Source organism: Tsukamurella ocularis (assembly GCF_965138335.1).
GTDB classification, from domain to species: Bacteria; Actinomycetota; Actinomycetes; order Mycobacteriales; family Mycobacteriaceae; genus Tsukamurella; species Tsukamurella ocularis_A.
The window spans coordinates 112,930-220,795 of the sequence record NZ_CBCSDV010000003.1 but is presented as its reverse complement, the minus strand read 5'-3'; the positions used below and the strand labels follow the sequence as shown (position 1 = coordinate 220,795).

The 107,866-nt window shown below is 71.1% G+C and carries 106 protein-coding genes, 2 tRNA genes and 5 pseudogenes (1 of these 113 cut by a window edge); 58 read left to right on the top strand and 55 right to left on the bottom strand.

The window, feature by feature from the left end:
• Nucleotides 1–105 precede the first annotated feature (105 nt).
• Nucleotides 106–681 (bottom strand): HhH-GPD-type base excision DNA repair protein, encoded by a 576-nt coding sequence (locus ACNAYW_RS05415; protein WP_415848725.1) that lies wholly within the window; start codon nt 679–681, stop codon nt 106–108.
• Between the two features lie 100 nt (nt 682–781).
• On the opposite strand from ACNAYW_RS05415, the gene ACNAYW_RS05410 reads away from it, so the two are divergent.
• Nucleotides 782–1,573 (top strand): crotonase/enoyl-CoA hydratase family protein, encoded by a 792-nt coding sequence (locus ACNAYW_RS05410; protein WP_415848724.1) that lies wholly within the window; start codon nt 782–784, stop codon nt 1,571–1,573.
• A gap of 101 nt (nt 1,574–1,674) precedes the next feature.
• On the opposite strand, the gene ACNAYW_RS05405 is transcribed toward ACNAYW_RS05410, so the two are convergent.
• Both ACNAYW_RS05405 and ACNAYW_RS05400 read right to left on the bottom strand, forming a co-directional pair.
• A complete protein-coding gene (locus tag ACNAYW_RS05405; RefSeq protein WP_415848723.1) occupies nt 1,675–2,343 on the bottom strand; it encodes a response regulator transcription factor in 669 nt (222 codons plus the stop codon).
• Nucleotides 2,340–3,533 (bottom strand): sensor histidine kinase, encoded by a 1,194-nt coding sequence (locus ACNAYW_RS05400; protein ID WP_415848722.1) that lies wholly within the window; start codon nt 3,531–3,533, stop codon nt 2,340–2,342. The genes ACNAYW_RS05405 and ACNAYW_RS05400 overlap by 4 nt, the downstream gene beginning before the upstream one ends.
• Before the next feature lie 174 nt (nt 3,534–3,707).
• Between ACNAYW_RS05400 and ACNAYW_RS05395 the strand changes: the two genes are divergently transcribed.
• Both ACNAYW_RS05395 and ACNAYW_RS05390 read left to right on the top strand, forming a co-directional pair.
• Nucleotides 3,708–3,860 carry a hypothetical protein gene (locus tag ACNAYW_RS05395; protein ID WP_415848721.1) on the top strand — a complete coding sequence of 51 codons (153 nt, stop codon included), beginning with the start codon at nt 3,708–3,710 and terminating at the stop codon, nt 3,858–3,860.
• A gap of 61 nt (nt 3,861–3,921) precedes the next feature.
• A complete protein-coding gene (locus ACNAYW_RS05390) occupies nt 3,922–5,418 on the top strand; it encodes a cytochrome P450 (RefSeq protein WP_415848720.1) in 1,497 nt (498 codons plus the stop codon).
• On the opposite strand, the gene ACNAYW_RS05385 is transcribed toward ACNAYW_RS05390, so the two are convergent.
• Genes ACNAYW_RS05385 through speB form a run of 4 tightly spaced genes read right to left on the bottom strand, consistent with a single transcriptional unit; the run spans nt 5,415 to nt 10,343 of the window.
• Nucleotides 5,415–7,115: a flavin monoamine oxidase family protein gene (locus tag ACNAYW_RS05385; RefSeq protein WP_415848719.1), complete on the bottom strand. Its 1,701-nt coding sequence runs from the start codon at nt 7,113–7,115 to the stop codon at nt 5,415–5,417. The genes ACNAYW_RS05390 and ACNAYW_RS05385 overlap by 4 nt on opposite strands.
• Before the next feature lie 23 nt (nt 7,116–7,138).
• Nucleotides 7,139–7,930 (bottom strand): carbon-nitrogen hydrolase family protein, encoded by a 792-nt coding sequence (locus tag ACNAYW_RS05380; RefSeq protein WP_415848718.1) that lies wholly within the window; start codon nt 7,928–7,930, stop codon nt 7,139–7,141.
• Complete coding sequence (locus ACNAYW_RS05375; protein ID WP_415848717.1) at nt 7,927–9,366, bottom strand: amino acid permease; 1,440 nt, start codon at nt 9,364–9,366, stop codon at nt 7,927–7,929. The genes ACNAYW_RS05380 and ACNAYW_RS05375 overlap by 4 nt, the downstream gene beginning before the upstream one ends.
• Nucleotides 9,363–10,343: an agmatinase gene (gene speB / locus ACNAYW_RS05370; RefSeq protein ID WP_415848716.1), complete on the bottom strand. Its 981-nt coding sequence runs from the start codon at nt 10,341–10,343 to the stop codon at nt 9,363–9,365. The genes ACNAYW_RS05375 and speB overlap by 4 nt, the downstream gene beginning before the upstream one ends.
• Nucleotides 10,344–10,481: 138 nt before the next feature.
• Here speB and ACNAYW_RS05365 point away from each other — a divergent pair, with 138 nt between their 5' ends.
• Nucleotides 10,482–11,042 carry a helix-turn-helix domain-containing protein gene (locus ACNAYW_RS05365; protein ID WP_415848715.1) on the top strand — a complete coding sequence of 187 codons (561 nt, stop codon included), beginning with the start codon at nt 10,482–10,484 and terminating at the stop codon, nt 11,040–11,042.
• Here ACNAYW_RS05365 and ACNAYW_RS05360 read toward each other — a convergent pair.
• Genes ACNAYW_RS05360 through ACNAYW_RS05350 form a run of 3 tightly spaced genes read right to left on the bottom strand, consistent with a single transcriptional unit; the run spans nt 11,039 to nt 14,283 of the window.
• A complete protein-coding gene (locus ACNAYW_RS05360; protein ID WP_415848714.1) occupies nt 11,039–12,658 on the bottom strand; it encodes an FAD-binding protein in 1,620 nt (539 codons plus the stop codon). The two genes, ACNAYW_RS05365 and ACNAYW_RS05360, sit on opposite strands and share 4 nt — an antisense overlap.
• 53 nt (nt 12,659–12,711) lie before the next feature.
• Entirely contained in the window at nt 12,712–13,512 is an 801-nt protein-coding gene (locus ACNAYW_RS05355; RefSeq protein ID WP_415848713.1) for a crotonase/enoyl-CoA hydratase family protein, read from the bottom strand.
• Between the two features lie 9 nt (nt 13,513–13,521).
• Nucleotides 13,522–14,283 (bottom strand): helix-turn-helix domain-containing protein, encoded by a 762-nt coding sequence (locus ACNAYW_RS05350; protein ID WP_415848712.1) that lies wholly within the window; start codon nt 14,281–14,283, stop codon nt 13,522–13,524.
• A gap of 80 nt (nt 14,284–14,363) precedes the next feature.
• Here ACNAYW_RS05350 and ACNAYW_RS05345 point away from each other — a divergent pair, with 80 nt between their 5' ends.
• Complete coding sequence (locus tag ACNAYW_RS05345) at nt 14,364–15,152, top strand: sulfite exporter TauE/SafE family protein (RefSeq protein ID WP_415848711.1); 789 nt, start codon at nt 14,364–14,366, stop codon at nt 15,150–15,152.
• 3 nt (nt 15,153–15,155) lie between these two features.
• On the opposite strand, the gene ACNAYW_RS05340 is transcribed toward ACNAYW_RS05345, so the two are convergent.
• The 4 genes from ACNAYW_RS05340 to ACNAYW_RS05325 all read right to left on the bottom strand — a co-directional run bounded on the left by ACNAYW_RS05340 (nt 15,156) and on the right by ACNAYW_RS05325 (nt 18,322).
• Nucleotides 15,156–15,893, bottom strand: coding sequence for an ArsR/SmtB family transcription factor (locus ACNAYW_RS05340; RefSeq protein ID WP_415848710.1), 738 nt, complete (start codon nt 15,891–15,893; stop codon nt 15,156–15,158).
• The gene (locus ACNAYW_RS05335) at nt 15,883–17,316 is read right to left on the bottom strand and encodes an MFS transporter (RefSeq protein ID WP_415848709.1); all 1,434 of its coding nucleotides are present in this window, start codon (nt 17,314–17,316) and stop codon (nt 15,883–15,885) included. The genes ACNAYW_RS05340 and ACNAYW_RS05335 overlap by 11 nt, the downstream gene beginning before the upstream one ends.
• Before the next feature lie 19 nt (nt 17,317–17,335).
• Nucleotides 17,336–17,406, bottom strand: a tRNA-Gly gene (locus tag ACNAYW_RS05330).
• Nucleotides 17,407–17,491: 85 nt separating this feature from the next.
• On the bottom strand, nt 17,492–18,322 hold the full coding sequence (locus tag ACNAYW_RS05325; protein ID WP_458643678.1) for an NAD(P)H-binding protein: 831 nt from the start codon (nt 18,320–18,322) through the stop codon (nt 17,492–17,494).
• 107 nt (nt 18,323–18,429) lie between these two features.
• Between ACNAYW_RS05325 and ACNAYW_RS05320 the strand changes: the two genes are divergently transcribed.
• Nucleotides 18,430–19,695: a hypothetical protein gene (locus tag ACNAYW_RS05320; RefSeq protein WP_415848707.1), complete on the top strand. Its 1,266-nt coding sequence runs from the start codon at nt 18,430–18,432 to the stop codon at nt 19,693–19,695.
• 12 nt (nt 19,696–19,707) lie between these two features.
• Here ACNAYW_RS05320 and ACNAYW_RS05315 read toward each other — a convergent pair whose 3' ends face one another.
• From ACNAYW_RS05315 to ACNAYW_RS05305, 3 genes are all read right to left on the bottom strand, one after another.
• A complete protein-coding gene (locus ACNAYW_RS05315; protein WP_415848706.1) occupies nt 19,708–20,901 on the bottom strand; it encodes an acyltransferase in 1,194 nt (397 codons plus the stop codon).
• 114 nt (nt 20,902–21,015) lie between these two features.
• The gene (locus ACNAYW_RS05310; protein ID WP_415848705.1) at nt 21,016–22,146 is read right to left on the bottom strand and encodes an alkaline phosphatase family protein; all 1,131 of its coding nucleotides are present in this window, start codon (nt 22,144–22,146) and stop codon (nt 21,016–21,018) included.
• A 75-nt stretch (nt 22,147–22,221) separates the two neighbouring features.
• Nucleotides 22,222–22,860 (bottom strand): Type 1 glutamine amidotransferase-like domain-containing protein, encoded by a 639-nt coding sequence (locus ACNAYW_RS05305; RefSeq protein ID WP_415848704.1) that lies wholly within the window; start codon nt 22,858–22,860, stop codon nt 22,222–22,224.
• Between the two features lie 149 nt (nt 22,861–23,009).
• Between ACNAYW_RS05305 and ACNAYW_RS05300 the strand changes: the two genes are divergently transcribed.
• A complete protein-coding gene (locus ACNAYW_RS05300) occupies nt 23,010–23,579 on the top strand; it encodes a hypothetical protein (protein WP_415848703.1) in 570 nt (189 codons plus the stop codon).
• On the opposite strand, the gene ACNAYW_RS05295 is transcribed toward ACNAYW_RS05300, so the two are convergent.
• Entirely contained in the window at nt 23,576–24,088 is a 513-nt protein-coding gene (locus ACNAYW_RS05295; RefSeq protein WP_415848702.1) for a helix-turn-helix domain-containing protein, read from the bottom strand. The genes ACNAYW_RS05300 and ACNAYW_RS05295 overlap by 4 nt on opposite strands.
• Nucleotides 24,089–24,110: 22 nt before the next feature.
• On the opposite strand from ACNAYW_RS05295, the gene ACNAYW_RS05290 reads away from it, so the two are divergent.
• On the top strand, nt 24,111–25,295 hold the full coding sequence (locus tag ACNAYW_RS05290; RefSeq protein ID WP_415848701.1) for a benzoate/H(+) symporter BenE family transporter: 1,185 nt from the start codon (nt 24,111–24,113) through the stop codon (nt 25,293–25,295).
• Nucleotides 25,296–25,841: 546 nt separating this feature from the next.
• Here the strand turns inward: ACNAYW_RS05290 and ACNAYW_RS05285 are convergent.
• Nucleotides 25,842–26,774, bottom strand: a 933-nt coding sequence (locus tag ACNAYW_RS05285; protein WP_415848700.1) for a serine/threonine-protein kinase, incomplete at its 3' end; no start/stop codon positions are given.
• Between the two features lie 186 nt (nt 26,775–26,960).
• Nucleotides 26,961–27,034 (bottom strand) — tRNA-Pro (locus ACNAYW_RS05280).
• A gap of 250 nt (nt 27,035–27,284) precedes the next feature.
• On the opposite strand from ACNAYW_RS05280, the gene ACNAYW_RS05275 reads away from it, so the two are divergent.
• Genes ACNAYW_RS05275 through ACNAYW_RS05265 form a run of 3 tightly spaced genes read left to right on the top strand, consistent with a single transcriptional unit; the run spans nt 27,285 to nt 28,851 of the window.
• Nucleotides 27,285–27,812, top strand: a complete 528-nt coding sequence (locus ACNAYW_RS05275; RefSeq protein ID WP_415848699.1) for a GNAT family N-acetyltransferase — start codon at nt 27,285–27,287, stop codon at nt 27,810–27,812.
• A 30-nt stretch (nt 27,813–27,842) separates the two neighbouring features.
• Nucleotides 27,843–28,508 (top strand): DUF1361 domain-containing protein, encoded by a 666-nt coding sequence (locus ACNAYW_RS05270; protein ID WP_415848698.1) that lies wholly within the window; start codon nt 27,843–27,845, stop codon nt 28,506–28,508.
• 19 nt (nt 28,509–28,527) lie between these two features.
• Nucleotides 28,528–28,851: a hypothetical protein gene (locus ACNAYW_RS05265; protein WP_415848697.1), complete on the top strand. Its 324-nt coding sequence runs from the start codon at nt 28,528–28,530 to the stop codon at nt 28,849–28,851.
• A 13-nt stretch (nt 28,852–28,864) separates the two neighbouring features.
• Here the strand turns inward: ACNAYW_RS05265 and ACNAYW_RS05260 are convergent, their stop codons facing one another.
• From ACNAYW_RS05260 to ACNAYW_RS05245, 4 genes and pseudogenes are all read right to left on the bottom strand, one after another.
• Entirely contained in the window at nt 28,865–28,993 is a 129-nt protein-coding gene (locus ACNAYW_RS05260; protein WP_415848696.1) for an MFS transporter small subunit, read from the bottom strand.
• Nucleotides 28,990–30,405: an L-lactate MFS transporter gene (locus tag ACNAYW_RS05255; protein ID WP_415848695.1), complete on the bottom strand. Its 1,416-nt coding sequence runs from the start codon at nt 30,403–30,405 to the stop codon at nt 28,990–28,992. Before ACNAYW_RS05255 ends, ACNAYW_RS05260 begins: the two co-directional genes overlap by 4 nt.
• A 58-nt stretch (nt 30,406–30,463) precedes the next feature.
• On the bottom strand, nt 30,464–30,820 hold the full coding sequence (locus tag ACNAYW_RS05250) for a DUF488 domain-containing protein (protein ID WP_415848733.1): 357 nt from the start codon (nt 30,818–30,820) through the stop codon (nt 30,464–30,466).
• Nucleotides 30,821–30,859: 39 nt separating this feature from the next.
• Nucleotides 30,860–31,603 (bottom strand): annotated as a pseudogene (locus ACNAYW_RS05245) (uracil-DNA glycosylase); the annotation flags it as partial.
• Between the two features lie 169 nt (nt 31,604–31,772).
• Between ACNAYW_RS05245 and ACNAYW_RS05240 the strand changes: the two are divergent.
• The gene (locus ACNAYW_RS05240; RefSeq protein WP_415848694.1) at nt 31,773–31,967 is read left to right on the top strand and encodes a hypothetical protein; all 195 of its coding nucleotides are present in this window, start codon (nt 31,773–31,775) and stop codon (nt 31,965–31,967) included.
• Nucleotides 31,968–32,125: 158 nt separating this feature from the next.
• Here ACNAYW_RS05240 and ACNAYW_RS05235 read toward each other — a convergent pair whose 3' ends face one another.
• The 5 genes from ACNAYW_RS05235 to ACNAYW_RS05215 all read right to left on the bottom strand — a co-directional run bounded on the left by ACNAYW_RS05235 (nt 32,126) and on the right by ACNAYW_RS05215 (nt 36,447).
• Nucleotides 32,126–33,403, bottom strand: coding sequence for an ATP-binding protein (locus ACNAYW_RS05235; protein ID WP_415848693.1), 1,278 nt, complete (start codon nt 33,401–33,403; stop codon nt 32,126–32,128).
• Nucleotides 33,404–33,465: 62 nt separating this feature from the next.
• Nucleotides 33,466–33,891 (bottom strand): hypothetical protein, encoded by a 426-nt coding sequence (locus ACNAYW_RS05230; protein ID WP_415848692.1) that lies wholly within the window; start codon nt 33,889–33,891, stop codon nt 33,466–33,468.
• A complete protein-coding gene (locus tag ACNAYW_RS05225) occupies nt 33,888–35,345 on the bottom strand; it encodes an MFS transporter (RefSeq protein WP_415848691.1) in 1,458 nt (485 codons plus the stop codon). Before ACNAYW_RS05225 ends, ACNAYW_RS05230 begins: the two co-directional genes overlap by 4 nt.
• The gene (locus ACNAYW_RS05220; RefSeq protein ID WP_415848690.1) at nt 35,291–35,716 is read right to left on the bottom strand and encodes a tautomerase family protein; all 426 of its coding nucleotides are present in this window, start codon (nt 35,714–35,716) and stop codon (nt 35,291–35,293) included. The genes ACNAYW_RS05225 and ACNAYW_RS05220 overlap by 55 nt, the downstream gene beginning before the upstream one ends.
• 29 nt (nt 35,717–35,745) lie before the next feature.
• Nucleotides 35,746–36,447, bottom strand: coding sequence for an SDR family oxidoreductase (locus ACNAYW_RS05215; RefSeq protein ID WP_415848689.1), 702 nt, complete (start codon nt 36,445–36,447; stop codon nt 35,746–35,748).
• A gap of 88 nt (nt 36,448–36,535) precedes the next feature.
• Between ACNAYW_RS05215 and ACNAYW_RS05210 the strand changes: the two genes are divergently transcribed.
• Nucleotides 36,536–37,072: a winged helix-turn-helix transcriptional regulator gene (locus tag ACNAYW_RS05210; RefSeq protein ID WP_415848688.1), complete on the top strand. Its 537-nt coding sequence runs from the start codon at nt 36,536–36,538 to the stop codon at nt 37,070–37,072.
• Here the strand turns inward: ACNAYW_RS05210 and ACNAYW_RS05205 are convergent.
• From ACNAYW_RS05205 to ACNAYW_RS05195, 3 genes are all read right to left on the bottom strand, one after another.
• On the bottom strand, nt 37,023–37,778 hold the full coding sequence (locus tag ACNAYW_RS05205; protein ID WP_415848687.1) for a YoaK family protein: 756 nt from the start codon (nt 37,776–37,778) through the stop codon (nt 37,023–37,025). The genes ACNAYW_RS05210 and ACNAYW_RS05205 overlap by 50 nt on opposite strands.
• A gap of 105 nt (nt 37,779–37,883) precedes the next feature.
• On the bottom strand, nt 37,884–38,405 hold the full coding sequence (gene speG, locus ACNAYW_RS05200; RefSeq protein ID WP_415848686.1) for a spermidine N1-acetyltransferase: 522 nt from the start codon (nt 38,403–38,405) through the stop codon (nt 37,884–37,886).
• 65 nt (nt 38,406–38,470) lie between these two features.
• Complete coding sequence (locus ACNAYW_RS05195; RefSeq protein ID WP_415848685.1) at nt 38,471–38,854, bottom strand: DUF1304 domain-containing protein; 384 nt, start codon at nt 38,852–38,854, stop codon at nt 38,471–38,473.
• Nucleotides 38,855–39,045: 191 nt separating this feature from the next.
• On the opposite strand from ACNAYW_RS05195, the gene tig reads away from it, so the two are divergent.
• From tig to clpX, 4 genes are all read left to right on the top strand, one after another.
• Nucleotides 39,046–40,458 carry a trigger factor gene (gene tig / locus ACNAYW_RS05190; RefSeq protein WP_415848684.1) on the top strand — a complete coding sequence of 471 codons (1,413 nt, stop codon included), beginning with the start codon at nt 39,046–39,048 and terminating at the stop codon, nt 40,456–40,458.
• A 136-nt stretch (nt 40,459–40,594) separates the two neighbouring features.
• A complete protein-coding gene (locus ACNAYW_RS05185; protein WP_415848683.1) occupies nt 40,595–41,188 on the top strand; it encodes an ATP-dependent Clp protease proteolytic subunit in 594 nt (197 codons plus the stop codon).
• Between the two features lie 43 nt (nt 41,189–41,231).
• Nucleotides 41,232–41,873: an ATP-dependent Clp protease proteolytic subunit gene (locus ACNAYW_RS05180; protein WP_068525836.1), complete on the top strand. Its 642-nt coding sequence runs from the start codon at nt 41,232–41,234 to the stop codon at nt 41,871–41,873.
• 186 nt (nt 41,874–42,059) lie between these two features.
• Entirely contained in the window at nt 42,060–43,337 is a 1,278-nt protein-coding gene (clpX, locus tag ACNAYW_RS05175) for an ATP-dependent Clp protease ATP-binding subunit ClpX (RefSeq protein ID WP_415848682.1), read from the top strand.
• Nucleotides 43,338–43,416: 79 nt separating this feature from the next.
• Here clpX and ACNAYW_RS05170 read toward each other — a convergent pair whose 3' ends face one another.
• Nucleotides 43,417–45,036: an ABC-F family ATP-binding cassette domain-containing protein gene (locus ACNAYW_RS05170; RefSeq protein ID WP_415848681.1), complete on the bottom strand. Its 1,620-nt coding sequence runs from the start codon at nt 45,034–45,036 to the stop codon at nt 43,417–43,419.
• Between the two features lie 111 nt (nt 45,037–45,147).
• Here ACNAYW_RS05170 and ACNAYW_RS05165 point away from each other — a divergent pair, with 111 nt between their 5' ends.
• The 9 genes and pseudogenes from ACNAYW_RS05165 to proB all read left to right on the top strand — a co-directional run bounded on the left by ACNAYW_RS05165 (nt 45,148) and on the right by proB (nt 57,083).
• The gene (locus ACNAYW_RS05165) at nt 45,148–47,871 is read left to right on the top strand and encodes a valine--tRNA ligase (protein ID WP_415848680.1); all 2,724 of its coding nucleotides are present in this window, start codon (nt 45,148–45,150) and stop codon (nt 47,869–47,871) included.
• Nucleotides 47,868–49,286 carry a bifunctional tetrahydrofolate synthase/dihydrofolate synthase gene (folC, locus tag ACNAYW_RS05160; RefSeq protein WP_415848679.1) on the top strand — a complete coding sequence of 473 codons (1,419 nt, stop codon included), beginning with the start codon at nt 47,868–47,870 and terminating at the stop codon, nt 49,284–49,286. The genes ACNAYW_RS05165 and folC overlap by 4 nt, the downstream gene beginning before the upstream one ends.
• Nucleotides 49,283–49,696, top strand: coding sequence for a DUF4233 domain-containing protein (locus ACNAYW_RS05155; RefSeq protein ID WP_415848678.1), 414 nt, complete (start codon nt 49,283–49,285; stop codon nt 49,694–49,696). Before folC ends, ACNAYW_RS05155 begins: the two co-directional genes overlap by 4 nt.
• Nucleotides 49,697–49,715: 19 nt before the next feature.
• Complete coding sequence (gene ndk / locus ACNAYW_RS05150; RefSeq protein WP_068524796.1) at nt 49,716–50,129, top strand: nucleoside-diphosphate kinase; 414 nt, start codon at nt 49,716–49,718, stop codon at nt 50,127–50,129.
• A gap of 320 nt (nt 50,130–50,449) precedes the next feature.
• A pseudogene (locus ACNAYW_RS05145) lies at nt 50,450–53,411 on the top strand (translation initiation factor IF-2 N-terminal domain-containing protein); the annotation flags it as partial.
• A 326-nt stretch (nt 53,412–53,737) separates the two neighbouring features.
• Nucleotides 53,738–54,049 carry a 50S ribosomal protein L21 gene (gene rplU, locus ACNAYW_RS05140; protein ID WP_415848677.1) on the top strand — a complete coding sequence of 104 codons (312 nt, stop codon included), beginning with the start codon at nt 53,738–53,740 and terminating at the stop codon, nt 54,047–54,049.
• A gap of 46 nt (nt 54,050–54,095) precedes the next feature.
• Nucleotides 54,096–54,359: a 50S ribosomal protein L27 gene (gene rpmA / locus ACNAYW_RS05135; RefSeq protein ID WP_013126135.1), complete on the top strand. Its 264-nt coding sequence runs from the start codon at nt 54,096–54,098 to the stop codon at nt 54,357–54,359.
• A gap of 121 nt (nt 54,360–54,480) precedes the next feature.
• Nucleotides 54,481–55,941 (top strand): GTPase ObgE, encoded by a 1,461-nt coding sequence (obgE, locus tag ACNAYW_RS05130; RefSeq protein WP_415848676.1) that lies wholly within the window; start codon nt 54,481–54,483, stop codon nt 55,939–55,941.
• A gap of 47 nt (nt 55,942–55,988) precedes the next feature.
• Entirely contained in the window at nt 55,989–57,083 is a 1,095-nt protein-coding gene (proB, locus tag ACNAYW_RS05125) for a glutamate 5-kinase (protein ID WP_415848732.1), read from the top strand.
• Nucleotides 57,084–57,093: 10 nt separating this feature from the next.
• Here the strand turns inward: proB and ACNAYW_RS05120 are convergent, their stop codons facing one another.
• Nucleotides 57,094–58,116: an LLM class flavin-dependent oxidoreductase gene (locus ACNAYW_RS05120; RefSeq protein ID WP_415848675.1), complete on the bottom strand. Its 1,023-nt coding sequence runs from the start codon at nt 58,114–58,116 to the stop codon at nt 57,094–57,096.
• Between the two features lie 69 nt (nt 58,117–58,185).
• Here ACNAYW_RS05120 and ACNAYW_RS05115 point away from each other — a divergent pair, with 69 nt between their 5' ends.
• Together ACNAYW_RS05115 and ACNAYW_RS05110 are read left to right on the top strand one after the other, a co-directional pair.
• Nucleotides 58,186–58,692, top strand: coding sequence for an SRPBCC family protein (locus ACNAYW_RS05115; RefSeq protein ID WP_415848674.1), 507 nt, complete (start codon nt 58,186–58,188; stop codon nt 58,690–58,692).
• A gap of 10 nt (nt 58,693–58,702) precedes the next feature.
• A complete protein-coding gene (locus ACNAYW_RS05110) occupies nt 58,703–59,281 on the top strand; it encodes a TetR/AcrR family transcriptional regulator (protein ID WP_415848673.1) in 579 nt (192 codons plus the stop codon).
• A gap of 28 nt (nt 59,282–59,309) precedes the next feature.
• On the opposite strand, the gene ACNAYW_RS05105 is transcribed toward ACNAYW_RS05110, so the two are convergent.
• Entirely contained in the window at nt 59,310–59,756 is a 447-nt protein-coding gene (locus ACNAYW_RS05105) for an SRPBCC family protein (RefSeq protein ID WP_415848672.1), read from the bottom strand.
• Between the two features lie 194 nt (nt 59,757–59,950).
• On the opposite strand from ACNAYW_RS05105, the gene ACNAYW_RS05100 reads away from it, so the two are divergent.
• From ACNAYW_RS05100 to ACNAYW_RS05090, 3 genes are all read left to right on the top strand, one after another.
• Nucleotides 59,951–60,937, top strand: coding sequence for an AurF N-oxygenase family protein (locus tag ACNAYW_RS05100; protein WP_415848731.1), 987 nt, complete (start codon nt 59,951–59,953; stop codon nt 60,935–60,937).
• Nucleotides 60,938–61,037: 100 nt separating this feature from the next.
• Entirely contained in the window at nt 61,038–61,655 is a 618-nt protein-coding gene (locus tag ACNAYW_RS05095) for a ClpP family protease (protein ID WP_415848671.1), read from the top strand.
• Nucleotides 61,652–62,236 (top strand): ClpP family protease, encoded by a 585-nt coding sequence (locus tag ACNAYW_RS05090; protein WP_415848670.1) that lies wholly within the window; start codon nt 61,652–61,654, stop codon nt 62,234–62,236. Before ACNAYW_RS05095 ends, ACNAYW_RS05090 begins: the two co-directional genes overlap by 4 nt.
• A 19-nt stretch (nt 62,237–62,255) precedes the next feature.
• Here the strand turns inward: ACNAYW_RS05090 and ACNAYW_RS05085 are convergent, their stop codons facing one another.
• Nucleotides 62,256–62,609 (bottom strand): helix-turn-helix domain-containing protein, encoded by a 354-nt coding sequence (locus tag ACNAYW_RS05085; protein ID WP_415848669.1) that lies wholly within the window; start codon nt 62,607–62,609, stop codon nt 62,256–62,258.
• A gap of 85 nt (nt 62,610–62,694) precedes the next feature.
• On the opposite strand from ACNAYW_RS05085, the gene ACNAYW_RS05080 reads away from it, so the two are divergent.
• Nucleotides 62,695–63,696 (top strand): glycoside hydrolase family 3 N-terminal domain-containing protein, encoded by a 1,002-nt coding sequence (locus ACNAYW_RS05080; protein ID WP_415848668.1) that lies wholly within the window; start codon nt 62,695–62,697, stop codon nt 63,694–63,696.
• 44 nt (nt 63,697–63,740) lie between these two features.
• Here ACNAYW_RS05080 and ACNAYW_RS05075 read toward each other — a convergent pair whose 3' ends face one another.
• Genes ACNAYW_RS05075 through ACNAYW_RS05065 form a run of 3 tightly spaced genes read right to left on the bottom strand, consistent with a single transcriptional unit; the run spans nt 63,741 to nt 67,906 of the window.
• Entirely contained in the window at nt 63,741–65,951 is a 2,211-nt protein-coding gene (locus ACNAYW_RS05075; protein WP_415848667.1) for a glycoside hydrolase family 3 C-terminal domain-containing protein, read from the bottom strand.
• Between the two features lie 44 nt (nt 65,952–65,995).
• Nucleotides 65,996–66,850 (bottom strand): Sir2 family NAD-dependent protein deacetylase, encoded by an 855-nt coding sequence (locus ACNAYW_RS05070; RefSeq protein ID WP_415848730.1) that lies wholly within the window; start codon nt 66,848–66,850, stop codon nt 65,996–65,998.
• A gap of 39 nt (nt 66,851–66,889) precedes the next feature.
• The gene (locus ACNAYW_RS05065) at nt 66,890–67,906 is read right to left on the bottom strand and encodes a magnesium and cobalt transport protein CorA (RefSeq protein WP_415848666.1); all 1,017 of its coding nucleotides are present in this window, start codon (nt 67,904–67,906) and stop codon (nt 66,890–66,892) included.
• A 112-nt stretch (nt 67,907–68,018) separates the two neighbouring features.
• Between ACNAYW_RS05065 and ACNAYW_RS05060 the strand changes: the two genes are divergently transcribed.
• Nucleotides 68,019–69,389 (top strand): MFS transporter, encoded by a 1,371-nt coding sequence (locus ACNAYW_RS05060; RefSeq protein WP_415848665.1) that lies wholly within the window; start codon nt 68,019–68,021, stop codon nt 69,387–69,389.
• Nucleotides 69,390–69,402: 13 nt separating this feature from the next.
• Nucleotides 69,403–70,758 carry an MFS transporter gene (locus ACNAYW_RS05055; protein ID WP_415848664.1) on the top strand — a complete coding sequence of 452 codons (1,356 nt, stop codon included), beginning with the start codon at nt 69,403–69,405 and terminating at the stop codon, nt 70,756–70,758.
• 33 nt (nt 70,759–70,791) lie between these two features.
• Here ACNAYW_RS05055 and ACNAYW_RS05050 read toward each other — a convergent pair whose 3' ends face one another.
• Entirely contained in the window at nt 70,792–71,505 is a 714-nt protein-coding gene (locus ACNAYW_RS05050) for an SIMPL domain-containing protein (RefSeq protein WP_415848663.1), read from the bottom strand.
• 918 nt (nt 71,506–72,423) lie between these two features.
• On the opposite strand from ACNAYW_RS05050, the gene ACNAYW_RS05045 reads away from it, so the two are divergent.
• On the top strand, nt 72,424–73,326 hold the full coding sequence (locus ACNAYW_RS05045; protein WP_415848662.1) for a hypothetical protein: 903 nt from the start codon (nt 72,424–72,426) through the stop codon (nt 73,324–73,326).
• A 26-nt stretch (nt 73,327–73,352) separates the two neighbouring features.
• Nucleotides 73,353–73,958 carry a TetR/AcrR family transcriptional regulator gene (locus ACNAYW_RS05040; RefSeq protein ID WP_415848661.1) on the top strand — a complete coding sequence of 202 codons (606 nt, stop codon included), beginning with the start codon at nt 73,353–73,355 and terminating at the stop codon, nt 73,956–73,958.
• A gap of 3 nt (nt 73,959–73,961) precedes the next feature.
• Here ACNAYW_RS05040 and ACNAYW_RS05035 read toward each other — a convergent pair whose 3' ends face one another.
• From ACNAYW_RS05035 to ACNAYW_RS05010, 6 genes are all read right to left on the bottom strand, one after another.
• Nucleotides 73,962–74,714 (bottom strand): isocitrate lyase/PEP mutase family protein, encoded by a 753-nt coding sequence (locus ACNAYW_RS05035; protein WP_415848660.1) that lies wholly within the window; start codon nt 74,712–74,714, stop codon nt 73,962–73,964.
• Between the two features lie 123 nt (nt 74,715–74,837).
• A complete protein-coding gene (locus tag ACNAYW_RS05030; RefSeq protein WP_415848659.1) occupies nt 74,838–75,227 on the bottom strand; it encodes an ectoine synthase in 390 nt (129 codons plus the stop codon).
• Nucleotides 75,224–76,522, bottom strand: a complete 1,299-nt coding sequence (gene ectB, locus ACNAYW_RS05025) for a diaminobutyrate--2-oxoglutarate transaminase (protein WP_415848658.1) — start codon at nt 76,520–76,522, stop codon at nt 75,224–75,226. The genes ACNAYW_RS05030 and ectB overlap by 4 nt, the downstream gene beginning before the upstream one ends.
• A 37-nt stretch (nt 76,523–76,559) precedes the next feature.
• Complete coding sequence (gene ectA, locus ACNAYW_RS05020) at nt 76,560–77,090, bottom strand: diaminobutyrate acetyltransferase (protein WP_415848657.1); 531 nt, start codon at nt 77,088–77,090, stop codon at nt 76,560–76,562.
• A 109-nt stretch (nt 77,091–77,199) separates the two neighbouring features.
• A complete protein-coding gene (locus ACNAYW_RS05015) occupies nt 77,200–78,078 on the bottom strand; it encodes a Vgb family protein (protein WP_415848656.1) in 879 nt (292 codons plus the stop codon).
• Entirely contained in the window at nt 78,075–78,938 is an 864-nt protein-coding gene (locus ACNAYW_RS05010) for a ribokinase (RefSeq protein WP_415848655.1), read from the bottom strand. The genes ACNAYW_RS05015 and ACNAYW_RS05010 overlap by 4 nt, the downstream gene beginning before the upstream one ends.
• 40 nt (nt 78,939–78,978) lie before the next feature.
• Here ACNAYW_RS05010 and ACNAYW_RS05005 point away from each other — a divergent pair, with 40 nt between their 5' ends.
• Nucleotides 78,979–79,359 carry a VOC family protein gene (locus tag ACNAYW_RS05005; protein WP_415848654.1) on the top strand — a complete coding sequence of 127 codons (381 nt, stop codon included), beginning with the start codon at nt 78,979–78,981 and terminating at the stop codon, nt 79,357–79,359.
• Between the two features lie 99 nt (nt 79,360–79,458).
• Entirely contained in the window at nt 79,459–80,880 is a 1,422-nt protein-coding gene (locus tag ACNAYW_RS05000; protein WP_415848653.1) for an LLM class flavin-dependent oxidoreductase, read from the top strand.
• Here ACNAYW_RS05000 and ACNAYW_RS04995 read toward each other — a convergent pair.
• Nucleotides 80,853–82,457: an alkaline phosphatase D family protein gene (locus ACNAYW_RS04995; protein WP_415848652.1), complete on the bottom strand. Its 1,605-nt coding sequence runs from the start codon at nt 82,455–82,457 to the stop codon at nt 80,853–80,855. The two genes, ACNAYW_RS05000 and ACNAYW_RS04995, sit on opposite strands and share 28 nt — an antisense overlap.
• 235 nt (nt 82,458–82,692) lie before the next feature.
• Here ACNAYW_RS04995 and ACNAYW_RS04990 point away from each other — a divergent pair, with 235 nt between their 5' ends.
• The 8 genes and pseudogenes from ACNAYW_RS04990 to mutM all read left to right on the top strand — a co-directional run bounded on the left by ACNAYW_RS04990 (nt 82,693) and on the right by mutM (nt 88,372).
• Entirely contained in the window at nt 82,693–84,090 is a 1,398-nt protein-coding gene (locus ACNAYW_RS04990) for an MFS transporter (RefSeq protein WP_415848651.1), read from the top strand.
• Nucleotides 84,091–84,116: 26 nt separating this feature from the next.
• A pseudogene (locus ACNAYW_RS04985) lies at nt 84,117–84,166 on the top strand (hypothetical protein); the annotation flags it as partial.
• 1 nt (nt 84,167) lies between these two features.
• On the top strand, nt 84,168–84,677 hold a 510-nt coding region (rsmD, locus tag ACNAYW_RS04980), incomplete at its 5' end, for a 16S rRNA (guanine(966)-N(2))-methyltransferase RsmD (RefSeq protein WP_415848650.1).
• Nucleotides 84,674–85,147: a pantetheine-phosphate adenylyltransferase gene (gene coaD, locus ACNAYW_RS04975; RefSeq protein ID WP_415848649.1), complete on the top strand. Its 474-nt coding sequence runs from the start codon at nt 84,674–84,676 to the stop codon at nt 85,145–85,147. The genes rsmD and coaD, both read left to right, overlap by 4 nt.
• Before the next feature lie 130 nt (nt 85,148–85,277).
• Complete coding sequence (locus ACNAYW_RS04970) at nt 85,278–86,069, top strand: DivIVA domain-containing protein (RefSeq protein ID WP_415848648.1); 792 nt, start codon at nt 85,278–85,280, stop codon at nt 86,067–86,069.
• Nucleotides 86,070–86,127: 58 nt separating this feature from the next.
• Nucleotides 86,128–86,706 carry a YceD family protein gene (locus ACNAYW_RS04965; protein WP_415848647.1) on the top strand — a complete coding sequence of 193 codons (579 nt, stop codon included), beginning with the start codon at nt 86,128–86,130 and terminating at the stop codon, nt 86,704–86,706.
• Nucleotides 86,703–87,512, top strand: coding sequence for a ribonuclease III (gene rnc, locus ACNAYW_RS04960; RefSeq protein WP_415848646.1), 810 nt, complete (start codon nt 86,703–86,705; stop codon nt 87,510–87,512). Before ACNAYW_RS04965 ends, rnc begins: the two co-directional genes overlap by 4 nt.
• Nucleotides 87,512–88,372, top strand: coding sequence for a bifunctional DNA-formamidopyrimidine glycosylase/DNA-(apurinic or apyrimidinic site) lyase (gene mutM, locus ACNAYW_RS04955; RefSeq protein WP_415848645.1), 861 nt, complete (start codon nt 87,512–87,514; stop codon nt 88,370–88,372). The genes rnc and mutM overlap by 1 nt, the downstream gene beginning before the upstream one ends.
• 11 nt (nt 88,373–88,383) lie before the next feature.
• On the opposite strand, the gene ACNAYW_RS04950 is transcribed toward mutM, so the two are convergent.
• The 4 genes from ACNAYW_RS04950 to ACNAYW_RS04935 all read right to left on the bottom strand — a co-directional run bounded on the left by ACNAYW_RS04950 (nt 88,384) and on the right by ACNAYW_RS04935 (nt 93,505).
• Entirely contained in the window at nt 88,384–89,292 is a 909-nt protein-coding gene (locus ACNAYW_RS04950; protein ID WP_415848644.1) for an LLM class flavin-dependent oxidoreductase, read from the bottom strand.
• Entirely contained in the window at nt 89,289–89,993 is a 705-nt protein-coding gene (locus tag ACNAYW_RS04945) for a hypothetical protein (protein ID WP_415848643.1), read from the bottom strand. Before ACNAYW_RS04945 ends, ACNAYW_RS04950 begins: the two co-directional genes overlap by 4 nt.
• 108 nt (nt 89,994–90,101) lie before the next feature.
• The gene (locus tag ACNAYW_RS04940; RefSeq protein ID WP_415848642.1) at nt 90,102–92,876 is read right to left on the bottom strand and encodes a helix-turn-helix transcriptional regulator; all 2,775 of its coding nucleotides are present in this window, start codon (nt 92,874–92,876) and stop codon (nt 90,102–90,104) included.
• Nucleotides 92,873–93,505 carry a TetR/AcrR family transcriptional regulator gene (locus ACNAYW_RS04935; protein ID WP_415848641.1) on the bottom strand — a complete coding sequence of 211 codons (633 nt, stop codon included), beginning with the start codon at nt 93,503–93,505 and terminating at the stop codon, nt 92,873–92,875. The genes ACNAYW_RS04940 and ACNAYW_RS04935 overlap by 4 nt, the downstream gene beginning before the upstream one ends.
• 180 nt (nt 93,506–93,685) lie before the next feature.
• Between ACNAYW_RS04935 and ACNAYW_RS04930 the strand changes: the two genes are divergently transcribed.
• Both ACNAYW_RS04930 and ACNAYW_RS04925 read left to right on the top strand, forming a co-directional pair.
• On the top strand, nt 93,686–94,054 hold the full coding sequence (locus ACNAYW_RS04930) for a DUF4440 domain-containing protein (protein WP_415848640.1): 369 nt from the start codon (nt 93,686–93,688) through the stop codon (nt 94,052–94,054).
• Complete coding sequence (locus ACNAYW_RS04925; protein ID WP_415848729.1) at nt 93,954–94,751, top strand: dihydrofolate reductase family protein; 798 nt, start codon at nt 93,954–93,956, stop codon at nt 94,749–94,751. Before ACNAYW_RS04930 ends, ACNAYW_RS04925 begins: the two co-directional genes overlap by 101 nt.
• A gap of 36 nt (nt 94,752–94,787) precedes the next feature.
• Here the strand turns inward: ACNAYW_RS04925 and ACNAYW_RS04920 are convergent.
• Nucleotides 94,788–96,020: pseudogene (locus ACNAYW_RS04920) on the bottom strand (aminotransferase class I/II-fold pyridoxal phosphate-dependent enzyme); the annotation flags it as partial.
• A 79-nt stretch (nt 96,021–96,099) separates the two neighbouring features.
• Between ACNAYW_RS04920 and ACNAYW_RS04915 the strand changes: the two are divergent.
• Nucleotides 96,100–97,554 (top strand): aminotransferase-like domain-containing protein, encoded by a 1,455-nt coding sequence (locus ACNAYW_RS04915; RefSeq protein WP_415848639.1) that lies wholly within the window; start codon nt 96,100–96,102, stop codon nt 97,552–97,554.
• A gap of 63 nt (nt 97,555–97,617) precedes the next feature.
• Here the strand turns inward: ACNAYW_RS04915 and arr are convergent, their stop codons facing one another.
• The 3 genes from arr to ACNAYW_RS04900 are packed head-to-tail and all read right to left on the bottom strand — an operon-like array spanning nt 97,618 to nt 99,087.
• The gene (gene arr, locus ACNAYW_RS04910) at nt 97,618–98,040 is read right to left on the bottom strand and encodes an NAD(+)--rifampin ADP-ribosyltransferase (protein WP_415848638.1); all 423 of its coding nucleotides are present in this window, start codon (nt 98,038–98,040) and stop codon (nt 97,618–97,620) included.
• Nucleotides 98,037–98,537 (bottom strand): DUF1648 domain-containing protein, encoded by a 501-nt coding sequence (locus ACNAYW_RS04905; RefSeq protein ID WP_415848637.1) that lies wholly within the window; start codon nt 98,535–98,537, stop codon nt 98,037–98,039. The genes arr and ACNAYW_RS04905 overlap by 4 nt, the downstream gene beginning before the upstream one ends.
• A 10-nt stretch (nt 98,538–98,547) precedes the next feature.
• Nucleotides 98,548–99,087, bottom strand: a complete 540-nt coding sequence (locus tag ACNAYW_RS04900) for a DUF1648 domain-containing protein (protein ID WP_415848636.1) — start codon at nt 99,085–99,087, stop codon at nt 98,548–98,550.
• A gap of 91 nt (nt 99,088–99,178) precedes the next feature.
• Between ACNAYW_RS04900 and ACNAYW_RS04895 the strand changes: the two genes are divergently transcribed.
• The 9 genes and pseudogenes from ACNAYW_RS04895 to smc all read left to right on the top strand — a co-directional run.
• Nucleotides 99,179–99,616 carry an OsmC family protein gene (locus ACNAYW_RS04895; protein ID WP_415848635.1) on the top strand — a complete coding sequence of 146 codons (438 nt, stop codon included), beginning with the start codon at nt 99,179–99,181 and terminating at the stop codon, nt 99,614–99,616.
• Between the two features lie 3 nt (nt 99,617–99,619).
• Complete coding sequence (locus ACNAYW_RS04890) at nt 99,620–99,901, top strand: acylphosphatase (protein WP_415848634.1); 282 nt, start codon at nt 99,620–99,622, stop codon at nt 99,899–99,901.
• 3 nt (nt 99,902–99,904) lie between these two features.
• Nucleotides 99,905–100,711 (top strand): hypothetical protein, encoded by an 807-nt coding sequence (locus ACNAYW_RS04885; RefSeq protein WP_415848633.1) that lies wholly within the window; start codon nt 99,905–99,907, stop codon nt 100,709–100,711.
• Nucleotides 100,711–101,915 (top strand): annotated as a pseudogene (locus ACNAYW_RS04880) (glutathionylspermidine synthase family protein). Before ACNAYW_RS04885 ends, ACNAYW_RS04880 begins: the two are co-directional and overlap by 1 nt.
• Nucleotides 101,912–102,370 (top strand): DUF350 domain-containing protein, encoded by a 459-nt coding sequence (locus ACNAYW_RS04875; protein WP_415848632.1) that lies wholly within the window; start codon nt 101,912–101,914, stop codon nt 102,368–102,370. The pseudogene ACNAYW_RS04880 and the gene ACNAYW_RS04875 overlap by 4 nt, the downstream one beginning before the upstream one ends.
• A gap of 10 nt (nt 102,371–102,380) precedes the next feature.
• Nucleotides 102,381–103,400 (top strand): LacI family DNA-binding transcriptional regulator, encoded by a 1,020-nt coding sequence (locus ACNAYW_RS04870; RefSeq protein ID WP_415848631.1) that lies wholly within the window; start codon nt 102,381–102,383, stop codon nt 103,398–103,400.
• Nucleotides 103,401–103,561: 161 nt separating this feature from the next.
• Nucleotides 103,562–104,860 carry an MFS transporter gene (locus tag ACNAYW_RS04865; RefSeq protein WP_415848630.1) on the top strand — a complete coding sequence of 433 codons (1,299 nt, stop codon included), beginning with the start codon at nt 103,562–103,564 and terminating at the stop codon, nt 104,858–104,860.
• Between the two features lie 11 nt (nt 104,861–104,871).
• Nucleotides 104,872–106,350 (top strand): glycoside hydrolase family 32 protein, encoded by a 1,479-nt coding sequence (locus tag ACNAYW_RS04860; RefSeq protein WP_415848629.1) that lies wholly within the window; start codon nt 104,872–104,874, stop codon nt 106,348–106,350.
• 51 nt (nt 106,351–106,401) lie between these two features.
• Nucleotides 106,402–107,866, top strand: partial view of a chromosome segregation protein SMC gene (smc, locus tag ACNAYW_RS04855; protein WP_415848628.1) — the 5' portion only. Its footprint extends 2,120 nt past the window's final position; 1,465 of the gene's 3,585 nt are visible here — the first part of the coding sequence; the start codon lies at nt 106,402–106,404; its stop codon lies off the right edge, out of view.

The following is a 107,866-nucleotide window of genomic DNA, read 5'->3' as shown; positions in this document are numbered from 1 at the left end:
GACCCGGCGCGGCGGGGCCGCGCGGCGGGGTCGGAAGCGGGATCGCCTGCGAGTAGGCCTGCCCCGGCTGATTCGGGTTCTGGCCGCCGTACGGTCCGGGGCCCGTCATACGCCCGCCTTCTTCGCCGCTGCCTTCATCTCCTTCTTGTGGGCCCGCACCTTCTGCAGGGACTCGCCGTCGACGACGTCCGCGACCGAGCGGAACCCGGCCTTGCCGTAGTCGCCGACCGCCGTCGCCCAGCCGCGCGGCTTCACCCCGAGTTGCTTACCGACGAGCGCCGCGAAGATCTTCGCCTTCTGCGCGCCGAAGCCGGGGAGCGCCTCGATCCGCTGCACCAGATCGGCGCCCGACGTCGCCTCGGTCCAGATCCGTTCGGCCCGCCCGTCGTACTCGTCGACGACGATCTGCGCGAGGGCCTGCAGGCGCGCGGCCATGGCACGGCCGTACCGGTGGATCGCGGGCGGCGTGGTGCACAGCTCCTCGAACCGGGCCGGGTCGGCGACCGCGATGTCGCGCGGATCGATGCTGCCGAACCTGTCGAGGACCTTCCACGGACCCGCGAACGCGCGTTCCATCGGAAACTGCTGATCGAGAAGCATGCCCGCGAGCAGCGCGAACGGATGCTCGGAGAGCACCGCGTCCGACTCGGGTTCCCCCGTGATGTGCAACGTGACCGCCATGAGCGTCACTTTACTTCAGCCGTGCCCTCCCATACGGGGACCGACGCGGCGGCTAGGGTTGCAGACGACGGCCAAGGCGAGGCGAAACGAGGAGAAGCGGATGTCGAACATCGATTACGAGGTGCGCGACGAGGTCGCCCACGTGCGGATCAATCGTCCCGAGAAGCACAACGGGCTCACCCTGGACATGATCGACGACCTCGCGAAGGCCGCCGACCGCGCGAAGAACGACCGCTCCCTGCGCGCCGTGATCCTCTCCGGCGAGGGCAGCTCGTTCAGCTCGGGCCTCGATTTCGCCTCCGCCGGCAAGGAGCAGCGCCGCCTGCTCATGAACTTCGTGCCGAAGCGCATCTCGGCCGCCAACAACTTCCAGGCCGCGGGCTGGGCGTGGCGCAGCGTGCCCGCGCCCGTCATCGCCGTGGTGCACGGCCACTGCTACGGCGGCGGCCTGCAGATCGCGCTGGGCGCGGACTTCCGCTACGCCTCGTCCGAGGCGGACTTCTCGATCCTCGAGGCCAAGTGGGGCCTCATCCCCGACATGTCGATCTCGGCATCGATCGCCCAGCTCACCACCATCGACGTCGCCAAGCGCCTCACCATGACCGGTGAGATGTTCTCGGCGAAGCAGGCGCTGGACTGGGGCATCGTCACCGGCGTCTCCGCCGACCCGATGAAGGACGCGCTGGACCTGGTCGAGAAGCTCAAGGAGCGCTCGCCCGACGCGGTCGCCGCCTCGAAGGCGCTGTTCGAGAACACCTGGTACAGCGGCTCGCGCCTGTCCTTCCCCGTCGAGCAGGCCCTGCAGCTGGGCCTGATCCGCGGCAAGAACCACGTGATCGCCCGCACCGCGGCGGCCAACAAGGAGAAGCCGGTCTTCATCGAGCGCCAGTAGCGCCCTCCTCCCGATTGACCACTGTTTCGGCGGCGGCGACCTGCGGGTTCCGCCGCCGAAACAGTGTTCCATCGCCAGAGCTCAACCGCCTCGACGGACCGTCAGCCGCCCGGCCGGACGATGCCGTTGTCGAACGCGAAAACGATCGCCTCGGCACGGTTGCGCACGCCCAGTTTGGTGAAGATCGAGCCGATGTGGCTCTTCACGGTGACGATCGAGATCACCAGCTCTGCGGCGATGTCGTCGTTGGACAGGCCGCGGCCCACGAGGGCGAGCACGTCCACCTCGCGGGACGTCAGTCGCGACTGTTCGCCCGACGGTGCCGCCGGCGCCGGCGCGGCGGTGCGGTAGGTCTCGAGGACGCGGCCGGTGACGGCGGGGTCGAGCACCGCTTCCCCGGCGGCGACGAGGCGCACGGCCCGGATCAGCTCCTCCGCGGGCGAGTCCTTGAGGACGAAGCCGGACGCACCCGCCCGCAGCGCCTCGGAGAGCAGGTCGTCGTCGCGGAAGGTGGTCAGCACGAGCACCGGCGGCGCACCCGAGGACGCGGTGAGGCGACGGGTCGCCTCCATCCCGCTGACCCGTTTCATGCGCAGGTCCATCACCACCACGTCGGGGGCCGTCTCCGCGACGGCGGCGAGCACCTCGTCACCGTCGGCGCATTCGCCCACGACGTCGAATCCGTCCCGGCGGCGCAGGATCCGGCGCAGCCCGAGGCGCACGAGATCCTGGTCGTCCACGAGGAGCAGGCGGATCGGGCGGTCGGTCACGGGCGGTCTCCTTCGGTCGAACCGGTTGCGCCGGAGCCCGTCCCGGTGGGGAGGGCGGCGGCCACGAGCCACATCCCGTCGACGGGTCCGGTCGTGAGCGTGCCGCCGGCGCTCTCCACGCGGGCCCGCATGCCCGTCAAACCGGAACCGCCGGGCGCGCGCCGCGCACCGTCGGGTACGGGGCACGAGACCCGCACACCCAGCCGACCGTTCGCGTCCGGTCCGACGCGGACGGCGACGCGCGCGCCGGGGGCGTGTTTGACGGCGTTGGCGAGCGACTCCTGCACGACGCGGAAGGCGGCGAGCCCGGCGGTCGCCGTGAGCCCGGTCGACGGGGCGCGGTGCTCCAGCTCCACCGCGAGCCCGGCGCGCTCGAACGACGCGACCAGCTCGGGGATGTCGGCGAGGCCGGGCTGGGCCGTCTCGGCACTGTCGGACCGGAGCAGCTCGATGGTGGTGCGGATGTCCTTCATCGCGACGCGGCCCTGGGTCTCGGCGTCGCGCAGGGCGTCGAGGGCCTCGTCCCGATCGTCGTCGGATTCGAGTGCCCGGCGGGCCGCCGTCACGTTGAGCAGCACCACCGCCAGTGAATGCGCGACGACGTCGTGCACGTCGCCGGCGATGGCCGCCCGCTCGAGCGCGGCGCGTGTGGTCTGGGCCCGGCGCTCCGCGCGCAGCAGGAGGAGCTGGTTCTGCATCAACTGGCCGACGGCCGCACCGAAGGCGACGGTGAGGGCGATCAGCCAGGCCTGGTGGATCGCGCCGAGCGCACCGGCGGTGATCACCGCGGCCTCGTACGCCAGCAGGTGCACGGCGGTCACCCGCGTCGGCGTCACGGCCGCGACCTGCGTGATCGCGAGCACCAGGATCAGGGGCACCACGTCGAGGGTCGCGGGTACCGCCCAGAACAGCGCGGCCGAGACGAGGGTCGTGACGGAGTGCGCGGTGAGCGAGAGATTGTCGGTCCGCACCAGCGTGGCGACGGAGTGGACCAGCGACAGGACGGCGGCGACCGCCAGGAACAACCACTGGATGCCCTCCGGGCCCGCCAGGACGCGCGGCACGATCGCCTCGACGACGAGGGCGAACATCGCCGCCTCGGTGATCACCATGTAGTACGGCGGATACTCGTAACCGATCGCGGCGAAGGCGCGCGCGTACCGCGCCTCCAACCACCGCAGCCAGCGCATGGTGTGCATCGTAGTCGCGCGGCGCGGTGCGGTCGTCCACCCTGGGACGGATCCGTGCGCCCGTCCGGGGGTGGACCCCGAATTCCGTCCTGGGCACGCTGACCTGCGTCGATTCGGTTCGTAGCGTCGTAGGCGACCCGGAACACCGACCGGGCACCGGAGAAGGAGAAGGCCATGATCACCGTTCTCGTCATCGCAGCATTCGTCGTCGGCGTCCTGTGGCTCACCCACGACCGCGACGGCCTCGACTTCGGCGCGCGGGACATCCACCGCGCGATGGCCGCCCGCGACCGCCGGACCGGCCCCCGGGGCATCGTCGTGCCGTGATGATCGCGACGGCCCACCCGCGCGTCGGCGTCGGCGTGCACAATCGATGGAGGAGGACGCCATGACCACGATCACACGAGCCTTCCGAACCGGGGTCGGCAGCGGGCTGGGCGGCGCCGTCGCGCGCACCCTGTCGATCCCCGAGCCCGCCTGGCACCTGCGCGATCCCGCGCGACCGGGCCTGGACGGCCGTAACGGAGACGATGCCGGCCCGGTCGCCGCCGCCGGTGCCGCCGCCCTGCGCGCGGCGCCGTCCCTGCCGATGGGGCCGCTGCGGGCCTCCCTCTCCTACACACTGCGCGAGGGCGACGTGACCTTCCGGGCGGCGGAGCGCTACGGCGACGTCTTCCGGTCCGAGTTCGCGGGCGGCCCGGGCCAGGTGGTCCTCGTCTCGAATCCCGCGCACATCGCCTCCCTGATGTCGCGGCCCGACGACGCGCCCTCGGCCACCCGGTTCTCGCCGCTGCGGCCCATCGTCGGCCCGGACTCGGTGCTCACCGCCGTCGGCCCGCGACACAAGCAACAGCGCGGCCTGCTGCTGCCGCAGTTCCACGGCCGCGCGGTCACCGAGTACCAGCAGCGGATCGACGCCGCGACGGCGCGCCGCATCGACGACTGGCGGACGGGGGAGCCGGTGGCGCTGGCCGACATCGGCCAGCAGATCACCCTGGACGTCATCATGTCCGCGGTCTTCGGCATCGAGGACGAGGCGGGCGCCACCGCCGCCGAGAGCGCGGTCCGCACGTCGATGATCCGTCTGCTGCACCTCTCGACGCACCCGCTCGCGACCGCGGTGCAGTTGGTGAACGCCCGCAGCCCCGAGCCGCGCGGCGTGCTGAAGATGATCCTCCGCCCGCTCGACCGTGCGATCTACGCGGTGATCGCCGAGCGCCGCCGCGAGGGCGCCGACGGGCCCGACGGTGCCGGCCGCTCCGACATCCTGACGGTGCTCATGGCGGCCCGGGGTGACGACGGTGCGCCCCTGGCCGACAGCGAGATCCGCGACGAGCTGCTGACCCTCGTCCTCGCCGGGCACGAGACCACGTCGAACTCCGTCGCCTGGACCTTCGAGCGGCTCACCCGCAACCCCGCGGTGTACCGCCGCTCCGTCGAGGCCGCGCGCTCCGGCGACGAGGCGTACATCGAGGCGCTCATCAACGAGTCGATGCGCAGCCGTCCCGTGGTGCCGGTGGTCGCGCGGGAGATGCTGTCGGACTGGAGGTTCGGACCCTTCGTCGTGGAGCGCGGGGTGATCGCACTGATCTCGATCCTGCTGCTGCACCACCGCGAGGACCTGTACTCGAGGCCCTTCGCCTTCGACCCCGAGCGCTTCCTCGGCGTCCGGCCCTCGCCGCAGAAGCTGATGCCCTTCGGGGGCGGCACGCGCCGCTGCCTCGGCGCGGGGCTGGCGATGGCGGAGCTGCGGGCCGTCGTCACCCAGATCCTGCTGCGCGTGGACCTCGCGATGACCGACGCGCCCGCCGAGCAGCCCCGCCACCGCAACGTCACCATGATCCCCGGCGCCGGGGGCATGGTGACGGCGATCGCCAAACGCTAGGCGCGCGTACCCCGCTCGTCGCCGAGCCGGACCGGAGCGATGTCCGCGAAGACGTCGCCCGGGCCGGGGTTGGTCGACGGTGCGCTGCCGCCCAGGTGGTGCACGACGCCCCAGACGGCGTTGAGCGCCGTCTGGAGCGCACCCTCGGCCCAGCCCGCGGTCCACGAGATGTCGTCGCCGGCCAGGAAGAAGCCGCGGTGCCGCGCGTCGAGCGAATCCTGCATGAAGTGCGTGTACAGCCGCTCCTGGTACCGGTAGTGCCCGGGGAGGTTCGCCTTGAACGCACCCATGAAGTACCGCTCCGTCTCCCACGAGACGGTCTTGGGCGTGGCGATGATGTGGCTGCGGATGTCCACGCCGGGGTAGATCTCGCCGAGCGACTTGAGCATCAGGTCCAGCCGCGCGTTCACGTCGAGCGGGAGCACCTTGAGCGAATCGTCGGACCAGGTGTAGGAGAGGCAGATGACGCCGGGCCGGTCGGGGCCGTGGTCGAGGAGGTAGGTGCCGCGGCTCATCCGGTCGGTGAGCGTCATCGACATCGTGTCGCGCCCCGTCGCGGGGTCGACGTCGCGCCAGAACGGGCGGTCGACGAGGGCGAAGACCTTCGAGCTGCCCATGTAGTGCGTGCGCTCGACCGCGGTCCAGTGGTCGATCGGCAGCAGGTCGTCGTCGCAGTCGATGGTGTTGAGCAGCATCCATGCCTGGCCGGTGAAGATCGCCGCCGGGTAGGTGCGGGTCTCGCCGCCCGCATCGGTCAGCGTGTAGGCGGGGGCGCCGCCGGGGCCCGCGGTGCGGCGGATCGCTGTGACCGCGGGGCGGTGCTCCCCGCCGTTGAGGTCCCGCACGGATCGGGCACCGTCGAAGACGCCCTCCCACAGGTGCTTCGGCAGCCGGTCCGCGCCCCCGACGATGCCGCGGTGCTCGTCGTCGGCGGCGGTGCAGGTGACGCGCAGGATCTCGAGCATCGAGTTGGGGTAATCGGTGTCCCAGCCGCCGGTGCCGAATCCGACCTGCCCGAACAGTTCCCGATGCGCGAAGGAGCGGAAGTGCTTCGACGCGGTGAGGAAGCCGTAGAAGGTCTGATCGTCGAGTTCCTCGACCAGGCGCGACCACACCGCGCGGATGCGCGGGACGTCGCGCGCGCGGATCGCGTCCTGCAGCTCGGCGGCGTCGGCGTAGTCGGCCAGCGTCGCGTCCCAGGCGCGGGCGACCTCGGCGAACTCGGGCGGGAGGTCGGCGGTGGTGCGGGCGTAGTGGCTCCGGCCCTTGAGGTCGATGACGGTGCTGGGGGTGGTCTCGGCGAGCGGGTTGGGGAAGGGCTCCGTGCGCAGGCCCGCGAGGTCGAGGTAGTGCTGCAGGGTGGTCGACGACGGCGGGAAGCGCATCGCGCCCATCTCCGCGACGAGGTCGTCGGCGTAGCCGTCGAAGCGCTCGCTGCGCATCCGGCCGCCGATCCGGTCGGCCTCGTACACCACGGGTTTCAGGCCGATGCGGGCCAGCTCGTAGGCGGCGGTGAGGCCGGCGAGGCCGGCGCCGATGACGGCGACCTCGGTGCCGCGGACCTCGTCGGGCACCGAGCCGAGACCGTCGGCGTGTGCGACCCAATCGTCGTAGGCGAACGGGAAGTCGGGGCCGAACATCGTGAGGGGGGCGTCCGAGGAGGACGGTCCGTGGGCGGGCATGGCGGGCTGGGTCATGTGGGCTCCTGGGGTGGAGGGGCTCAGTACAGGTCGGTGCGCCGGTCGCGCAGATAGGTGTTCGCGAAGCGCGCCTCGCGGAGCGCCTCGGGGTCGGCGGTGAAGGTCAGCAGCTGCTCGTCGCGCCCCGCCCGGGCCACGACGTCGCCGTCGGGGCCCGCCGCGGTGCTCAGGCCGCAGTACTCGAGCGAGGTCTCCCGCCCGCTGTGGTTGGTGTACGCGATGTACAGCTGGCTCTCGAAGGCCCGCACGGGCACGACCTGCTCCGCGATGCGGCCGAACGGCTCCATGAGGCCCGTCGGGACCAGGAGCAGATCGGTGCCCGCCTCGGCGTGGGCGCGGACGGCCTCCGGGAACTCCACGTCGTAGCAGATGAGGAGCCCGCACCGCAGACCGTCGAGGTCGAACTGCACGGGCAGCTCGTCGCCCGGCTCGAACATGGCGCGATCGAGGTCGCCGAACAGGTGCGTCTTCCGGTAGTGCGCGAGCTCGGCCCCGTCGGGCGCGACGACGGTGGTGGCGTTGAAGACCCGGCCGTCGGCGAGCTCGGGGTAGCCGGCGACGACCGCGACGCCGTGCCGGCCGGCGATGGCCGCGAGGGCGTCGTGGTACTCGCCGCCGCGGGGGCGGGCGAGCTCCGCTGCGGCCGGGCCGATGTCGTACCCGGTCACCGACATCTCGGGCGTGACGAGGACCTGCGCCCCGGCCGCGGCCGCACGGGCCGCGGCATCGTCGATCGCCGCCAGGTTCCGTGCGACGTCCGGCGCGGGCCCGAGGCCCTCCGGCCCCTGGTACATCCCGACGGTGACGGTCATCGCGCGCCCTTCGCGAGGGCGGCGGTGTCGCGACGGAGCCGCGAGTGCCGGTAGCCGTACGCGAAGTACACGACGAGGCCGACCGCGGACCACACGGCGAAGGCGATCCACGTCCGCGCCTCGAGCTGGAGCATGAGGTATCCGCAGAAGCCGATGCCCAGCACGGGGATCAGCGGGAACAGCGGCGTCTTGAAGGCGCGGGGCAGATCGGGGCGGTTGATCCGCAGCAGGATCACGCCGAGGTTGACCAGGGCGAACGCGAACAGCGAGCCGATCGACGTGGCGTTCGCGAGCTCGCCGAGGGGGATGAATCCGGCGAGGATCGCGATGATCGCGCTGACGATCACGATGTTGCGGACCGGCACGAAGGTGCGGGGGTTGACCTTCGCGAAGACGCGGGGGACCAGGCCGTCGCTGCCCATCGTGTACAGGATGCGGGTCTGGCCGTACATGACCGCGAGCACCACGCTGGCGATCGCGATCACCGCGCCGATCGACAGGATCACCGCGGGCCAGGTCTGGCCCGTGACGTCCGTGAGGATCTTCGCGAGCGAGGCCTCGGTGCCGCCGAACTCCTGCCAGGGCGTGGCGCCCACGGCGGCGAGCGCGACGAGGCAGTAGAGCACGGTGATGATGCCGAGGGACAGGATGATCGCCCGCGGGAGGTCGCGGGTCGGGTTCTTCGCCTCGTTGCCGGCGGTGGAGGCGGCGTCGAAGCCGATGTAGGAGAAGAAGACCATCGCCGCGGCGGCGGTCATCCCGTCGACGCCGAAGGGCATGAACGGGCTGAGGTTGCCCGACTTGAAAGCGGTGAAGGCGATGGCGCAGAAGAAGACCAGCACGCACACCTTGAGGACGACCATCGCCGTGTTGAGCCGGGCGCTCTCGGTCGCGCCGCCGACGAGGACGAGGCAGGCGAGGGCCACGACCACCATGCTGGGGATGTTCACGATGCCGCCGTCGCCCGGCGGGGCGGCGATCGCGGTCGGGAGCTCGATGTCGAACAGGGTGCGCAGCAACTCGTTGATGTACTGCCCCCAGCCGACGGCGACCGCCGCCACGGAGACGCCGTACTCGAGGAGCAGGCACCATCCGCAGACCCAGGCGAAGAACTCGCCGATGGTGGCGTAGGCGTACGAGTACGAGCTGCCGGAGACGGGGATGGTGCCCGCCATCTCGGCGTACGAGAGCGCGGAGAACAACGCCGTGACCGCCGCCAGGATGAAGGCGACGATGACCGCGGGCCCGGCCTTGGGCGTCGCCTCGCCGAGGATCACGAAGATGCCGGTGCCGAGCGAGGCGCCGATCGACAGCGCGGTGAGGTGGCCGAGGCCCATCGAGCGCTTGAGCTGGGGCCCCTCGTGCGCGGCGGCGCTGTCGGCCAGGATGCGGTCGACGGACTTGCGGGCGAGCAGACTGTCCGTGAAGGCGCTCATCGGGCGTTCACCGCGAGCACCGAGAGCAGCTCGTACGCCACGTGGGCGGCCGCGATGCCGGTCAGTTCGGCGTGGTCGTAGGGCGGCGCGACCTCGACCACGTCGGCGCCCACGACGTCGGTGCCGACGAGGGCGCGCAGTGTGTTGAGCAGCTCGCGGCTCGTCATGCCGCCGGCTTCGGGGGTGCCGGTGCCGGGTGCGTGCGCGGGGTCCAGGACGTCGATGTCGACGGAGACGTAGACGGGGCCGCCGGACCGGTCGGGCCCGGCGAGGCGGCGGTGCATGCGGTCGATGACGCTCTCGAGCCCGTTGTTCTCGTAGTCGTCGGCGCGGACCACCTGGAAGCCGAGCACGCCGTCGGCGGTGAGGTCCTGCTCGCCGTAGAGCGGGCCGCGGATGCCGATGTGCATGGACCGCTCGAGGTCGATCAGCCCCTCCTCGCTGGCCCGGCGGAACGGGGTGCCGTGCGTGTAGGGCGCGCCGAAGTAGGTGTCCCAGGTGTCGAGGTGTGCGTCGAAGTGCAGCACCGCGACCGGGCCGTGATCCTTGGCGACCGCGCGCAGGATCGGCAGGGCGAGGGTGTGGTCGCCGCCGAGGGTGAGCACTGTGGAGCCGGCGCCGCGGAGCCGCGCGATCTCGGTCTCGACGGTGCTCAGCGCGTCGACGATGTCGAACGGGTTCACCGCGAGATCGCCCGCGTCGGCGACCTGGTGAACCGCGAACGGGGAGACGTCGAGCGCGGGGTTGTACGGGCGCAGCAGCTTCGACGACGCCCGGATGTGCCCGGGGCCGAACCGCGCGCCCGGGCGGTAGCTCACCCCGGAGTCGAAGGGGATCCCGAGGACCGCGACGGCGGCACCGTCGACCTCGTCGAGACGGGGCAGGCGGGCGAAGGTCTCGGGCCCGCAGTAGCGGGGGACGAGGCTCGCATCCACCGGTCCGCGGGGCTGAGACGGGCGCTGGGTTTCGTCGGACACGAATGGATCCTCTCGCAGGTGCTGCAATTGTGGGCCGGATCACATAGTGTGGGATGTCGACCGACTTGTCAACCCGAGTTTCCTGAAAGGAAACATCTGTTGGATGCAACTGCTCCGGGGGCGGATGCCGTTCTCCCCGTGCCGGATCAGGTGGGGGCGGCGCTGAAGGCCGCCCGCCGCGCCCGCCGTCTCACGCTCGCGGGCATCGCCGAGCGCGTCGGGGTCACCAAGGGCTACCTGTCCAAGGTGGAGCGCGGCCTGGCGGCACCGTCGATGGCGGTCCTGATGCGGTGGTGCGCGGCGCTCGACGTGCCCGTGGGTTCGCTGTTCGACGGCGGCGCCGCGGGCTCGATCGTCCGCGCGGACGCCTACCCTCCGGTGCGGTTCGGCGGCGACGGCCTCTCGGAGTTCCTGCTCACGCCCTCGGGGGAGCGGCGGGTCCAGGTGCTGCTCAGTGAGATCGCGCCGGGCGGTGGCAGTGGCGACGAGGCCTACGCCCTCCCGGCGGAGGTGTCCTTCGTGCTGGTGCAGCGCGGCACGCTGCGGCTGGCCTTCCCGCCGGAGCCGGACGTCGAACTGCGGGTGGGGGACGCCATGACCTTCGATCCGGCGCGTCCGCACGTCTTCGCCGCCGGGCCCGACGGCGCCCGGGTCCTCTGGGTGATGGCCCCCGCGCTCCCCGTCGGGGAGGGCGACTAGGCCCCGTCGCGCGCTCCGGACGACGCCACGGCGGCGTGCGATCCGGCGCGGCGGCCGGAGAAGATGCAGTCGGCCAGGGAGAGCCCGCTGACGTACGAGTTCGAGCAGATCCCCACGGCGGTGCGGCCCGCCGCGAACAACCCGTCGACGGCCTCGCCCGCCGCGGTGCGCACGGCGCCCGTCTCCTCGTCGACCACCAGGCCGCCCAGGGTGAGCATCGGCATGGGGTAGGTCTTCCGGTCGGTGAACGAGATGTCGAGCAGCGTGAACGGAGCCGTGAGGGCGGGCCGGCGCAGCTCGTCGGGCTTGCCGAGCGGGTCGGGCAGGCCCTGCGCGATCGCCTCGTTGTGCGCGTCGACGGTGCGCCGCAGCCCGGCGGGGTCGACTCCGGCGCGGGAGGCGGCCTCCTCGACGGTGGGCGCGGAGACGCTGCCGATGCGGAGCAGGCGCTCGAGCTGGAGCCGCTGGAACCACACCGTCTGGTCGCTCAGCTGCCCGCGCGCCCGCGCTGCGAGGTCCGCGTCGACGAGCAGCCACGCGCGGTGCCCGGGGGCCTCGGCGATCGCCGCGCCCAGCGCTGCCCCGTACCGGGATTCGTCGACCATCCGCCGCCCGTCCGCGTCGACGGCGAGCGCGGCCAGGTAGGCGCTGGGCGGGGCGATGAACCGCCAGTTCGACAGGGAGTCCATCCGGTCCGTCGCGCCGCCCACCGCGCGGCCGAGCTCGATGCCGCTGCCGTCGTCGCCGGCGGTGCCGAGCGGGAGGCCCTGCGCCCAGGGGTAGCCGGGCGCGTGTTCGCGCACCATCGCGCCGTTGGCGATGAAGCCGCCGGTGCTGAGGATCACCCCGGAGCGGGCGCGGACGCGGATCGGCCGGCCGTGCCGGCGCTCGATCCGCGCCAGGAGCCGCTGCATCGTCGCGCGCAGGCCCTGGTGGTAGACGCCCGGTTTCGCCGAGATCCGGGTGAGGAGCGCGAACCGTTGGCGCACCGCGACCGGCGCGTTCTCGATCGTGACGGCCTCGACGCCCGCGACCCGCCCGTCCTCCACGACGAGGCCGGTGACCCGCGTGCCGGTCCGCACGCGGACGCCGCGGGCGGCGGCCGATGCGGCCAGCGGGCCGTACAGTTTCTTGCCCGAGACGCCGGGCCCGTGGGCGCGGTGGCCCCGCGGGCGCGGGGTGGCGGCGTCGCGGAAGCCGCCGGAGTTCTCGCTGCCCGAGAAGTACAGGTAGTAGTCGTCGGTGGGGTAGGACGTCTTGAACGGGCACAGCGACGGGTCGAAGGGCACGCCGTGATCGAGCAGCCAGTCGATCATCGCGGGGGACTGCTCGCAGAATCGCCGCAGCGTCTCCTCCGACACCGCGTTGCCCACCTCGCGGCGCAGGTACGAGAACATGTTCTCCACGTCGTCCTCGACGCCGGCCGCCCGCTGGATCCGGGTACCGCCGCCCGCGTACACGATCCCGCCGGAGAGGTTCGTCGCGCCGCCGCCGAGATACCGGTCGAGTGCGAGCACGTCGACGCCGGACTCCCGCGCGGCCAGCGCCGCGGCGACCCCGGCGCCGCCGTACCCGACCACCACCACGTCCGCCGTCGCGTCCCAGTCCTGCGCCATGCGCGGACTATAACGTGTTCTACCTGTGGTCGGGTTCCGTTCCGCGGGGAAGCTCAGTTCCCGGTGAACCGGGGCGGGCGCTTGTCCAGCATCGCGCCGACGGCCTCGTGATGATCGGCCGTCGCGTGCGCGATGGTCTGCATCGCGGCGGACAGTTCGAGCAAGGCGTCGAGGCTCTGGTGCTGGCCCTCGCGGAGCAGGCGCTTCGTCATGCGCAGCGCCTGCGGCGGATTCGCGGCCACCCGGTCCGCGAGGGAACGCGCCGCGGTGAGGAGCTCGTCCGGCTCGACCACGCTGGAGACCATCCCCCAATCGAGGGCGGTCGCGGCGTCCACGGGCTCGCCCGTGAGCGCCATCTCCGTGGCCCGCGCCATGCCGACGATGCGCGGCAGCAGCCAGGCGCCACCGTCGCCGGGGATGAGCCCCACCTTGACGAAGCTCTCGGCGAAGACCGCCTTCGTCGACGCGACCCGCAGGTCGCACATCATCGCGAGATCGCACCCCGCGCCGATCGCCGGGCCGTTCACGGCCGCCACCGTAGGGACCTCGCAGTGGTACAGCGCCCGCGGGATGCGCTGGATGCCGTGCCGGTAGCCCTGCCGCTGTTGCGCCGCGGTGCCGCCGAACATGCCCTCCTTGTCGCGCATGTGCTTGACGTTGCCGCCGGAGCTGAACGCCGAGCCGGCGCCGGTGAGGATCGCGACCCGCACCTCGTCGTCGCGGTTCACCGCGTCCACGGCGCGCTCGATCGCCTCGATCATCGCCTCGTCGGAGACGGGGTTGCGCGCGGCGGGGTCGTTCAGCGTCCAGGTGACGACGGGGCCGTCGCGTTCGATCAGCAGTGGTGCGGTCATGGGGAGACCCTATGCGCTCCGAGCGCGGGACGGAGGCGTGCCGAACTCGGCCGTGAACGCGGCCGTGAACGCCGCGGGGGTCGCGTAGCCGAGGCGTCCGGCGGTCTCCGTGACGGTGGCGGTGCGCAACATGGGCAGTGCGGCGAGCAGCCGTGCCCGGCGGCGCCAAGCGGCGGGACTCGACCCGGTCGCCGCGCGGAACCGGGCGGTGAACGCGCGCTCGCTGCGCCCGCACCAGGCGGCCCACTCGGCGTTGCCCACGGCGACGTCCGGCGCGGCGAGGTAGGCGCGGCACAGCGCGCGCAGTTCCGGGTCGGCGGGGAGGGGGACGTGCAGCGGGAGCGGTGCCAGGGCGGCGATCTCGTGCAACAGGAGCGATGCGACCGCACCGCCGCGGCCAGCCTCGTCGTACTCCGCCTCGAGGTCCACGGCGGCGAGCAGGAGCTCGCGGAGCAGCGGCGTCACGTCGACCACGGTGCACCGCGCGGGCCACCACGGCGCCGCGGCCGGCTCGACGTACAGGCTGCGCGTGCTCACGCCGGAGTAGCGGACGCCGTGCGGCACACCGGGCGGGATGAGCACGGCGCGGTCGGTCGGCACCGTCCACGTGCCGTCGGCGGTGTCGACCTCCATGATCCCGGTCGCGGCGTACAGGAACTGCGCGCGCCGGTGGTGGTGCCGGGCCTGCACGTAGCCGTCGGGGTAGTCCGTGCCGACGGCGAGCACATCGCGCGGGAGGTCCTCCAGCGCTGCGACGGGAACGTTCCGCATGACGTCAGGCTACCGATACTCGATGGTTCAGTACCGATCATCGATTGCCGGAAGCCGCGCGGTCCGGTGGACTCGGAGCAGTGAGTGCACTGATCCTGGTTCTGGTCGGCGTCGCGTCGGGCGTCACGACGGCCCTCTTCGGCTTCGGCGGCGGCTTCGTCGCGGTGCCCGTCCTGGTGTGGGCCGACGCCGCCCTCGGCGACGACGCGACGCGCGTCGCGGTCGCCACGTCCTCGGTGCTGATGGTGGTCGCCGCCGCGGTCGCAACGGCCTCCACCCCGCGTGCCGTCGTGGCCGAGTTGCGGGGGAGCCGGCGCCTGCTCGGTCTTCTCGCGGTCGGCGGCGTGCTCGGGGCGGTGGCGGCGCGGCACGTGCCCGGCGATGCCATCGCCGTCGGCTTCGTCGCGTACCTGCTGCTGACCATCGTCGCGGTCACCGTTCGGCCCGGGTTCCTGGAGGAGGGCGTCGACGGTGCGCGACCGATCGGGCCGGGCGCAGGGATCCCGATCGGCTCGGTCGCGGCCTTCCTCGGCGTGGGCGGCAGTGTGGTGACGGTGCCGCTCATGCGGCGCAACGGTCACCGGATGGCGGTGGCGACGGCGCTGGCGAACCCGTTGACCCTCGCGGTGGCGCTGCCCGCGACGGCGGTCTTCCTGCTGTGCTCCGGCGGGCGCCCCGCAGGCGCCGGGGCCGGATTCGTGGGCGCTGTGGACCTCCGCGCCGCCGCCGCGCTGCTCGTGGGCTCGCTCCCCGTGATCGTGCTGCTGCGCCGCCGCGGCCCGCGCCTGTCCGACCGCGCGCACGCGCGCTGGTACGTCGGCCTGCTGGTGGTGGTCACCGTGGCGATGACGGCGTCGCTGCTGCGGTAGCGCTCAGGCGGGCCAGTCGATCGCGAAGCGGCGGGCGAGGATCCGCGCGCCGGCCGGCGTGATGCGGACGGCGCGGTAGGTGGGCAACCGCTCGGCCCAGCCCGCCGCGAAGAAGCGGTCGCACACCGCCCGTCCCGCGCCGCCGGCGAGGTGGTGCCGCGTCTCGGTCCAGTCGATGCAGTACCGCACCAGGGGGCGGGAGGCACCGTCGGGCAGCGCGACCCCGAGGTCGCCGAGGAAGGCCCGCCCGTCGTCGGTGAGTCGGTAGTCGATCTCCCGGCCGGCGGAGGCCGGGCGGTCGGCACCGTCGTCGTGGAAGAGCCCGTCGCCGCCCGTGACCCGGCCGTGGTCGAGGAGCGAGCCCATGAGGGCGACGCCGAGGCGCCCGGCGAAGTGGTCGTAGCAGGTGCGCGCGGTGCGGAGCCGTTCGGCGCGAGTGGCGGCCTTGAGCGAGGAGACCGGCTGCGGTGGCGCGAGCGCGGCGAGGCGTTCCACGAGATCGGCGACCTCCGGCCCGGCGATCCGGTACCAGCGGTGGCGGCCCTCGGCGCGGACGGCCAGCAGCCCACCGTCGACCAGCTTGCGCAGGTGGCTGCTCGCGGTGGGGCGGGAGACGCCCGCTTCGTCGGCGAGGACGCCGGCGGCGAGCTCGCGGCCGCCCAACAGCGACAGCAGGATCCGGCTCCGGGTGCGGTCGGCGAACAGCTCGCCGACGCCGGCCAGGTCCGCATCACCCGACATCGCAGAGGTCCTCTCGCCGGCTCGTGGTGGCGCCGATGCTCGTCGCCACTCCGACCACGAGTATGGCCGCGGCCACGGCGAAGGTCAGCGCCAACGCCGGCGAGGAGCGGCCCGCGGCGTTGTAGAGGGCGCCGAACGCGGCGACCCCCAGCGCCCCTCCCGCCTGGCGAGCGCAGTTGAGGACCGCACCGGCGAGGCCCGCGTGTTCCGGCGGCGCGGCGGCCAGCGCGACCGAGGTCATGGCGGGCATCGCGAGCGAGGCGAGCCCGACGATGGCCATGCCGGTGATGATCGCGGCGGGGTGCGCCGCCCCGGCCGCCACGATCAGCGCGCCCGCTGCCGCGCATCCGAATCCGGCGACCATCGGCGCGCGGGGGCCGGTGCGTGCGGTGACGAAGCCGCTCGCGGTGGAACCCAGGGCCACGAGGATCGTCATGGGCAGGATCGCCGCGCCGGTCTGCAGCACGGTGAAGCCGTGGACGTCCTGCAGTGCCAGGCCGACGACGAGCAGGGCGCCGTACAGCGCGACGTTGAACACCAGGCCCGTGACCACGGCGCCGCGGAACGGTCCGCGGGCGAGCATGCCGCGCGGGATCATCGGGCAGCGCGCGGACCGCTGGGCGGCGACGAATGCGCAGGTCGTGGCCGCGGCGGCCGCGGCGAGTGCGACCGCGAGCGGCGCGCGGCCCTGGCCGAGTTCGATGAGGGCGGCGGTGCCGAGGGCCAAGGTCGCGGCCCCGAGCGTCGCGCCCCGGACGTCGAGCGGGCGGGTGTGGCGCGGCGAATCCGGAACGGACCGGGCGACCGCGATGCCGGCGACGATCGCGATGGGCGCGCCGACCCAGAACACGGCGCGCCAGCCCGCACCGGTGGCGAGCACCCCGCCGATCGGCGGCCCGGCGGCGAAGCCCGCGCTCGCGATCCCGCCCCAGATCCCCAGCGCCCGCGCCCGCTCCGCCGGGCCGGGGTAGAGCTCGCCGATCATCGCCAGCGAGCTGGGCAGGATCATCGCGGCCGCGACGCCCTGGACGATGCGCGCGCCGATCAGGACGGGCCAGCCCGGGGCCAGCGCGCACGCCGCGGTGGCCAGCGCGAACAGCGCGAAACCGAGGACGCAGACCCGTCGCCGCCCGAACCGGTCCGCCGCCGGCCCCGCGAGCAGCATCAGGGCGGCGAACGGGATCGCGTACCCGTCGACCGCCCACTGCGCGAGCCCGAGCCCGCCGCCCAGGTCGCGGGTCAGGGATCCCAGGACGACGTTGACGACCGTCGCGTCGAACTGGATCAGGCCGAACGCGGCGGACAGGGCGAGGAGGGCGACGGTGCGCCGCCGGGCGGGGTGCATGCCCTCAGCATGCTGCCGGAACAGTTCGGCCCCCGTCGAACTGTGCGCGGCCCGGAAGACGACGAAAGCCCCGGCCATGGCCGGGGCTTTCGATCTGAGCGGGCGACGGGAATCGAACCCGCGTAGCTAGTTTGGAAGACTAGGGCTCTACCATTGAGCTACGCCCGCGTGCGCCGCATCCGGCGCGCGAGACATGTTACGGCATGCGGCGCCGGAGGCGGAATCCTGTCCTCATCGACCGGGGCTACCAGGCTCAACGGAACTGCTCGACGTGGTCGGCGACCCACTGCGCGTAGGTGCGGGCCGGTCGTCCGGTGATCCTCTCGACCACGTCGTTCGGAGCAGGTGGATCCGATGCGGCGACCTCGAAGGAGCGCAGCAGCGAGTCGACCGCGGGCGCGGGCACGCCGACGGCCGCGAGCCGCCGGCGCACCTCGTCCGGCTCGATCTCGCGCACATCGAGGCGAGTTCCCAGGGCCTCAGCCAGCAGCCCGAGCTGCTCGCGCGAGCTCAGTGCCTGCGGTCCGGTGAGGTGCAGCGCACCGCCGGGCTCGCGCGTGCCGTGCAGGAGCGCCGCGGCCACGTCGGCGACGTCCCGTTCGTCGACGGGCACCATCGGCACGTCGAGGTACGGCACCTCCGCGAACCGGCCGGCGCGCACCGTCGAGCCCCACCAGTGGAGGGTGTTCAGCGCGAACGGGACCGGGCGCAGTACGTGCCGCGTCCCGGCGAAGGCCGCGCTGATCTCCTCCAGCGCGCGGTGGTGCGCGCCCGTCGGGCTCAGCGGATCGGTGACCGAGGCCGTGGAGAGGTGAACCAGGCGGCCGGTGCCCGCGGCGTTCGCGGCGGCGACGAGATCGGCGAGCCGTTCCCGTTGCTCGGTGCCCAGCGCGGACGCCACGATGAGCAGCGACGAGCATCCGTCGAGCAGCGCGGCCGCCGGGGTGGACGTGCGCACCACCTCCACGCCGTCGGGCAGGCCAGCCGTGTCCGGCGTCCGGCTCGTCGCGCGGACAGGCACGCCGCCGGCGGCGAGCTGCGCGACCACGCGCCTTCCGATCAGGCCCGTCGCCCCGGTCACCAGGATTCTCCGATCGGTCGCTCAGATGAAAGCCGGGTCGCGTTCCACCCTACGGAGAGGACGCTCGGGCGAAGTTGAAAAGAGTGCATTCGCAATGCAGGATGTGTGCTGTGAACCCTGACGGAACCGGCAATCAGCCCAGCTACGGCCCCGATGGTCAGTGGGCGCGGCCCGCGGATCCGCACCAGGGCGACCCGCAGTACGGGTACCAGCAGCCGGGCCCGCCGCAGTACCCGTACGGCGACCCGTGGGCGCAGCAGTACGCCCAGGCACAGCCGGGTTACGCGCAGCCGGGCTTCCAGCAGGGATACCCCCAGCCGGGATACGGGCAGCAGCCCGGGCCCGGGTGGGGCGCGCCCGCGCCCGACGTGAAGGCCGGCATCGTCCCGCTCCGCCCCCTCGACCTGGGTGCGCTGTACGGCGGGGCGATCAGCGCGATCCGCACCAATCCGGGTGTCATGGTCGGCGTGACCGCGGTGTTCGTGGTGCTCACCGAGCTGGTCCTGTTCCTCGCCCAGCTTCCCCTGACGAACGTCGCCGTCGATCCGGACGCCGAGGACGCGGAGTTCTTCCGTACCCTCGCCGCGTCGACCGGGTTCAGCTTCGCGATCTCGCTCATCGCGACGATCGGCACGCTGCTCCTCACCGGTATCCTCACCGTCGCGGTGTCCCGCGCAGTGATGGGCGAGCGGATGTCCGCAGGTGAGGCGGTGCGCGCCGTCGGGCCGCGGATCCTGCCGTTGATCGGCCTCAGCCTCCTGCAGTTCCTCGCCATCCTTTTGCCCGCCGCGCTGGTCACCGGCCTCGTCGTCGTGCTCGCGGTGGCCGCCGGAGACGCCGGGCCCGTCGTCGCGGTCCTCGTGGCGTTCCTGTTCCTCCTGGTCCTCGTCGTGGGCTACCTGGCCCTCGTGCCCACGTTCACACTCGCGTACCCCGCGGTGGTGCTCGAGCGCCTCGGCCCGATCGCCGCGCTGAAGCGGGGTTACGAACTGCAGCAGCCCGGGTTCTGGCGTGTCCTCGGCATCCTGCTGCTCACCTACCTCCTCACCGGCATCGTCGCGGCCATCATCTCGATCCCGTTCGGGATCGTCGGCGCGGTGGTCGGCGGCATCGACGGTGCCGACAACCTGACGGGGATGACGGTGCCCGCGCTCGCGATCACCGGCGTCGGCTCGGCCATCGCGCAGCTGCTGACGGTGCCCTTCCTCGCCGGCGTGCAGACGCTGCTGTACGTCGACCAGCGGATGCGCAACGAGCAGTTCGACCAGGTGCTCCGCGACGAGGCGATCCGCCGCTGGCAGACCGGCGCGGCGAGCGCCCCGACCGACGCGCTCTGGCTGCAGAAGCCGCAGACGGCACCGTCGACCTGGTACTGACGCGGGAACGGCTCAGACGCGGTCGCGGGCCACGATCCACCGGCTGACCGGGGTGCGCAGCACCAGGTCCACGAAGAGCAACGACATCGCGAGCACCGTGACGGACAGTGTCGCGGTGCGCAGCAGGGCCGACGCGGGGAACCAGGTGCCCAGCAGCTCGAAGAAGCCGAGCTTGCTGAGGATGTCGAGCATGAGCGGGTGCACCGCGAACACGCCGAAGGCACGGATCGTGGCGTAGGAGACGACGCGCTCGCCGACGGGCCGGCCCGAGGCGCGCAGATCGTCCCACATCATCGCGGCCAGCCAGATCAGGATCGTCGCGGCGACGTACCAGGGGAGGTACAGCGGGTTCCACGCGGCGGTCGCGGCGTCGGGCACGTTGCCGGGTTCGGTGTCGCGCAGGTAGACGACGAGGCTGACGGCGCCCGCCGCGAGGCACATGGCGATCAGCCGCAGCGCGTGCGACCGGAGCCACGGGCCCACCTTCTCGTAGTGCTGCGCGGCCAGCATCCCCATCGCCACGAACAGCACGTACATGGGCAGCAGCTTCCACATGTGGTTGAACAGCGTCTCCCACGGCTGCCCGGGCGGGCGGGGCGTGTACTGGTAGAACGCGAAGAAGCCGAGCTGGATCGCGCCGGCGGTGAGCAGCACCGTCCACGGGTGCCCCTCGAGCTTGCGCGCGAGCTTCTGCAGCGCGGGGAAGAACAGGTAGATCTGCATCGAGATCAGCAGGAAGTACAACTGGTACTTGGCGTCGCCGGTGAAGGTGGTGCGCACCAGGTCACCGAGCCAGCGCCCGGGTGAGGGGAACGGGTCACCCGCGATGAGCAGGTGATCGGTGATCGAGTAGGTCAGCGTCCACACCAGGTACGGGCCCACGATGAGTCCGAAGCGCTTGCGCCAGAACTCGCGGGCCGTCATGCTGCGCCCGCGCATGCTCAGGACCAGGACGAAGAGCGTTACGGCGACGAATCCGTACCGCGTCAGGTGCAGCGCCGCCGAGATCAGCCCGGTCTGCCGGATCACGTCCGGGGTGAAGTTGATCGTCGTGACGCAGTGCGCGATCACCACGCCGAGGAACAGGAGGACGCGGGTGAGGTCGGCGGTCTGCTCGCGCTTCGGCTTCGCCGCCGCCCTCTCGGGCGCGGCGACCTGCGGCGTCTTCGTCGTTTCGATGGTGGGCACCACCCTGATGTCGGGCAAGGGCTGAGCGTCTTCACCCCGGGCTGTCGTCGTGTTTGTTCGGTATCCTACGTGACGTTTCTGCAAGAATCGGACAAGGGGCATTCGCTCGTGTCCCGTTACGGCGTCGCGGGATCACCGCGACGTGATGAGCGGGATCGCCTGCTCGTCGACGGTCCACGCGCCGTGATGGCCGAGCATCCGCGATTCCATCGGCTCCTGGCTGGGCGTCACCAGTACCGATCCGCCCTGCGCGACCGCGAGAACGTGGCCGATGCGGTGCGCGACCACCGGGTTCGGGGGCGTGGGACCGAACCAGTGCTCGTCGAGCGCCTGCTCGCGGGTCGCGACGAGCGCATGCGCGCCGAGAGTCTCCGACCACCGCGCCAGGACGTCGTCGACGTGGTGCCCCCGCGCGAGGTAGACGTGCCGCACCCGCGCCTCGCCGGCGATGATCCGGACGCCGCGCTGCAGCGCCGGCAGTACGTCGAGGTTCACCAGAGATTCGGCCTGGATCATCCCGTGGTCTCCGGTCGCGAGCACCGTGCAGGTGCCGGGCAGGTCCGCCAGGAGATCCTCGAACATCGCGTCGACGGCGCGCAGCACGCCGAGCCACTCGGGGGAGCCGGGCCCGTGCATGTGCCCGGCCGCGTCCAGCAGGCCGGTGTACGCGTAGGCGAACCGTCGGGTCGCCGAGTCGTGCCGGGCGACGGCGAGCACACCCGCGCGCACCTCGTCGAGGTGCGAGGCCGGATGCAGGACGCCCGCGGCGCGGAAGGAGGCCCGGGTCAGCCCGGAGGTCTCCTGGTAGGCGGGCACCACGTAGTGGATCTCGGCGCCCGCGTCCGCGAGGTCCTCGAGCCGGCTGCGGCGGCGCTGCAGCTCGCGGGGCGGGTGCGATTCCCGGGCATCGGGGCCGCTCGCCCCGTCGATGGTCCAGCGGAGCGAGTTGAACAGGCGCCGGCCGTGCTCGTCGGGCACGCCGAAGCTGTAGCCGACGATGCCGTGCGCCGCGCACGGCGCGCCCAGGGCGAGGCTCGAGAGGCTGCTGGCCGTGGTCGCGGGGAAGCCCGCGTCGAGCGTGGAGCGCACGTGGGCCGCGAGTGTCGGCGCGTCCTCGGCGTGGCGGCGCAGGAGCTCCGCGCCGAGCCCGTCGATGAGCAGGAGCACGATGTCCCGCTCGACGGTCAGGCCCAGCGGGTTCTCTCCGGCGATGCCGAAAGCGCTACAGACCGAGGGCAATACGTCGGAGAGCATGCCGGTCATCGGTCGATCGTAACGCTCGCAAAGGCGCGCGGAGGCGGGAACGAGGGCGTGTGACGCGCTCTGCGGCGCGACCGCCTACGTGATCGCGGAGGGGACGAGGGTGGCGACGCCGTTCTCGACGAGGAGCGCCTGATCGTCGTTGACGCGGGTCAGCGGGAATCGGTCGCCGTAGGTGCGCACCACGTCGTCGATCATCGACGAGGGGTACGGCGGGAGGGCGCCGTCCGCGTGCGGGATGACGACGGTGTCGACCAGGCCCAGTCCGGTGAAATCGGTGACCCCGGGCGCCTCGGCGGGGTCGTCGAGCGGCGCGACCGGCTCGATGTTCGGCCCGGCCACGACGGACCCGGCGCTGAGTCCGATGTAGGGGAGGCCCGCGCGGATGCGCTTGGCGAGCACGTCGCCGATGCCGTTGCGCTGCAGCGCGCCGAGGAGGACGAAGGTGTGGCCGCCCGAGAGGTACACGGCGTCGACCGTGTTCAGGTCGGAGTCGAAGTCGGCCGCGTCCGTGTACGTCGCGAGGGTCATCCGGGTCAGTCGGAACCCGAGGTCGGTGAGCTGGGTCCACTCGAACGAGCCGAAGGGCTGGTCGGCGTACGGCGCGCCGGCGTCGTCGATGAAGCCGATCCGCAGGGCGCTCGGCTCACGGCCGGTGTGCCGGCGGAGGAAGTCGGGGAGGGCGCCGGCATTGAGCGACAGCAGCAGCAGATTCACGATCGTGACGCTACGCCCGGCCCGGCGAAGCCGGCCCGGCTCGGCCGGAGTGTGAGGCGGTCGGGCCTTACCGACGTCGCAGCGTTCGTGCAACTGAAGGGAACTGAGTCTACTCTTGGGGCAGTAGTGACGAGGTTGTGGAGGTCCGGATGCGCGCACGATTCGTGCCGGCGGTGGTGGCGTGCGGCTGCGCGCTCCTCGCGGGATGCTCGGCGACGGTGACCGGGAACGGCGCCGGCGTCACCGTCATCCGTGGCGGCGTCGGACCGGGCATCGCGACGCCCGCTCCCGCCACGCCCGCGCCGGTCACCACTACGACGACCACGGCCCCGTCGACCAGCAGTGCTCCCGCGTCCGGTGCCGCCGCCACGGCGATCCCCCTGCCCGACAACGGGAACGGCTTCACCTTCATCCAGACCCGCAGTGGCCGGACTCGCTGCCAGGTCAGTGCGAGCAGCGCCGGTTGCCAGCTCGTCTTCGATCAGCCGCGGCCGCGGACCGGGTCGGGCGACGAGGCCAACGGCGTCAACGTCACCAGCGACGGCGAGCTCTCCTACGTCCTCGGCAACCTGGGCGCCATCGATCCGGTGACGCTCGACTACAAGACCTACACCGCGCGCGGATGGTTCATCGTCGCCAACGAATACGGCACGGCGTTCACGAACCGCACCACCGGCCACGGCATGGTCGTGAGCACGCGGGGCGCGGAGACCTTCTAGCGCGGCGTGGTGATCACCACGACGGCTTCGGCCCCGTCGACGGTGGCGAACCGGTGCGGACCGTCGCTGGTCCACGAGTGCGAATCGCCCTGCTGCACGGTGATCTCGGAGCCCACCGGGCCGACGGTGAGGGCACCGTCCACCACGGTGAGATGCTCCCGGACGGCCGGGCCGTGCCCGGGGGAGACGTGATCGGAACCGGCGGGGAACTCGAGCCGGAAGACCTCGACGGTGACGTGCGGAAGGTGTCGCACCGAGAGCAGTGCGGAGCGCATGCCCCCGTCGGCGACGCTGTGCGCGCCGGGGGACTCGCCGACCAGGGCCGTCAGCGGGACGTCGAGCGGGCCGCACAGCGCGTAGAGGGTCTCGACCGTCGGGTTGCGGCCGCCCGCTTCGATCTCCGACAGCGAGCCCTTACCCACCCCGGCGCGGCGCGCCAGCTCGGACAGGCTGAGTCCGCGCTCGGTGCGCAGCTCGCGGAGGCGTCGGCCGACGTCGGGGGAGGGCATGCCTCCATGCTACGTTCTGTTCATGGAACGTTCTGAGAACGGAACGATGGTGCCGGTCGGCGCCGGCATCGTGACCGCCCTGGTGGGGTACACGTCCGCCTTCGCGGTCGTGCTGGCAGGCCTGCGCGCCATGGGCGCGACGCCCGGCCAGGCGGCGTCGGGCCTCCTGGCCGTCACGGTGACCATGGGCGCCGCGTCGGCGCTGCTCTCGTGGCGGTACCGAATGCCGATCATCAGCGCCTGGTCGACGCCCGGCGCCGCGCTGCTGGCCACGACCGGCGCCGTCGCGGGCGGCTGGCCGGCGGCCGTGGGCGCCTTCGCCGTGTGCGGCGTGCTGTTCGTGCTCACCGGTCTCTGGCCGGCGCTCGCGCGCTGGGTGCAGCGGATCCCCACACCGATCGCGCAGGCCATGCTGGCCGGGGTGCTGTTGCCGCTCTGCATCGCCCCGGTGACCTCGCTCGCGAAGCATCCCTGGGCGGTCGCGCCCGTGCTGCTGGTGTGGCTGGTGCTGCTCAAGGTCCGCCCGCGGTGGGCGGTGCCGCTGGCCTTCGTGGCCGCGCTCGTGGTCATCGCGGTGGCGCTGGTGCGCGACGACGCCGTCCCCGCGGTGGCGGAGCTGATCCCGCACGTCGAGTGGACCACCCCGTCGATCACTCTGCAGGCGCTCACCGGCGTCGTGCTGCCGCTGTACATCGTGACGATGGCCTCGCAGAACATCCCCGGGGCCGCGGTCCTCGGGAGTTACGGGTACTCCGTGCCCTGGCGCCCCTCGCTCGCCGTGACCGGCGTCGGCAGCGTCCTCGGCGCCCCCTTCGGCGGGCACGCGATCAACCTCGCCGCGATCAGCGCGGCGCTCGCCGCGGGACCCGATGCGGGGGAGGACCGTTCGCGGCGATGGATCGCCGGCGTCTCGTCGGGCGCGGCGAATCTCGTTCTCGGCGTGCTGAGTACGGGCCTGACCGCCGTGGTGTTGGCCGCACCCGACGGCGTGATCCAGGCGGTGGCCGGCGTCGCGCTCGTGGGCGCCTTCGCCGCCGCGTGCGCCGGGGCGATGGCGGACGAATCCGCCCGCGTGCCCGCCGCCGTGACGTTCATCGTCGCCGCCTCGGGCACGACGGTGGCGGGCGTCGGCGCCGCCTTCTGGGCTCTGGTCGTCGGGATCGCCGTCTACGCGGTGTTGGGGGTCCGGCGGCCGCTAGACGAGTGAATCCTGCTGGGCCTTCGACGACGATGCGCTCGTCGTCGTGGTCGAGGACGTGGTCGTCGGCGTCGTCGTGGTGGTGGTCGTCGTGGTCGTCGTGGTGGTGCTCGATGTCGGCGTCGTCGAGGTAGAGGTACTGGTCGGCGAGGTCGGCGTGCTGGTGGGCCGCGGAACGGTGGTGGTCGTGGTCCGAGGGACGTCCGTCGGTCGCGTCAGCGGCGCGGGGCCGACCCGGTCGGACGGGCGCTCGGCCATCTCCCGCGCCGTGGTCAGTCCGCCGGGGTTGTCTGCCGTCGGACCCGCCGTGGTCCCGGCACCGTCATCGCCCGAGGTGTTCACGGCGATCGCACCGCCGAGCGCGATCGCGGCGACCGCCAGCGCGCCGGCGGCCGCGGCGGACCGCTTGCGTCGGCGTCCGGCGGACGAGGCTCGGGCGGAGGAAGGGCTGTCGGCGGAGCGGCCGGCGTGGGGCTGCGTGGGTGCAACGGAGCGGCCGGNGTGGGGCTGCGTGGGTGCGGCGGATCCGAAGGGCGGGGGCGTCTGCGGCCGCGNGACCGTGCGCGGCCCGACGGGCGGGTCGATGGGGCGCGACCCGACGGGGCGGCGCACCGTCGGCGCGTACGCCGCGGTTCGGACCGGCCGGGAGCGGTGCGTCGGGAACTGCCGGGCCTGCGTGATCGCCTCCGCAAGCTCGCCACCATCGGCGAAACGCCGCCGCGGTTCCTTCGCGAGGGCCCGGGTGATCACGTCGTCGACGGCGGCGGGGACCCACCCCGGCAGCGCAGGCGGCTCCTGCCGGATGTGCTGGACGCAGAGAGCGACGGCGGTCTCCGCGGTGAACGGCGGGTGGCCGGTAAGGCATTCGTAGCCGACGACGCCGAGGGAGTAGACGTCGGAGGCGGCGGTGGCGTCCTCGCCGGAGGCCTGTTCGGGGGAGATGTACTGGGCGGTGCCCATGACCATGCCGGTCTTGGTGACGGGTGCGGCGTCGACGGCTTTGGCGATGCCGAAGTCGGTGATCTTCACCTGCCCGGTGGGGGTGATGAGGATGTTGCCGGGTTTGACGTCGCGGTGGACCAGGCCGGCGGTGTGGGCGACTTGGAGGGCGCGGCCGGTCTGTTCGAGGAGGTCGAGGGCCTGGGCTTGGCTGAGGTGGCCGAGGCGGGACAGGACGGCGTTGAGGGGTTCGCCGTTGACGAGTTCCATGACGAGGTAGGCCAGGGGTGCGCCGCCGGTCTGGTCGGCGGTTTCGCCGTAGTCGTAGACGCCGGCGATGCCGGGGTGGTTGAGGGCGGCGGTGGTGCGGGCCTCGTTGCGGAAGCGGGCCAGGAATTCCTGGTCCTCGGAGAATTCCGCTTTGAGCACCTTGACCGCTACGCGGCGGTCGAGCCGCGTGTCCATCGCCTCCCACACCTGGCCCATGCCACCGGTGGCGATGAGCCGGAGGAGTCGGTAGCGGTCGGCGAGTGCGGTTCCGCTGCGCATGGCTGGTCCCTCCTGGATCGGGATCGTCGCCGGTACATCGGCTCGGGCAGCGATGGATCGGGGCGCGTGTCGTCGGAACGACACCGCGCACGACGAATCGAGGTGTCTGGTTCGTCGGGTGTATCGCGCACCGGGGTGGGATCGTTACCCGGCCGGGTGCCCGACCGCGGCGGTGCCGCCCCTCTGTCGGGATGACAGGATTTGAACCTGCGACCCTTCGCTCCCAAAGCGAATGCGCTACCAAGCTGCGCCACATCCCGTGATCGCTCGCGCGACCAGGTAAGAGAGTACCCGTGGCGAGGACCCCGACTACGCCCGCGTCGATGTGAGCCCTCCGGCTCCGGCCCGGCTCGAACGGGCGGCCACCCTCACCATCGCGGGTAGGTCGCGGCCTTACCGGGTAGACGCGACGTGGGCGGAGTCGGCACCGACGGTACGGAGACCGACAGCCGGCGGCAACGGGATTTCGTCGCGCCCGCGCGGCTGCGGTGTTGCGCTAGCGTGGCCCCGATGAGTGACCCACCGGGCGGGTATGTGACCCGGCCGCCGCGCCCCGACGACGCCGCGGCGTTGGCGTCCGTCCACGTGAGGGTGTGGAAGGCGACGTACCCGGGCATGGTCGACCAGGCGAGACTCGATGCACTCACCGTGGCCGACGGCACTGAACGCTGGGAGCGGATTCTGGCGGACCTGAACCACCAGGCGCACGCGGGCGTGCGCACGCGCTGCGCGGTGGATGCGGTCACCGCGCGGATCGTCGGATTCGCGACGGGCGGCACCGCGCGCGACGAAGGCGCACCGTCGGACACCCAGCTCTGGTCCCTCAACGTCCTGCCGGAACACCACGGCACCGGCGTCGCCGCGGCGCTGATGGAGGCGGTGATCGGTGCGGGTGGCGCCTACCTGTGGCTGGCGACGGGGAACGCCAGGGCGCTCGCCTTCTACCGCAAGCACGGCTTCGAGCTCGACGGTGCCGTGCAGTTCGACGAGGAGTGGTCGTGCCACGAGTCCCGCATGGTCAGACCTGACCTTTGTTAACGACTCCGGGTGCTTTGGCAAACTGATCTGATGACGAGAACGCGCGCTGTGCTGCTGCTGGCCTCCCTGTTCGCCACGACGGCGCTCACCGTGGTCCTCGGCACCACGGATCCCGCGGCTCCGCTCACCTACCCGAGCCGGTTCCTCATCTGGAACCTCTTCCTCGCGTGGATCCCCATGCTGTTCGCGATGGGCTTCGCGACGGTCCGCCGTCGCTGGGCGCTCGTGCCCCTCGGCCTCGGCTGGCTGGCGTTCCTGCCCAACTCGCCGTACCTGGTGACCGACCTGGTGCATCTCGGTGACGGCGAGAACATGTGGCGGCACGTGCTGCAGTACGGCTTCGCGGCATGGACCGGGATCCTGCTCGGCGTCGTCTCGATGCTGCTGGTGCACCGCCGACTGCAGCGTGAGTTCGGTGTGTGGTGGGGGTGGCTCGCCGTCGTGGTGTCGGTGGGGCTCTGCGCTATCGGCGTGGTGATCGGTCGCTTCCAGCGGTGGAACTCGTGGGACCTCGTGACGCGGCCGGACGCCGTCGTCGTCGCGACGCTCGACTGGGTGACCTCGCCGTTCTCCTACGTCCAGTCCACCGGGGTGGCCGCCGCGGTCGCCGCGTTCTTCGGCCTCGCGTACCTGACGGTCTGGTCGCTCACCCCGCCCGTGACCGACGCCCCCGGGAAGGCCCCGGAAGCCGCGTGAGCGGCGTACGGTCGGACGCGTGTACCTGGAGCGTTTCGTCGCGCACGGCTATCTCGACGCCGATCGCGCCGCTCGCCTGAGCTGGGAGAGTTCGCGGTACGTCTCGAGGATCTACCTCATCGTCGGCGAGCGCCGACTCCTCGCACAGAACCTCTCGCTCTGCTGGGCCGACCTCGGCGTGGGCCCGGGCACACCGATCGCCGTGGAGGTGACCAGCGGGAACCGTCGGCTCCTCGACGACGAGCAGCGCGCGATCGCGGGCTTCGCGGACCGGTTCCGTGAGGCACTCATCCCGCCGGAGCCGCGCCGGCCCCGTCGCGGTTTCTTCCGCCGCGCCCGCTGAGAACGCCCGCCGGTCAGCCCTGGAAGAGCTGCAGCGCTGCGTCGATCGCGTTGTACAGGCCGTAGAGCAACGGGATGGCGACGAGCGTCCACGTCACGACGAGCTGGACGGGGTGCCGCTCGTCGGTTCCGGTGTCGGTCATCGGGACTCCTTCGGTGCGTGCGCGGCGTCGACGGCATCGACGACGGTGCCCGTCTCGTGCCAGCGGTCGGCGACGGGGCGGATGGCGAGGTTGGCGAGGAAGCCGACGACGAGGACGCCGATCATGATGTACAGCGCGAGGTGGTAGTCGGCCGCTTCGAGCGGGATCGCCCGTCCGGCCTCGTCGACCCGATCCTTCTTCGAGTCGAGCACCCGGTTCACGATGAGCGGGCCGAGCACGCCCGCCGTGGACCACGCCGTCAGGAGGCGCCCGTGGATCGCCCCCACCTGGTAGGTGCCGAAGAGGTCCTTCAAATAGGCGGGCACCGTTGCGAAGCCGCCGCCGTAGAACGAGATGATCACCGCGCAGAACAGCACGAACAACGCCGTCGACGAGGCGCCGACGGTCGCCAGGCCGAGATAGAGCAGGATGCCGACGCCGAGATAGATCATGTAGGTCGGCTTGCGGCCGATGTAGTCCGACGTGGTCGACCAGCCGAGTCTGCCCGCCATGTTCGCCACCGACAGCAGCCCGACGAAACCGGCGGCGACGGTCGCGGTGACGGTGGAGACGCCGCTGCCGTTGCGGAAGAAGTCCTGGATCATGTCGGCGGCCTGTTCGAGGATGCCGATGCCCGCGGTCACGTTGCACAGCAGCACGATCCATAGCAACCAGAACTGCGGGGTCTTGATCGCGTTGGCGGCCGAGACGTTCCCGGTGCTCACCATCGCCTTGGAGGCGACGCCGGCGGGGTCGAAGCCCGCGGGGACGTAGCCGGGCGCGGGCACGCGAATGGTGAAGACGCCCATCATCATCACCACGAAATAGGCGATGCCCAGAGTGATGAAGAGCTTGGTCACCGCGCTGCCGCCGGCGTCGGCGCCGCCGTAGAACGTCATCAACTCCTTCGAGAGCGGCGAGGCGACCATGGCGCCGCCGCCGAACCCCATGATGGCCATACCGGTCGCGAGCCCGGGCCGGTCGGGGAACCACTTCATCAGCGTGGAGACGGGCGAGATGTAGCCCAAGCCGAGGCCGATGCCGCCGACCACGCCGTACCCGAGGTAGACGAGCCACAGCTGGCCGGTCGCGATGCCGGCCGCGGCGATGAGGAAGCCCGCGCCCCAGCAGCTCGCCGCGGTGAACATGGTGCGCCGCGGCCCCACTCGATCCACCCAAGTACCGAAGACCGCCGCCGAGAGTCCCAGCATCACGATGGCGACGGAGAAGACGATGCCGATCATGGTCTTGTTGGTGTCGAAGTGCTTGACCAGCGCGTCCTTGTAGACGCTCGTCGCGTACACCTGACCGATGCACAGGTGGATGGCCAGCGCCGCAGGCGGGATCAACCACCGGTTGTAGTTCAGCGGTGCGACGGAGTGCTCTCGGTCGAGGAAGGACAGCGCGGCCACGGCGCGACGCTAGCAGCCGGGGCGGGCCCGACGGTGCCGGTCGGAGAAGTTCGATCTGTCAACGAAGGAGAGGGTCGCGCCCGGTCAGGAGCGCGGCGAGGACGTGGGCGTGGCTGATGTCCTCGGCCTTGGAGGCGGTGAGCAGGGTGACGGGTCCCGCTTCGACCCGGGCCTGCAGGCCCTCGAACGCGGCGGCCGCCTCGGGCTCGGCGAGTTCCGCCCGGTACCGCTCGACGAACTCGGCGTACTTCGCGGGATCGTGCTCGTACCACTTCCGCAGCTCGGTGGACGGTGAGATCGCCCTGCACCATTGCGTCAGGTCGGCGCGGTCCTTGCTGATCCCGCGCGGCCACAGCCGGTCGACGAGGATCCGCTCGCCGTCGCCCGCGGCTTCCGTCTCGTACACCCGCTTCACTCGGACGGCCACCGTCACCCCTTCCGCTGCATCGTCGCCCGCGATCGTCCGCGCGCGCTGGAGAACGTCTTCCAGCATGGTGGGTGTCAGGCGCCCTGTGAAGGTGTTGTGCTGGCTCACGTGGAAGCAGCCGAGGACGGCGAGCGCGCGGCCGTTGGGGTGCACGAGGTCGACGCGGGTGCCGTGGCCGAACGCGGGCCGCGGCCTCGGTACCCGCCAGCCGTCCTCGACCAGGACGGCGAACAGCGCCTGCCAGCCGAACGCGCCCAGCACCACCGCGACGCGGAGTCGGGGGAGCAGCGCGAGTTCGCGGGCGAGGAAAGGTGCGCAGGTTCGGCGTTCCGTCGGGGTCGGTTTGTTGTCCGGCGGTGCGCAGCGGACGGGCGAGCTCATGCGGGTGTCGTGGAGCTCCGTACCGTCGTCGATGGACACGGCGTGCGGCTGGTTCGCGAGCCCGACCGCGTGCAGGGCGGCGAACAGGACGTCACCACTCCGATCGCCGGTGAACATCCTGCCGGTGCGGTTGGCGCCGTGCGCCGCCGGCGCGAGACCGACGATCAGGATCCGCGCGTCCACCGGCCCGAACCCGGGCACCGGTCGGCCCCAATAGACCTCGTCGGCGAACGCCGCCCGCTTGACGCGAGCCACCTCCTCGCGCCACGCCACCAGGCGCGGGCACGCCCGGCAGGAGCAGATCAGGGCGTCCAGTTCCGGGACGGTCCGTGCGTTCACCGCCGCCGACGGTGCCGGGTTGGGCTCGTTCGATCGGGCGGGACGGGGCATGTCTCCGAGCCTAGGCCTGCACGTCGCGGCGGACTCGGCGAGCGATCGCGGAGAAGGGCGGCGAGCGCGGAGGAAGAGTCGAGAGCGGGATTCGAGAACGTTTGGTGCGCAGCGGGCCTGGTGCTGGTAGGGCGGGTTACAGCCACGCGGGCGCGGATATGATCGGACCATGCATACAGACGGTGCGATCACCTGGGGAAAGTACAACGTCGTTCAGCCGGGCCTTCGCGAGGACCTTCGTGGCGATGGCGGCGTCGTTGTCGAGGATGGCTCGTTGTTCTTGTATCAGCGCGCGGGTGACGCGGCCCGGCTGGCGCAGGTCCTCGCGACGGGGCAGTGGCACAGGGTCAGCATCGTCGAGTGACGCGCGAATGACTCGGGATATGGGCGAGGCCGGTGGCACCTGTAACGCGCCCCGGCCTCTGTTTCACTGAGCGGTTTACAGTCACGCTCACGAACTTGTTCGAAACTGTATCAGACAGCGATCCTGTGTTCCCAATCAGTACCGGCCGGTCAGGGACGTCAGAGCCGCGCGTACGTCTCGATGTCCTCGGAGAATTCGGCCGCGACGGCGGGCGAGACGGTGGCTCGGGTCGCGGCGAGGGCGGCCAGGTAGTCGTCGGTGCTCAGTTCCTCGGTGGGGGAGCCGTCCGGCGCGTCGAGTGCCCGCGCGAGCGCGTCCTGCGAGGCGCGGCGGGCCGCGTACTCGATGTCCGCGGGCGTCATTCCCTCGCTCGCGGCGGTGAGGGCGGCGACGTCGACCGCGCCCACGACGTGCACGGGGATGTAACGGCCCCAGATGGCCGAGCGGGCGTCGGCGTCCGGCAGGCCGATCGGCATGACGTAGTCGAATCGCCCGTGCCGCAGGAAGGCGTCGTCGAGAGCGCGCACGAAGTTGGTGGCGCACACCAGGAGTCGACCCTCCTGATCGCGGAACTCGGCGACCTGCTTGAGCAGCTCGTTGGTCACACCCTGCGTGGGAGACGGCGGATCGCCGCGCCGATGCGAGGCGATCTCCTCGACCTCGTCGATGAAGACCACGGCGTGCTCCAGGGAGGCGATCGCCTCGAACGCCGAGCGGAGCGCACCGGCGAGGCCGCCGGGCGAGTCGGCGAGCCGCGACGGGAAGAGCTCGACGAAGGGCCAGTCCAGGCGCGAGGCCACCGCTTTGGCGAAGGTGGTCTTCCCGGTGCCCGGCGGGCCGAAGAGCATCACCGCGTGCGGCGGCATGACGCCGAAGCGTTCGGCCATGTCGGGCCGGGCGAGCGGGGTCACCAGACGCTGCTCGAGCATCTCCTTCTCCCGTCGCATGCCGCTCACGCGGTCCCACAGCTGCCGCGGGAGCAGACGCCCGCCGACCTCCTTGAGCAGGTCGAGCTCGCGCCGCTGCACGGGCATCGGCCGCTCCAGATAGCGGACCGGATCCCGAACGACGAAGCCGTTCTTCGACAGCGCGGCGGAGGCGTCGTCGTCGCCGGCGGTCAGCACCGACAGCTTCCCGAGTCCGAGCGGGGCCATCCGCCGCTCCAGCGCGTCGAGCACCAGGCCCGCGACGGTCGGATCGGTATCGGGCGCGACGTCGAAGAAGACGATCCAGCCCTGCGCGTGCGCCGCGCGGCCGACGGCCACCGCCACCACGCGATCGCCCTCCGTGGCGACCATCGCGTGGTCCTGCTGGCAGGAGGCGATCACCTCCGCCATGGAGTACACCGGGGGCGTTCCACGGTGGTAGGCGGCCTCCCAGAGCCGGACGATGGTGTCCAGGTCGTCGTCGTGGAACTCGCGGATATGGGCTGTCATGGACGCAGTGTGGCATGCATCACAGAAGGGTGCCCGCCGGTTTTGCGTCCGCAGCGCGAGGTTCAGGCGTCCCCGTGCTGCTCGTTGTTCGGCGACGATTCCCGGAGCAGCTTCGCGACCAGGTTCTGGTTGCGGCGGATCCGCTTCTCGAAGACCAGCTCCAGGAGGAAGGCGACGGTGGCGGCCCCGAGCAGTTCGATCGAGATCGAGAACAGGACGTTGGTCGCCAGGTCGTGCGGGACGGGGTGCGCATCCAAGAGTCCGGTGTATTCGAAGACCTTCGAGATCGCCGCCAGTACGACCGCGACACCGAACAGGACGTACAGGTAGCGACGCTTCACCTCGAGCGGATCCGCGAGCTTGTCGAGCACCTGCGGATTGCGACGGAGGAAGGCGATGTCCTCGGCGTGGAAGTCGGCGGAGCCGTCGGTCATGTCGCGCAGGACCAACGAATCCACGAACTCGTCGCCGTCGTCGGAGCGGGTCATCCGCCGAGCGTAGTCCTCGTGGGCTGCGCGACGCGCCGGATCCACGCCGTGGCCGCGAGCGAGACGAATGCGGTCGCAACCAGATAACCCGCCGCGGTCCACGGCGCACCGTCGGCGCTGTGGATCAGGGCGGTGAGGATGAGGGGAGTGAGGCCCGAAGCGTAGATCCCCGAGAACTGGTAGACGACGGACAGACCCGTGTACCGGACCTCGGTGGGAAACAGGCTCGCGAAGAAGGTGCCCTGCGCCGCGTAGAAGACGCCGTGGATCAGGCCGAAGACGATGACGAGGCCCACGGTGAACCACACGATCGACGCGGTGCCGAACAGTGCGAACACGGGGAACACGGCGAGGCCGTAGAGCAGGACGCCCGTCCCGTACACGCGCGCAGGGCCGAATCGATCCGCGAGGACGCCCGCGAACGGGATCACCACGGCCATCACGAGCGCCGCCGCGGTGACCGCGAGGAGGACGTCCACCTTGTTCATCGCGAGCGTCGCCGTGGCGTAGGTGATCGCGAAGACGCCCCATGTGTTGAACGCACTGCCCTCCGCCCAGCGCGCGAGGCAGCCCGCGATCGTGTTGCGGCGCAGCACCGGATCGCCGAGCAGCTGGCGCAGGGGAGTACGGGTGGTGTCCAGCGTGGCCCGCGCCGCCACGAACGCCGGGGTCTCGTCGACCGCCAGCCGCACGACGATGCCGATCACCACCAGCACGATCGACACCACGAAGCCGATGCGCCAGCCGAACCGGAGGAACTGGTCGTCATCGAAAACTGTTTGCAGGAGGGCGAAGACGGCGGTGCCGAGCCCGAGGCCCAGCGCCAGGCCGACTTGCGGGACCGCGCCGAAACGGCCCTTGCGTCCCTCGGGTGCGTGCTCGACGGCGAGCAGGACCGCGCCCGCCCACTCGCCGCCCAGCGCGAACCCCTGCACGATCCGCAGGAGCAGCAACAGGATCGGCGCCAGGACGCCCACCTGTTCGGCGGTGGGCAGCGCGCCCATCAGCGCGGTCGCTACGCCCATCAGCAGCATCGTGAGTGCGAGCGTCTGCCGCCGCCCGATCCGGTCGCCGATGTGCCCGAAGACGAGACCGCCGACGGGGCGCATCACGAAGCCGACCGCGAAGGTCACGAAGCTGAGCATCGTGCCCACGAATGAGCTCGTGTCCGGGAAGAACAGCTTGTTGAACACCATCGATGCCGCGGTCGAGTAGAGGAAGAAGTCGTACCACTCCACCGTGGTGCCGAGCAGCGACGCCGCGATCACGCGCCGCAGCTGGGAGCGGTCGGGTGCGGACGGGGCGGGGAAGTCGTCGACGGTGGCGGTACTCACCGTCCGGAACGTATCGGCGGACGCCCGCCGCGTCACCGGTTGTGCTCGCGGTGACCGCAATAGCGTTAGTACGCGGCGGACCGGTTCGTCTTCGCCCAGTCCCGCTCGGCCTCCGACCATGCCGGCGGCGGCACGAGGCCGTTGATCATCCACATCTCCTCGCTGGTGTCGTCGACGTGGAACTCCCACTGCAGGCCGGGGTGTCGTTCCAGCGAGGGGGCGACCATCGCGCGGACCCACTCGGCGATCCGCGTCCGGTTCTCCGAGTCGGAGGCGTGCCGGGCGATGTGGTCGATCGCGATGCGAACCGCGGTCGGGGCGTTCTCGCCGCCGATGAAGAAGTCCTGCGGGGCGACCTCGTGGAAGAGCACGACGACGTAGAAGCGGGGAAGGCCGATCGCCGCGTACTGGTCGGTGATCGCGGCGGCGAGGGACTGCTTCTCGGCGTCCGTGAAGACGTCGGGGGTGTGGTGGATGTTCCAGAGCGGCATGGTGGTTCCTTCGTGTCGACGGGGGTGGGCTAGGCGCCCGCAGGGAACGCCAGGGCCTCGACGGGGCCCGACAGGGCCGCTTTCGTCGTGGCGGTGATCTCGTCGGCGAGGACCTCGACGTCGCCGGCCTCGAGACCGTCGAGGATGGCCGCGGCGATCGCCTCGGGCGTCGCCTTGGGCAGCGGGATCTCCGACACCATGTCGGTGTCGATGAAGCCCGCGTGTACCCCGACGACCTGGGTGTTCTGCCCCGCGAGCTCGGCCCGCAGTGAATTGGTGATCGACCATGCGGCCGCCTTGGAGGCGCCGTACCCTCCGGAGCCCGCGAGCCACGACAGCACCGAGTGCATGTCGACGAGGGCGCCTCCGCCGTTCGCGGCGAGGACGGGTGCGAACGCTCGCGCTACGCGGAGCAGCCCGAAGGCGTTCACGTCGAACATCGCCTCGATCTCGCGTGGATCGCCCGTGACGAGCGGCGTGGGCGTCATGATTCCGGCGTTGTTGAAGACGATCTCGGCGTCGGACGCGAGTCGCGCGAGGGCCTCGGCGGACGCCGCCGACCGGACCTCGAGTTCGACGGGCACGACCGTCGGGCGGGGATCGGTGAACGGTGCGCGACCGGTCGCGTAGACCTTCCGCGCTCCCCGGGCCAGCGCCCCGTCGACCAATGCGGCCCCGAGGCCCCGTCGGCCTCCGGTGACCACGACGACGGCGTCCTTGATGGCGACCATGGCGACTCCTTCTGAGTAATGACTACGTTAGTCAGCTTGATTCAAGCATCGCCTCCTGACTAACGCAAGCGTTAGTTATGATCGGGGCATGGAGTTCGAGGAGCGACTGCGCGACCGGAGCCGGTGGGCGATCGGCGACGGCTGTTCCGCCGCCCGCACGCTGGACCTGCTCACCACGAAGACGGTCTTTCTCGTGGTCCGCGAACTCCTCTACGGAACGTCGCGCTTCGACGACCTCGTGACCAGGACGGAGACCTCCGCCCCCGCGGTCTCGCGCGCGCTCAAACAGCTCGCGTCCGCGGATCTCATCGCAGTGGCGGAGTATCGCGAGCCCGGCGCCCGCGCCCGCGACGAGTACCGGCTCACGGCCGCGGGGCAGGACCTGCTGCCGGTGTTCCTCGCGCTGATCCAATTCGGGGACGCCCACCTGCAGCCCGAGGGGGCGCCGTTGGTGTTCGTGGATGCGGAGACGGGGGAGCCGGTCCGGACCAGGCCGGCCGCCGGCGGGACGGAGATCCCTGCGAGCGGGATCGAGATCCGGCTGAACCCGGACCGGTGGGGTGTGCCGGAGCAGGTCAGCCCAGCAGCTTCCGGCGATCCGAGTGCAGGAACGTCACCAGCGTGATCGCGCCGCACAGCAGACCGGCGGCCAGGATCACCTGCGGACCGGTGACGAACGATCCGATGATGCCGCCGACCGCGGCGCCGAGGACGAAGCCCGCGTAGACCAGGGCGTAGCCGAGCCAGTCGAAGACGGTGCCGTGGCCCGTCGCGTGCCGCTCGATGCCCTGACCGAGCTTGACCAGCGTGCCCGTGACGTAGGAGAGGGGCACCGAGACCTCGCCGTTCTTCGTGAACGAGGTGTTCAGCGCGCCCAGTGAGAAGGTGATGATGAGGATGGGGACGAACCGCACCTCCGGCTCCGCGAAACCGTCCAGGACGAAGTCCGTCGCCGACGCGACCAGGAGTCCGGCGGTGGTGAGCACCGTCGGCCCGTGTGCGTGGTTCTGCCAGAAGTAGCGGCGGCAGATCGACGCCACGACAACGCCGGTCACGAACGCGACGATCAGCGCCGTCGCGGCGAGCGCGCCCGCCCCGGCCACCTGCTGCGCGTCGGATGCCTTGAACCACGTGAGGACCGCGCGCTCGGTGTTGCCGGTCATGAAGGTGACGAAGTAGCCCGCCGAGTGCAGGAAGGCCACCGCGCCGACCATGCCCGCCATGCCTGCGAGGAGCCAGGACAGGCGTGCGTCGGGTCCGATCGCGGCGTCCCGGGAGACGACCGGGCGGGGCTGTTGCTTCGTGGGCTGTTGCTCCGTCGAGGTGGTCATTCCCCATGGTTACCGACGGCGTGCCACCAGTGCTGTGCAGCCGCATCGACTCACACCGGAGCGCCGATGGGAGGCACATCACAATGTGCGGTTGGGAGCGCGCGATCAGGCGACCGGCGAGTCCGTGGCCAGGAAGTCGCGCTGGAACATGCCCATGAGTCGCGCGTCGCGGTAACGGCCGTTCGAGAAGTACTGCTCCCGGAGGAGGCCCTCCTCGGTGAATCCCAACGTCTCATAGACGTGTGCCGCCTTCTCGTTGGCGACGTCGACGTAGAGGTACACCTTGTGCAGGTTGAGGATCCGGAACGCGTAGTCGAGCGCCTTGCGGGTGGCGGGCGCTGCGTAGCCCTTGCCCTGCGCAGACGGGGCGACGATGATCTGGAACTCGCAGTTCCGGTGGATCACGTTGATCTCGACCAGCTCCACCAGTCCGACCGGCAGCCCGTCGTACTCGATGATGAACCGCCGCTCGCGCTCGTCGTGGATGTGCCGCTCGTAGATGTCCTCGAGCTCGGCCAGCGCGTCGAAGGGCTCCTCGAACCAGTACGACATCACCGCCCGGTCGTTGAACAGGCCGTGAACGAACCTCAGGTCCGTGCGTTCCATCGCGCGCAGCGTCAGTTCCACCGTCTCAGGGTAGGACTTCCGCGCGTCCGGGTCGCCGCGATCGCCGACGGAGGAGTGCCGCGGCGCTACGCCGCCAGCCCGACGGCGAGGAACACCGTCGCGAGCAGCGGCGCGAAGCCCTGGATCGCGGCGGCGCGGAGCTTGGTCCGGTCCGAGAGGGCGAGCACCGATGCCGCCGCGAGCATCGACCCCACGCCCACGAGCACCAACGTCGCGCCGACCGCGCGCTGCGGGCCGAAGAGCGCGAGTCCCAGGAACACGGCGATCGCCAGGAAGAGGTTGTAGAAGCCCTGATTGAACGCGAGCGGGCGGGTGACCTCCGCCGTCTCCTCCGTCGTGCCGAAGGTCGCCCGCGAGCGCGGCGAGGTCCACGCGATCGACTCGAGGTAGAAGATGAAGCAGTGCACGAGCGCCGCGACAGCGGCGAGGACGAGTCCGACGACGATCATGCGCTCATCATGGTCGATCGCCGGTCCGCCCGCGCCCGGCAGGTGTGTCGGAGCCCCCGCCCGGGCTGTCGCGGGTCGAACGCCGTCGCGTACGCTTGCCCGAGTGCCGTGGGCCCGACGGGGCCCCGTGCTGCCCGCAGGAAACCGCACATCACGCGGCGTTCCCGCTGATACCAACCCGAGGAGAACGAGTGAAGAGCACCGTCGAGCAGCTGAGCCCGACTCGCGTCCGCCTGAGCGTCGAGGTTCCCTTCGACGAGCTCGCGCCCGATTTCGATCGCGCCTACGAGACGCTCGCGCAGCAGGTCAACATCCCCGGCTTCCGTAAGGGCAAGGCCCCCGCGAAGCTGATCGAGGCGCGCGTCGGCCGCGACGCCGTGCTCTCGCAGGTGATCAACGACGCGCTGCCGGGCAAGTACAGCCAGGCCGTCCTGGACTCGGAGATCAAGGCCCTCGGCCAGCCCGAGATCGACATCGACAAGCTCGAGTACGGCGAGACCTTCTCGTTCACCGCCGAGGTCGACGTCCGCCCCGACATCACGCTGCCCGAGTACTCGGCCATCGAGGTCGAGGTCCCGTCGCTCGAGGTCACCGACGCCGACATCGACGAGCAGATCGAGGGCCTCCGCGCCCGCTTCGGCACCCTCAAGGGCGTCGACCGCGCCGTCGAGACCGGCGACTTCGTCACCATCGACCTGTCGGCCACCGTCGACGGCAAGGACGTCGAGGACGCCAAGACCACCGGTCTCTCGCACGAGGTCGGCTCGGGCAACCTCATCGACGGTCTCGACGAGGCCATCGTCGGCCTGAAGTCCGGCGAGTCCAAGGAGTTCCCGACCACCCTCGTGGCCGGCGAGTTCGCGGGCAAGGAGGCGGACGTCACCGTCGTCGTCGACTCCGTCAAGGAGCGCGAGCTGCCCGAGCTGGACGACGAGTTCGCCCAGCTGGCGAGCGAGTTCGACACCGTCGAGGAGCTGCGCGCCGACCTCCGCGAGCGCGTCGAGCAGAACAAGAAGCTGGGCCAGGCCGCGGACATCCGCGACGCCGTGCTCGACAAGCTGCTCGAGGCCGTCGAGGTGCCGCTGCCCGAGGCCGTGGTCAAGGAGCAGGCCGACGCCAACGTGCACGACGTGCTGCACCAGGTGGGCCACAACGAGGAGCTCCTCGAGACCGCGCTCAAGGCGCAGGGCACCACTCGCGAGGAGTTCGAGACCCAGGCGCGCGAGTCCGCCGAGAAGCAGGTCAAGGTGCAGCTGCTCCTCGACGCGATCGCCGACGCGCAGGACGTGCAGGTCGACCAGCAGGAGCTGCAGGAGCACATCCTGTTCCAGTCGCAGCGCTACGGCATGCAGCCCGCCGAGTTCATCCAGCAGATCCAGCAGGCCGGTCAGCTGCCCGCCCTCTTCCAGGAGGTCCGTCGCGGCAAGGGCCTCGCGGACGTCGTGCTCGAGGTGACGGTCAAGGACGCCGACGGCAACCCCGTCGACACCAAGGCGCTGTTCGACCGCGAGGACGCCGGCGAGGAGCTCGCCGAGGAGGCCGCTGCCGAGGAGGCCGTGGTCGCCGAGGCGGAGGAGATCACCTCCGAGGCCGACGAGAAGTAGAACCCCGCGGAGCGCCCCGCAGCCGGACCGGCTGCGGGGCGTTTCTGCCCTCAGCGGAGCCGGGCGTGCCGGGGGACGTACCGGCCCTGCGCGTTCGTTAGTGTCGATGACAGCAAAGAAAGGCAGGGAGCAGCGGATGACCTCCAACCCCAGCATGCGGGCCGGAATGGCCGGCCTGAACCTCAACGATTCGGTGTACAGCCGCCTCCTGGAGTCGCGGATCATCTTCCTCGGGAGCGAGGTGAACGACGACATCGCGAACCAGCTCTGCGCGCAGATGCTGCTGCTGTCGGCGGAGGATCCGACCAAGGACATCAACCTCTACATCAACTCGCCCGGCGGCAGCATCTCCGCCGGCATGGCGATCTTCGACACCATGGAGTTCGTCGAGTGCGACGTCGCGACGTACGCGATGGGCATGGCCGCCTCGATGGGTGAGTTCCTGCTCGCCGCCGGCACCAAGGGCAAGCGCTACGCCCTGCCGCACGCGCGCATCATGATGCACCAGCCGTCCGCCGGCATCGGTGGCACCGCGGCCGACATCGCGATCCAGGCCGAGCTGTTCCGCAAGACCAAGATCGAGATGAACCGGCTCAACGCCCAGTTCACCGGCCAGTCGATCGAGCGGATCGAGTCCGACGCCGACCGCGACAAGTGGTTCACGGCCGAGGAGGCCCGGGACTACGGTTTCGTCGATCACGTCGTCAGCCGCGCGAGCTCCGTCAAGTAGCGAGAGGACATTGGAAATGACCGAGGGTTACTACCCCACCACGATGTCGGCCCAGGGCCTGCACGTCCCCGCCACCAACCGCTATGACGTCCCGTCGTTCATCGAGCGCGCGGCGAACGGCAACGAGCGCGTCACCAACCCGTACTCGAAGCTCTTCGACGAGCGCATCATCTTCCTCAAGAACCAGATCGACGAGGTCTCGGCGAACGACGTGATGGCCCAGATCCTGGTGCTCGAGTCGCAGGACCCGGACCGCGACATCACGATCTACATCAACTCGCCCGGCGGCAGCCTCTACGACGCGCTCGGCATCTACGACACGATGCAGTACGTGCACTGCGACGTCGCGACGGTCGTGCTCGGCACCGCGGCGTCGGCCGCCGCGATCCTGCTCGCCGGCGGCACCCCGGGCAAGCGCGCCGCGCTGCCCAACTCGACGGTGCTCATCCACCAGCCCCGGACGGGCGGCTCGATGCGCGGCCAGGTCTCCGACCTGGAGATCCAGGCGGCCGAGATGGAGCGCGCGCGCAACCGCCTCGACGAGATCCTGGCGAGCCACACCGGCCAGACCGTCGAGCAGATCCGCAAGGACACGGATCGCGACAACATCCTCACGGCCGACCAGGCCAAGGAGTACGGCATCGTCGACACGGTGTTCCCGTACCGCAAGGCGTCGGCGAAGTAGTTCGACGGCAGGACACCGGGGGTCGCGACACGCCGCGTGAGCGGGTTCCGCGGCCCCCGGTGCCACCTCTAGCAAGCTGTTCATATCGGTCGCCGGGACGGAAGTTCGCGGGTACCGTCGTACACAGACGCCACCTGCTGAGCAACACGGCAGGTGGGTCATCGGCAAGGGAAGTAGGCACAGGGCATGGCACGGATCGGGGACGGCGCAGACCTGTTGAAGTGCTCTTTCTGCGGAAAGAGTCAGAAGCAGGTCAAGAAGCTGATCGCGGGTCCCGGCGTGTACATCTGCGATGAGTGCATCGACCTGTGCAACGAGATCATCGAAGAGGAACTGGCCGAGACCAGCGACGTGAAGCTGGACGAGCTGCCCAAGCCCGTCGAGATCCGTGACTTCCTGGACAACTACGTCATCGGCCAGGACTCGGCCAAGCGGAACCTCGCCGTGGCGGTCTACAACCACTACAAGCGGATCCAGGCCGGCGAGCGCAAGGACGCCCGCGGCGAGGGCGTGGAGCTGGCGAAGTCCAACATCCTCATGCTCGGCCCCACCGGTTGCGGCAAGACCTACCTCGCGCAGACGCTGGCGAAGATGCTCAACGTGCCCTTCGCCATCGCGGACGCGACCGCCCTCACCGAGGCCGGCTACGTGGGCGAGGACGTCGAGAACATCCTCCTCAAGCTGATCCAGGCCGCCGACTACGACGTCAAGCGCGCCGAGACGGGCATCATCTACATCGACGAGGTCGACAAGATCGCCCGCAAGAGCGAGAACCCGTCGATCACCCGCGACGTCTCGGGAGAGGGCGTGCAGCAGGCGCTCCTGAAGATCCTCGAGGGCACGCAGGCGAGCGTCCCGCCGCAGGGCGGCCGCAAGCACCCGCACCAGGAGTTCATCCAGATCGATACGACGAACGTCCTGTTCATCGTGGCCGGTGCCTTCGCCGGGCTGGAGAAGGTCGTGGGCGACCGCATCGGCAAGCGGGGCCTCGGCTTCGGCAACGAGGTGCGGACCAAGGCGGAGGTCGACACGGTCGATCACTTCGCGGACGTGCTGCCCGAGGACCTCATCAAGTTCGGCCTGATCCCCGAGTTCATCGGTCGTCTGCCCGTCATCGCCTCCGTCTCGAACCTCGACAAGGAGTCGCTCGTCTCGATCCTCTCGGAGCCGAAGAACGCGCTCGTCAAGCAGTACCAGCGCCTCTTCGAGATGGACGGCGTCGAGCTCGAGTTCGACGAGGACGCCCTCGGCGCCATCGCCGATCAGGCCATCCACCGCGGCACCGGTGCCCGTGGCCTGCGCGCCATCATGGAAGAGGTGCTCAACCCCGTGATGTTCGACATCCCGTCGCGGGACGACGTCGCCAAGGTCGTCGTCACGGGGGAGACGGTGCGCGACAACGTGCTGCCCACCATCGTGCCCCGCAAGCGCTCCCGCGACGAGCGCCGCGAGAAGAGCGCGTAATCACGTATCGACTGCGCCCCCGGCCGAATCGGCCGGGGGCGCAGTCGTTTCCGATCACGGCGCGCGGAGCCCGCACGGGTCACCGGGCGCGCTGCACCCGCGCCTCGTGCCAGACGGGCTCCGGCGCCTCGCGGACGGCACCGTCGGACCCGAACACCAGGAACCGGTCGAAGGAGCGGGCGAACCACCGGTCGTGGGTCACCGCCAGCACCGTGCCCTCGTAGGCCTCCAGGGCGTCCTGCAGCGCCTCGGCGCTCTCCAGGTCCAGGTTGTCGGTGGGCTCGTCGAGGAGCAGCGCCGTGCTGCCCGCGAACTCCAGCAACAGCACCTGGAAGCGCGCCTGCTGCCCGCCCGAGAGGCTCTCGAAGCGCTGATCCGCCTGGCCGTGCAGCTCGTACCGGCGCAGCGCCGGCATGGAGCGGCCGAGGTCGGCCGCGTGCTCGTGGCGGAGGATCTCCACGAGCGAGCGACCCTGCAGCTCCGGATGGGCGTGGGTCTGGGCGAAGTGCCCCGGCACCACGCGCGCGCCGAGCGTCGCGGCGCCGGTGTGCGCGACGTCCTCGCCCGCGAGGAGCCGCAGGAAGTGCGACTTCCCGGAGCCGTTGGAGCCGAGCACCGCGACCCGCTCGCCGTAGAAGACCTCGAGGTCGAAGGGCTGCATGAGCCCGGTGAGCTCGAGGTTCTTCGCCGTGACGGACCGCACCCCGGTGCGGCCGCCGCGCAGCCGCATGGTGATCTCCTGGCGACGGGGCGGCTCGGGCGGGGGACCGGCCTCCTCGAACCGACGCAGCCGCGTCTGCGCGGCCTGGTACCGCGAGGCCATGCCGTCGTTGAACTTCGCCTGCTCGCGGAGCGTGAGCACCAGCTTCTTCAGCTGGTGGTGCCGCTCGTCCCAGCGTCGGCGGAGCTCGTCGAACCGGGCGAAGCGCTCGTCGCGCGCCTGGTGGAAGGTCGCGAACCCGCCGCCGTGCACCCACGCGTCCGAGCCGCCGGGCGCGGGCTCCACGGCGACGATCCGCGTGGCCGCCCGCGAGAGCAGTTCCCGGTCGTGGCTCACGAACAGCACCGTCTTGGGCGTCTGCCGCAGTTGTTCTTCGAGCCATTCCTTCCCGGGCACGTCGAGGTAGTTGTCCGGCTCGTCCAGCAGCAGTACCTCGGCGTCGCCGCGCAGCAGCGCCTCCAGCGCGAGGCGCTTCTGCTCGCCGCCGGAGAGGGAGGTCAGGCCGCGCCACTGCGCCCGGTCGTAGGGGATGCCCAGCGCGGCGATCGTGCACGCGTCCCACAGGGTCTCGGCCGCGTATCCGCCGGCGTCGCCCCATTCGGTGAGCGCGGTCGCGTACCGCATCTGGTTCGCGTCGCCGTCGTCGTCCATGAGCGCCAGCTCCACCGCATCCAGCTCCTGCGCGGCGGACTGCAGCCGCGGCGGCGCCACCGAGAGCAGCAGGTCGCGCACCGTACGGTCGTCGCGGACCGAGCCGATGAACTGCGGCATCACCCCGACCCCGCCGCTCGAGGTCACCGCGCCGCCGTGCGGCTCCAGCTCGCCCGCGAGCAGCCGCAGCAGCGTCGTCTTCCCGGCGCCGTTGCGGCCGACGAGCGCGGCCACCGCACCGTCGCCGATCCGGAACGAGACGTCGCCGAGCAGCGCCCGCCCGTCGGGCAGGTAGTACTCCACGTGCGTCGCTTCGAGATGTCCCATTCGTCCCATCCTGCGGGGCGGGAAGGTCAACGCGCCACTCGTTTTCCGGAACGTCGCGCACGGGCAAAAGCCCCGCGGAAGTCGCGCGCGTGCGCTGACTAGAATCGTGGGGTGACTACTGAGCCGCAGAACGCCGCCCCGGCCGGTCCGGGCACCGCCGCAGACCGACTTCCCGCCGCCTGGGAGCCCGGTGCGGTAGAGGCGGACATCTACCGCGGCTGGGTCGACGCGGGGTACTTCACGGCCGACAACACCTCGCCCAAGCCGGCGTTCTCGGTGGTCCTGCCGCCCCCGAACGTGACCGGCAGCCTGCACCTCGGCCATGCGCTCGACCAGACCATCACCGACGCGCTGTGCCGCCGCAAGCGGATGCAGGGCTACGAGGTGCTGTGGCTGCCGGGTACCGACCACGCCGGCATCGCCACCCAGTCGCTGGTGGAGAAGCAGCTCACCGCCGAGGGCACCACTCGGCGCGAGATCGGCCGCGAGAAGTTCCTCGAGCGTGCGTGGGCCTTCAAGGAGGCCAGCCACGGCAACATCACCGGCCAGATGCGCCGGATCGGCGTCGGCATCGACTGGTCCCGCGAGCGGTTCACCATGGACGAGGGGCTTTCGCGCGCCGTCCAGACCATCTTCAAGCAGCTCTTCGACGCGGGCCTGATCTACCGGGCCGAGCGCCTGGTCAACTGGTCGCCCGTGCTGCAGACCGGCATCTCCGACCTCGAGGTCGACCACAAGGAGGTCGACGGCGAGCTGGTCTCCTTCCGGTACGGCTCGCTCGACGACGACGAGCCGCACATCGTCTGTGCCACGACGCGACTGGAGACGATGCTCGGCGACACCGCGATCGCCGTCCATCCCGACGACGAGCGCTACCGCGCCCTCGTGGGCACCACGCTGGAGCATCCGTTCACCGGCCGCCGCATCCCGGTGGTGGCCGACGACTACGTCGATCCCGAGTTCGGTTCCGGCGCCGTGAAGATCACCCCCGCGCACGACCCGAACGACTTCGCGCTGGGCCAGCGGCACGACCTGCCCATGCCCACGATCATGGACGAGACCGCCCACATCGTCGGCACCGGAACGCCGTTCGACGGCCTCGACCGGTTCGCCGCGCGCAAGGCGATCCGCGAGGCTCTCGCCGAACAGGGCCGCATCGTCAAGGAGGTGCGGCCGTACCGCCACAGCGTCGGCCACAGCGAGCGCTCCGGGGAGCCGATCGAGCCGCGCCTGTCGATGCAGTGGTGGGTCAAGGTCGATCGGCTGTCCAAGGCCGCGGGCGATGCCGTGCGCAACGGCGACACCACCATCGTCCCCGAGTCGCTCGCGCCGCGGTTCTTCGACTGGGTCGACGAGATGCACGACTGGAACATCTCCCGCCAGCTGTGGTGGGGCCACCGCATCCCGGTCTGGTACGGCCCCGCCGACGCCGAGGGCAACCGCGACGTGGTGTGCTGCGGCCCCGACGACGTGCCGCCCGCCGGTTACGAGCAGGACCCCGACGTCCTCGACACCTGGTTCAGCTCCGGCCTGTTCCCGTTCTCGACCATGGGCTGGCCCGAGCAGACCGCCGACCTGGCGAAGTTCTATCCCACGTCCACCCTGGTCACCGGCTACGACATCATCTTCTTCTGGGTCGCCCGGATGATGATGTTCGGCACCTTCGTCGGCGAGGAACCGGGCGCGCCCGGCACGGTGCCCTTCCAGGAGGTGCTGCTGCACGGCCTGGTGCGCGACGAGTTCGGCCGCAAGATGTCGAAGTCGAAGGGCAACGGCATCGATCCGCTGGACTGGGTCGACGAGTACGGCGCCGACGCGCTGCGCTTCACGCTGGCCCGCGGCACCATCCCCGGCGCCGACCTCAACGTGGGCGCCGACGCCGCCGCGAGCAGCCGGAAGTTCGCCACCAAGCTGTTCAACGCCACCAAGCTGGCGCTGATGAACGACGCCCGCGTCGGCGAGCTGCCGGACCGCGCGTCGCTCACCGACGCCGACCGCTGGATCCTCGACCGGCTCGCCGCCGTGCAGGCGGAGGCCGACGCGGCCTTCGACAACAACGAACTGGGCAAGGGCTGCGAGGCGCTGTACCACTTCGCGTGGGACGAGCTGTGCGACTGGTACCTCGAGGTCGCCAAGCTGCAGCTGCACGCCGCCGACGACACCGGTGACGCGGCCCTCGGTGACAACACCCGCCTCGTGCTCGGCAAGGCCCTCGACGTGGTCCTGCGCATGCTGCACCCGACGATGCCGTTCGTCACCGAGGTGCTGTGGAAGGCCCTGACCGGCGGCACCTCGCTCGTGATCGCCGACTGGCCGACGCGCGACTGGGCCCCGGGGGAGATCCCCGCCGACGGCGTCGAATCCGCCCGCCGCTTCGCGGATCTGCAGCGGCTGGTCACCGAGATCCGTCGCTTCCGCAGCGACCAGCTGCTCAAGCCCGGGCAGCGCGTCGCCGCGCGCCTCAGCGGCCTCGACGAGGCGGGCCTGACCTCGCTCGCCGCCGCGGCCGCGAGCCTGTGCCGGCTCACCCCGCCGGAGGACGGCTTCGCGGCGACCGCCTCGCTGGAGGTCCGCCTCGTGGGCGGCACCGTCACCGTCGAGCTGGACACGTCCGGCACCGTCGACCTGGGAGCCGAGCGGGCGCGCCTGGAGAAGGACCTCAAGGCCGCGCAGAAGGAGCTCGACGGGACCACTGCGAAGCTCGGGAACGAGGCCTTCCTGGCCAAGGCGCCCGACGCGGTCGTCGACAAGATCCGCACGCGGCAGACCGTCGCGCAGGAGGAGGTCGAGCGCCTCACCGCCCGGATCGCGCAGCTCGGCGGGAGCGCCGCGTGACGGTGCCCGCCTTCGCCGCCGACCCCGACGACCTCGCCGAACTGGCGCAGGTCGAGGCGGAACTCGACCAGCGCTGGCCGGAGACCAAGATCGAGCCCTCGCTCACGCGGATCGCCGCGCTGATGCAGTTGCTCGGTTCGCCGCAGGACGCGTACCCGTCCATCCAGGTCGCCGGGACCAACGGCAAGTCGTCGACGGCGCGGATGATCGACGCTCTGCTGCTGGCCTTCTCGCGCCGCACCGGCCGGATCACCAGCCCGCACCTGCAGCTCGCCACCGAGCGCATCGCGATCGACGGCGCGCCGCTCACCGCGAAGCAGTACGTGGAGACCTACCGCGAGCTCGAGCCCTTCATCGAGCTCGTCGATGCGCAGTCCGAGGCCGCCGACGGGCCGCGGATGAGCAAGTTCGAGGTGCTCACCGCCATGGCCTTCGCGGCCTTCGCCGAGGCCCCCGTCGACGTGGCCGTCGTGGAGGTCGGGCTCGGCGGCACGTGGGACGCCACGAACGTGGTGACCGCGGAGGTCGCCGTCATCACCCCGATCGGCCTCGACCACGTGGAGATCCTGGGCCCCGACCTCGCGTCGATCGCGGGGGAGAAGGCGGGCATCGTCAAGCGCGCCCCCGAGCGGCTCATCCCGAAGGACACCGTGATGATCGTGGGCAAGCAGGAGCCCGCGGCCATGGACGTGCTGCTGCGCAAGGCCGTCGAGGCCGACGCCGCCGTCGCGCGCGAGGGCTCGGAGTTCGCGGTGGTCGAGCGCCGCGTCGCCGTCGGCGGGCAGCAGCTGACCCTGCAGGGCCTCGGCGGCGTCTACGACGACGTCTTCCTGCCCTTGCACGGCGAGCATCAGGCCAACAACGCCGCGGTGGCCCTCGCCGCCGTCGAGGCCTTCTTCGGCGCCGGCGCCGACCAGCAACTCGACATCGACACGGTGCGCGAGGGTTTCGCGAACGCCGCGTCGCCCGGCCGGCTGGAGCGCGTCCGCAGCGCCCCGACGGTGCTGCTCGACGCCGCGCACAACCCGCACGGCGCGCAGGCGCTGGCCCGGACGATCGAGACCGAGTTCGGCTTCCGCACCCTGATCGGCGTCGTCTCCGTGCTCGCCGATAAGGACGCCGTCGGCGTGCTGACGGCGCTCGAGCCCGTGCTCGACACCGTCGTCGTGACGCACAACGGCTCGCCCCGCGCGCTCGAGGTCGAACGGCTCGCGGCGATCGCCGAGGAGATCTTCGGCGAGGACCGCGTCGTCACCTCGCCCACCATGGTCGACGCGGTGGAGACGGCCGTCGCGCTCGCCGACCAGGAATCCGACGACGAGGACGGGCCCGCCTCGGGCGTGGGCGTCCTCATCACCGGCTCCGTGGTCACCGCCGGCGCCGCGCGCTCGCTGTTCGGAAAGGAACCCCAGTGACGGGAACCCCCGCATCCAACCCCAGGTTCACCCCGCCGCCGAAGGACCCGTGGAAGAGCTTCCGCGGCATCCTCTCCGGCACGCTGATCCTCGAGCTGATCGTGATCCTGCTGGCGCTGCCGGTCGTGATCCGTCTCTCGCCGGGACTGTCCGGGTTGAAGGTCGCGTACGTGCTGATCCTGGCCGCGGCCTGCTTCGCCGGGTGCATGGTCGTCAAGAAGCCGTGGGCCATCCCGGCCTTCCTCGCGCTGCAGGTCGCGGTCATCGCCGGCTTCGTCGTGCATTGGGGTATCGGCGCCGTGGGCGTCGTCTTCGGCATCGTCTGGGCGTACATCGCCTACATCGAGCGCGACGTGAAGCAGCGCATGGCGGAGGGCCGCCTCCCGGGGCAGGAGCCGATCGCCGAGTGAGGCCCGTTACGCTGTTGCCGTGACTGAGCGGACTCTGATTCTCATCAAGCCCGACGGCGTGCGGCGCGGCCTCTCCGGGGAGATCCTGGCGCGCATCGAGCGGAAGGGCCTCACCATCGCGGCCCTCGAGCTCAAGCACGTCTCGACCGAGGTGGCCGAGGGCCACTACGCCGAGCACAAGGAGAAGCCGTTCTTCGGCTCCCTGCTCGAGTTCATCACCTCGGGGCCCGTTGTGGCCGCCGTGCTGGAGGGTCCGCGCGCGATCGCCGCGTTCCGCCAGCTCGCCGGCGGCACCGACCCGGTCGAGAAGGCCGTGCCCGGCACCATCCGCGGCGACTTCGGCCTCGAGACCCAGGAGAACCTGGTGCACGGCTCCGACTCGCCCGAGTCCGCTGCGCGCGAGATCGCCCTCTGGTTCCCCGGTCTCGCCTGACCTGCAGGAACCCGTTCCATACCCCCGATCCCACGGGCCCGCCCGCGCGACATCGCGCGGCGCGGGCCCGATACTTTTCCGCACTGCCTGTGGCGTGTGGGATACTGACCTCGGACGCACGTCGGCGCGCGCAACCGTGCAGCGCCGACCGGCCCGGCTGGCTCGCAGAACGTCGAACCAGCGTGCGCCACGCACGAGACACGTGCAGACCTTGACAAACGTGGGGCGGTAGGAGAACTCCTTCGCCCGCACCACATGACACGCCCCCGCGTGGCCGCGACCAGCAGTGATCGCGCCCGGGGGTCGGTAGGAGATATTGAGTGGCCGACAACACGTCGCCGGAAGAACAGAACAACGAAGCTCGGGAGGAGTTCCCGCAGAAGCTGCGCGTCCACGCGCTGGCGCGTTTGCTGGGCCTGACCAGCAAGGAGGTGCTCGCGCACCTCGGCGAGCTGGGCTTCGTCGCGCGCAGCGCGCATTCGAGCATCGACCGCAGCGCCGCCGAGCGCGTGCGTGATCGCATCGCGGAGACGGCGGGGGCCGGGGCGACGGACGCCGCGGAACCCGCGCCCGAGCCCGCGGTCGAGGCGCCCGGCGCGGAGCAGCCCAGCGCGGAGCAGTCCGCCCCGGCGGAGCAGCCCGCGCAGCAGCCGGCCCCCGAGAGCACCCCGTCGCTGTTCTCGGCCGCCGCGGTCGCCGAGCCCGTCGCCGACCAGGCGCCGGCGGCGTCGTTCGACGCGAACGCCCCGCTGTTCCTGCAGCCCGAGGTCGAGCAGGCGCCGCGCAAGGCGCGCGCCGCGAAGAAGGACGCCGAGGCGGCCCCGGACACCGCTCCCGCCGACGACACGGCCGATGTCGCCGCAGCCGCGGAGGCGCCCGCCACCGCGGACGCCGAGCCCGACACCGAGCAGGCCGATGCCACCCCGTCGACCGAGGAGGCCGGTGAGCAGAACGGCGACGACGAGGGGGCCGGCAACCGCCGCCGCCGCCGTGGCCGTCGGGGCCGCGGTCGCGGTCGCGGCGAGAACGCCGACGAGCAGGACGGCCAGGAGCAGAACGACGGCGACAAGTCCGGTGCGCCCGCCCAGGGCGACGCCGCACAGGCCGCCGAGAAGACCGTCGACGACGCCGCAGCCGACCAGGCCGACGGTGGTAAGGCCGACGAGGCCTCGGCGGACGAGTCCGACGGAGACGACGTCGAGGACGTGACCGACGGTGGCTCGCGTCGCCGCCGGCGTCGGCGGCGCCGGCGCGGCACGGGCGAGGACGGCGCGGAGACCGCTCCGACCGACGACCCGCCCAACACCGTGGTGCACGAGCGTGAGCCGCGGCAGCGGACGCGGCGCGACGAGGTGCGCGGCATCAGCGGCTCGACCCGCCTGGAGGCCAAGCGTCAGCGCCGCCGCGACGGACGCGACACCGTGCGCCGCCGCCCGCCGATCCTCACCGAGTCGGAGTTCCTCGCGCGCCGCGAGGCCGTCGACCGCGTGATGGTCGTGCGCGAGCGCACCGGCGTCGGCCCGTCGGAGGGGCAGGACGGCCACACCGTGCCGCACCCGCAGGACTACACCCAGGTCGCCGTCCTCGAGGACGGCGTGCTGGTGGAGCACTTCGTCACGTCGTCGAGCTCGGCGTCGATGGTCGGCAACATCTACCTGGGCCGCGTGCAGAACGTGCTGCCCTCGATGGAGGCCGCGTTCGTCGACATCGGCCGCGGCCGCAACGGCGTCCTGTACGCCGGCGAGGTCAACTGGGACGCCGCCGGCCTCGACGGCAACGCCCGCAAGATCGAGCAGGCCCTCAAGCCCGGCGATCAGGTGCTGGTGCAGGTGTCCAAGGACCCGGTCGGCCACAAGGGCGCCCGCCTGACCACGCAGATCTCCCTCGCCGGCCGCTTCCTGGTCTACGTGCCCGGCGGCGGCTCCGCCGGCATCTCCCGCAAGCTGCCCGACACCGAGCGCAAGCGCCTCAAGGAGATCCTCAAGGAGATCGTCCCGGCCGACGCCGGTGTGATCATCCGCACCGCCTCCGAGGGCGTCAGCGCCGAGGAACTGGCGGGCGACGTCGCGCGGCTGCAGGCCCAGTGGGCCGAGATCGAGGAGGCCTCCTCGCAGAAGGGCGTCAAGGCGCTCTACGAGGAGCCCGATCTCCTGGTCAAGGTCGTGCGCGACCTGTTCAACGAGGACTTCAGCAAGCTCGTGATCGAGGGCGGCCGCGCCTGGGGCACCGTCGAGAAGTACGTGTCCACCGTCGCGCCCGACCTGATGCCCCGCGTGGAGAAGTTCGAGAAGGCCCACGCCGACGCGCCGGACGTCTTCGCGACCTACCGCATCGACGAGCAGCTCGCCAAGGCGATGGACCGCAAGGTCTGGCTGCCGTCGGGCGGCACGCTCGTCATCGACCGCACCGAGGCCATGACGGTCGTCGACGTCAACACGGGCAAGTTCACCGGCGCCGGCGGCAACCTCGAGGAGACCGTCACCCGGAACAACCTCGAGGCGGCCGAGGAGATCGTGCGGCAGATGCGCCTGCGCGACATCGGCGGCATGATCGTCGTCGACTTCATCGACATGGTCCTCGAGTCCAACCGCGACCTCGTGCTGCGCCGCCTCACCGAGGCGCTCGGCCGCGACCGCACCCGCCACCAGGTCTCCGAGGTCACCTCGCTGGGCCTGGTCCAGATGACCCGCAAGCGGATCGGCACCGGCCTCGTCGAGGCCTTCTCCACGCCGTGCCAGGCCTGCGCGGGCCGCGGCATCATCGTCCACGACGCGCCCGTCGAGTCGTCGGGCGGCGGCGAGGACGGCGGCCGCTCCGGCGACAAGGCCGAGGGCTCGGGTCGCAAGAAGCGCAAGCGCGCCAAGTCCGACGGTGCCGCCCAGGCCTCGTCGGCCCCGCCCGCGGCGGCCGCCAAGGAGCCCGCGGTGCACAAGGGCGAGCACCCGATGTTCCGCGCGATGGCGGCGCATCACGACGACGACGCGCCCGAGAGCGCCGGCGCCCCCGAGGCGCAGGTCGCCGAGGCTCCGTCCGAGGCCACGACCGCCGACCGGGCCGCCGTCGAGCAGGTCGTCGAGGTCGTCGCCGAGGCTCAGGGGAGCGACGCGCCCGGGGCCTCGGTCGCGCGGCCCGCCGAGTCCGAGACTCCTTCCGAGCCCGTGACGCCTGCCGAGCCCGAGCAGCCGGCCGAGGCGGCGGCACCGTCGGCGCCCCGGCGTCGGCGGGTGGCGCGCAAGGCGCCCACCACCACATCGGCCGCCCCGCAGACGATCGTCGTCGACANCGCGGCCCCCGCGCCCGACGCCCCGGCGGTCTCCACCCCGGCGGTCGACGGTGCCGGTGCCTCGGTGGCGGAGCCCGCGCGCAAGCGGGCCCGCCGGCGTGCCGCCGCTCGCCCCGCGGGTCCCGCGGCGGGCGGGCCCGAGAGTGACGGTGCCGACAAGGCGGACCAGCCGGTTTGACCCTGTTGCCGGCCGTCCCGTAACCTGGGAAGGTCGCTTTTCCGGCGGCGCGCTCGTGCGTGCGTGTTCCGGAGTACCCGCGTGATACGAGCCGCGCACCTGGCGCGCGCTGAACTACGAGATGTGTAAGAAGAGGTAAGTCCGAAGATGGCCACGTATGCGATCGTCAAGACCGGCGGCAAGCAGTACAAGGTCGCCGTCGGCGACCTGGTGAAGGTCGAGAAGATCGACGGTGAGGTCGGCAGCAGCGTCAAGCTGCCCGTCGCTCTGGTCGTCGACGGCGCGAACCTCACCACCGACGCCGCGGCGCTGGAGAAGATCTCCGTGACCGGCGAGGTCGTGGATCAGGTCAAGGGACCGAAGATCCGGATCCACAAGTTCAAGAACAAGACCGGCTACCACAAGCGTCAGGGCCACCGGCAGAAGCTGACGGTCGTCAAGGTGACCGCGATCGCCTGACCGGCGAACCCAGACAACGAACACCTTTTAGTACAGGAGCAGCCAGATGGCACACAAGAAGGGCGCGTCCAGCTCGCGCAACGGTCGTGATTCCAACGCCCAGCGACTGGGCGTGAAGCGGTTCGGTGGCCAGAAGGTCAGCGCCGGCGAGATCCTGGTCCGCCAGCGCGGCACCCACTTCCACCCCGGCGTCGGCGTCGGTCGTGGCGGCGACGACACCCTGTTCGCCCTCGCGGCGGGTGCGGTGGAGTTCGGTACGAAGCGTGGCCGCAAGACGGTCAACATCGTGCCGGTCGCTGTGGAGGCCTAGTCCGCAGCAGCACACGGTTTTCTCGAAGGCGGGCGTGGTCTCCTCACTGTGAGACCCGCCCGCCTTCGGCTTTTCCGCCCGCGCCCACCGGCGCAGGCACACAGGTAGAAAGAGGTTCCCCATGTCCAGGTTCGTCGACCGGGTGACGGTGCACGTCACGGCCGGTAACGGTGGCCACGGCTGCGCCTCGATCCACCGGGAGAAGTTCAAGCCGCTCGGCGGCCCCGACGGCGGCAACGGCGGCCGCGGCGGCTCCGTGATCCTCGAGGTCGATCCGCAGGTGCACACGCTGCTCGACTTCCACTTCCGTCCGCACCTCAAGGCCACCAACGGCAAGCCCGGCGAGGGCGGCAACCGCGAGGGCAAATCCGGTCAGGACGTCGTCCTCAAGGTGCCGGACGGCACCGTCGTGCTCGACACCGACGGCAAGATGCTGGCCGACCTCGTGGGCGCCGGCACCCGCTTCGACGCGGCCCAGGGCGGCCGCGGCGGCCGCGGCAACGCGGCCCTCGTCTCCAAGGCCCGCAAGGCCCCCGGCTTCGCCCTGCTCGGCGAGGAGGGGCAGGCCCGCGACCTGGTGCTCGAGCTCAAGTCCGTCGCCGACGTGGGGCTCGTCGGCTTCCCGTCCGCGGGCAAGTCGTCGCTGGTCTCCGTCCTCTCGGCAGCGAAGCCGAAGATCGCCGACTACCCGTTCACCACCCTGGCGCCGAACCTCGGCGTCGTCTCGGCGGGGGAGACCACCTTCACCATCGCCGACGTGCCCGGCCTCATCCCCGGTGCGTCGACCGGTCGTGGCCTCGGCCTGGACTTCCTGCGCCACCTCGAGCGCTGCGCGGTGCTCGCGCACGTCGTGGACTGCGCGACCCTGGAGCCGGGCCGTGACCCCGTCAGCGACGTCGACGCGCTGGAGGCCGAGCTGGCCGCCTACCAGCCGGCGCTCGCCGCCGACACCGGCCTGGGCGAGCTCTCCGAGCGCCCGCGCATCGTGGTGCTCAACAAGGCCGACGTGCCCGACGCCGAGGAGCTCGCCGAGATGGTGCGCCCCGAGTTCGAGGCGCGCGGCTGGCCCGTCTTCGTGATCTCCGCGGTCGCGCACACCGGCCTGCGCGAGCTCACCTTCGCGCTCGCCGATCTGGTGCAGAAGTACCGCGCCGAGCTGGGCACCCCCGTCGCGCGGCGGCCCGTCATCCGTCCCATCGCGATCGACGAGTCCGGTTTCGAGGTCATCTCCGACCCGGATCAGCCGGGCGGCTTCATCGTGCGCGGCCCGCGGCCGGAGCGGTGGATCAAGCAGACCCCGTTCGACAACGACGAGGCCGTCGGCTTCCTCGCCGACCGCCTCAACCGGCTCGGCGTCGAGAAGGAGCTGATCAAGCTCGGGGCGGAGCCCGGCGCCCCGGTCACCATCGGCGACGTGTGCTTCAACTGGGAGCCCTCGCTCGGCACCATCGACGACGTGCCCGTCACGGGGCGTGGCACCGACATCCGGCTCGAGCAGAACGACCGCGTGGGCGCGGCCGAACGCCGCCACCAGCACGACGTGCGTCGCGGCCTGGCGAGCGACGACGAGGACGACGAATGACGGAAGCGTCGGGGGCGCTCGCGGGCTCCGACCTTCTCGCCGGCGACATGCGCGCCGTGGTCGCGGGTGCCCGCAAGCTCGTCGTGAAGATCGGCAGTTCGGCGCTGACCGACCTGGAGCACGGGCTCGCCTCCGATCGGCTCGACGCCCTCACCGACGCCGTCGTCGCGCGACTCGACCGAGGGACCGAGGTCATCGTCGTCTCGTCCGGCGCGATCGGCGCCGGGATGGCTCCGCTGGGCCTCAAGCGCCGCCCGACGGACCTCGCGACCAAGCAGGCCGTGGCCTCGGTGGGCCAGCTGCAGCTCGCCAACGCCTGGGGCGCGTCGTTCCGCCGCTACGAACGCATCGTCTCGCTCGTGCTGCTCACCGCGCACGACATCGGCCTACGGGTGCACGCCGCGAACGCGCAGCGCACCCTGGACCGGCTGCGCACGCTGGGCGCCGTCCCGATCATCAACGAGAACGACGTGGTGGCCTCGAACGAGGTCCGCTTCGGCGACAACGACCGGCTCGCGGCCCTGGTCGCGCACCTGACGGGAGCCGACGCCCTGGTCCTGCTGTCCGACGTCGACGGCCTGTACGACGGGGACCCCCGCAAGGGCGCGGCCTCGCTCATCGCCGCCGTCGACGGGCCCGAGGACCTCGACGGGGTCGTCGCGGGCTCGGGCGGCGCGCTCGGCACGGGCGGCATGGCGTCGAAGCTCTCGGCGGCCCGCCTCGCGGCCGACGCGGGCGTGCCCGTGCTCCTCACCGCCGCGGCGCTCGCCGACCGGGCGCTCGACGGTGCCGATGTGGGCACCGTCTTCCGTCCCCGCGCCGTGCGCCTCTCGGCGCGACGGTTCTGGGTGCGGCACGCCGCCGACGTGCACGGCGACCTGACCCTCGACGACGGTGCCGTCGCCGCGGTCGTCGACCGGCGTCGCTCGCTGCTCCCCGCCGGCGTCACGGCGGTCAGGGGCACCTTCTCCGGCGGCGACGTGGTGAACCTACGCGACCTGCGCGGCGCCGTCCGGGCCCGGGGCGTGGCGGCCTACGACCACACCGAGCTCGAGACGATGCTCGGCCGCGACACCACCGACCTGCCGGAGGGCCTGCGGCGACCCGTGGTCCACGCGGACGATCTGGTGCCGGTGCGCTGACCCCGCGGAGTCAGGATCGGGCAGCGGAGACCAGGACCCGCAGGGCCTCGATCCGCTCATCGACGGTGCCGGAGACCTTCGCGAGCAGAGTGCCGACGCCGGCTCCGCGGTAGGCGGCGACCCGCTCCGCGACGCGTGCGGGACTACCGATGATGTTCGTCAGGCCGCCCAGTTCGAGCGGCACGGCCGCCCGGGCGGCGTCCTTGTCGCCCGACTGCCAGAGCCGCGCGACCTCGTCGATGCGGTCGGCGAAGCCGAGGCGGGCGAAGGCCCGGTTGTAGAAGTTCTCCTTGCCCGAGCCCATCGCTCCGATGGTGAACGCGTAGCCCGCGGCGTGTTGGGCGATGAGCTCCTCGGTGCGCGCGGGATCGTCCGTGATCTCCAGGGCCACCGGAGCCACGAGGTCGAGCGCGTCCAATCCGCGTCCGCCGCGGGCGGCGCCCTCGGCGAGGGGGCCGAGGAAGACGTCGGCGAGCTCGGGGATGAAGGCGTTGCCGAGCCACCCGTCGGCCACCTCGCCGGTGAGCCGAAGGTTCGCGGGCCCCATGGCGGCCACGTAGATCGGCAGTTCCGCGGGGAGGAGCGCGGGTACCAGCGCGGCGCCACGGCTGTCGGGCAGCGGTAACCGGTACTCCTGCCCGTCGTAGCGCAGGCGTTCCCCGCGTCCGATCATCCGGACGATGTCGATGGTCTCGCGGGTGCGCCGCACCGGCTTGCCGAACGGCACGCCGTGCCAGCCCTCCATGACAGCGGGGCCGGACACGCCGACGCCGAGCGTGAATCGTCCCCCGGAGAGCTGCTGCAGGCTGAGGGCGGATCCCGCGAGCATGGCGGGGGTGCGCGAGCCCAGTTGGACGACGAAGGTACCCAGGCCGATCGTGCTCGTGCGCGCGGCCAGGTACGAGAGGCCCGTCAATGCGTCGTAGCCCCAGATCTCGGGAGCCCACACCGAGTCGACGCCGATCGCCTCGGCGGCCTGGACGAATTCGACCGCATCCGGTTCCTGCGGCTGTACGACGACTCCGACGCGCATTTCTTCCCCTCTCGACGGTGCGATCGTCCTAGACTATGGTCCCGAACATAGTTTGGGAAGGGGATCGTCATGCGCTACCGCGATACGCCCACCGTGCAGGAGACGCTCGTCGTCGCGGCGCCGCCCGAGCGGGTGTGGGAACTGGTCACGGACGTCGGCATGCCCGCCCGGTTCTCGGCCGAGCTCGGTTCGGTCGAGTGGATCGAGGGCGCGCAGGTCGCAGTGGGGAACCGGTTCCGCGGCCACAACAGCCACGAGGCGCTGGGTGACTGGTCCACCGACTCGACGGTCGTCGAGGTCGAGGACGGCCGTCGGTGGGTGTGGAACGTGCAGGGTCCGGACGGCGACGTGATGGCGTCGTGGGGTTTCGAAGTGGAGCCGGTCCGGGCCGGCACGTTGGTCCGGCAGTGGGGCCGGATGGGTCCGGGGCGCTCGGGCTTGAGCTACGCGATCGAGCGCATGCCCGAGAAGGAGGGCCGGATCATCGACAACCGGCTCGCCGAGTGGCGTGCGGGCATCGAGGCCAACCTCCACGGGATCGCCGGGCTGTGCGGCGATCCTGGGCCCGCGGACTGACGGAGCGACGATGCCACCCCACGGAGAGACCCGACGCCGCATGCTCGATGCGGCGATCGCGGTGATGCGGGAGCGCGGCGCTGTCGGTCTGTCGGTGGACGAGGTGCTCGCGCGGAGCGGCGCGCCGCGCGGGTCGGTGTACCACCACTTCCCCGGCGGGCGCGCGGAACTGCTGCGCCGCACCGTGGAGCATGCGGGGGAGTCCTACACGGGGATGATCGAGCGGGCCGCGGCGGGCGGGGCGCCGGCGGCGATCGAACGCATGGTGCGGTTCTGGCGGGAGGTGTTGGTGGACAGCGACTTCCGTGCCGGGTGTCCTATCGTGGCGGCGGCGGTCAATCCGGGGCCCGGCGGCGACGAGCTGGCCGGACAAGCTGCCGCCGTCTACGACGGCTGGCACCGCGCGGTCGCCGACGCCTTCGCCGCGGACGGGGCCTCCCGGGACCGCGCGGACGCGCTCGCCACCACCGTCCTGGCGGCGCTCGACGGGGCCGTCTCGCTCTCCCGGGTCCGCCGCGACCTCGCGCCGCTCGACACGGTCGCCGCCACGCTTCGTGGGCTGGCGGCCGAAGGCCTGCCCACCGGCTGACCGACGGGGCCGGCCGGAGCGGGCCGGTTCAGACCTGGGCGCCCTCGAGGTCGCGCCGCAGGGCGGCCTCGGAGGCCTTGACGGCCTGCACGGCGAAGGGCTCGATGATCATGCCGAGCGCCTTGCCGGCGAGTCCGCCGGGAAGCTCGTAGGTGAACTCGACGGCGAGCTCGGTGACGTCGTCGCCGGCGGCGCTGAACGTCCAGCGCGAGGTGGTCTTGAAGCCCGCGATCGAGGTCAGCGTGATGAGACGGTCCTCCTCGAACTCCGTCACCCGCACGACCGAACCGATCTCCTTCGGGCCGATCTTGACGGCGGAGTCGTACGTGGCGCCGAGGCCGTAGTCCTTCTCGCCCTGCGGGACGAACCGGCTGATCCCGAAGAACCACTGCGGCACGGTCCGGTAGTCCGCGACGTGGGCGAACGCGGTGCTCACGGGGACGGACGCGGTCGCGGTGTGGTGGATGGTGGTCATGGAGCCTCCGGCCTCGGCGATCAGGGACGACGTACGTATGGGACCCGGTGTCCCGGGTGACCACCGGCGACCCTACATGCCCCACCAGCGGATTCATACATTCAGGTAGGAAGTGTCCATCATCGTGGTACATTTTTGTCAGAACTGTGTCAGCCCAACAGGAGGAGTCCGTCGTGGCACTGCACATCACCCACATGGGTCGCACCCGCGGCCGCCCGTTCCCGGGGCAGGCGGAGTACGAGCAGACCCTGCAGGACCTGTCCGAGGCCTCCGTGCAGCGCAACTTCGACCCCTACGTCGACATCGACTGGGATTCGCCGGAGCTGGCGGTGACGCCGGACGATCCGCGGTGGATCCTCGACTCCCGCTTCGATCCGATCGGTCGTACCGAGTGGTACCGGGCGCAGCCGCGCGCCAAGCAGATCGAGATGGGCATGTGGCGCCAGGCCAACGTGGCCAAGGTGGGGCTGCAGTTCGAGTCGGTGCTGATCCGCGGCATCATGCAGTACACCGCCCTGCAGCCGAACAACTCCCCGGAGTTCCGCTACGCCACGCACGAGGCGAAGGAGGAGTGTCAGCACACGCTGATGTTCCAGGAGTTCGTCAATCGGATCGGGATGGACGTCCCCGGCGGTCCGCTGTGGTTCCGCCGCCTGTCGCCGCTCATCCCGTTGGCGGCCACCACCTTCCCGATGATCTTCTACATGGGCGTCCTCGGCGGCGAGGAGCCGATCGACCACGTGCAGAAGCAGTTCCTGCGCTCCGGCATCGAACAGCACCCCACGATGACCGCGGTCATGCAGCTCCACGTGGCGGAGGAGGCGCGGCACATCTCCTTCGCTCATCAGCTGCTGGAGCACCGGATCCCCACGCGCGGCGCCTTTCCTCGGTTCCTGCTCTCGCTGGCGCTGCCGCTCGTCATGCGCTCGCTGCTCACGGCGATCGCGGTGCCGCCGCGGCAGTTCCGCAAGCGTTTCGACATCCCCCGCGAGGTGTGGAAGGAGATGTACTGGCGCTCGCCCGAGTCCCAGGCGATGAAGCGCGAGGTCTTCGGCGACGTGCGGCTGCTGGCCGAGAAGACGAAGCTGATGAACCCGGTCTCTCGCGTGCTGTGGCGCGTCCTCGGCATCGACGGTCGCGTCTCGCGCTTCCGCAGCGAGCCCGCCTACTCCGCCGGCTGACCGGCCCCCACCGATCCGCCTGGAGCGGAACTGCCGTGAGCGGTTCCGCCCCAGGCGGATTCGTCTGTCCACGGCCCGGAGTCGGCGCAATCATGGGTGCATGAGTGATAACCCGAAGGTCCCGCACTTCACCGAGGGCGTGCGCCGCGAGCTCTACGACCGCCGGGTCGTGATCCTCGACGGTCCGCTCGACGACGACAACGGCTCCCTCCTCGCCACCCAGATCCTCTCGCTCGCCTCCGCAGGTTCGGCCGACATCGCGCTGTGGATCCACTCGCCCGGCGGCTCCGTCCCGTCGATGCTCGCGATCCGCGACGTGATGCGGCTCGTCCCGTGCGACGTCTCCACGCTGGTCCTGGGCATCGCGTACAGCGCCGGGCAGTTCCTGCTCTCGGCCGGCGCACCGGGCAAGCGCCGCGCCCTCCCGCACGCCCGCGTCCTCATGCACCAGGGCTCCGCGGGCATCGGCGGCACCGCGGTCGACATCGAACTGCAGGCGGGCGACCTGCGGCACACCCGGGACACCGTGCTGGGCCTGATCGCCGAGGACACCGGCCGTCCCCTGGAGCAGATCTTCGAGGACTCGCTGCACGACCGCTGGTACACGGCGGAGCAGGCCCGCGAGTACGGGTTCATCGACGAGATCGTGGATTCGTTCGACACCGTCGTGCCGGTCCGGCGGCGCGCGGGGTTCGACCTGACGGGAGCCGTCCGATGAGCACCTACACCATCCCCAACGTCATCGATCGACGGCCGAACGGCGAGCGGATCACCGACGTCTACTCGCACCTGCTGTCGGAGCGGGTCGTCTACCTCGGCACCGCGATCGACGCGGGCGTCGCGAACGCGATCGTCGCGCAGCTGCTCTTCCTCGCCTCCGACGGCGACGGCGAGATCCAGTTGTACATCAACTGCGAGGGCGGCGATCCCAGCGCGGCGCTCGCGATCTACGACACGATGCGCTACATCCGGCCCGCCATCGCGACCACGTGCGTCGGCCAGGCCGTCGCGGTCGGCGCGCTCCTCCTCGCGGGCGGCGCCCCCGGCCGTCGGATGGGCCTGCCCCACGCGCGGGTGGTGCTGCACCAGCCCTCCGCACAGGGGCGCGGCACCATCCCCGACCTGATCCTCCAGGCCGACGAGGTGATCCGCGTCCGGGCGCAGATGGAACAGGTGCTGGCGCGGCACACCGGGCGGACGACCGCCGAGCTGCGGGCCGATACCGATCACGACCGGGTCTTCACCGCCGAGGCGGCCGTCGCCTACGGCCTCATCGACGAGGTGATCGAGGAGGCCTGACGGCGCACGGCCCGACGGTTCATGCGGCCAGCGCCAGCAGGCGCGGCCCCGGAGCGGTGGGGGCGGGGGAGACCGGGCCCGGCGCGGGTGCCGGCCGGGCGGTCAGATCGAGGCGCAGGACAGGGCGGGCGGCACCCAGGCGGCGGCCCACCTCGACCGCGACGGCGCCGACGCCGGTGCCGAGCGCCCCGGCGATCGCGGCCAGCATCTCGCTCGACGGGTCCTTGAGGCCGCGCTCGATCTCCGAGAGGTACTGCGGTGAGATCCCCGCGCGCTCGGCGGTGTCGGCCAGTCGCTCGCCCCGCTCGTGCCGCAGCCGGCGCAGATGGGCGCCGAGCTCGTGCCGGAACAGTGCCTCGCTGCGGGTCTCCATGGCCTCACGCTACGACGGGCGGGGTCCCGGCACCGTCGGATCCGCTGTGAGCAGCGCGGGCGATGATTGCGTACCCTCCATGGGCATGGTGGACTTCGACCGTAGAGCGTTCCTCGTCGCGGGCACGGGCGCCGTGCTGTCGACCCTCACAACGGTCGCCGCGGGCAGGGTCGCCGCGGCGCCCGCTCCGGGGCAGAAGGTCGTGTACTCCTACCGCGGTCTCACGCCGCCCGCGGAACTGCTGACCAAGGTCTCGCAGGGGCGCGTGGGCGGCATCATCTTCTTCTCGGAGAACATCTCCTCGGCGGCCCAGCTCGGCGAGGTGACGGCCGAGTTCCGCAGGGCGGCGAAGGGCCCGCTGACGCTCCTCACCGACCAGGAGGGCGGCCGGGTCAACCGTGTGCCCGGCGGTCCCGCGGCGTCCGCGAAGCAGGTGGGCGCGTCGGCCGACCCGGCGGCGGCAGCCCGAGCGCAGGGCGCAGCGGCCGCCGCGGTCCTGGGCGGGGCCGGGATCAACGGCGACCTGGCCCCCGTACTGGGCGTCCATCGGTCCGCCGGCGACTTCCTGGACAGCACGCAGCGGAGCTTCTCGTCCGACCCGAAGGTCGTCGGGGATTGCGCCGCAGCCTTCATCCAGGCCGCGCAGGGCGCGGGAGTCTCGGCGTGCGCCAAGCACTTCCCGGGTCTCGGCGCGGCTTCGTCCGGGGCGAACACGGACCTGACCACGGTCACCGTCGACCTGCCCGCTGCGACCCTGCAGTCGGTCGACATGGCGCCGTACGCCGCCGCGATTGCGGCGGGCGTGCGGATGGTGATGCCGTCCTGGGCCGTCTACCCCGCCCTCGACCCGGCGAACCCGGCCGGCATGTCCCGGACGATCCTGCAGACCCACCTACGCGGGCGGCTCGGGTTCCGGGGCACCATCATCACCGACGCTCTGGAGGCGGGAGGCCTCGCCGCGTACGGCTCCACGGGGAACCGGGCGGTTGCGGCGGTCCGGGCCGGCGCCGACCTGCTGTGCTGCTCCGCCCGGGACGTCGCCCAGGGCGACGAGGCCGCGCAGGCACTCGAGCGCGCCGGTCTCTGACCGCGCGCCTGCTCTGAGCAGAGCGGTCCCGATCGTCAACGCGATCACTGCCCGGCGATCACGGCCTCCAGCTGCGCCCGCGCCTCGTCACCGGCAGGACCGGGCAGCATGTCGAGTGCCTTGCCGAGCGGCATCGATCCGGCGAGCTCCAGCAACTGGTCGACGGGCATGCCGCCCGTCGATCCGGCCAGCGCCGCGCGGAAGCCCTCGCCCGCGACGGGGTGCGCCGCCCATTCCGCGATCGTCGACTCCATTCCCAGCGGCTCGACGATCACGTCGCCGTCGAGCGCGATGGTGGAGTCCACGTCGATGTCCGCGCTGCTGCGGCCCGCCTCGAGCGTGTAGTCGCCGGGCGCGACCACCCAGTCGCCGCGGTTCGCGTCCCAGTGGGCGAACGCCCGCCGCGGCAGCGCGAGCGTGACCGTAGTCGAGGCGCCGGGGTCGAGCGCGACCTTGCGGAACGCGGCCAGGGATCGTCGCGGGCGGAACACCGGGCCGGGCCCGCCGCCGACGTACAGCTGCACCACGTGGCTGCCCGCGCGGTCGCCGGTGTTGGTGACCCGGACGGTCGCGGTCGCGGTGTCCGCGCCGGTGACCTCGGCGACGAGGTCGTCGATCGCGAACGTCGTGTAGCCGAGCCCGTGCCCGAACGGGTAGCGCGGTGCGATCCGCCGGGTGGTGTACCAGCGGTAGCCCACGAGGAGGCCCTCGCCGTAGCGCACGGCGCCCAGCTCGCCGGGGAAGTTCCCGAACGCGGGCGTCTCCTCCAGGCGGTGCGGGATCGTCTCCGCGAGCCGGCCCGACGGTTCCGCGAGCCCGACGAGCAGGTCGGCGATCGCCGCCCCGCCGCCCTGGCCGAGGAGGAAGGCCTCGAGGATCGCGTCCACCTCGTCGTGCCACGGCTCCAGCTCGACCACCCCGCCGCCGACCAGTACGACGACGGTCCGCGGCGCCGCGGCGGCGACCGCGCGCAGCAGTTCCACCTGGTGCGGGGCGATCGCGAGATCGGGTCGGTCGAAGCCCTCGGACTCCTCGGATTCGGTGAGACCGACGAAGACCACGGCTACCGCGGACCGGTCGGCCGCCGCGACCGCCTCGGCGCGGAGCGCGGCAGGGTCGTCGTCGTCCGATCCGTAGCCCGCCGCGAACTCCACATCGAACCCCAGGCCGGCGCCGCGCGCGGCGATCTCGTCGAGCGGCACGTCGACCCGGGCGGCGTTGATGTGGCTCGACCCGCCGCCCTGGTAGCGCGGGGTACGGGCCAGTTCGCCGATCACGGCGACCGGGCCGGCCCCCGGCGCGAGGGGGAGCGCGCCGTTCTCGTTGCGCAGCAGGACGGCGCACTCCGCCGCGGCCTCCCGTGCGAGTGCGTGGTGCGCGTCCAGGTCCGGCGCGGGTTCGTCGTCCGACGGTGCCCACCGCGTCAGGTCGATCACGCGCTGCGCCGCGCGGGTCACCGCGGCCTCGTCGAGCTCGCCGGACCGCACCGCCGCGACGATCCGCGCCGTGCTGGCGGGGCCGTGCGGCATCTCCAGGTCGAGTCCGGCGCGCACCGCGGCGACGGGATCGTGCACGGCGCCCCAGTCGGAGACGAGGAGGCCGTCGTAGCCCCATTCGTCCCGCAGCACCGTCGTCAGCAGCCAGGCGTTCTCCGAGGCGTAGACGCCGCCGATGCGGTTGTACGAGCACATCACGGTCGCGGGCGCCGCGTCCCGCACGACGCGCTCGAAGGCGGGCAGATAGATCTCGCGGACGGTGCGCGGGTCGGCGTCGACGCTGATCCGCATACGCTCCGTCTCCTGGTTGTTGAGGGCGAAGTGCTTGACCGAGGCGCCCGCGCCGCCGCCCTGCAGGCCCTGCACCTGGGCGGCGCCGAGCGCGCCCGCGAGGAGCGGGTCCTCGGAGTAGTACTCGAAGTTGCGGCCGCACAGCGGATGCCGCTTGATGTTCACGCCGGGGCCGAGCACGACGGCGACGCCGAGCGCCCGCGCCTCCGCCGCCACGGCCGCGCCGATCCGTCGCGCGAGGTCGGGGTTCCAGCTCGACCCCACGGCGACGGCCGGCGGGAAGCAGGTCGCGGGCGCAGCCTCGTTCAGTCCGAGGTGGTCGGAATCGCCCACCTGGCGGCGCACGCCGTGCGGGCCGTCGGTCAGCACGATCGACGGCACCCCGGGGGCCGTGGCGGTGGTCCAGAAGTCGGCGCCCGTCAGCAGGCGGGCACGGTCCTCGAGCGACAGGTCGGCGGCGGTGCTCACAGGGGATCCTCTCGGTGCGGTGCGGTGCGGTGCGGTGTCAGGGATCAGGGGGCGGCGAGGTGGTGCAGTGCCGTCGCCACATCCACGTCGACGGTGACGTCGGCCAGCTCGTCGCCCCGCGTGCGCCCGCGGTTGACGATGACGACGGGCGTGCCCCGCCGGTGCGCGTGCCGCACGAAGCGCAGGCCCGACATCACGGTGAGCGAGCTGCCGAGCACCAGGAGCGCCTCGGCACCGTCGACCATGGCGAACGCGCGCTCGACGCGCGGCTTGGGCACGGACTCCCCGAAGTAGACGATGTCGGGCTTGAGGATGCCGCCGCACGCGCCGCAGTCGACCATGGTGAAGTCGGTCGTGTCCTCGACCACGACGTCGGCGTCCGGGGCCACCTCGAGCGCGCCGCGGCCGGCGACGCGGGCGACGAAGCCGGCGTTGAGTGGCTCGAGCTGCGCGTGCAGGCGGTGGCGGCTGATGCGGTTCTCACAGGTCAGGCACCGCACCTGCGCGTAGTTGCCGTGCAGGTCGATCACGCCGCGCGAGCCGGCTTTGAGGTGCAACAGGTCGACGTTCTGCGTGATCACCCCGGTCACGCCGGGCAGGCCGGCCAGCGCGCGGTGCGCGGCGTTGGGCAGCGCGGCGTCCATGTGCCGCCAGCCGAGGTGGTTGCGGGCCCAGTACCGGCGCCGGAACTCGGCGGAGCCGAGGAACTGCTGGAGCGTCATCGGGGTCCGACGGGGCGCCCCGGGGCTGCGGTAGTCGGGGATGCCGGATGCGGTGGAGACGCCTGCGCCGGTGAGCGCGACGATGCGGCGGCCGCGCAGCAGCGCGCGGGCCCGATCGAGCCGATCGGCGTAATCCGGGTCCGGCGTGGTCGCCGCCGCCGGCTCCCAGGCGGGCATCGCAGTGCGCACGGTTCCAGGCTACGTCGATGCGCAGAATCAGTCGGTGGAGCCCAGCGGATTCTCGGGCATCGCGTCCTTGCGCCGGAGCCACACGCTGAGGGCGATGAGCGGCACGAAGAGGCCGCACACGCCCAGGATCAGGAACTGCCACGGGCCGCCGATGTGGTCGACGAGCCAGCCGAAGTTCTGGCCGAAGAAGCCGGTCATGAAGGTGAGCGGCAGGAAGATGGTGGACAGTATCGTGAGCCGCTCGATCGTCGAGCTCTGCCGCGCCGCGGAGTGCGCCTGCTGCACCGAGACGACGGCGATGTTCGCCTGCAGGATGGTCCCGAGCAGGTCGCGCTGGGCGGAGACCTCCTCGTTGACCAACTGGAGGCGGTCGTAGACGTCGCGCAGGTAGGGGGAGAGGCGCTCCTCGCCGAGGCTCTTGCCGACGGCGTTGACCACCGCGAGCAGGGGGTGCGCGGCGCGGTAGAAGTTCGTCACCTCGCGGCGCAGGAGGTAGATCCGCTCGGTGGGCGCGACGGCGCCGGAGAAGACGGTCGCCTCGATCTGTTCGATGTCGTGCTCGAGGCCGGCGACCACGGGCTCGTAGCCGTCGACGACCTGGTCGAGGATCGCCCACAGCACGGCGTCGGTGCCCAGCGCGAGCAGTTCGGGCTTCTGCTCGAGCCGCGCACGTGCCTCGTGCAGCTCGCTCGCCACGCCCTGCCGCACGGTGATGACGAAGTTCTTCGCGACGAAGACGCTGATCTCGCCGAAGTCGACCTCCTCGCGGGCGTCGTCGTAGCGCGCCGTCCGCAGGATGACGAGCTTCACCGAGGCCTCGAAGTCCTCGACCTTGGGGCGCAGGTGGTAGTCCTGCGCGTCCTCGACGGCGAGTTCGTGCAGGTCGAAGGCCTCGCGGACGGACTCCATCTCCGCGGGGGTCGGCTCGAACAACCCGAGCCAGACGAAGCCGTTCTCGGTGCACAGGCGGGCCGCGTCCAGGGGCGCGAGGGTCTCCTCGGCCTGCCGGGCGCCACCCAGGTAGTGGGCGCAATCGACGATCACTCCCGTGATTCAACTCCACGTCGCGCGTCCGCGCGCGGGATCGCACCGGCCGTTCGCCCGGCGGCCACCGCCCGGACAGCGGTGTATTCGTTTATCGAAGTATATTTCGACGATGACCACCGAGACCTCGCAGGCACCGTCTATCGCGGCGCGGCTGGACCGGTTGCCCATGACGCGGCTGCACTTCGCCGCGGTGGGCGTGATCGGGCTGGGGCTGTTCTTCGACCAGTACGAGAACTTCCTCGCGGCGACCATCGCGACGGTGCTGAAGAAGGACTTCGCGCTCGGCCCCGACGAGCTCAAGCTGCTGCTCGCGTCCGCGTTCATCGGCCAGTTCATCGGCGCGCTGTTCATGGGCCGCCTCGCGGACCGGTACGGCCGGCGCACCGCCTTCATGATCAACCTCGCGCTGTACTCGGCGATGTCGCTCGTCGGCGCGTTCAGCCCGAACGCCGCCTTCCTGGTGGTCACCCGGTTCATCGCCGGGATCGGCATCGGCGGCGAGTTCGCCCTGGCCGACTCGTACCTCTCGGACATCCTGCCGAAGAACGTGCGCGGCAAGTACATCTCACTGGCGTACGTGGTCTCCTTCCTCGGCGTTCCGGTCGTCGGCTTCGCCGCGCGCTGGCTCACCCCGCAGGTGTTCGATCTCGGCGGGGCCGAGGTGCAGGGGTGGCGGCTGCTGTTCGTCTTCGGCGCCCTCGGTTCGCTCCTCGTGTGGCTGGTCCGACGGGGCCTGCCGGAGTCGCCGCGCTGGCTGGAGGCGCAAGGCCGGTACGACGAGGCCGACGCGATCGTGCGGCGTCTGGAGGCGCGGGCGGTGCAGGAGGGGAAGGTGCTCGCCGAACCCGATGGGGCGCTCCGCCCGGTGACGTCCCGGTCGATCACGGTCCGGGCGCTGTTCCGGCCGCCCTACCGCCGGCGCACCGTCATGCTGTGGATCGTCTCCGCGCTGGAGGTCTTCGGCTACTACGGGTTCGGCACCATCGCGCCGCTCGTCCTCCTGGCCAAGGGCTATTCGATCCAGACCTCGCTGCTGTTCGTGGCACTGTCCTACATCGGCTACCCGCTGGGCGCGGCGCTCGCTGTGCCGATCGTCGAGCGGATCGAGCGACGGTACCTCGTGATCGGTTCGGCCGGCCTGATGGCCGCCTTCGGTCTGTGGTTCGGCTTTGCCGCGGCGCCGGTGCAGATCGTCGTGGCAGGCTTCCTCTACACGCTCGCGTCGAACCTGTTCTCCAACGCCTACCACGTCTATCTGGCGGATTCCTACCCCACGGCCATCCGGGGGACCGCCGCCGGCGCCGCGTACTCCCTGTCGAAGCTGGTGACCGCGTTTCTTCCGTTCGTTCTGCTTCCCATTCTCGACGAGCGTGGCAGCGTGTGGGTGTTCGCGGTGGTGGCGGCGGCGATGATCGCCCTGATGATCACGGTGGCCGCCCTCGGCCACCGGAGCACGGGCCGCTCCGCCGACGAGGTCTAGGACGGAAGGCATCATGACGGAATCGAGTGCGACGACGCCCGTCTCGTCGCGGGCGGAGACCCGGCGAGCGATCTGGAACACCCTGCGCGGCAGCTCGGGGAACCTGGTCGAGTGGTACGACGTCTACGTCTACACGGTCTTCGCGACGTACTTCGAGAGCCAGTTCTTCGACAAGGCCGACAAGAACTCCACCGTCTACGTGTACGCGATCTTCGCGGTCACGTTCGTCATGCGACCGGTCGGCTCGTGGTTCTTCGGCCGGTACGCCGACCGGAAGGGGCGCCGGGCGGCGCTCACCATGAGCGTCTCCCTCATGGCCGCGTGCTCGTTCATCATCGCGATCGTGCCCGGCCGCGAGACGATCGGCATGGCGGCCGCGGTGATCCTCGTCCTGTGCCGCCTGGTGCAGGGCTTCGCGACAGGCGGTGAGTACGGGACCAGCGCGACGTACATGTCCGAGGCCGCCACGCGGGAGCGGCGCGGCTTCTTCTCCTCGTTCCAGTACGTCACCCTCGTCGGAGGCCACGTGCTGGCGCAGTTCATGCTGCTCGTGCTGCTGGGGATCTTCTCCAAGGCCCAGGTGTCCGACTTCGGCTGGCGCATCGCCTTCTTCGTCGGCGGCATCGCGGCGATCGTCGTCTTCTGGCTGCGCCGCACGATGGACGAATCCCTCTCGGAGGAGCAGCTCGCCGCGATCCGCGACGGCGAGGACACCAGCTCGGGCACCATGCGCGAGCTGCTCACCGGCTACTGGCGGCAACTGGTGCTGTGCTTCCTCATCACGATGGGCGGCACGCTGGCCTTCTACGTCTACAGCGTCAACGCCCCGGCGATCGTCAAGACGGCGTACTCGGACCACGCGCTGACCGCGACGTGGGTCAACCTGATCGGCCTGATCTTCCTCATGCTCATCCAGCCGATCGGCGGCATGATCAGCGACCGAATCGGGCGCAAGCCGATGCTCGTCTTCTTCGGCGTGGGCGGCGTCTGCTACACCTACTTCCTCATCACCTACCTGCCGACGCTGCACGTCGCGATCGCCTCGCTCGCGATGGTGTGCTTCGGCTACGTGATCATCACCGGCTACACGTCGATCAACGCGCTGGTGAAAGCGGAACTGTTCCCCTCGCACATCCGGGCCCTCGGAGTGGGGATCGGTTACGCCCTGGCCAACTCGATCTTCGGCGGCACCGCGCCGCTGATCTATGAGGCCGCCAAGAAGTCCGGGCACGTGCCGTGGTTCATCGCCTACGTCACGATCACCATCGGGATCTCGCTGTTCGTCTACATCTTCTTCCTGCGCAACAAGTCCGAGACCTACCTCGACCGGGAGCGCGGGAGCGCCTTCGTGGTCGACGGTGCGCGGTAGCCGGGCACGAGGCAGGTTCGCCGACCCGATGGGTCAGGTGCTCGGGTCCGCGACGAATCGCGCCTCGACCGAGGCGGCGACGGAGATGTCCTCGGGCGTCTGCTCGATGTACCGGCGGGGCGCGGGTTCCGCGCCGAGTGGTGCCGGGAGGATCTCGCCGGCGTCGCCGTCCGGGGCGCCGGGTGCGCCGCCCAGAGGTGATCGCGGGGATGACGAGCGCAACAGGCCGGGTTCGGCGATGGACACGGCCCGAACGGGGCCGAGTCCGAGGGCATCGGCGTACACCTGAGCGCGGTCCCGAGCGTCCCGAGCGGCGCCCGCCCGCGCGTCCGCCTCGGCAGCGGCCAGGCTCGCCTCCGTGATGCTCCAGCGGGTGCGGTCGATCGCGCCACCGTCGACTTGCGCGATCGCCCCGGTGAACCGATTGAGCGCATCGAAGTCGGAGAACTCGGCGGTGATCCGCATGCTCGCGTAGTGCTCGTCGTCGAGCCGATCTCCCTCATTGGTCCAGCGCTGGTGCGCGCCGACCTCGAGATCCGACGCGGTCCAGTCGGTGACCGGTCCGCTGTCCGGATGGTGCAGGTATCGCAGTTCGGTGGTCAGCTGTTCCGTGCCGGCGGCGGTGGCCTCGAAGATGCGCTTCTTCCTGGGCCCGACGTGCCGGACGGTGAGGTGGATCGTCGCGCGTTCCGCCGGAACGGCGACCTCGTGCCGGCCGCGCACCGTGAAATCGACTGGATTGGTCATACCGCCGGACACTAGACCGGGCCTCCGACAGGTTTCGACCGACCGATCAACCGAGTTCGCGGGCGGCCGCGGAGATCCAGTTGCCGAACTCCACGGCGAGGTGCCACTGGTGCTGGCGTAGGAAGCGCGCCGGGACGAGGGCCGGGAACTCAACGGTGAGCAGCGCCTCGAGCGCGCCGTCGCGGTCGCGCAGCTGATGTCGGACGCCGCCGATGCGGGTCCCGTCGTCCAGTAGCGCGAGGCCGGCGATCTGGATCGGGTATGCCGGATCGGCCGCGGTGCTCAGGCGGTCGGTGCGGGTGTAGTCGACGAGGAAGCGGGACGCGGTGGGCGTGCCGCCGGTGGTCTCCACGACCTCCTGTCGACCGTCGGGCAGGCCCCGGAGCAGGTAGTGATCCGGGCAGGCGGCCAGCATCGCGGCCTCGCGATTCGATGCGGTCAGGTCGTCGAACCACGCGGCGAATCGCTCGGCGGAGACGCCGGGCGCCTCCAGCCTGGTCACCGAGGTCGCAGTGCGGCCGCGGCTGGCCGCGACGCTGGCGCGGGTGGTGAGCTCCGAGAGCGCGAGCTCGCGCCGGAGGAGGGAGTACATGCCGGCGTGCCCGAGTCGCGTCTTCATCGCCGTGAGGGCCTCGCGCTGCGCGGCNATCNGGGCGCGCAGCGNGTCCGCGATCGGGTGCTCCGGAAGCAGCTCGGCCGTGCCTCGCGGTCCGAGTCCCGATGCGAGCCTGCGGAACACGGCGCGCACGCGCCGCTCCTCCCATGCTCTCACGTGATCGGGTGCGACCCGTCGGTCGTCGATGAAGGTCCTGATGCCGTCGTGGTCCGTCATGCGTGGCCGCCTGCTCCTCGGGTCTTGACACGTGATCGCTGTCACCCCATTCTAACTTTTAACGCTATGAATGGAAGCGTTAAGAGATGGAGGTCACGATGCCGGGTGTCCACCCGAGTAGGCGGCGGTTCCTCGCGGGAGCCGCGGGAGCGGGGTTCGCGGCAGTCGTCGCGACGACGGGCGCGGGCCGGGTGATCGCGGAACCCGCCGGGCAGCCGGGGATCCGGACGCGACTGGCCGGCGTACCGGTGTCGCAGGCGAGCGTCCGGGCGTGGGAGCGCCGTCGCGTGCCGATCGCCGCGGTACGCCTGCTGCGCGACCACCCCGGCGTGGCCGCAGGGGAACTGCGCGCGCTCGTCGACCGCGGCTCTGTCGCGCCGTCGGATCTCCCCGCCGCGCGCGCCGATCTCGCTCGCACGCGCGATCGACTCGGGGCCGACCGCATCCGCGAGATGCTCGCCCCGGAGACGGCGATCGCGGGTGCCGCGACGCTCGTCGCGAAGGCGGCGTCGGGTGGGCGATGGGCGATCGCGGACACCGAGATCACGGCGCCGCGAGGCACCGCCGAGGGGATGGCCGAGTGGTTCACGCGGGAGCGAACGACCGACGATCGACCGACGTGGACCGGCGCGTGCCCCGACCACTACGTGATCGTCACCGGCCGCGACGGTCGGCAGGAGGTGATCGAGGTGACCGGCGGAGCGGTGCTGCCCCTGCGGTTCTTCGTCGACTACGCGGACGTCGGGGCGGTCCCGATCCCGCGGGACCCGACGTACCCGCTCGAGGTCGCCGGTACGGCCTCCTTGGCGACGGGGGAGATGATCGGCGGCGTGCGCCACCAGTTCCGCACGCTCCCGGGCGGCGGGTTCCGCAGCCGGCTCCGGGTCGCCTTCCCTGCGGCGGTCCCGGGCCTGTACGTCACGGAGCACCAGTGGCACCTCGCCGTCGAGTTCGGCAATTGGGTGGACGCCTACCTCGCCTCGGCATGACGGCCGCGGTCGCGTAGAACTGGGGTATGGACCAGGACGAGGCGCCCCGTCGGCGCACGGGCGGGAGGTCGGCGCGCGTCCGGGAAGCGGTGCTGGCGGCGGCGCTCGCGCAGGTGGCCGACCACGGCTTCGAGGGCCTGCGCATCGCGGAGGTCGCGACCCGGGCCGGTGTCGCGGAGACCACGGTCTACCGCCGGTGGCCCACGCCGACCGCTCTCGTCGCCGACGCCGTCACGGAACTGGCGGCGCAGGGCAATCCCGCCCCGGACACCGGAGACCTGCGCGGGGACCTGCTCCAGGTCGCGCGCCAGATCATCGCGCTCCTTGAGCAACCCGGACTGGCGCGGCTCGTGGGGACCACACTCGCGATGTCGCACGACGCCGAGGTCGACGCCGCGCGGGTCCGGTTCTGGGACGCGCGGTTCGCGAGCAACGCGCCCCTGATCGAGCGGGCTGTCTCCCGCGGTGAGATCCCCGGCGGGATCGTGCCGCGCGACGTGCTCGAGGCCGTGGCCGCGCCGATCTACTTCCGCGTCCTCGTGGGCGGCGCGCCGCCGGACGACGCGTTCGTCACTCGGTGCGTCGACGACGCCCTGGCGCTGGTCGCGTCCAGGGCGTCGCGCGAGGCCTGACGGTCAGCGCCAGCGGGCGAGCAGTTCGTTCGACCGCTCGGTGAGCGCCATCTGCCAGATCGGCCCGAAGCTGATCCGCCCCGCGCCGGCGGCCGCGAGCGCGGCCAGATCGTCGGTCGCAGGATTCGCGATCGCGTTGACGGGGAGCGGCAGAGCGTCCGCGAGGTGACGGAGCGTGGCCGCGTCGTGGAACGCGACGGGGTAGAGCGAGTCGGCGCCCGCGTCCGCGCACAGCCGCATCCGCGCGATGGCGCGCTCGACGCGATCCTCCGCCTCACCCACCTGGTTCTTGAAGATGTCGGTGCGGGCGTTGATCACCACGTGCACGCCCGCAGCGTCGGCGGCGGCGCGCAGCGCGGCGACCAGATCGGCGTGCTCCTGCGCGTCGCGGAACCGCCCGCCCTCGGAGTGCACGGTGTCCTCGATGTTGAGCCCCACCGCGCCGGCGCCCAGGAGCCCCTCGATGATCCGCTCCGGGGCCTGCCCGTAGCCCGACTCGATGTCGACGGACACGGGCACCGCGACGGCGGCGGTGATCTGGGCGACGCGGGTCATCGCCTCGTCGAAGGACATGCCCTCGCCGTCGGGCCTGCCGATCGAATCGGCCATCGGGTGCGAGCCCACCGTGAGCGCGGCGAAGCCGGCGGCGACGGCGGTGTTCGCCGACCACGCGTCCCAGGTGGTGGGCAGGACGACGGGATCGCCCTTGCGGTGCAGGGACTTCAGGGCGGTGGCCAGATCGGCGAGCGACGTCATGGCTCCAGTCTGGTGCATCGGAGCCGTGCGCGCACCGGTTCGGTCCCGGCGCACAGCGCGCATACCCTCCGGACGACCGATGCCCGACGGTGCGGGGCACCGTCGGGCATCGGAGGGGGAGGATCAGTCGACCGCGACCAGGGGGTAGACGCCGTTCTCGTCGTGCACCTCGGTGCCGACGACGGGCGGGTTGAAGACGCACAGCATGCGCATGCGGGTCTTCGTGGTCACGGTGTGGCGCTCGTTGCCGTCCAGCAGGTACATGGTGCCGGGGGCGAGCGGGTACTCGACGCCGGTCTCCCGGTCGAGCAGGGTGCCCTCGCCCTCCACGAGCCACACGGCCTCCACGTGGTTGGCGTAGTGGAACTCGTTGACGGTTCCGGGCTCGATCACGGTCTCGTGGAACGAGAAGCCGACCTTGTCGCCGCCGAGCACGATGCGCTTGCTGCGCCAGTGGCCGGCAGCGACGTCGCGCTCCGTGCCGGTGATCTCATCGGTGGTACGGACGATCATGCGGACAGTGCCTTTCGGGTCGCGGTGGCGAGGATGTCGAGTCCGAGGTCGAGGTCGGAATCGGTGATGGTCAGCGGCGGCAGCAGCTTGACCACCTCGTCCGACGGGCCGGAGGTCTCCGCGAGCAGGCCCTGCTCGTAGGCGGCGGCGCACACCTCGCCCGCCTTGTCGGCGTCGGTGAAGACCAGGCCCTGCACCATGCCGCGGCCGCGGTGGCTCAGCTGGTCCGGGAACTCGGCGCACAGCTCGGCGAAGCGCTTCTCGATGTGCGCGCCCTTGCGGAGCGTCTCCTTCTCGAGGACGTCGTCCGACCAGAACTCGTCGATCGCGTGCTTGGCGGTCACGAACGCGGGGTTGTTGCCGCGGAAGGTGCCGTTGTGCTCGCCGGGGCCCCACACGTCGAGCTCGGGCTTCATCAGCGTGAGTGCCATCGGCAGGCCGTAACCGCCGATCGACTTCGACAGGGTCACGATGTCCGGGGTGATCCCGGCCTCCTCGAAGGAGAAGAACGGACCCGTACGGCCGCAACCCATCTGGACGTCATCGACGATGAGCAGCATGTCGTGCCGCTCGCACAGCTCGGCCAGCGCGCGGAGCCACTCGGGGCGTGCGACGTTGACGCCGCCCTCGCCCTGCACGGTCTCGACGATGACGCCGGCCGGCTTGTTCAGGCCCGAGCCGGAGTCGGCGAGCACGGCCTCGAACCACTGGAAGTCCGGTGCCACCCCGTCGAAGTAGTTGTCGAAGGGCATCGGCGTGGCGTGCACCAGTGGGATACCGGCGCCGCCGCGCTTCATCGAGTTACCGGTCACCGACAGCGCGCCCAGCGTCATGCCGTGGAAGGCGTTGGTGAAGTTGATGATCGACTCGCGGCCCTTGACCTTGCGGGCCAGCTTCAGGGCCGCCTCCACCGTGTTGGTGCCCGTCGGGCCGGGGAACTGGACCTTGTAGTCGAGCCCGCGCGGCTTGAGGATCTTGTCCTCGAAGGTCTGCAGGAACTCGCCCTTCGCCACGGTCGACATGTCGAGCGAGTGCGTGATGTGGCCCTCGGAGATGTACTCGACCAGGGCCTGCTTCAGCTTCGGGTGGTTGTGCCCGTAGTTGAGGGCACCGGCGCCCGCGAAGAAGTCCAGGTAGCGGCGGCCGTCGCGATCGATGAGCCATGATCCCTCGGCGCGATCGAAGACGGCAGGCCAACCGCGCGAGTAGCTGCGCACCTGCGACTCGCGGGTGCTGAAGATCGAGGGCTGCTCGAAATCGGCAGTGCTGGTGTTCTCGTCGGTCAGGGTGGACATCGTGATCCTCCTAGTGGGCCGGCAGCGGCCCGGCCGGTCAGGCCGGGTCGATGATGTACAGCTGCTCGGGCTCGTGGGGGTCGGATTCAGTGGGGGAGATGTGGTGCGAGGCGAACAGATCGCGCACCGTCAGGGTGGAACGGCGCTTCTTCGCCACGGAGCCGAAGAGCTCCTGGGACGCCGTGTTGGATGCGGTGATCGTGGTCTCCAGGCGTGCAACGCCCTCCACCGCAAGATGATCCAACAGATCGATGAGCATACGCGAGGCGATGCCGTGGCCGCGATGGGCAGCGTCCACCGCCACCTGCCACACGAACAGGGTGTCCGGGCGGTCGGGGCGGCGGTACCCCGTGACGAAACCGGCGACGGCGCCGTCGCGCTCGGCGACGATCGACGAGTCGGCGAAGTCACGGCACAGCAGGGTGTACGCGTACGTCGAGTTGAGATCGAGAACCTCGGTATCCCGGGCGATCTCCCACAGTCGGATTCCGTCGTCGATCGACGGGCGTCGGGTGGTGACCCCCGTTTTTGCGGGGGCGGTGGGATCGCTCTTGTGAGACGGGCTCATCGCTTTCGACGCTAACAACAGGCATTGCGGAAGTCACCCGCGCTCGGAAATCGGTCACTGGAACGCGGGGGTATCCCCAGCGAGTCGGGTCAATGTGAGATAGGTCACATCAGGGCTGCGGCGGGGCCAGTCGCGCGAGCGAACCGGCCTCCAGCGCGGCCCACAGCGCACCGTCGGGGCCGAGGGTGATGCCGTGCGGCTCCGCGGCGGGCACCGGCAGCTCGTACCTGCGGATTCGTCCTTCCGCGTCGACCGAGCCGACGGCGTTGCCGGCCCATTCCGTGAACCACATGCGGCCGTCGGGACCGGCGCAGACCCCGTGCGGGCGGGCGGCGGCGTCGGGCAGCGGGTAGTGCGCCACGGCACCGTCGGGCGTGATCCGGCCGATCCGTCCCGCCCCGATCTCGACGAACCACAGCGCCGCGTCCGGCCCGGCGGCGATGCCCACGGGCGCGGAGCCGGGGGAGTCCAGGCCGACCACGGTGACGTTCCCGTCGGTGTCGATCCGGCCGATCGCGTCGGCCTGGTTGAGGGGGAACCACAGCGCCCCGTCGGGGCCGGCGGCGATCGCGGAGGGGAACGCGCCCGGAATCGGCAGGTCGAACTCGGTCACCTCACCCGTGACGGTCGCCCGCCCGATCCGGTGCGTGGCGGTCGCGGTGAACCACAGCGCGCCGTCGGGCCCCGTCGCGAGACCGAAGGGCCCGCTGCCGGGCGGGAGGTCGACGTGCGAGACCTCGCCGTCGACGGTGATCCGGCCGAGGCGGTGGGCGCGGTACTCGGTGAACCACAGGGCGCCGTCGGGCCCCGTCGTGATGATCGTGGGGCCGGTGTCCGGACCGACGGAATAGCGCACCGTCTCCCCGGTGGCCACGTCGTACCGGCCGATCTCGCCGCTCCCGACGAGCGTGAACCACAGGCCGCCGTCCGGCCCGGTGGTCAGGGCGTAGTGGCCCGCGCCGGGCACGTCGTGGGTCGTGATCGTCATCGAGCGGTCTCCTGGGCGGCGAGGAAGGCGTCCACCTCGTCGGCGGTCGGGGCGGCCGCGGCGCCGGCGGCCGTGGCGGTGAGAGCGCCCGCCGCGTTCGCGCGGCGCAGCCGTTCGGCAGGCGGGAGGCCCCAGTGCGCCGCGAGCGCCCCGGCGAAGGCGTCGCCGGCGCCGGTGGTGTCGACCACGTCCACCGGGAAGCCCGGGGTGTCGACGGTGCCGTCGGGGCCGGTCGCGCGGGCACCGTCGCCCCCGAGGGTCGTGACGACGTGCGGCACGCGGCGCACGACGTCCGCGAGGTCCTTCTCCTCGTCGCGGTTGACGATCACGCCGTCGAGGAGGTCGACGAGCTCGTCGGGGAGGGACTGCACGGGGCTGGGATTGAGGAGCACGACGGTGCCGGCCGCGCGTGCCGCGCGGGCCGCGTCGACGACAGCGGCCAGCGGGATCTCGAGCTGCAACAGCAGGACGTCCGCGTCGGCGATCGCGCTCCGGGCCGTGTCGCTCACGCGGACCTCGGCGTTCGCGCCGGGCACCACGACGATGTGGTTCTCGCCGGAGCCGTCGACGGTCACGTTCGCGAAACCGGTGCTGCCGGCGGTGCGCGTGACCAGCGAGACGTCCACCCCCGCCCCTGCGAGCGAGTCCAGGACCGTGCCCGCCGCGCCGTCGTCGCCGACCGCGCCGACGAACACCGTCGCGGCGCCGGACCGGGATGCGGAGCGGGCCTGATTCGCCCCCTTGCCGCCCTGCCCGAAGGCCACGGACACGCCCGTCACGGTCTCGCCCGGCTGTGGGAACCGTTCGCACACCGTGACCGCGTCCAGGTTCACGCTGCCCACCACGACCACCGACGTCATGCCCGCACCCTACGGCCCGCGCCGGACGTAGGCTCGGCGCATGACCATGATTCGTCCGTTCCTCATGTTCCAGGGCGCCGTCGCCGCGGAGGCGATCGACCTGTACGTCACGACGTTCGACGGGGCCGTGCTCAGCTCCGTGCCGCACGCGGATCCGAAGCACGGCATTCAGCTCGCCGAGCTGGTGATCAAGGGGCAGCACGTGTTGGTCAGCGACAGCTCGGTCGAGCACGCCTTCGACTTCACCCCGTCGACGTCACTGTTCGTGGACTGCGACGACCGCGAGGAACTCGAGCGCCTGACGGCGGCCCTCGGTGCGGGCGGGAAGACCTACATGCCGCTGGGCGAGTACGGGTTCTCGCAGGCCTTCGCCTGGATAGGGGACCGGTTCGGCGTGTCCTGGCAGCTCAACCTCGCCTGACGGTCCGCCGTACCGCCCCTCGGGCCGGCGAGGGGACGCTCGCGTCACGCTGAGTGCAAGCCTGGGCGGGTGGGGGCGCGCCGCCTAGCGTCGGCCCTCATGAGCCGTCAGATCCGTTTCAACGCCTTCGACATGAACTGCGTCGCCCACCAGTCCCCGGGCCTGTGGCGGCATCCGAAGGACCAGTCGCACCGCTACAAGGAACTGAGCTACTGGACGGACCTGGCGAAGCTGTTGGAGCGCGGTACCTTCGACGGCATCTTCATCGCCGACGTGCTGGGCATCTACGACGCCTACAACGGCAACGGCGACGCCGCGATCAAGCACGCCGCGCAGGTCCCCGTCTCCGATCCGATCCTGCTGGCCTCCGCCATCGCCGGCGCGACGGAGCACCTCGGCATCGGCATCACCGCCGGCACCGGTTTCGAGCACCCGTTCCCCTTCGCGCGCCGCCTCACGACGCTCGACCACCTCACGAACGGCCGGATCGGCTGGAACGTGGTGACGGGGTACCTGCCGTCGGCGGCGAAGAACATGGGGCAGCTCGACCAACTGCAGCACGACGAGCGCTACGACCACGCCGACGAGTATCTGGAGGTGCTCTACAAGCTGTGGGAGGGATCGTGGGAGGACGACGCGGTGATCCGCGACCGGGAGACCGGCGTGTTCACCGACCCGTCGAAGGTGCACCCGATCAATCACCGCGGCAAGTACTTCGACGTGCCCGGCATTCACGTGGGTGAGCCCTCGCCGCAGCGCTCGCCCGTCATCTACCAGGCCGGGGCGTCGCCGCGCGGGCTGGCGTTCGCGACGGGGAACGCCGAGGCGATCTTCGTGGCGGCGCCCACCAAGGCGATCCTGAAGAAGGTCGTGCGGACCATCCGCGAGGGCCTCGTCGCGAACGGCCGCGATCCGTACTCGGCCAAGGTCTACACGCTGCTCACCATCGTCACCGACGAGACGGAGGCGAAGGCGCAGGCGAAGCTGGAGGAGTACCACCGCTACGCCAGCATCGAGGGTTCGCTCGTCTTCATGTCCGGATGGATGGGCGTGGACCTCGGCGCCTACGACCCGAGCGACCCGGTGGGCGACGTGCAGTCCAACGCCATCATCTCGGCCGTCTCCAACTTCCAGCAGGCCGACCCGTCGGGCAAGGACTGGACCGTCGAGGACATCGGCAAGTGGGGCCGCATCGGCGGCATGGGCCCCGTGCTCGTCGGTTCCGCCGAACGCGTCGCCGACGAGCTGCAGGAGTGGGTCGAGGAGACCGACGTCGACGGCTTCAACCTCGCCTACGCGATCACGCCGGGGACCTTCGAGGACATCGTCGAGTTCATCGTCCCGGAGCTGCGCCGACGGGGCGTGTACCCGGACACCTACGTCCCCGGCACTCTGCGGCACAAGCTGTTCGGGCAGGGTGACCGGCTCGCGGCCGATCACCCCGCCCAGCGCTTCCGTTACCCGGGGGCGGGATCCGATGCGGCCGCGCAGCGCTACGCGGGCGCCAGCTCCTTGGTGTAGAGCGAGGCGCCCTTGGCGTCGCGCAGGTGCACCGTCAGGGCGCGGGTGCCGCCGTCGATGCTGACGTGCCCGAAGTGCTGGAAGCCCTCGGCGGGGGAGACGTTCGCCTTGTCGGGGGCGTGCACGAACTCGTACTGCGCCCCGAAGGTCCCGTCGAGCGGGCTCTCGGGGAAGGCGCCGGCGTTGAGCGGGCCGGAGACGAACTCCCAGAACGGCGAGAAGTCCTGGAACGCCGCCTTGTCCGGGTGGTACGAGATCGCGGCGGTGTAGTGCACGTCGGCGGTCAGATACACCACGTTCTTCACGTCCTTGGTGCGGGAGAGGATGCGGGAGAAGGCGATCTCCCGGCCCAGCGGCGCGCCGTTATCGCCCTGCGCGACGGCCTCCATCGACTTCGGGCCGCCGTCCTTGGGATTGGTGGCGGCGTCGGGGACCACGATGCTCAGCGGCAGGTCGTTCGCGACCACCTTCCACACCGCCTTCGACGAGGTCAGGCCGTCGATGAGCCACTGGGTCTGCTTGTCGCCGAGGATGCCGGCGTCGTTCGAGGTGGCCCACGCGTCGGGGTTCGGGTCCTTGTAGCTGCGCATGTCGAGCACGAAGACGTCGAGCAACGGGCCGTACGAGATCTTGCGGTACAGGCGCCCGTCGGCGGCCTCCGTGGGCTGCACCGGCTGCCACTCGCGCCACGCCTGATACGCGAAGTCCGCCAGCTTGTTCACGTCGGTCTCGGTGTAGCCCTTGCGGTTCTGCCCCGCGAGGCTCTCGCCGGGGAACCAGTTGTTGACCACCTCGTGGTCGTCCCACTGGATCAGCTGCGGCACGGTCGCCGCGAACCGCCGGTAGTGCTCGTCGGTCAGGTTGTAGGCGTAGTTGCCGCGGAACTGGTCGAGCGTCTGCGCGACCTGGTTCTTGGCCTCGGCCGTGACGTTGCGGTACGTGTTGCCGTCGTTCTGCTTCTGCGTCTCCGGCACGGGGTTGTCGGCGTAGATCGCGTCGCCCGAGTGCAGGAAGAAGTCGGGCCGCGCATCGGCGATGGCCCCCATGATCGCCATGCCGCCGTCGCGGTTGATGCCCCAGCCCTGGCCCACCACGTCGCCGGACCAGGCGAAGCTCACGTTCCCGTTCGCCGACGGTGCCGTCCGGAACGTGCCGGCCACGGGCTCAGACGTCGCGCCGTTCTCGCCCTCGAGGGTGACGCGGTAGTGCACCGTCTGGCCGGGCTCCAGGCCTGTGATGCGGAACCGGCCGGCACCGTCGGACGACGGGGTCAGCTGCGGCCCCTCGAACCGGCGCGGGTTGCCGAAGGACTCCGACGAGGCCGTCTCGACGATCATCCGTGCCGGCGCGTCCGATCGGGCCCAGACCAGCGCACCGTCGGGGCGAGGGTCGCCGGTCGCGATGCCGTGCGTGAGGGACGGCCGGCCGCGGACCACGCCGGGCGACGAGGACGCCGCCGCGCCGTCCGACGAGCTGCCGCACGCGGAGAGCAGCGAACCGGCCGGAATCAGGAGGGCGCCGGCGGTGCCGGCCTTGAGGAGCGAACGACGCGAGAACTGCGAATCACTGAGGGGCATTGCGGAAACGATGCCGCAGTCCGGTTCCCGGGCGGCGAACACGGGGTTACCAGGGAGGATGTGAAGCGGTGTCCACCAGGTGAACCGTCTGGTCGAGAAGCGGTCGTTGATTCTGTTAACGTCGAATGCGCGGTAATCACACGTCCGGTGGGCCCAGCAGTGTCTAGCCACAGGCAAGCCCGGTCCGCACGGTGACCAACGCCAGGGGCTGATCTGCATGCCTGATAACTCAAAAATGCCCTCCGTACCGGCCCCGCTCTCCGTGGCGGGACTGCAGGAGACTGAACAGCAGCGCAAGAGCAAGCTGCACAAGGCCATCGCGGCATCCGCGATGGGCAACTTCACCGAATGGTTCGACTACGGCGTCTACGCCGCGACCACCGCCTACCTGACGCAGGCGTTCTTCCCGGGGACGCTCGGCACCCTGGGCACGCTGCTCGGTTTCGCGGTGTCCTTCGCGCTGCGCCCGCTCGGCGGGTTCGTCTGGGGGCCGCTGGGCGACCGCCTGGGCCGGAAGGTCGTGCTGGCCACCACCATCCTCTTGATGGCGTCGGCCACCGCTCTGATCGGTGTGCTGCCCACGCACGCCCAGGTCGGCGTCCTCGCGCCGATCCTGTTGATCACGCTCCGCGTCGTGCAGGGCTTCTCGACCGGCGGCGAGTACGGCGGTGCCGCAACCTTCATGGCGGAGTACTCGCCGGACAGCAAGCGCGGCCGGTATGGCAGCTTCCTGGAGTTCGGCACCATGTGCGGCTTCGCGGGCGGCACGGCGTTCGTCCTGCTCCTTCAGCAACTGCTCACGCGCGACGAGATGTACGACTGGGGTTGGCGCATTCCGTTCTTCGTCGCCATCCCGCTGGGTTTCGTGGGCTGGTACCTGCGGCACCAGCTCGATGACACCCCGGTGTTCGAGGAGATGGCCGAGGAGCAGGAGCACCAGGGCTCCGCCTGGCAGCGCTTCGTCTCGCTGGTGCGGGACTACAAGCGCCCCATCCTGATCATGTTCGGCCTGGTCATCGCTCTCAACATCGCGAACTACACGCTGATCGCGTACATGCCGACCTACCTGCACGGCACCATCGGGATGACCGAGTCCGACTCGTCGATCCTGATGCTGATCGGCCAGGTGCTGATGGCGCTGTGCATCCCGTTCTTCGGCGCACTCTCCGATCGGACGGGGCGCAAGCCCATGTGGTGGCTCTCGCTGATCGGTCTGCTGGTCATGGCGTGGCCCATGTTCTGGCTGATGGGTCAGGGATTCGGCTGGGCCATCCTCGGATTCGTGGTTCTCGGCCTGCTGTACATCCCGCAGCTGTCCACCATCACCGCGACGTTCCCGGCGATGTTCCCCACCCAGGTGCGGTACGCGGGCTTCGCGATCTCCTACAACGTGGCGACCGCGGCCTTCGGCGGCACGGCGCCGCTGGTCAACGACGCGGTGGTGGAGAACACCGGCTGGCTCCAGTTCCCGGCCTTCTACATGATGGGCGCCTGCGTGGTCGGCCTCATCGCGCTGCCCTTCCTGCAGGAGACGAAGGGCTGTTCGATCCGCGGTACCGAGGTGCCCGGCCCGGACACCGACGCCACGCGCCTCGCGCAGATCGAGGAGGCGAAGCTCGCGAAGGCGAGCTGAGTCCGGCCGGTGACTACAGTGGTGCGGTGACCAGGATCATCGCCGGGGCGGCACGCGGGCGCAGGCTCGCGGTGCCNCCCCGCGGCACTCGGCCCACGTCGGATCGTGTTCGCGAGGCGCTGTTCAGCGCGCTGCAGTCACGGCTCGACTTCGACGATCTGGCGGTGCTCGACCTCTACGCGGGGTCGGGCGCGCTCGGCTTCGAGGCCCTCTCCCGGGGCGCGGCGCGAGCGGTGCTGGTGGACGCCGACGCCAAGGCGGTCGGGGTGATCAACCAGAACGCGCGCACCGTCGGACTGCCGGGGGCGACGGCGCACCGTCGGGCCGTGCGGGCGTTCCTCGACCTCCCGGCCCAGCCCCACGACCTCGTCTTCCTGGACCCGCCGTACGACGTGCCGGCCGAGACCGTCGACGGCGACCTCGCCGCGCTGACTGCGGGATGGCTCGCGCCGGGCGCCCACGTCGTCGTGGAGCGCTCCGCGCGGACCCCCGCGGCGACGTGGCCCGAGGGCTTCGACCTCGATCTGACGCGCGACTACGGGGAGACGCGGGTGGAGCTTGCCGTCTGGCAGGATGACCGGGCATGAGCAAGGCGTGCTGCCCCGGATCGTTCGACCCGATGACCAACGGCCACCTGGACATCTTCCGCCGCGCTGCGCGGATCTTCGACGAGCTGGTGATCACCGTGGTCGTCAACCCCAACAAGCAGGGCATGTTCTCCATCGACGAGCGGATCGCGCTGATCGAGGAGAACGTCGCCGACCTGCCCGGCGTCACCGTCGACCGGTGGACGGGCCTGCTGGTCGACTACGCCCGCGACAACGGTGTGGCGTGCATCCTCAAGGGGCTGCGCAACTCGACGGACTTCGACTACGAGCTGCCGATGGCCGGCATGAACATGCATCTCACCGGCGTCGAGACGGCCTTCCTCACCACCGCGCCGGAGTTCTCCTACGTCTCCAGCTCGCTGGTCAAGGAGGTCGCGAAGCTGGGCGGCGACGTCTCCGCCCTGATCCCGGCGAACGTGCAGACCGCGCTGGCGGCCAAGCTGTCGTGAGATCGGCCGAATCTCGCCGTACGAGGCCGGATCGGGCTTCGTAGGGCAGGAATCGGCTGATTTCTCCAGGACTCGACACGCGGCGCCGCCGTTACGGCGAAACATCGGTCCCACCCGTCACAATGGGTGTATGTACCGCGTATTCGAAGCACTGGACGAGCTGGGCGCCATCCTGGAGGAGGCGCGCAGCGTCCCCATGACCGCCGGGTGCCTCGTGCCCCGCGGTGATGTGCTCGAGCTCCTCGACGACATCCGCGACGCCTTCCCGGCCGATCTCGACGACGCGCAGGACGTGCTCGATCAGAAGGATCGCCTGATCAGCGAGGCTCGCACCCACTACGACACCACGGTGACCCAGGCCAACTCCGAGGCCGACGCCACCCTGAGTCGCTCGCGCGCCGAGGCCGACCGCCTCCTCGCGGACGCGAAGGCCCAGGCCGACCGCATGGTCGCCGAGGCTCACCAGCACGCCACCGGGATGGTCGCCGAGGCCCGCGCCGAGGACGAGCGGATCCGCCGGGGCGCGCAGCGCGAGTACGAGGCCGTGACGGGGCGCGCCCGCGCCGAAGCCGAGCGCCTCGTCGCCGACGGCAACTCCGCGTACCAGCGGTCCGTCGCCGAGGGCATCACGGAACAGGAGCGCCTCGTCGCCGAGACCGAGGTCGTGGCCGCCGCCAAGGCCGAGTCGGACCGGATCATCGACGCGGCGCACGCCGAGTCGGACCGCCTGCGCGGGGAGTGCGACGTCTACGTCGACACCAAGCTCTCCCAGTTCGAAGAGGTGCTGGGCGCCACCATGCGGTCGGTGAACCGCGGTCGCCAGCAGCTCCGTACCGCCGCCGGCGTGCACGACTACAGCGATCACGGCGCCACCGACGGATACCTCGAGGAGTTCGCCGAGTCACGGGTCGACGCGCGGTAGGCGGCTTGACGTACAATCGGGTGTTTGGCTTGACCTGACGAGTTTCCCGAGGATTGTTGTGAACGAACCCAATGCCGCCGTGCGCCAGCCGGCCGGTAAGCCGTACGTACTCGACGTCCGCGCCTTCGGGCGCCGGCCGGGCACCTCAGCGCAGGTGCACCGCACGGTGGCCGCGCCCGAGCGCATCGGTGTCGACCTGATCGGCATCGAGAAGGGTGAGGAGGTCGACCTCGACCTCCAGGTGCAGGCGGTGTCCGAGGGCGTCCTCGTCACCGGCACCGTGAGCGCCAACACCGCCGGCCAATGCGCCCGGTGCCTCGACCCGCTGTCGGGCGCGCTCAACGTCTTCCTGACCGAGCTGTACGCCTACCCGGACAGCGAGACGGCGAAGACGACGGACGACGACGAGATGTACCGCATCGACGACGACATGATCGATCTCGAGCAGGCGATCATCGACGCGGTCGGCATGGAGCTGGCCCTCGACCCCACCTGCTCCGACGACTGCCCGGGCCTGTGCCAGGGCTGCGGCGAGAAGCTGGCCGACCTGCCGGCCGACCATCATCATGAGCAGATCGACCCCCGCTGGGCCGGACTCGCGAAGTTCGCCACCGAGGGCGAGGCCGACACCCAGTGAGCAAGCGCCTCCCCGCGCCGCCCGCCACGGACCGCGCTCCGCTGCTGGAAGCCCTCGGGGTCGGCCTCGACGACGAGCTGCTCACCCTGGCGCTGACGCACCGCTCCTACGCCTACGAGGCCGGTGGGCTGCCCACCAACGAGCGGCTCGAGTTCCTCGGCGACAGCGTGCTCGGCATCTCCGTGACCGAGTGGCTCTACACGACGCATCCCGACAAGCCCGAGGGCGAGCTCGCGAAGATCCGTGCCAGCGTGGTCAACATGCACGCCCTGGCGCGGGTGGCCCGCGGGCTGGGGGAGGGCGGCCTCGGCGCGCACCTGTACCTGGGCCGCGGCGAGGAGCTGACCGGCGGCCGCGACAAGGACTCGATCCTCGCCGACGGCATGGAGGCCCTGCTCGGCGCGGTGCACATCGAGCACGGGATCGACACCGCCCGCGAGGTGGTCCTGCGGCTGTTCCTGCCCCTCCTGACGGCCTCGTCGTCCATGGGCGCCGGCCTCGACTGGAAGACCTCCCTGCAGGAGCTCACCGCGGAGCGGGATCTCGGCGCTCCGGCGTACCGCATCACGTCGACGGGACCCGACCACGACAAGGAGTTCACCGCCGTCGCGGTGGTCGACTCCAGCGATCTCGGCGAGGGCGTGGGCCGCACCAAGAAGGAGGCCGAGCAGAAGGCCGCCGCGGCCGCCTGGAAGTCGCTGGACGAGGGCGATGTCGAGGTCGGCGCCGATGGCGCGGCGGCCGGTGGCGCGGCGGCCGGTGGCGCGGCGGATGCCGACGCCGCGCAGGCGCCCGAGTCGGCCTGATGCCCGAGCTGCCCGAGGTCGAGGTCGTCCGCCGCGGTCTCGTCGATCACCTGGTGGGCCGCGGCGTCACCTCCGTGGAGGTGCTGCACCCCCGCGCCGCGCGGCGCCACGTCGCCGGCGAGGCCGACCTGATCGGCCAGATCACCGGCGCTGAGGTGGAATCCGCCGAGCGACGCGGCAAGTACCTGTGGCTGCCGCTCGCGCGCGGCGGCGCCCCCGCCGACGCCGCGATCGTCGTGCACCTCGGCATGAGCGGGCAGATGTTGGTGGGCCCGGGCGACGACCGGCACCTGCGCATCCGGGCCGGATTGTCCGACGGTGCCGTGCTCCGGTTCGTCGACCAGCGCACCTTCGGCGGCTGGGCCGTCGACCCGCTCGCGGAGGTAGCCGGCACGCTCGTACCGGAGTCCGTCGCGCACATCGCGCGGGATCCCTTGGACCCCTTGTTCGACCGCGATGCCGTGGTCGCGCGGATGAAGCGCAAGGACACCGAGATCAAGCGGGTGCTGCTGGACCAGACCGTGATCTCCGGCGTCGGCAACATCTACGCCGACGAGGCCCTGTGGCGCTCCGGTGTCCACGGCCGCCGCCGCGCCTCCGCGCTGACCAAGCCCGCGCTCGGCCGGCTCATCGACGACGCCACCGCCGTGATGCGGCAGGCCCTCGACGTGGGCGGCACCAGCTTCGACTCGCTGTACGTGAACGTCAACGGTCAGTCGGGCTACTTCTCGCGGTCGTTGGACGCTTACGGACGCGACGGCGAGCCCTGCCGCCGCTGCGGCACCATCATGCGGCGCGAGTCCTTCATGAACCGGGGCTCCCACTTCTGCCCGACATGCCAGACGGCGCCTCGCGGCTGACGAAGCCCGCCTCAGCCCTCGCTGTCCTCGGAGGCGAGACCGGCCCACCAGGGGCGGACTCGGACGTCAGCGATCCGGTCGCACGCGCGCGCGACGACGGAGACGTTCGCGGTGGTCCACGGGGCGGAGGTGACCAGGATGAGGTGATCGATGCCCCAGCCCGCGGCCTGCCGCGCTCGCGCGACGAGTTCGTCCGCGGTCTCGTCCGGGCCGAGCCGGGAGCTGAGCGTCACCTGGATCTCGCGGGGACTACGGCCGACCGCTGCGCAGTGACCGGCCAGGACGTCGAGCTTATGGCGTACCGTCCTGCCGTCGTCGGGGAGGTCGAAGACGTTGCAGGCGTCGGCGTACCGCGCGACCAGCTTCAAGGTGCGCTTCTCGCCCGCGCCGCCGACGAGGATCGGAGGCGGTACTGCGGGCAGGGGCGAGAGCCGCGGACGCTCCATGTCGATCGTCCGGCCGCGGAACGGGCGTTCGTCGCCCGCCCAGATCCGGCGCGCGAGGCGCAGTGCGTCCTCGGTGCGGTCCATCCGCGACGCGACGGCCGGGAACGGCAGGCCCAGGTCCGTCGCTTCACCCGCGTGATGCCCGGCACCGAGGCCCAGCCACGCCCGGCCCGCCGACAGGACGGCGAGGGTCGTCACCGCGGCGACGAGCACCGCCGGTTCCCGGAACGGAGCGGGGGAGACCATGGCGCCGAGCCGGATCCGGTCCGTGCGGGCGGCGAGCCAGCCGAGGGCCGTGTACGCCTCCAGGTGCGCGACGTCGCCCGGCGGGGCGGTGGGATCGACCTGGACCAGGTGGTCGGGCAGCCACAGCGTGTCGATGGCACTGTCGTCGGCCTGCGTGGCGATCCGCGTCAGCCCGTGGACGGGGCCGTCGGGGAAGGACGGGTTCGACACCCCGATGCTGATCCTCATCGGGTGATCTCCGCTTCGACGTCTGCCTGGCCGGCTCCGTGGAATCCGCCGCGAGCCAGGCGTATCCCGGCGACGGCGCTCAGCGCGTAGCCCGAGAACCGGCCGATCGGGATCAGCCACCCGGCCTGCTCGTACCTGAAGTACGCGGGCGTGAGGATCCCCGCGAGCCCGGATCCGATCCCGATCCAGAGTCCGGTCCTGGGCCACAGGCCGCGTCGCTGCCCCAGCACGCCGAGGGTCGCGATGAAGAGCCCGTAGACGACTCCGTGCACGGGACCTCCGATCACGAACACTCTGCGCGCGAGCGCCCGGGTGCCCGGGTCGTCGTGCCCGTGGTCGGTGGTGAGGTAGGCGTGGGTGCTCGCAGAGGCCGTCAGGGCGACCGCCGATGCGATTCCCGTTGCGGTGGCGGCCGTCCGGAGAACGGCGTCGCGCGGGTCTCCTGGTCGGGCCAGGTCGGCGATGGACCGAATGAATCGCAGGAGGCACAGGATGGAGATGTACTGCCCCGCAGCGCTGAATCTGGCCGCGGTTCGGCTCTCCGAGTAGTAGGTTCGCACGTCCGGCGCCGGCGCGCCCGGGCGTGGGATGGGGCTGTTCGCGATCCGCATCGCCCCGACGATGGCGCCGACGAAGAAGATTCCGGTGAGCGCGCCGGACAACGCTCCGCGGTCGCGGTGCGGAAGAGGATTCGTAGTCATGGGACCAGGCTTACCGTCGGCCGCCCCGAGGGGAGTCGGCCATCCGGCCGATCTTCGTGGCCGTCGACGGTTGAATCCGCATGGAACGGCCGACAGGAGGGCCGGGCGTCAGTCCCTCGCCCGATTCGACCCGTTCGGATCCTCGGCCAGTCGGGTGTGGGCGATCGAGGCGAGCTCGGTCCTGTTGCTGACGTCGAGCTTGGTGAAGACGTGGTAGAGGTGCGTTTTGACCGTCGCCCGGCTCACGACCAACTCCTCGGCGATCTCCGGATTGGTCATCCCCTGGGCGGCGAGTCGAACGACGGCGAGCTCGGTCGGGGTGAGGCTGGCCCATCCGTTGCTGGGCCGGGTGGGCCGGCGTCGGCCCGATTGGGCGAGCTCGCAGGCGTCGTCGAGGCTCGTCCTGCTGCCGGCCGCCCAGGCCTCGTCGAACTCGCCGGGATCGAGAGCCTTCCGCAAATCCTCGACGAGCTCGTCGTGATCGGGGAGGTCGCCGACGGCGCGCGGATAGTTCATCGTCTCCCGCGCAGCGGTGCTCGCGGCGAGCAGGTGCACCGCGGTCCCCGGCTGGTCAGGGGCGTGCACCGCGGCCAATGCGTCGAGACTGTCGGGGAGGAAGGTGCGCGAACCCGCGCGCAGCCGACACCCCAGCGCGCGACGGTGGAGGATCGCGGCCAGAGGGTCGTCGGCAGCGAGCAGGTGGGCGCGTTGCGCGGTGAGGCTCGCGACGAAGTCGGGCGTCTCGATGCCGAGGTCCTGTCCCCGCTGCGCCAGATCGGATGCCTCGCCGACGTGGCCCAGTCGGCGGAGCGCGTGGACGGCGCCGGGCAGACTGCGGGCGACGGTCCAGTCCGGCCGTTGGCTGTCGAGGCCGGCGAGTCCGCGCTCGAACCATTCGGCTGCTCCGGCCCAGTCGCCGGCGCGGAGGCAGATGTGACCCATGGGAACGGGGAGTGCGACCACGTCGATCTCCTCGGTCGAGGTGAATACGTCGACGATGGGCGCCAGCACGTGTCGTGCCTCGTCCAGATCGCCGGTCAGGCACAGCGCCAACGCGAGGTGTTCGGTCAGGAACCCGGCACCGAAGTAGTGCCCGAGGGGCGCGATGTGGTCGGTCATCTCCCGACCGAGTCGGACGGCTTCGGTCAGCCTGCCGTCGTACATGGCGGCGTACTGTTCGACGCTCTGAGCGAAGGCGGCGCAGAACCGGTCGTGGCGGTCGCGTGCGCGCTCGGCAGCGGGCGCGGCGAGTCGTCGTGCCTGGTGGTGGTCGTCGCCGGCGGTGAGTGTGTACGCGGCGAGAACGACGGCGAAGTCCTCGGTGAAGGAGTCGCCGGTGTCGCGAGCGGAGTACGAGGCGGCAAGAGCCTCTCGACGGCTTCCCTCGAGGTCGAGGAAGAAGTTCTCGTAGGCGTGCGCCAGGCCGGAACGCGCCCGTCCGAGACGCTCGAGCCGGGTGGACGGCTCGTCGGGAGTGGGCTCGGCCGCGAGCCCGAACCGGCCGGCGAGGATGCCGAGCACCGCGGCGTCGCCGGCGAGGAGCTGTTGCACATCGTCGTCGGGGCCACTGGCCGCGGCCATCGCCCGCCGCACGAGGAGGCCACCGCGGCGTCCATCGCCGCGGAGGAACCACGGGACGGTCATGAGGTGCGCGAGGAGCCGACCCCGACGGCGCCGGTCTGCACCCGACGGCGTGCGGAGGGCCCAGTCGAGGGCTGCGACCGCGTTGGCATGCACCTCGGAGAACATGCGCATGGCGGATTCCTGGTCGGATCCGAGCTCTTCGTCGATCGCCTCGATTCGGCTGAGGCACCACACGAGGTGGGCGTCACGAATGCTGGCGACCTCGGCCGCGTCGGCGAGTGCCGCCGCGGCGAACGTCCGCACGGTCTCCAACATCCGATAGTGGACCTGGTCGCCGACGCGCACGATCTCGAGGAGGGACTTGTCGACGAGTCTCGCCAGCACCTCGACGACCTCGGCGCCCTCCACGTCGTCGCGCGCGGCGGACCCGCCGGCGACCTCCTCGGCCGCGGAGAGGCTGAAGTCGCCCACGAACACCGAGAGGCGCCGGAACGTGACGCGTTCTACCGGCTCCAGGAGGTCGTGGCTCCATCGCATCGACGCCTCGAGGGTTCGGTGCCGGGGGTCGCCGCGCCGCGAGCCCCCGGTGAGCAGCCGGAACCGCTCATCGAGTCCATCGAGGATCTGGCGGGCGGTCAGGACTCGCGTCCAGGACGACGCGAGTTCGATGGCCAGGGGAAGCCCGTCCAAGCGGGTGCAGATCGCGCGGACGACGGGATCCGACCGGGACAGGCCGGGGTCCTGCGAGACCAGTCGGGCACGCTCCACGAACAGGGCCGCCGCGTCGTCCGGCTGCAGCGCCGGGACCCTCCAGACGACCTCGCCCGCAACGCCCAGCGGCTCCCTGCTCGTCGTGAGGATCGATGCGCCCGGACATCCGTGGAGGAGGCGCTCGACGAGATCGGCGACGGGGCCCAGCAGGTGCTCGCAGGTGTCGAGTACGAGGACCGGGTGCCGGTGGTGGACCCGGGCGACCAGGTCGGTCAACGGATCGCGGTGATCCGATCGCAGGTGTACGCCGAGGACCCGTGCGCACGCGTCGGCGACCTCGGAGGCGGCGGTGACCGGACTGAGGTCGACCCACTGGAGCTCGCGGGCCCCGCCCGGCGGATCGACGGGGGAACGGACGATCCACTCACTGAGTTCCGCGGCGAGCCTGGTCTTTCCGATGCCGCCGGGGCCCGCGATCGTTATCAGCCTGCGGCTCGTCAGGATGCGCTTGAGTTCGGACAACTCGGCCTGCCGCCCGACGAGTGTGGTCACCCGGCTCCGGAGGTTGTTGGGAAGGACGTCGGTCATGGGGAAGCCTGATCGGATAGCCCACGGCTGAGGATGTCGACGGCAGCGGCGCCCTGGGGCAGCACGATCGCGGCGATCGCCGTCCCCGGCAGGCCCTCGAGGGCGAGTCGATGGACTTCACGAGTGATCGCGCGAGTCACGCCAACCACGGCGGTGGCGAGGAAGAAGGGGCGGACGCCGTCCGCCCGGTCGTCGGCGAACAGTCCGGCGAGTTCGGTGGCGATACCGTCGGCGATCAGGTGCTCGCGTGCCTGCAGGGCGGGACTCGCCGCGATCATGCCGCGCACGCGGACGAGATCGTCCATCGCGCCGGGATCGTCGTCGGCGAGGATCCCCCGCGGTTCGAGGAGATGGCTGCGGAACGCGTCCAGTACCGACGTCGTCGGCGGCCGGGCCGCCAACGCCGCGACGAGGCTGTGCCCGTACGCGGACATCCCGTCCAGGACGAGGTCCTCCTTGGTGTCGAAGTAGTTGAACACCGTCGCCTGGGAGACGTCGGCGGCATCGGCCACCTCGGCGACCGTCACCTTCTCGAAGCCCCGGTCGGCGAACAGCCGTAGTGCCTCCCGCTGGATCCGTCGCCGGGTCTCCAGCTTTTTCCGCGCGCGCAGACCGAGTTGCTCGGGCACTGTGCACCGTCCTCACGGAGAAGTTGAAGCTGATAGAAAATTACAGTGACTCCAATATTCTAGTCCGGGCGTCGCCTCATCGCCAGCAGGCGAAGGTCAACCGTTTGACCGACGCTCATCCATCCGGGAGCGCGCGATCCTGGTGGTCCGGCCCGCCGAGGACGGGGAAGGAGACCGGACATGAGTGACGAAGCAGTCGTGGCGGCAACGCAGAAGGCGTTCGACGATGCGGAACTCCGAGACGATCGCGCCGTTCTGGAGGACCTGCTGCACGCCGAGTTCCTCTCGATCGGACCCAAGGGATTCCTGCTCGACAAGGGGCAATGGATCAGCCGGCACGAGCACTTCAGATACCACACGCTCGACGTCGACGAGATGGACGTGCGGCTCTTCGGCGACGCCGCGATCGTGCGGTCCGTACAACGCAACCACGCCGATTCGTCGGGCCATGACGTGCGGATCGCGACCCGCGTGTCGCAGACGTGGGTCCGGTCCGGCGGTGGGTGGCAGCTGGCCGGCATCCAGTTCAGCCCGCTGGCGGATCAATGACGTTCGCGGAGCGACGACAGAGCGCCCGGCGAGTTCACTACGAGCGATCGTGGCGCCGCGCTGCGACGGGAGGAGACGGTCATGGGCATCGTCATCGCCAATCAGAGTGTTTCCGCTGACGGCTACGGGGCCGGGCCCCACCAGACCCGCGAGCGCCCGTTCGGCGACGACGGGGGGGGACGGATGGGGCAGCAGGCTGCACGCGTGGATGTTCGACGATGCGGACGAGAACCGGTCCGAGATCGACCAGATGTCCCGTGCATCGGCGCACATCATGGGGCGGAACATGTTCGGGCCCGTGCGAGGGGAGTGGGACGGCGATTGGGACGGCTGGTGGGGTGACGATCCGCCGTTCCACGGGCCGGTCTTCGTCCTCACGCACTATCCGCGCGAGCCCCGCCCGATGGCCGGCGGCACCGTCTACTACTTCGCCGACGCCGGCATCGAGGCGGCTCTTGCCGCCGCACGCGAGGCTGCCGGCGAGGGGGACGTTCTCATCCAGGGCGGGCCGGGCACGATCAATCAGTACCTCGCTGCCGGGCTCGTCGACGAGATCCGTCTGCACGTCGTGCCCTTCACCCTGGGCGGCGGTGCCCGCGTCTTCGAGGGCGTCGGCCGGTTGGACCTGGAACAGGTGCATGCGCGGGCGGCGAGCCGGGTCTTCCATGTGACCTACCGAGTGCGGAACGCGGGGTGACGCGACACCCGCCGGCCTCGGAGCGCAGCCACATGCGGCCATGCGCCGCCGGCGGTCGAGGTAGTCGCCGATGGAGGCGACGGCGCGCTCGAGGACCGGGACCTCAGGGAGGCAGACGATCCGGAAGTGGTCGGGCTCGGGCCAGTTAAAGCCCGTCCCGTGGGTCACGAGGATGTGCTCGCTTCGGAGGAGGTCGAGGACGAACTCCTCGTCGTCGTCGATGCCGAACATCGCGCGGTCCAGCCGCGGGAAGCAGTACAGCGCGCCGCGCGGCGGCACGCAGCTCACGCCGGGGATCGCGTTCAGTGCGTCGGCCGTCACCGCGAGCCGGCGCTCGAGTGCGCCGCCGGGATCGACGATGTCGCCGGACAGGGGCGAACCCGGCCGCCCCGCCTCCAGTGCGAGCGGGATCGCGTGCTGGCCCGCCACGTTCGGGCAGACCCGCATGTTGGAGAGCAGGGTGATGCCCTCCAGCAGGTCGGCCGCGGAGGCGAGCGCGCCCGTCGCCATGACCCAGCCGGCGCGGTAGCCGCACACGCGGTAGGCCTTCGACAGGCCGCCGAACGTCAGGCACAGCACGTCGTCGCCGGCAGCGCGGGCCGCATGGTGATGCCGGGCGCGGCCGAAGACCAACTCCTCGTAGATCTCGTCGCTGAGCAGCACGAGGCCGTGACGTCGCGCGATGTCGGCCATCCCGCGCACCGTCTCCTCGCTGTACACGGCGCCCGTGGGATTGTTCGGATTGATCATCACGAGCGCGGTGGTCCGCGGCGTCACCTTGGATTCGATGTCCTCGATCGACGGATTCCACCCGTTCGACTCGTCGGCCTCGTAGTGCACCGGGACGCCGCCCGTGAGGTTCACGGCGCCCGTCCACGTCGGATAGTCGGGGGCGGGTACCAGGATCTCGTCGCCCGGGTTCACGAACGCCTGCAGGGTGAGCGTGATGAGTTCACTGACGCCGTTGCCGAGGAAGACGTGCTCGGCGGACGCGGCGTCGATACCGCACCGGCGGTAGTGCTCGGCGACCGCCTCGCGGGCCGCGGGGATGCCGCGCGAATCGGAGTACGCCTGCGCCGAACCGAGATTGGCGGCCACCGCGTCGACGATCTCCGGCCGCGCGTCGAGGCCGAACGGGCGCATGTTGCCGAGGTTGAGGCGGAGCACGTCGTGCCCCTCGCGCTCCAGTCGCATCGCCTCGGTGAGGATGGGGCCGCGCACGTCGTAGCGCACGTCGCGGAGCCGATCGGACTGTCTGTAGGTCGCCATGAGAGTCATTTCAGCGTCTATGAGGATCGTGTGGAAGAGCCACTTTCGTCGATTCCATGGGACCACTTATGCTCGTCGCATGGCCCGCACCGCCACCTCCGGCCCCCTCGTCCTCGGTCGGATCACGGGCGTGACCGACCTGGTGCGGGTGATCGTCGACCGGATCGCCGACGGCGCCCTCTCCGACGGTGACCGGCTCCCGTCCACGCGCGCCCTGGCAGAGCAGGCCGGGGTCTCCCGCGGCACGGTCGTGCGGGCGTTCGACGAACTCGCCGCGGCGGGATTCATCGTCTCGCGGCACGGCTCGGGTACGCGGATCAGCGACGGTGCCGCGGTGGCCGCGCGCGCCGGAGCGCGCACGCGCGGCGCAGACGAGGACCCGTCCGAGTCCGTCGTGCCGCCGAGGCAGGGGAGAACCCGGCGCGACCTGCGGCCGGGCATCCCGGACGCGGCGCTGATCGACGAGCGGGCGTGGCGGCGTGCGGTCCGGGCGGCGGCCGGAGGGATGGCCGGGGTCAATCCGTGGGAGGAGCCCAGCCCCACGCTGGTGGCCGCGCTGTCCGGGCACCTGCGGCGCCACCGGGGCATCGCCGCCGCCCGACCGCTGCTCTTCGACAGCTCGCGATCGGCGATCGCCGCGCTGTACGCGGCCTTCGCGGAGGCGTCGCCGGGGCGCACCGTCGTCGTGCACATGGAGGACCCGGGCTACCGCGGAGCGCTCCTGATGGCCCGCGATCAGGGGCTCGACGTGCGATTCCACGCCGCGGACCCCGACGGGCTCTCCGTGGCGGCGCTCGGCGACGAACCCGCGATCGTGTTCACCACGCCCGCACACCAGTACCCCGTCGGCCACCGGATGAGCGTCGAGCGTCGGGTGACGCTGGTGGAGTGGGCCGGGCGGACGGGGTCGCTGGTGATCGAGGACGACTACGACGGCGAGTTCCGCTACGGCGTCGCCCCGCTGCCCGCTCTGCTGACGATCCCCGGTGCGGCCGACCACGTCGCCTACGTGGGGACGTCGTCCAAGTCGCTGGCTCCCGATCTGCGGGTCGCCTGGTGCCTTCCCCCGGCCGGGCTGCGCCGGCCCGTCGAGCGCTGGCTCGCGGTGCACCGCCGCGGACCGTCGGCGCTGTCCGCCGACGCGCTGGGGGAGTTCATCGCGGCGGGAGCGATGGACCGGCACCTGGCGCGCGCCGCCCGCGTGTACAGCGACCGTCGCTCGCGATTGGTCGCCGCGCTGCGCAGGGAGTGCCCGGAGCTCGTGGTGACGGGCGTCGAGGCGGGGTTGCACCTGTGCGTCCTGCTGCCGGGGCGGGACGACGACGAGGTGGTCCGCGCGCTCGAGTCGGCCGGCTGGCGCACGAGGTCACTGAGTAGTCAGGCCGCCGCGCACGAGGTGCCGGGGCTGGTGCTCAGCTACGCGCGTCTCGGCGCGCGGGACGCGGATGCCTTCGCCGCTGCGCTCAGGCGGGTGCTCATGGCCACGCTACGTGGTGGTGAGGTCGCGCCCGGGTGCTCCGACCGGATCGGCTGATCGATCGCTTCCACGTGGGCGCGAACCGACATGCCGGTTCGTCGTCACGTCCGGCTCACCCGCTCAGTTGATGATCTCGCCGCGATCGGTGGGGGCCTTCGAGATCAGGGTGTCGCGCCACATCTGCAGCGCCTCGGGCGTCAGCCGCGTCCAGTCGGTCACCTCGGCGACGATGCGCAGAGGCTCGGTGCTGCGGTACGAGCGGGTGGGGTTGCCCGGGAACTTCTTGTCGGTGACGTTGGGGTCGTCCTCGAACGTGCCCGTGGGCTCCACCTCGTAAACGCGCGGGGCGGCACCGTCGGACTTGAGCTCGGAGGCGAGCTCCGCGGCGAGCCCGGCACCGTCGCGCAGGGCCGTGAAATAGATGTGGTTCATCACCACGTCGGGCCGGTAGTTCGAGACGAAGCCCGCGCTGAGCAGGTCGCCGGGCCGCAGGTCGGCGGTGGTGCCGTGGAAGAACGGGCCGGTTTCCGTGGAGGCGCTCATGCGGCCAGGTTATCCGCCGGCGGCCGGACCAGCCGCCAGAGCAGGTGGCCGCTGCTAACGGCGATCACCGCGAGGACGACCCAGATGCCCGCATCGATGATCCGGCTCCCGTCCGGACGCACGATCGTGCTCGTCACCGAGACGGTCACGAGGACCAGCACAGCAGTGCCCACCGTCAGCAGATACCGCTGCAGGAGCGCATCGAGCGCGGGCCTGTGGTCGGGGGAGAGCCAGTACGAGCGAGCGGTCGGGGGCAGGTTGACCAGGCTGTCCGGGATGGCGGACGTGCAGGCGGCGAGGGCACCGAACAACACGCAGATGCCCGCCGTCGCCACGGCCAGGAGTCCGACCGCCGAACCTCGCGGTCGCCAGGCGTCCGCGGTCCCGCCCGCACCCCAATGCGTCGGAAAGGGGTCGGGCCCGGACGTCGCGGCCCAGGCGAGCGCGGCGCCGCACAGCAGGACCGCGGCGAGGAAGATCCACCATCGAGGTCGCATGGGCATAACGTTACCGTGGCGAACGACTATTGCTCCGGGTGGGGCGGCCGCCCCGCTGCGACGTCGAGGACCGCATCGGCGGGTGGGTGAGCAGCCAGATCAGGTAGCCGATCGAGCCCGCCAGCGCGACGAGGAAGAGGACCACGAGCGTCGATTTCGCGGCGGTCTCCGTGGGATCGATGATCGTCACCACGAAGGTCGCGCCCTGGAGGGCGAGGAAGAGGCCACCCGCCCAGAGCAGGAAGCCGGAGACGATGTCGTCGAACGCGGGCCGGTGCGCGGCGGACAACCAGTAGTCGCGCCGCGGTGTGTTGATGACCGAGGCCGGGAGCCGCGGCGCCGCCAGCGCGAGGACCGCGAACAGGACGGCCACACCGGCCGCGATGCCCGCGTGCAGCGACACCGCGTCGGCGCGCGGGGACCACGAATCCGGCTGCCCGGACAGGCCGAAATGAGTGGGGAACGGGTCGGGCCCCGATATGGCCGCCCACGTCGCCGCGGCCGCATAAGCGAGGACGGTCCCGAGGAACGACCACCACCGCACGCGCATGTCCGCAACGCTACCGGTCTCCCGCCGCGAGGGGCGGCCGAGCCGGGCCGCCGGACGCTGGTCGCGGACGGTGCTGCCGTAGATTGGGGCCATGGCCGACGACACGAACGCGCAGGCACCGTCCACCGAACTCTGGGTCGAGCGCACGGGCGTGCGCCGCTACACCGGGCGCAGCTCGCGGGGCGCCGAGGTGCTCGTGGGCTCGGCGGACGTGGAGGGCGTGTTCACCCCCGGCGAGCTGCTCAAGATCGCCCTGGCCGCGTGCAGCGGCATGTCGACCGACCACGTGCTGGCCCGCCGCCTGGGTGAGGACTACGACGCGACCGTCCGCGTCTCGGGCGACGCGGACCGTGAGAACGAGGTCTACCCCGAGCTCAACGAGGTCCTCGAACTCGACATGTCCGAGCTCGACGAGGCCGCGCAGGAGCGGCTGATCACCGTCGCCCGCCGCGCCGTGGACCAGGTGTGCACCGTCGGCCGCACGCTCAAGGCCGGCACGACGGTCAATCTCGACATCACGTCGGAGTAGCGCGTGCCCGACGAGCAGGCCCGGATGACGGCGTGGGTGCACGGTCACGTGCAGGGCGTCGGCTTCCGGTACTGGACGAAGACTCAGGCCCTGGAGCTGGGCCTGCTCGGTTACGCTGCGAACCAGCCGGACGGACGCGTGCGCGTCGTGGTCGAGGGCGACCGCTCCACATGCGACACTCTGCTGCAACGCCTGTCATCGGGGCACACCCCGGGCCGGGTCGATCTGGTCGTGGAACTGTTCGGGCCCGCACGAGGTGGGCTCCCATCGTTCGAGGAGAGGTGAGGCATGCAGCCGCCCATCCCTGAGAACCGCCCGGTGGGCGACATCCCCGGGCCGGAATCGAACTACCTGCCCGTCCCGGGGATGCCGCCCGAGCTGCACCTCCCGGACACCGGGGAGACGCCGCGCCGCCCCGGACGGATGCGCCAGCAGGACGAGAACACGCAGGCCCGACCGGAGACGGTGGCCGAGGCCCGAGCCCGGCAGCGGGCGCAGCGCCAGCGCGCCGACGACGAGCAGCGCGAGGCCGCCGAGGCCGCCGCCGCGGCCGCGAAGAAGAGCCGCCGCCGCAAGCAGATGATCGGCGCCGGGGTCGGCGTCGGCGTCGTGGGCGCGATCGCCCTGCTCTACGTCGCGATCCCCGACAACGACGGGGCGCAGAACGTCAACTCGCAGACGGCGTACTGCACCGTCGACGGCGGCCAGGTGGTCTCCGACGACTACTGTTCGCGCGGCACCTACAACCCGGTCACGGGGTTCATCCTGCTCAACGGCCTGAGCTACCGGTACAACTACGGCGGCACGTACAACAACGGCCGGCTCACCGGCGGCAGCTACGACCGCCCCGCCAACACCTCCTTCCGCACCTCGTCGGGCGCGGCGGTGGACCCCGCGAAGACCACCTCCTTCGGCACCAACGGCCAGACCAATGCGGCGAGTAAGCCCGCGCCGCCCGCCGCCGGATCGAAGTCGGGCGGGACGAACGCCGGCAGCAAGAGCGGCTCCACGGGCAAGAACATCGATCGCGGCGGCCTGGGCACCTCCAGCAAGGGCGGGAGCTCCAAGGGCGGCTCCGGATCGAGCGGCTCCTAGTGCGGCGCATGCGGGGAACGCCCCGCCCGGGCTGGCAGCGGACCGTCGAATCGCAGGGCCTGGTGTTCGGCACCCCGCGCGCGACGGTGCCGGCGACAGCCGGAACTACTGGGACGAGTCGGTGTTCTACGAGTTCGACATGGACGAGGTGCTCGCCATCGAGGCCCAGGTCGAGGTGCTGCACTCGATGTGCCTCAAGGCCGTCGAGAACGTCATCCTCACCGAGCGCTACGCCGATTTCGGGATCCCCGAGTGGGCGTGGGGCGCGATCGAGGAGTCGTGGAAGCGGCAGGACCCGCACGTCTACGGCCGCTTCGACCTGCGCTACGACGGCCGACGGCCCGCGAAGCTGCTGGAGTACAACGCCGATACGCCCACCTCGTTGCTGGAAGCCGCTGTGGTGCAGTGGTACTGGTTCCAGGACACCGCGCCGGACAAGCGCTCGTGGGACGACGGCGGCTATGACCAGTGGAACTCGCTGCACGAGTCGCTGGTGGCCCGCTGGGGCGAGATCCGGGGCGTGATCCCGCCGTCGGAGCTGCACTTCACCTGGTCCGGCGCCGATGCGACCGGCGAGGACCACGTGACCACCGGCTACCTGCAGGAGACGGCCGCCGAGGCCGGCTTCGACACCGTCGGCCTGCCCATCGAGGACATCGGCTGGGACCACGACCTGAAGACCTTCGTCGACCTCGAGGACGCCCCGATCCATTCGGTGTTCAAGCTCTACCCGTGGGAGTGGATCCTCGAGGACGACTTCGGCAAGCGGGTCGTCGAATCGATTCCCGCCACCACGTGGATCGAGCCGCTGTGGAAGTCGATCCTCTCCAACAAGGCGATCCTCGCGGTGCTGTGGGAGATGTACCCCGACCACCCGAACCTGTTGCCCGCCTTCATCGACAGCCCCGGCTTCCTGACCGAGTACGTGAAGAAGCCCAAGCTGGGCCGCGAGGGCGCGAACCTCACGATCGTGGACGCGGGTCGCGAGACCGCCACCGGTGGCGTCTACGGCGCCGAGGGTTACGTGTACCAGATGCTCGACCCGCTTCCCGAGTTCGACGGCTACCGCCCCGTGATCGGCGCCTGGGTCGTCGGCGACGAGGCCGCCGGCATCGGCATCCGCGAGACCTCCGGCCTCATCACCGACGACGGTGCCGCCTTCATCCCGCACCGCATCACTCCGAAAGGCACGACCGCATCATGAACACGACCCTCCTCGCCGCCGCGGACCTGGGCACCCTGGGCAAGGGCATCGGCGCGATCTGTCTGTACGCCCTCGTCGGCCTGCTGCTCATGGTGATCGGCTTCTACGCCGTCGATCTCTCCACGCCCGGCAAGCTGCGCGACCTGGTCAAGGCCGGCAAGCCCAACGCCACGTACATCACCGGCGCCGGCATGCTCTCGATGGCCTTCATCATCGTGGTCGCGATCTACGCCAACTACACCGGCGGCGGCGATCTCTGGGCCGGCGTCGTGTACTCGCTGGTCTACGGCGTGGTCGGCATCGTCGCGCAGATCGTCTGCGTGCGCGTCCTCGACCTGGTCACGGGCGTCGACATGGAGGAGCTCATGTACTCCGAGGTCTTTCTCCCGCAGGCCCGCGTGATCGCCGCGTCGCACGTCGCGCTCGGTCTGATCGTGGCGATGGCCGTCCTCTGACCGTCGCATCGTGAGGTCGCACCGCGTCACCCTCGCCGACGTCGCCCGGGAGGCGGGCGTCTCGGTGACGACGGTGTCGTTCGTGCTCTCCGGGAAGGAGGGCATGCGGATCACGGAGTCGACCGCGGACCGGGTCCGGGCAGCGAGCGAACGGCTCGGCTACCGCCCCGATCTCGCGGCCCGCAGCCTTCGAGCCCGGTCGACGATGACGCTCGGGCTCGTCTCCGACACGATCGGGTCCGAGCCCTACGCCGGGTACATGGTGCGCGGCGCCGTCGAGGAGGCCGGGGCGACGTCGCGGATGGTGATCCTCGCGGAGACCGAGGACTACTCCTCTGACGGCGCGGATCTCGTGGAGGCGATGCTGGACCGGCGCGTGGACGGGCTGATGTACGGCGCCATGTACACGCGCGAGGTCGTCCCGCCCGCACGTCTCTCCACCGTCCCGCACGTCTTCCTCAACTGCCTGCCGACCGAACTCACGGGGCCCGCGGTGATCCCCGCGGAGCGCGCGGCCGGGCGGACCGCTGCCGCGGCGCTCCTTGCGGCGGGGCATCGTGCCGGGATCCACCACATCGGCGGCCGTCAAGTGTCGGACCTCCACCCGGACGGCATCTACGCCGGACATCAACGGCTGCAGGGGATCGAGGAGGAGCTCGCGGCCGGGGGAGTCGAGCTGGCCGGCGTCATCGAGTGCGAGTGGGTACCCGAGCAGGGGTACCGGGTGGTGTCCGAGCTGCTGCGTTCGACGCGACCCTCGGCGCTGATCTGCGCGAACGATCGCACCGCGTTCGGGGCGTATCAGGCCATCGCGGAGGCGGGGCTCGTTGTGCCGGAGGATGTTTCGATCGTCGCCTTCGACGACTCCCAGCTCGCCGGATGGATGCGGCCGGGCCTCACCTCGGTGGCGCTGCCGCACCGGGAGATGGGGGCGCGCGCGGTCGACCTGCTCGTGTCGGGCGACCTCGACCCGGTCGTCCACGAAGTGCCTATGGAGCTCGTCGTGCGGGGCTCGGTCGCGTCGGCCTGAGCCGGGCGACTTCCGCTGCTCGTCCTGAGCGACCCTTCATGCATTCGCTAAAACGATTCGCTAAAACGATTAACTCCTTGTGAACGAGGCGTTCTTCGTTGTAGTCTTCGTCACATCCGGACGTGATGATCGTCCGGATCACGGCGAGAGTTTGGACCCCCATGGCATCGTTCACCCAGGCCTTGAAGAACAGGGCCTACCTGCATTCCTCGGTCACGTTCCTGTTGTTCTTCGCCTCGTGGGGCATCTGGTGGTCGTTCTTCTCGCCGTGGCTGCTGAAGAACCCGGAGGAGGGCGGGCTCGGGCTCAGCGGCGCCGAGCAGGGGACGGTGTATTCGACCAACTCGATCGCCGCGCTGATCGTGATGTTCGGGTACGGCACTCTGCAGGACAAGCTCGGTCTCAAGCGGCACCTGGTGATCCTCGCGTCGATCGCGATGGCCGCCGTCGGGCCGTTCTTCATCTTCGTCTACGAACCGCTGCTCAAGAGCGCCTTCATGGCGGGCGTGATCGTGGGCGCGATCTACCTCTCCTTCGGCTTCCTCGCCGCGGCGGGCCTGCTCGAGGCCGTCAGCGAACGCACCAGCCGCCGTTTCGGATTCGAATACGGCCAGGCCCGCATGTGGGGCTCCTTCGGTTACGCGATCGTGGCTCTGGTGGCAGGCTTCCTGTTCGCGATCGATCCGCACCTGAACTTCCTGGTGGGCTCGGCGTTCGGTATCGCCTGCCTCGTGGTCCAGATCTTCTGGAAGGACGAGAAGGCCGGCGCCGCGTCGCACATCGAGCCGACGACCCCTTCGCTCGGCGAGATGGTCGCACTGCTGAAGATGGGGCGACTGTGGAAGGTGATCCTGGTGGTCCTGTTCACCTGGACCTTCTACACCGTGTACGACCAGCAGATGTTCCCGGACTTCTACACCCACCTCTTCGACGACGTGAAGCGCGGCGAACAGGTCTACGGCGTGCTCAACTCGGTGCAGGTGTTCCTCGAGGCCGCCATGATGGGCGTGGTGCCGGTGCTCATGCGCAAGGTCGGCGTGCGCACGATCCTGCTGCTGGGCTTCACGGTGATGGCCGTGCGGATCCTCGGTACCGCGGTGTTTAGCGATCCCGTCACGGTCTCCGTCGTCAAGATGTTCCACGCCCTCGAGGTGCCGCTGTGCATCCTCGGCGTGTTCCGCTACTTCACCCTGCACTTCAACGCGAAGCTGTCGGCGACGCTGTACATGGTCGGCTTCCAGATCGCTTCGCAGGTGGGCGTCGTCATCCTCTCGCCGCCGCTGGGCGCGCTGCGCGACGAGCTGGGCTACCAGCCCACGTTCTACATCATCGCCGCGACCGTCGCGGTGGCCGGCACCATCGGCTACCTCATCCTCAAGAAGGACGACGAGGAGGTCGACGGGGACCCGTTCTACCGGGACGGGCAGGAGCCGCTCGACACCGCCAAGGCCGACGCATGAGGGGCGGGGACGTGACCGGTTCGAGCATGGAGGCCGAGCTGGCGCGCGCCGAGGCCGCCGTGGCGGATATGGCCGCGCGGCGTGGGGACCGCTGGTACCCGCGCACGCACATCGCCGCGAACGCAGGTTGGATCAACGACCCGAACGGGCTGTGCCACTTCGGTGGCCGCTACCACGTGTACTTCCAACACCACCCGTACAGCGCCCAGTGGGGCCCGATGTACTGGGGGCACGTGTCCAGCGCCGACCTGGTGACCTGGCGGCACGAACCGATCGCACTGGCTCCCAGCCTGGAGGAGGACCGCGACGGCGTCTTCTCCGGGTCGGCGATCGTCGACGGCGACGAGCTGGTGGTCTACTACACGGGCCACCGCTGGCGGAACGGCGTGAGCGAGGACGAGGGCAACCTCCAGGTCCAGTGCATGGCGAGATCCTCGGACGGGACGACCTTCGTCAAGGAGGGCGTGGTGGTCACGGGCCCGCCGGAACTGCCGCACTTCCGCGACCCGAAGGTCTGGCGCATGGGCGAGACCTGGTACATGGTGTTCGGAGTCTCCTCCGCCGACGAGCGCGGCGAGGTCTGGCTCTACACCTCCACCGACGGTGCGGCCTGGGAGTTCGATCGCGTCCTCTTCCGTGACCCGGACCCGAACGCGTTCATGCTCGAATGCCCGGACATGTTCCCGCTGGGTGACGCGTGGGTCATCGTGTACTGCCCGATGGGGCCGAAGCCACAGGGTTACGGCCTGCGCAACGGCCACAACGCGGGATACGTGGTGGGGGACTGGGCTCCCGGGCAGGACTTCGTGCAGCGCACCGATTTCCGGCCCGCCGACTGGGGCGGCAACTATTACGCGCCCCAGAGCTTCACCTCGCCCGACGGCCGCCGCATCGCCTTCGGCTGGATGGGCGGCTTCGACCACCCGATCGTCTCGCAGCGCGACTCCTGGTGCGGCCAGCTCACCGTGCCGCGCGAGCTCACCCTGGCCGATGACCTGCGGGTCCGCGCCATGCCGGTGGCCGAGTTCGCCGGATTGCGCACGGCCACCGTCGACCTGGGGGAGGTCACGATCGGGCGCGACGAGGAGCTGACGCTCCTGCCCGACCTCGACTCCGCCGATATCGAACTCACGATCTCCCTGCCCGACGGCGACGCGGAGCGTGTCGGCCTCGTGCTCCGCACCGAGACCGGCAACGAGATCCTCATCGCCTACGACGATCTGGCACAGCGTGTGCTGATCGACCGCCGACGCGCCGGGTACGGGGAGCGCGGCTACCGCGCGGCGCCCTTCGACGGCGACGTCCTGCGGCTGCGCATCGTCGTGGATCGCGGATCGGTGGAGGTCTTCGCGGGTGACGGCGCGGAGTGCGTGAGCTCGCTCGTCTTCCTCGGCGAGGGCGTGCGCTCCGCGATCCTGTTCGCGGAATCGGGCTCCGCACGGTTCACGCAGGCCACGGCCCATCGCCTCGGGTCGATCTGGGAGAACTGACCGCGCGCGCCCATCGGGTCCGGCCGGGCGCGGAGGGTATTCTCGACAATCGTGTATCTCAAGTCGCTGACGTTGAAGGGCTTCAAGTCCTTCGCTTCGGCGACGACTCTGCGCCTCGAACCGGGCATCACCTGCGTCGTCGGGCCCAACGGATCGGGTAAGTCGAACATCCTCGACGCCCTGCGTTGGGTGATGGGCGAGCAGGGCGCCAAGGGCCTACGCGGCGGCAAGATGGAGGACGTCATCTTCGCCGGCACCTCCGGCCGCGCGCCGCTGGGACGCGCCGAGGTCACGCTCACCATCGACAACTCCGACGGTGCGCTGCCCATCGACTACTCCGAGGTCTCCATCACGCGGCGCATGTTCCGCGACGGCGCCGGCGAGTACGAGATCAACGGCACCAAGTGCCGCCTCATGGACGTCCAGGAGCTGCTCTCCGACAGCGGCATCGGCCGCGAGATGCACGTCATCGTCGGGCAGGGGCAGCTCGCCGCGATTCTCGAGTCCAAGCCCGAGGAACGTCGCGCCTTCATCGAGGAGGCGGCCGGCGTGCTCAAGCACCGCCGCCGCAAGGAGAAGGCGGTCCGCAAGCTCGACTCGATGCAGGCCAACCTCGCCCGCCTCACGGACCTCACGACGGAGCTGCGCCGCCAGCTCAAGCCGCTCGGGCGGCAGGCCGAGGTCGCGCGTCGGGCGCAGACGATCCAGGCGGACCTGCGGGACGCCCGGCTCCGCCTCGCCGCCGATGACCTGGTGCGGCGACGTGCTGAGCTGGCCGATCAGAGCGGCAACGAGGCGGCGGTGCGTCTCGAGCAGAATGAGGTGGCCGAACAGCTCGACGAAGCGAATGCGCTGGTCGCGGAGCACTCGGAGGCCGTGGCCGCGTTGGACCCGGCGGTGAAGGCCGCAGGGGAGGGCTGGTTCTCGCTCTCCGCACTCGCCGAGCGCGTCTCGTCGACGGAGCGCATCGCCTCCGAGCGTGCCCGCCTGCTCTCCGAACCTGTGCAGCACCCCCCCGGCCGCGATCCCGACGAGCTGGAGGCCGAGGCCGAGCGCGTCGCCGAGGAGGAGGCCGAGCTCATGGAGGCCCTCGAGGAGGCCGCCATGATCCTCGAGGAGGCGACGGAGGAGCTTGCGTCGCGCGAGGAATCCGCCCGGGATGCGGAGAAGGCGCACATGGCTGCGGTCGCGGCGATCGCGGACCGTCGAGAAGGGCTCGCGCGACTGGCCGGCCAGGTGGAGACGCTGCGCACCCGCGCCGAGTCCGTGGAGGCGGAGTCCGGGCGGCTCACCGCCGCCATCGCCGAGGCCGTCGAGCGGGCCGAGGCCGCCGAAGCTGAGTTCGAGCAGGTCCAGGGGCAGATCGCCGAGCTCGACGCCTCCGAGGCCTCGCTCGACGAGCACCACGAACGCAGTTCCGCAGCGCTGCACGCCGCCCAGGCCCGCGTCGAGGAGTTGCGGGCCGCTGAGCGCGAGGCCGAGCAGAAGGTGGCCTCGCTCGTCGCGCGCATCGAGG

Bases quoted from the DNA above. Each gene is read 5' to 3' on its own strand.
- ACNAYW_RS05395 (WP_415848721.1), top strand. From the start codon at position 3,708: ATGATCACCGTTCTCGTCATCGCAGCATTCGTCGTCGGCGTCCTGTGG.
- ACNAYW_RS05375 (WP_415848717.1), bottom strand. From the start codon at position 9,366: ATGAGCGCCTTCACGGACAGTCTGCTCGCCCGCAAGTCCGTCGACCGC.
- rpmA (WP_013126135.1), top strand. From the start codon at position 54,096: ATGGCACACAAGAAGGGCGCGTCCAGCTCGCGCAACGGTCGTGATTCC.
- ACNAYW_RS04930 (WP_415848640.1), top strand. From the start codon at position 93,686: ATGAGTGACGAAGCAGTCGTGGCGGCAACGCAGAAGGCGTTCGACGAT.
- ACNAYW_RS05295 (WP_415848702.1), bottom strand. From the start codon at position 24,088: ATGCCCTCCCCCGACGTCGGCCGACGCCTCCGCGAGCTGCGCACCGAG.
- obgE (WP_415848676.1), top strand. From the start codon at position 54,481: ATGTCCAGGTTCGTCGACCGGGTGACGGTGCACGTCACGGCCGGTAAC.
- ACNAYW_RS05070 (WP_415848730.1), bottom strand. From the start codon at position 66,850: ATGCCCGCCTGGGAGCCGGCGGCGGCGACCACGCCGGACCCGGATTAC.
- ectB (WP_415848658.1), bottom strand. From the start codon at position 76,522: ATGTCCACCCTGACCGACGAGAACACCAGCACTGCCGATTTCGAGCAG.
- ACNAYW_RS05105 (WP_415848672.1), bottom strand. From the start codon at position 59,756: ATGACCACCATCCACCACACCGCGACCGCGTCCGTCCCCGTGAGCACC.
- mutM (WP_415848645.1), top strand. From the start codon at position 87,512: ATGCCCGAGCTGCCCGAGGTCGAGGTCGTCCGCCGCGGTCTCGTCGAT.
- ACNAYW_RS05225 (WP_415848691.1), bottom strand. From the start codon at position 35,345: ATGGTCGGAGGCCGAGCGGGACTGGGCGAAGACGAACCGGTCCGCCGC.
- ACNAYW_RS04875 (WP_415848632.1), top strand. From the start codon at position 101,912: ATGAACACGACCCTCCTCGCCGCCGCGGACCTGGGCACCCTGGGCAAG.
- ACNAYW_RS05100 (WP_415848731.1), top strand. From the start codon at position 59,951: ATGGGTCGCACCCGCGGCCGCCCGTTCCCGGGGCAGGCGGAGTACGAG.
- ACNAYW_RS05040 (WP_415848661.1), top strand. From the start codon at position 73,353: ATGGACCAGGACGAGGCGCCCCGTCGGCGCACGGGCGGGAGGTCGGCG.
- ACNAYW_RS05110 (WP_415848673.1), top strand. From the start codon at position 58,703: ATGCCACCCCACGGAGAGACCCGACGCCGCATGCTCGATGCGGCGATC.
- ACNAYW_RS05355 (WP_415848713.1), bottom strand. From the start codon at position 13,512: ATGACCGCACCACTGCTGATCGAACGCGACGGCCCCGTCGTCACCTGG.
- ACNAYW_RS05275 (WP_415848699.1), top strand. From the start codon at position 27,285: ATGAGTGACCCACCGGGCGGGTATGTGACCCGGCCGCCGCGCCCCGAC.
- ACNAYW_RS04945 (WP_415848643.1), bottom strand. From the start codon at position 89,993: ATGACTACGAATCCTCTTCCGCACCGCGACCGCGGAGCGTTGTCCGGC.
- ectA (WP_415848657.1), bottom strand. From the start codon at position 77,090: ATGAGCCCGTCTCACAAGAGCGATCCCACCGCCCCCGCAAAAACGGGG.
- ACNAYW_RS05385 (WP_415848719.1), bottom strand. From the start codon at position 7,115: ATGACCCAGCCCGCCATGCCCGCCCACGGACCGTCCTCCTCGGACGCC.
- ACNAYW_RS05290 (WP_415848701.1), top strand. From the start codon at position 24,111: ATGGAACGTTCTGAGAACGGAACGATGGTGCCGGTCGGCGCCGGCATC.
- ACNAYW_RS04905 (WP_415848637.1), bottom strand. From the start codon at position 98,537: ATGCGACCTCGATGGTGGATCTTCCTCGCCGCGGTCCTGCTGTGCGGC.
- ACNAYW_RS05340 (WP_415848710.1), bottom strand. From the start codon at position 15,893: ATGTCGGGTGATGCGGACCTGGCCGGCGTCGGCGAGCTGTTCGCCGAC.
- ACNAYW_RS05230 (WP_415848692.1), bottom strand. From the start codon at position 33,891: ATGACCCGCTCCGACGACGGCGACGAGTTCGTGGATTCGTTGGTCCTG.
- ACNAYW_RS05270 (WP_415848698.1), top strand. From the start codon at position 27,843: ATGACGAGAACGCGCGCTGTGCTGCTGCTGGCCTCCCTGTTCGCCACG.
- ACNAYW_RS05090 (WP_415848670.1), top strand. From the start codon at position 61,652: ATGAGCACCTACACCATCCCCAACGTCATCGATCGACGGCCGAACGGC.
- ACNAYW_RS05410 (WP_415848724.1), top strand. From the start codon at position 782: ATGTCGAACATCGATTACGAGGTGCGCGACGAGGTCGCCCACGTGCGG.
- ACNAYW_RS05380 (WP_415848718.1), bottom strand. From the start codon at position 7,930: ATGACCGTCACCGTCGGGATGTACCAGGGGCCGGAGGGCCTCGGGCCC.
- ACNAYW_RS05335 (WP_415848709.1), bottom strand. From the start codon at position 17,316: ATGGCCGGGGCTTTCGTCGTCTTCCGGGCCGCGCACAGTTCGACGGGG.
- ACNAYW_RS05115 (WP_415848674.1), top strand. From the start codon at position 58,186: ATGCGCTACCGCGATACGCCCACCGTGCAGGAGACGCTCGTCGTCGCG.
- ACNAYW_RS05205 (WP_415848687.1), bottom strand. From the start codon at position 37,778: ATGACCACCTCGACGGAGCAACAGCCCACGAAGCAACAGCCCCGCCCG.
- ACNAYW_RS05120 (WP_415848675.1), bottom strand. From the start codon at position 58,116: ATGCGCGTCGGAGTCGTCGTACAGCCGCAGGAACCGGATGCGGTCGAA.
- ACNAYW_RS05390 (WP_415848720.1), top strand. From the start codon at position 3,922: ATGACCACGATCACACGAGCCTTCCGAACCGGGGTCGGCAGCGGGCTG.
- ACNAYW_RS04900 (WP_415848636.1), bottom strand. From the start codon at position 99,087: ATGCGCGTGCGGTGGTGGTCGTTCCTCGGGACCGTCCTCGCTTATGCG.
- ACNAYW_RS05050 (WP_415848663.1), bottom strand. From the start codon at position 71,505: ATGACCAATCCAGTCGATTTCACGGTGCGCGGCCGGCACGAGGTCGCC.
- ACNAYW_RS05210 (WP_415848688.1), top strand. From the start codon at position 36,536: ATGGAGTTCGAGGAGCGACTGCGCGACCGGAGCCGGTGGGCGATCGGC.
- rplU (WP_415848677.1), top strand. From the start codon at position 53,738: ATGGCCACGTATGCGATCGTCAAGACCGGCGGCAAGCAGTACAAGGTC.
- ACNAYW_RS05005 (WP_415848654.1), top strand. From the start codon at position 78,979: ATGACCATGATTCGTCCGTTCCTCATGTTCCAGGGCGCCGTCGCCGCG.
- ACNAYW_RS05015 (WP_415848656.1), bottom strand. From the start codon at position 78,078: ATGACGATCACGACCCACGACGTGCCCGGCGCGGGCCACTACGCCCTG.
- ACNAYW_RS05185 (WP_415848683.1), top strand. From the start codon at position 40,595: ATGACCTCCAACCCCAGCATGCGGGCCGGAATGGCCGGCCTGAACCTC.
- ACNAYW_RS05030 (WP_415848659.1), bottom strand. From the start codon at position 75,227: ATGATCGTCCGTACCACCGATGAGATCACCGGCACGGAGCGCGACGTC.
- ACNAYW_RS05220 (WP_415848690.1), bottom strand. From the start codon at position 35,716: ATGCCGCTCTGGAACATCCACCACACCCCCGACGTCTTCACGGACGCC.
- ACNAYW_RS05215 (WP_415848689.1), bottom strand. From the start codon at position 36,447: ATGGTCGCCATCAAGGACGCCGTCGTCGTGGTCACCGGAGGCCGACGG.
- ACNAYW_RS05035 (WP_415848660.1), bottom strand. From the start codon at position 74,714: ATGACGTCGCTCGCCGATCTGGCCACCGCCCTGAAGTCCCTGCACCGC.
- ACNAYW_RS04940 (WP_415848642.1), bottom strand. From the start codon at position 92,876: ATGACCGACGTCCTTCCCAACAACCTCCGGAGCCGGGTGACCACACTC.
- ACNAYW_RS05080 (WP_415848668.1), top strand. From the start codon at position 62,695: ATGGTGGACTTCGACCGTAGAGCGTTCCTCGTCGCGGGCACGGGCGCC.
- ACNAYW_RS05060 (WP_415848665.1), top strand. From the start codon at position 68,019: ATGACCACCGAGACCTCGCAGGCACCGTCTATCGCGGCGCGGCTGGAC.
- ACNAYW_RS04970 (WP_415848648.1), top strand. From the start codon at position 85,278: ATGTACCGCGTATTCGAAGCACTGGACGAGCTGGGCGCCATCCTGGAG.
- ACNAYW_RS04995 (WP_415848652.1), bottom strand. From the start codon at position 82,457: ATGCCCCTCAGTGATTCGCAGTTCTCGCGTCGTTCGCTCCTCAAGGCC.
- ACNAYW_RS05170 (WP_415848681.1), bottom strand. From the start codon at position 45,036: ATGGGACATCTCGAAGCGACGCACGTGGAGTACTACCTGCCCGACGGG.
- coaD (WP_415848649.1), top strand. From the start codon at position 84,674: ATGAGCAAGGCGTGCTGCCCCGGATCGTTCGACCCGATGACCAACGGC.
- ACNAYW_RS05085 (WP_415848669.1), bottom strand. From the start codon at position 62,609: ATGGAGACCCGCAGCGAGGCACTGTTCCGGCACGAGCTCGGCGCCCAT.
- arr (WP_415848638.1), bottom strand. From the start codon at position 98,040: ATGAGCGCCTCCACGGAAACCGGCCCGTTCTTCCACGGCACCACCGCC.
- ACNAYW_RS05310 (WP_415848705.1), bottom strand. From the start codon at position 22,146: ATGACCGGCATGCTCTCCGACGTATTGCCCTCGGTCTGTAGCGCTTTC.
- ACNAYW_RS04915 (WP_415848639.1), top strand. From the start codon at position 96,100: ATGGCCCGCACCGCCACCTCCGGCCCCCTCGTCCTCGGTCGGATCACG.
- proB (WP_415848732.1), top strand. From the start codon at position 55,989: ATGCGCGCCGTGGTCGCGGGTGCCCGCAAGCTCGTCGTGAAGATCGGC.
- ACNAYW_RS05350 (WP_415848712.1), bottom strand. From the start codon at position 14,283: ATGCGGAACGTTCCCGTCGCAGCGCTGGAGGACCTCCCGCGCGATGTG.
- ACNAYW_RS05045 (WP_415848662.1), top strand. From the start codon at position 72,424: ATGGAGGTCACGATGCCGGGTGTCCACCCGAGTAGGCGGCGGTTCCTC.
- ACNAYW_RS05400 (WP_415848722.1), bottom strand. From the start codon at position 3,533: ATGCGCTGGCTGCGGTGGTTGGAGGCGCGGTACGCGCGCGCCTTCGCC.
- ACNAYW_RS05055 (WP_415848664.1), top strand. From the start codon at position 69,403: ATGACGGAATCGAGTGCGACGACGCCCGTCTCGTCGCGGGCGGAGACC.
- ACNAYW_RS04885 (WP_415848633.1), top strand. From the start codon at position 99,905: ATGCAGCCGCCCATCCCTGAGAACCGCCCGGTGGGCGACATCCCCGGG.
- ACNAYW_RS05235 (WP_415848693.1), bottom strand. From the start codon at position 33,403: ATGACAGCCCATATCCGCGAGTTCCACGACGACGACCTGGACACCATC.
- ACNAYW_RS05415 (WP_415848725.1), bottom strand. From the start codon at position 681: ATGGCGGTCACGTTGCACATCACGGGGGAACCCGAGTCGGACGCGGTG.
- ACNAYW_RS04925 (WP_415848729.1), top strand. From the start codon at position 93,954: ATGACGTGCGGATCGCGACCCGCGTGTCGCAGACGTGGGTCCGGTCCG.
- ACNAYW_RS05180 (WP_068525836.1), top strand. From the start codon at position 41,232: ATGTCGGCCCAGGGCCTGCACGTCCCCGCCACCAACCGCTATGACGTC.
- ACNAYW_RS04990 (WP_415848651.1), top strand. From the start codon at position 82,693: ATGCCCTCCGTACCGGCCCCGCTCTCCGTGGCGGGACTGCAGGAGACT.
- clpX (WP_415848682.1), top strand. From the start codon at position 42,060: ATGGCACGGATCGGGGACGGCGCAGACCTGTTGAAGTGCTCTTTCTGC.
- ACNAYW_RS05000 (WP_415848653.1), top strand. From the start codon at position 79,459: ATGAGCCGTCAGATCCGTTTCAACGCCTTCGACATGAACTGCGTCGCC.
- ACNAYW_RS05195 (WP_415848685.1), bottom strand. From the start codon at position 38,854: ATGATCGTCGTCGGACTCGTCCTCGCCGCTGTCGCGGCGCTCGTGCAC.
- ACNAYW_RS05095 (WP_415848671.1), top strand. From the start codon at position 61,038: ATGAGTGATAACCCGAAGGTCCCGCACTTCACCGAGGGCGTGCGCCGC.
- ACNAYW_RS05240 (WP_415848694.1), top strand. From the start codon at position 31,773: ATGCATACAGACGGTGCGATCACCTGGGGAAAGTACAACGTCGTTCAG.
- ACNAYW_RS05010 (WP_415848655.1), bottom strand. From the start codon at position 78,938: ATGACGTCGGTGGTCGTGGTGGGCAGCGTGAACCTGGACGCGGTCACG.
- ACNAYW_RS04895 (WP_415848635.1), top strand. From the start codon at position 99,179: ATGGCCGACGACACGAACGCGCAGGCACCGTCCACCGAACTCTGGGTC.
- ACNAYW_RS05360 (WP_415848714.1), bottom strand. From the start codon at position 12,658: ATGGCGCAGGACTGGGACGCGACGGCGGACGTGGTGGTGGTCGGGTAC.
- ACNAYW_RS04865 (WP_415848630.1), top strand. From the start codon at position 103,562: ATGGCATCGTTCACCCAGGCCTTGAAGAACAGGGCCTACCTGCATTCC.
- ACNAYW_RS05260 (WP_415848696.1), bottom strand. From the start codon at position 28,993: ATGACCGACACCGGAACCGACGAGCGGCACCCCGTCCAGCTCGTCGTG.
- ACNAYW_RS04950 (WP_415848644.1), bottom strand. From the start codon at position 89,292: ATGAGGATCAGCATCGGGGTGTCGAACCCGTCCTTCCCCGACGGCCCC.
- ACNAYW_RS05300 (WP_415848703.1), top strand. From the start codon at position 23,010: ATGCGCGCACGATTCGTGCCGGCGGTGGTGGCGTGCGGCTGCGCGCTC.